This is a genomic window from Myxococcus sp. CA040A (assembly GCF_013336725.1).
In the GTDB taxonomy this organism is placed as follows: domain Bacteria; phylum Myxococcota; class Myxococcia; order Myxococcales; family Myxococcaceae; genus Myxococcus; species Myxococcus llanfairpwllgwyngyllgogerychwyrndrobwllllantysiliogogogochensis.
The window spans coordinates 198,299-313,641 of the sequence record NZ_JABUMR010000002.1 but is presented as its reverse complement, the minus strand read 5'-3'; the positions used below and the strand labels follow the sequence as shown (position 1 = coordinate 313,641).

General features: G+C 67.6%; 78 protein-coding genes and 1 pseudogene (1 of these 79 cut by a window edge). 34 read left to right on the top strand and 45 right to left on the bottom strand.

Annotated features, from left to right (window positions below; all coding sequences use genetic code 11):
* Window positions 1–2,019, bottom strand: partial view of a phosphoenolpyruvate carboxylase gene (locus HUA75_RS08305; RefSeq protein WP_174486046.1) — the 5' portion only. 654 nt of this gene lie to the left of the window's left edge; only the first 2,019 of its 2,673 coding nucleotides appear in the window; it begins with the start codon at window positions 2,017–2,019; the stop codon falls past the left edge of the window.
* 84 nt (window positions 2,020–2,103) lie between these two features.
* Complete coding sequence (locus HUA75_RS08300) at window positions 2,104–2,970, bottom strand: SDR family NAD(P)-dependent oxidoreductase (RefSeq protein ID WP_174486045.1); 867 nt, start codon at window positions 2,968–2,970, stop codon at window positions 2,104–2,106.
* 372 nt (window positions 2,971–3,342) lie between these two features.
* Between HUA75_RS08300 and HUA75_RS08295 the strand changes: the two genes are divergently transcribed.
* The gene (locus HUA75_RS08295; RefSeq protein ID WP_141641188.1) at window positions 3,343–3,837 is read left to right on the top strand and encodes a hypothetical protein; all 495 of its coding nucleotides are present in this window, start codon (window positions 3,343–3,345) and stop codon (window positions 3,835–3,837) included.
* A gap of 3 nt (window positions 3,838–3,840) precedes the next feature.
* On the opposite strand, the gene HUA75_RS08290 is transcribed toward HUA75_RS08295, so the two are convergent.
* On the bottom strand, window positions 3,841–6,387 hold the full coding sequence (locus HUA75_RS08290; RefSeq protein ID WP_141641234.1) for an RNA helicase: 2,547 nt from the start codon (window positions 6,385–6,387) through the stop codon (window positions 3,841–3,843).
* Window positions 6,388–6,663: 276 nt separating this feature from the next.
* Between HUA75_RS08290 and HUA75_RS08285 the strand changes: the two genes are divergently transcribed.
* Complete coding sequence (locus HUA75_RS08285) at window positions 6,664–9,291, top strand: galactose oxidase-like domain-containing protein (protein ID WP_371746078.1); 2,628 nt, start codon at window positions 6,664–6,666, stop codon at window positions 9,289–9,291.
* A gap of 24 nt (window positions 9,292–9,315) precedes the next feature.
* Here the strand turns inward: HUA75_RS08285 and HUA75_RS08280 are convergent, their stop codons facing one another.
* The 3 genes from HUA75_RS08280 to HUA75_RS08270 form a co-directional block, all read right to left on the bottom strand.
* A complete protein-coding gene (locus tag HUA75_RS08280; protein WP_174486044.1) occupies window positions 9,316–12,054 on the bottom strand; it encodes a bifunctional acetate--CoA ligase family protein/GNAT family N-acetyltransferase in 2,739 nt (912 codons plus the stop codon).
* Window positions 12,055–12,144: 90 nt separating this feature from the next.
* Complete coding sequence (locus HUA75_RS08275) at window positions 12,145–12,867, bottom strand: siderophore-interacting protein (protein ID WP_174486043.1); 723 nt, start codon at window positions 12,865–12,867, stop codon at window positions 12,145–12,147.
* A 141-nt stretch (window positions 12,868–13,008) separates the two neighbouring features.
* The gene (locus HUA75_RS08270; RefSeq protein WP_141641191.1) at window positions 13,009–13,908 is read right to left on the bottom strand and encodes an NmrA family NAD(P)-binding protein; all 900 of its coding nucleotides are present in this window, start codon (window positions 13,906–13,908) and stop codon (window positions 13,009–13,011) included.
* Window positions 13,909–13,988: 80 nt separating this feature from the next.
* On the opposite strand from HUA75_RS08270, the gene HUA75_RS08265 reads away from it, so the two are divergent.
* From HUA75_RS08265 to HUA75_RS08240, 6 genes are all read left to right on the top strand, one after another.
* Complete coding sequence (locus HUA75_RS08265) at window positions 13,989–15,002, top strand: LysR family transcriptional regulator (protein ID WP_141641192.1); 1,014 nt, start codon at window positions 13,989–13,991, stop codon at window positions 15,000–15,002.
* 125 nt (window positions 15,003–15,127) lie between these two features.
* Entirely contained in the window at window positions 15,128–15,748 is a 621-nt protein-coding gene (locus HUA75_RS08260) for a DUF2378 family protein (RefSeq protein WP_141641193.1), read from the top strand.
* Window positions 15,749–15,935: 187 nt separating this feature from the next.
* Window positions 15,936–16,736 carry a DUF3014 domain-containing protein gene (locus HUA75_RS08255; protein ID WP_174486042.1) on the top strand — a complete coding sequence of 267 codons (801 nt, stop codon included), beginning with the start codon at window positions 15,936–15,938 and terminating at the stop codon, window positions 16,734–16,736.
* Between the two features lie 113 nt (window positions 16,737–16,849).
* Window positions 16,850–18,964 carry a nitrogen regulation protein NR(II) gene (locus HUA75_RS08250; protein ID WP_141641195.1) on the top strand — a complete coding sequence of 705 codons (2,115 nt, stop codon included), beginning with the start codon at window positions 16,850–16,852 and terminating at the stop codon, window positions 18,962–18,964.
* Window positions 18,954–20,315: a sigma-54 dependent transcriptional regulator gene (locus HUA75_RS08245; protein WP_141641196.1), complete on the top strand. Its 1,362-nt coding sequence runs from the start codon at window positions 18,954–18,956 to the stop codon at window positions 20,313–20,315. Before HUA75_RS08250 ends, HUA75_RS08245 begins: the two co-directional genes overlap by 11 nt.
* Window positions 20,316–20,326: 11 nt before the next feature.
* A complete protein-coding gene (locus HUA75_RS08240; protein WP_174486041.1) occupies window positions 20,327–20,692 on the top strand; it encodes an OmpA family protein in 366 nt (121 codons plus the stop codon).
* A gap of 319 nt (window positions 20,693–21,011) precedes the next feature.
* Here HUA75_RS08240 and HUA75_RS08235 read toward each other — a convergent pair whose 3' ends face one another.
* Window positions 21,012–21,365: a DUF2019 domain-containing protein gene (locus HUA75_RS08235; RefSeq protein ID WP_174486481.1), complete on the bottom strand. Its 354-nt coding sequence runs from the start codon at window positions 21,363–21,365 to the stop codon at window positions 21,012–21,014.
* Complete coding sequence (locus tag HUA75_RS08230) at window positions 21,365–22,543, bottom strand: hypothetical protein (protein WP_371746077.1); 1,179 nt, start codon at window positions 22,541–22,543, stop codon at window positions 21,365–21,367. Before HUA75_RS08230 ends, HUA75_RS08235 begins: the two co-directional genes overlap by 1 nt.
* A 755-nt stretch (window positions 22,544–23,298) precedes the next feature.
* Here HUA75_RS08230 and HUA75_RS08225 point away from each other — a divergent pair.
* The 5 genes from HUA75_RS08225 to HUA75_RS08205 all read left to right on the top strand — a co-directional run bounded on the left by HUA75_RS08225 (window position 23,299) and on the right by HUA75_RS08205 (window position 31,412).
* Window positions 23,299–23,694, top strand: a complete 396-nt coding sequence (locus HUA75_RS08225) for a hypothetical protein (protein WP_141641198.1) — start codon at window positions 23,299–23,301, stop codon at window positions 23,692–23,694.
* A 548-nt stretch (window positions 23,695–24,242) separates the two neighbouring features.
* Window positions 24,243–24,644: a hypothetical protein gene (locus HUA75_RS08220; protein ID WP_174486040.1), complete on the top strand. Its 402-nt coding sequence runs from the start codon at window positions 24,243–24,245 to the stop codon at window positions 24,642–24,644.
* Window positions 24,645–25,112: 468 nt separating this feature from the next.
* Window positions 25,113–26,573, top strand: a complete 1,461-nt coding sequence (locus HUA75_RS08215; protein WP_174486039.1) for a hypothetical protein — start codon at window positions 25,113–25,115, stop codon at window positions 26,571–26,573.
* A gap of 197 nt (window positions 26,574–26,770) precedes the next feature.
* On the top strand, window positions 26,771–28,213 hold the full coding sequence (locus tag HUA75_RS08210) for a hypothetical protein (RefSeq protein ID WP_174486038.1): 1,443 nt from the start codon (window positions 26,771–26,773) through the stop codon (window positions 28,211–28,213).
* Window positions 28,214–28,700: 487 nt separating this feature from the next.
* Complete coding sequence (locus HUA75_RS08205; protein WP_217445993.1) at window positions 28,701–31,412, top strand: DUF4038 domain-containing protein; 2,712 nt, start codon at window positions 28,701–28,703, stop codon at window positions 31,410–31,412.
* Between the two features lie 181 nt (window positions 31,413–31,593).
* Here HUA75_RS08205 and HUA75_RS08200 read toward each other — a convergent pair whose 3' ends face one another.
* On the bottom strand, window positions 31,594–32,127 hold the full coding sequence (locus HUA75_RS08200; protein WP_141641203.1) for an autotransporter outer membrane beta-barrel domain-containing protein: 534 nt from the start codon (window positions 32,125–32,127) through the stop codon (window positions 31,594–31,596).
* 506 nt (window positions 32,128–32,633) lie between these two features.
* A pseudogene (locus tag HUA75_RS46520) lies at window positions 32,634–32,786 on the bottom strand (acetyl-CoA C-acyltransferase); the annotation flags it as partial.
* A gap of 159 nt (window positions 32,787–32,945) precedes the next feature.
* Here HUA75_RS46520 and HUA75_RS08190 point away from each other — a divergent pair.
* The gene (locus HUA75_RS08190; RefSeq protein WP_217445992.1) at window positions 32,946–34,037 is read left to right on the top strand and encodes a hypothetical protein; all 1,092 of its coding nucleotides are present in this window, start codon (window positions 32,946–32,948) and stop codon (window positions 34,035–34,037) included.
* A gap of 49 nt (window positions 34,038–34,086) precedes the next feature.
* Here HUA75_RS08190 and HUA75_RS08185 read toward each other — a convergent pair whose 3' ends face one another.
* On the bottom strand, window positions 34,087–34,284 hold the full coding sequence (locus HUA75_RS08185) for a hypothetical protein (protein ID WP_174485932.1): 198 nt from the start codon (window positions 34,282–34,284) through the stop codon (window positions 34,087–34,089).
* Window positions 34,285–34,474: 190 nt separating this feature from the next.
* On the opposite strand from HUA75_RS08185, the gene HUA75_RS08180 reads away from it, so the two are divergent.
* Complete coding sequence (locus HUA75_RS08180) at window positions 34,475–35,764, top strand: serpin family protein (protein ID WP_141641205.1); 1,290 nt, start codon at window positions 34,475–34,477, stop codon at window positions 35,762–35,764.
* A 158-nt stretch (window positions 35,765–35,922) separates the two neighbouring features.
* On the opposite strand, the gene HUA75_RS08175 is transcribed toward HUA75_RS08180, so the two are convergent.
* Complete coding sequence (locus HUA75_RS08175; RefSeq protein WP_174486034.1) at window positions 35,923–37,989, bottom strand: hypothetical protein; 2,067 nt, start codon at window positions 37,987–37,989, stop codon at window positions 35,923–35,925.
* A 549-nt stretch (window positions 37,990–38,538) separates the two neighbouring features.
* Here HUA75_RS08175 and HUA75_RS08170 point away from each other — a divergent pair.
* The 4 genes from HUA75_RS08170 to HUA75_RS08150 all read left to right on the top strand — a co-directional run bounded on the left by HUA75_RS08170 (window position 38,539) and on the right by HUA75_RS08150 (window position 43,345).
* Window positions 38,539–38,712: a hypothetical protein gene (locus tag HUA75_RS08170; protein WP_174486033.1), complete on the top strand. Its 174-nt coding sequence runs from the start codon at window positions 38,539–38,541 to the stop codon at window positions 38,710–38,712.
* Between the two features lie 153 nt (window positions 38,713–38,865).
* Window positions 38,866–41,337 carry a hypothetical protein gene (locus tag HUA75_RS08165; RefSeq protein ID WP_174486032.1) on the top strand — a complete coding sequence of 824 codons (2,472 nt, stop codon included), beginning with the start codon at window positions 38,866–38,868 and terminating at the stop codon, window positions 41,335–41,337.
* A gap of 514 nt (window positions 41,338–41,851) precedes the next feature.
* On the top strand, window positions 41,852–42,187 hold the full coding sequence (locus HUA75_RS08160; protein ID WP_174486031.1) for a hypothetical protein: 336 nt from the start codon (window positions 41,852–41,854) through the stop codon (window positions 42,185–42,187).
* Between the two features lie 915 nt (window positions 42,188–43,102).
* A complete protein-coding gene (locus tag HUA75_RS08150) occupies window positions 43,103–43,345 on the top strand; it encodes a hypothetical protein (protein WP_174486029.1) in 243 nt (80 codons plus the stop codon).
* Window positions 43,346–43,490: 145 nt separating this feature from the next.
* Here the strand turns inward: HUA75_RS08150 and HUA75_RS08145 are convergent, their stop codons facing one another.
* Both HUA75_RS08145 and HUA75_RS08140 read right to left on the bottom strand, forming a co-directional pair.
* Window positions 43,491–44,093 carry a hypothetical protein gene (locus HUA75_RS08145; RefSeq protein ID WP_141641210.1) on the bottom strand — a complete coding sequence of 201 codons (603 nt, stop codon included), beginning with the start codon at window positions 44,091–44,093 and terminating at the stop codon, window positions 43,491–43,493.
* Window positions 44,094–44,193: 100 nt separating this feature from the next.
* Window positions 44,194–44,484, bottom strand: a complete 291-nt coding sequence (locus tag HUA75_RS08140; RefSeq protein WP_174478574.1) for a hypothetical protein — start codon at window positions 44,482–44,484, stop codon at window positions 44,194–44,196.
* A gap of 290 nt (window positions 44,485–44,774) precedes the next feature.
* Between HUA75_RS08140 and HUA75_RS08135 the strand changes: the two genes are divergently transcribed.
* The gene (locus HUA75_RS08135) at window positions 44,775–45,086 is read left to right on the top strand and encodes a hypothetical protein (RefSeq protein ID WP_174486028.1); all 312 of its coding nucleotides are present in this window, start codon (window positions 44,775–44,777) and stop codon (window positions 45,084–45,086) included.
* Between the two features lie 222 nt (window positions 45,087–45,308).
* On the opposite strand, the gene HUA75_RS08130 is transcribed toward HUA75_RS08135, so the two are convergent.
* Window positions 45,309–45,974, bottom strand: coding sequence for an O-methyltransferase (locus HUA75_RS08130; RefSeq protein ID WP_174486027.1), 666 nt, complete (start codon window positions 45,972–45,974; stop codon window positions 45,309–45,311).
* Here HUA75_RS08130 and HUA75_RS08125 point away from each other — a divergent pair.
* Entirely contained in the window at window positions 45,892–46,770 is an 879-nt protein-coding gene (locus HUA75_RS08125) for a TetR family transcriptional regulator (RefSeq protein WP_371746076.1), read from the top strand. The genes HUA75_RS08130 and HUA75_RS08125 overlap by 83 nt on opposite strands.
* A gap of 63 nt (window positions 46,771–46,833) precedes the next feature.
* Here HUA75_RS08125 and HUA75_RS08120 read toward each other — a convergent pair whose 3' ends face one another.
* From HUA75_RS08120 to HUA75_RS08090, 7 genes are all read right to left on the bottom strand, one after another.
* On the bottom strand, window positions 46,834–47,829 hold the full coding sequence (locus tag HUA75_RS08120; protein ID WP_174486026.1) for a PQQ-binding-like beta-propeller repeat protein: 996 nt from the start codon (window positions 47,827–47,829) through the stop codon (window positions 46,834–46,836).
* Between the two features lie 320 nt (window positions 47,830–48,149).
* Window positions 48,150–50,285, bottom strand: a complete 2,136-nt coding sequence (locus HUA75_RS08115) for a carboxypeptidase-like regulatory domain-containing protein (RefSeq protein ID WP_174486025.1) — start codon at window positions 50,283–50,285, stop codon at window positions 48,150–48,152.
* 65 nt (window positions 50,286–50,350) lie between these two features.
* Complete coding sequence (locus HUA75_RS08110) at window positions 50,351–50,983, bottom strand: hypothetical protein (protein WP_254627460.1); 633 nt, start codon at window positions 50,981–50,983, stop codon at window positions 50,351–50,353.
* 185 nt (window positions 50,984–51,168) lie between these two features.
* Window positions 51,169–52,326 carry a hypothetical protein gene (locus HUA75_RS08105; protein WP_371746075.1) on the bottom strand — a complete coding sequence of 386 codons (1,158 nt, stop codon included), beginning with the start codon at window positions 52,324–52,326 and terminating at the stop codon, window positions 51,169–51,171.
* Window positions 52,327–52,653: 327 nt separating this feature from the next.
* Window positions 52,654–53,010: a twin-arginine translocation signal domain-containing protein gene (locus tag HUA75_RS08100; protein WP_174486023.1), complete on the bottom strand. Its 357-nt coding sequence runs from the start codon at window positions 53,008–53,010 to the stop codon at window positions 52,654–52,656.
* 32 nt (window positions 53,011–53,042) lie between these two features.
* Window positions 53,043–54,350 (bottom strand): glycerophosphodiester phosphodiesterase family protein, encoded by a 1,308-nt coding sequence (locus tag HUA75_RS08095; RefSeq protein ID WP_174486022.1) that lies wholly within the window; start codon window positions 54,348–54,350, stop codon window positions 53,043–53,045.
* Between the two features lie 270 nt (window positions 54,351–54,620).
* Window positions 54,621–54,845, bottom strand: a complete 225-nt coding sequence (locus HUA75_RS08090; protein ID WP_217446036.1) for a DUF1272 domain-containing protein — start codon at window positions 54,843–54,845, stop codon at window positions 54,621–54,623.
* A gap of 241 nt (window positions 54,846–55,086) precedes the next feature.
* Here HUA75_RS08090 and HUA75_RS08085 point away from each other — a divergent pair, with 241 nt between their 5' ends.
* A complete protein-coding gene (locus HUA75_RS08085; RefSeq protein WP_174463510.1) occupies window positions 55,087–55,512 on the top strand; it encodes a hypothetical protein in 426 nt (141 codons plus the stop codon).
* 53 nt (window positions 55,513–55,565) lie between these two features.
* Here HUA75_RS08085 and HUA75_RS08080 read toward each other — a convergent pair whose 3' ends face one another.
* Window positions 55,566–56,975, bottom strand: coding sequence for a DUF4157 domain-containing protein (locus HUA75_RS08080; RefSeq protein ID WP_174486020.1), 1,410 nt, complete (start codon window positions 56,973–56,975; stop codon window positions 55,566–55,568).
* Window positions 56,976–57,374: 399 nt separating this feature from the next.
* Here HUA75_RS08080 and HUA75_RS08075 point away from each other — a divergent pair, with 399 nt between their 5' ends.
* Window positions 57,375–62,312 (top strand): lamin tail domain-containing protein, encoded by a 4,938-nt coding sequence (locus HUA75_RS08075; RefSeq protein ID WP_174486019.1) that lies wholly within the window; start codon window positions 57,375–57,377, stop codon window positions 62,310–62,312.
* Window positions 62,313–62,461: 149 nt separating this feature from the next.
* The gene (locus HUA75_RS08070) at window positions 62,462–62,986 is read left to right on the top strand and encodes a DoxX family protein (protein WP_141641224.1); all 525 of its coding nucleotides are present in this window, start codon (window positions 62,462–62,464) and stop codon (window positions 62,984–62,986) included.
* Here the strand turns inward: HUA75_RS08070 and HUA75_RS08065 are convergent.
* Both HUA75_RS08065 and HUA75_RS08060 read right to left on the bottom strand, forming a co-directional pair.
* A complete protein-coding gene (locus HUA75_RS08065; protein WP_246136995.1) occupies window positions 62,966–63,460 on the bottom strand; it encodes a hypothetical protein in 495 nt (164 codons plus the stop codon). The genes HUA75_RS08070 and HUA75_RS08065 overlap by 21 nt on opposite strands.
* Before the next feature lie 136 nt (window positions 63,461–63,596).
* Window positions 63,597–64,004, bottom strand: coding sequence for a MarR family winged helix-turn-helix transcriptional regulator (locus HUA75_RS08060; protein WP_174455754.1), 408 nt, complete (start codon window positions 64,002–64,004; stop codon window positions 63,597–63,599).
* A 93-nt stretch (window positions 64,005–64,097) separates the two neighbouring features.
* Between HUA75_RS08060 and HUA75_RS08055 the strand changes: the two genes are divergently transcribed.
* Window positions 64,098–65,183: an aldo/keto reductase gene (locus HUA75_RS08055; RefSeq protein WP_141641225.1), complete on the top strand. Its 1,086-nt coding sequence runs from the start codon at window positions 64,098–64,100 to the stop codon at window positions 65,181–65,183.
* A gap of 28 nt (window positions 65,184–65,211) precedes the next feature.
* On the opposite strand, the gene HUA75_RS08050 is transcribed toward HUA75_RS08055, so the two are convergent.
* From HUA75_RS08050 to HUA75_RS08015, 8 genes are all read right to left on the bottom strand, one after another.
* Window positions 65,212–66,618 carry a hypothetical protein gene (locus tag HUA75_RS08050; RefSeq protein ID WP_174465101.1) on the bottom strand — a complete coding sequence of 469 codons (1,407 nt, stop codon included), beginning with the start codon at window positions 66,616–66,618 and terminating at the stop codon, window positions 65,212–65,214.
* Between the two features lie 203 nt (window positions 66,619–66,821).
* Entirely contained in the window at window positions 66,822–68,507 is a 1,686-nt protein-coding gene (locus tag HUA75_RS08045) for an LVIVD repeat-containing protein (RefSeq protein ID WP_174486018.1), read from the bottom strand.
* Window positions 68,508–68,704: 197 nt separating this feature from the next.
* Window positions 68,705–70,816: a hypothetical protein gene (locus HUA75_RS08040; RefSeq protein ID WP_174486017.1), complete on the bottom strand. Its 2,112-nt coding sequence runs from the start codon at window positions 70,814–70,816 to the stop codon at window positions 68,705–68,707.
* Window positions 70,817–71,042: 226 nt separating this feature from the next.
* Window positions 71,043–73,523 (bottom strand): TonB-dependent siderophore myxochelin receptor MxcH, encoded by a 2,481-nt coding sequence (gene mxcH, locus HUA75_RS08035; RefSeq protein ID WP_254627459.1) that lies wholly within the window; start codon window positions 73,521–73,523, stop codon window positions 71,043–71,045.
* Window positions 73,524–73,646: 123 nt separating this feature from the next.
* Complete coding sequence (locus tag HUA75_RS08030) at window positions 73,647–75,197, bottom strand: PepSY domain-containing protein (protein WP_174486016.1); 1,551 nt, start codon at window positions 75,195–75,197, stop codon at window positions 73,647–73,649.
* Complete coding sequence (locus tag HUA75_RS08025; RefSeq protein WP_246136997.1) at window positions 75,194–75,469, bottom strand: hypothetical protein; 276 nt, start codon at window positions 75,467–75,469, stop codon at window positions 75,194–75,196. The genes HUA75_RS08030 and HUA75_RS08025 overlap by 4 nt, the downstream gene beginning before the upstream one ends.
* The gene (locus HUA75_RS08020; RefSeq protein ID WP_141641230.1) at window positions 75,466–75,795 is read right to left on the bottom strand and encodes a hypothetical protein; all 330 of its coding nucleotides are present in this window, start codon (window positions 75,793–75,795) and stop codon (window positions 75,466–75,468) included. Before HUA75_RS08020 ends, HUA75_RS08025 begins: the two co-directional genes overlap by 4 nt.
* A 33-nt stretch (window positions 75,796–75,828) precedes the next feature.
* Window positions 75,829–77,067, bottom strand: coding sequence for an MxcI (locus HUA75_RS08015; RefSeq protein ID WP_174486015.1), 1,239 nt, complete (start codon window positions 77,065–77,067; stop codon window positions 75,829–75,831).
* A gap of 533 nt (window positions 77,068–77,600) precedes the next feature.
* Between HUA75_RS08015 and HUA75_RS08010 the strand changes: the two genes are divergently transcribed.
* Both HUA75_RS08010 and HUA75_RS08005 read left to right on the top strand, forming a co-directional pair.
* Window positions 77,601–81,407, top strand: coding sequence for an Ig-like domain-containing protein (locus HUA75_RS08010; RefSeq protein WP_174486014.1), 3,807 nt, complete (start codon window positions 77,601–77,603; stop codon window positions 81,405–81,407).
* 178 nt (window positions 81,408–81,585) lie between these two features.
* A complete protein-coding gene (locus HUA75_RS08005; RefSeq protein ID WP_141641246.1) occupies window positions 81,586–82,062 on the top strand; it encodes a GNAT family N-acetyltransferase in 477 nt (158 codons plus the stop codon).
* Window positions 82,063–82,166: 104 nt separating this feature from the next.
* Here HUA75_RS08005 and HUA75_RS08000 read toward each other — a convergent pair whose 3' ends face one another.
* On the bottom strand, window positions 82,167–84,047 hold the full coding sequence (locus HUA75_RS08000) for a hypothetical protein (RefSeq protein ID WP_174486013.1): 1,881 nt from the start codon (window positions 84,045–84,047) through the stop codon (window positions 82,167–82,169).
* Between the two features lie 352 nt (window positions 84,048–84,399).
* Here HUA75_RS08000 and HUA75_RS07995 point away from each other — a divergent pair, with 352 nt between their 5' ends.
* The gene (locus HUA75_RS07995; protein ID WP_246137791.1) at window positions 84,400–86,265 is read left to right on the top strand and encodes a Hint domain-containing protein; all 1,866 of its coding nucleotides are present in this window, start codon (window positions 84,400–84,402) and stop codon (window positions 86,263–86,265) included.
* Between the two features lie 751 nt (window positions 86,266–87,016).
* On the opposite strand, the gene HUA75_RS07990 is transcribed toward HUA75_RS07995, so the two are convergent.
* Both HUA75_RS07990 and HUA75_RS07985 read right to left on the bottom strand, forming a co-directional pair.
* Entirely contained in the window at window positions 87,017–88,492 is a 1,476-nt protein-coding gene (locus HUA75_RS07990; RefSeq protein WP_174486012.1) for a hypothetical protein, read from the bottom strand.
* Window positions 88,493–88,764: 272 nt separating this feature from the next.
* The gene (locus tag HUA75_RS07985) at window positions 88,765–90,393 is read right to left on the bottom strand and encodes a hypothetical protein (protein ID WP_254627458.1); all 1,629 of its coding nucleotides are present in this window, start codon (window positions 90,391–90,393) and stop codon (window positions 88,765–88,767) included.
* Between the two features lie 477 nt (window positions 90,394–90,870).
* Here HUA75_RS07985 and HUA75_RS07980 point away from each other — a divergent pair, with 477 nt between their 5' ends.
* Complete coding sequence (locus HUA75_RS07980) at window positions 90,871–92,886, top strand: PQQ-dependent sugar dehydrogenase (protein ID WP_371746074.1); 2,016 nt, start codon at window positions 90,871–90,873, stop codon at window positions 92,884–92,886.
* A gap of 175 nt (window positions 92,887–93,061) precedes the next feature.
* On the opposite strand, the gene HUA75_RS07975 is transcribed toward HUA75_RS07980, so the two are convergent.
* A complete protein-coding gene (locus tag HUA75_RS07975) occupies window positions 93,062–93,943 on the bottom strand; it encodes an SMI1/KNR4 family protein (protein WP_174486010.1) in 882 nt (293 codons plus the stop codon).
* A 108-nt stretch (window positions 93,944–94,051) separates the two neighbouring features.
* Entirely contained in the window at window positions 94,052–95,074 is a 1,023-nt protein-coding gene (locus HUA75_RS07970; RefSeq protein ID WP_174486009.1) for a hypothetical protein, read from the bottom strand.
* 289 nt (window positions 95,075–95,363) lie between these two features.
* Between HUA75_RS07970 and HUA75_RS07965 the strand changes: the two genes are divergently transcribed.
* The 3 genes from HUA75_RS07965 to HUA75_RS07955 all read left to right on the top strand — a co-directional run bounded on the left by HUA75_RS07965 (window position 95,364) and on the right by HUA75_RS07955 (window position 101,086).
* Window positions 95,364–98,417, top strand: a complete 3,054-nt coding sequence (locus tag HUA75_RS07965) for a S8 family peptidase (protein ID WP_174486008.1) — start codon at window positions 95,364–95,366, stop codon at window positions 98,415–98,417.
* A 98-nt stretch (window positions 98,418–98,515) separates the two neighbouring features.
* A complete protein-coding gene (locus HUA75_RS07960) occupies window positions 98,516–99,070 on the top strand; it encodes a type VI immunity family protein (protein WP_174486007.1) in 555 nt (184 codons plus the stop codon).
* Window positions 99,071–99,337: 267 nt separating this feature from the next.
* On the top strand, window positions 99,338–101,086 hold the full coding sequence (locus HUA75_RS07955; RefSeq protein ID WP_256433115.1) for a chondroitinase-B domain-containing protein: 1,749 nt from the start codon (window positions 99,338–99,340) through the stop codon (window positions 101,084–101,086).
* A gap of 87 nt (window positions 101,087–101,173) precedes the next feature.
* Here the strand turns inward: HUA75_RS07955 and HUA75_RS07950 are convergent, their stop codons facing one another.
* Window positions 101,174–103,126: an alginate lyase family protein gene (locus HUA75_RS07950; protein WP_174486006.1), complete on the bottom strand. Its 1,953-nt coding sequence runs from the start codon at window positions 103,124–103,126 to the stop codon at window positions 101,174–101,176.
* Window positions 103,127–103,223: 97 nt separating this feature from the next.
* A complete protein-coding gene (locus HUA75_RS07945) occupies window positions 103,224–104,150 on the bottom strand; it encodes an MbnP family copper-binding protein (protein ID WP_174486005.1) in 927 nt (308 codons plus the stop codon).
* Between the two features lie 376 nt (window positions 104,151–104,526).
* Here HUA75_RS07945 and HUA75_RS07940 point away from each other — a divergent pair, with 376 nt between their 5' ends.
* Window positions 104,527–104,913, top strand: a complete 387-nt coding sequence (locus HUA75_RS07940; protein WP_174486004.1) for a hypothetical protein — start codon at window positions 104,527–104,529, stop codon at window positions 104,911–104,913.
* 50 nt (window positions 104,914–104,963) lie between these two features.
* Here HUA75_RS07940 and HUA75_RS07935 read toward each other — a convergent pair whose 3' ends face one another.
* Together HUA75_RS07935 and HUA75_RS07930 are read right to left on the bottom strand one after the other, a co-directional pair.
* Window positions 104,964–105,773, bottom strand: coding sequence for a LytTR family DNA-binding domain-containing protein (locus tag HUA75_RS07935; RefSeq protein WP_174486003.1), 810 nt, complete (start codon window positions 105,771–105,773; stop codon window positions 104,964–104,966).
* Window positions 105,770–106,882: a sensor histidine kinase gene (locus HUA75_RS07930; protein ID WP_254627457.1), complete on the bottom strand. Its 1,113-nt coding sequence runs from the start codon at window positions 106,880–106,882 to the stop codon at window positions 105,770–105,772. Before HUA75_RS07930 ends, HUA75_RS07935 begins: the two co-directional genes overlap by 4 nt.
* Window positions 106,883–107,167: 285 nt before the next feature.
* Between HUA75_RS07930 and HUA75_RS07925 the strand changes: the two genes are divergently transcribed.
* A complete protein-coding gene (locus HUA75_RS07925; protein WP_141649116.1) occupies window positions 107,168–107,644 on the top strand; it encodes a hypothetical protein in 477 nt (158 codons plus the stop codon).
* 129 nt (window positions 107,645–107,773) lie between these two features.
* On the opposite strand, the gene HUA75_RS07920 is transcribed toward HUA75_RS07925, so the two are convergent.
* The 3 genes from HUA75_RS07920 to HUA75_RS07910 form a co-directional block, all read right to left on the bottom strand.
* Entirely contained in the window at window positions 107,774–108,361 is a 588-nt protein-coding gene (locus HUA75_RS07920; RefSeq protein ID WP_174486002.1) for a M48 family metallopeptidase, read from the bottom strand.
* The gene (locus HUA75_RS07915; RefSeq protein ID WP_254627456.1) at window positions 108,358–113,736 is read right to left on the bottom strand and encodes an RHS repeat-associated core domain-containing protein; all 5,379 of its coding nucleotides are present in this window, start codon (window positions 113,734–113,736) and stop codon (window positions 108,358–108,360) included. The genes HUA75_RS07920 and HUA75_RS07915 overlap by 4 nt, the downstream gene beginning before the upstream one ends.
* 74 nt (window positions 113,737–113,810) lie before the next feature.
* A partial coding sequence (locus tag HUA75_RS07910) for a pre-peptidase C-terminal domain-containing protein (RefSeq protein ID WP_174486001.1) occupies window positions 113,811–115,343 on the bottom strand: 1,533 nt, incomplete at its 5' end.

Here is a 115,343-nt window from a genome sequence, read left to right as displayed (position 1 = left end):
GTCGAACGCGGCGCGAAACTCCTTCTCGTCTTCCGGCGACGGGCGCGGCTGCGCATCCAGCAGGTGTGGCAACACGCCTCCGACGATGAGCTCCAGCGTGCGGCGCGCGAGCTCCGGGCGCGCGTACTTGTGGTCCAGCGCCTCGCCCTGCTCCGTGGCCTTGTAGCCCCCCGCCACCGCGCCAGGAGGCAGCGCGAGGATGGCCTCCTGCGCCGGGCCGCCACCGCGAGCCACCGACTCACCTCGCCCATGGAACAGCCGCAGCGGGACCCCCGCCTCGCGCGCCGCCTCGGTGAGCGCCACCTGCGCGCGGTAGAGCGCGGCGCTGGCGGCCAGCAACCCCACCTCCTTGCCCGAGTCGCTGTAGCCGACCATGACCTCTTGCGCGCCCCGCGCGTCGACGTGCTTGCGGTATTCGGGATGCGCGAAGAGCGTGCGCAGCACGTCGGGTCCGGAGTCCAGCGCGCCCAGCTGCTCGAACAGGGGCACCACGTCCACGGTGGCGCAGCCCCGCCGCGCGTCCCACAGGCCCGCGTGTTTGATGCAGCGGAAGGCCGCGAGCACGTCCTCGGCGGTGCTGGCCATGCTGAGGATGAGGGTGCGGCAGGCGGGCTCTCCGGCCTCGGCCTGGGCCTCGCGCAGCTTCTCCAGCACCGCGAGCAGGCGCTTTCCACCTTCTGACGGCGCGGGACCACCTGGCTCCAGCGAGGCCGCCGCGCTCACGGCGTCCTCGGCCGGAACACGGGCCTCCAGTTCGGCCAGGGACAGGCCCAGCGCGCACACCCGCTCGCGCATGCGTCGCACCTGTCGGAGCCCCGCGTTGCCGGCCTTCGCCTCCACCAGTGAGCGCGCCAGCAGGTCCAAATCGGCGAGCAGCGACTCCGGCGTCCGGTACGCGCTCTCGGGCATCGGCCCCGCGTCGCCGGTGCGCTGGGCCAGCACGTGGCGCAGCGCCTGATGCAGCCGCTCCTCCATGAAGCGCAGCTTGCGACGCCAGGGCTCGCCCACGGTGCGAGGCCCCAGGCGCTGCTCGGCCTCGGGAAGCTGCGCCGCATCGCGCTCCAGCGAGGCGATCAGTTCCTGTGATGGCTTCGCGTGTCGGTCCGACTGGGAGAGCATTCCGCCCAGGCGCTCCAGGCCCTGCATCAAGAGACGCAGCCCGCGGGCACGGTGGGCGCGCAGCGTGTCGCCGAAGACCTCGGGCGTGACGAGCGGGTTGCCATCCATGTCGCCGCCCACCCACGAGTGGACGCGCACCGGAGTGTCCACCTGCCCGAGCGGCTCGCCGTACGCGCGCTCGAAGGCCCACTCCAGCACCTCGGGCAGCTCCGAGAGCTGCTCGGCGAGCACCTCCTCCACGTACCAGAGGATGTTCTTCACCTCGTCGCCCACGGTGGGCCGCTCGCGGCGCAGCTCGTCCGTCTGCCACAGCGTGGTGATCTCCTCGCGGAGCGACTCCACGTTGTCGGCGCTCTCGCGAGGGGTCAGCTCGCAACGGTCCCGCTCCTCCAGCAGTCCCGCCATCCGGTAGAGCTTCTCCAGCAGCGTGCGGCGCACGGCCTGCGTGGGATGCGCGGTGAGCGTCAGCGTCACCTTCATCTGTCGGAGCGCTTCACGCACGCGTGAGGCGGAAATGCCCGCATCCTTGAGAGACAGCAGCGTCGCCTCCAGCGAGCCTCGCTGGGGACTGGGGGACTCGGCGCCAGCATGGGCGCGGGCGCGGCGGATGCGGTGGTGCTGCTCGGCCAGATTCACGAGCTGGAAGTAGACCGAGAACGCGCGAAGCACGGGCTCGGCCTGTTCCAGGGGCAGACGTTTCAGGATGTCCGCCAGCTCGGCCGCGGAGGCACGTCGCCCCGGCACCGGGCCACGCCGCCGCTGGATGGCCAGCCGGCGCACCTCTTCCTCCAGGTCGAATAGCTCCTGCCCTTCCTGCTCGACGAGCACTTCTCCCAACAGCCGCCCCAGCAGGCGGACATCACGACGGAGCGGCTGATCCACGGCGCGCATACGAGCCATATGCCGTGGACCGTAACCGCTTCCGCCTGGGTTCGCGCGGGCAATGTCCGGCGTTGCTCCACTTCTCGTCAGACGCCCTGACGTTCAGGACTTCACGTCGAACGCTGTCGCGCGGGCGATGTCCTCCGTGCGGTCGACGTCGGTCGCGATGAACGCGAGCTTGGCGCGAATCTGTTCGACCGCGTCTCCACCGAGAGGCAGCCGGAACGGCAGCTCATCGCTCGGCCGAGCGACGACGTCGGCGAGAGCAGCGGCGGCCTTCGCCGGGTCTCCGGCCTGCTTTCCATCCATCTGGGTCACCCAGGCGCGCATCTTCCCCACCGTCGCGCCATATGCCCCCATGGCGGGCAAGTGCCGGAACGCCGAGCCAAAGAGCGAGGTCCGGAAGCTCCCCGGCTCCACCACCAGCACCCGAATCCCATGCGGCCTCACCTCCTGCGCGAGGCTCTCCGACAGCCCCTCCAGCGCATGCTTCGCCGCGCAATAGGCACCGAAGCCGGGCGCGGTGGAGATGCCCGCGACACTGGAGACCTGGACGATGGTGCCACTCCCACGCGCCCGCATGTGAGGCAGGACCTCGCGGGAGGTGGTGATGGCTGCGAAGAACATCAACTCCATCGTCGCGCGCAGGGCCTCGTCGTCCGTCTCCTCGACCGCGCCCAGGATGCTGAAGCCGGCGTTGTTGACCAGGACGTCGATTCGCCCGAAGCGCAAGAGGGCTTCCGCGACGGCCTCACGCACCCGCGCGGGACGCGTCACATCCAGCTCGATGAGATGCAGGCGCCCCTCCACACTTCCCGCTAGCTCCGCGAGGACCTGGGGCCGTCGCGCGGTGGCGACCACGCGGTCTCCGCGACGCAGCACCTCCTCGACGAGCGCGCGCCCCAACCCAGACGACGCTCCTGTAACGAACCAGACCTTGGACGACGGGGATGCTTCCTGGCTGCTCATGGCGGACTCCTTCGGCTTCGAGTTCTCGACCCAAGGTAGGGGACCGGGACCCGCTCGGTTATCCGCGAAATTGCGACTGACTTTTAAGTAATGCTAAACAATCGAAACAGGAGGGACGCCAACGCCGCGTATCCGGCGGGCAGCACCTCCAAGGTCGACGCGTGCCGAACCGCTGAACAGCCGCCGGCCCCTGGCGTCGGCAGGCGCCGCGTTCAAGACCCGGCACGCCAGCAGGCGGCACGCTGAAGGCCGACGTGCTCCAGGCTCACCGCTGTGTCTCCGCGCCCGCACTCAAGCCCGGTCCACGCCTTGCACAACCCCTGTGCACGAGACGCGGCCGACAGCGCCGCTCAGGAGCACAAGGTCATGTGGATGACACGGTGTTGGAAGGTGGCGGCGATGTGCGGCTTTTTGGCCGCGCCCGGGGCCCTGGCGAAGCCGACGACGCTCGCTCAGCCCCCCGAGCAGACAGCCACGACTCCCCTCCTCTTCGACGCGGGGATGCCGGAGCGCGAGGACCTCTTCGAGGGCGCACCCGACGAGATGGCCCCTCCCCGCCTGCGCCACGCGGAGCCCGTGTCCTGCATCGCCGCGCCAGAGGGCCGCCTGTGGGTCGCCTCCACCGAGGAGTGCGGCGACACCGAGTGCATCGACAAGATGACGGTGTGGGTCGGCTCGTGGACCGTCGAGGACGTGGCGGTCGACGTCCAGTGCGACGCCGAGCACGTCATCCTCTCCACCCACGACTGGCGGATGGTCCTCATCTCCGACGGCAAGGGCGACTTCGACGTCAAGGAGTCCACCCTGGGCGAAGAAGAAGCCCCGCTGGCCGGAGGCGAGCTGACGACGCCCGCCTCCGAGAGCTGAACCTCACGGACCGATGCGGCGCAGGATGAGGATGGGGCCTTCGTCCAGCCGCCTGTCCCGCAGGTCAATCTCGCAGTCGATCATCCAGTCGCCATGGCCCTCGGGGTCCATGATGCGCTGCTGGACCTCCCAGAGCCGCTGTCCCGACTCCTTGAGGAACGTGTTGGCCGGCTTGCGAGCCTGAGGCGTGAGCACCACGATTTTGTGCTCCTCGTGGTACGGCACCATGGCCTGCTCCAGCTTCGGCGCGGTCCACTCGCCCAGGGCGTTGTCCAGGAGCGACAGCGCATCCGAGTAGCGCTTCTGCCCCAGCGCGCGCAGCAGCCGGTGCAGCTCCTCGCGCACGCGGGCCGCGAAGGCGCGAGGGTCCTCGGTGAGCTCCTTCGGCTTGAGCTCCACGGCCGGCTTCGCCTCGACGACGGCGCCCGGGTTCTTCATCCGCTCCCACTCGTCCACGAGGCTGGAGTCCACCTGACGAATGGTGGCCCGCAGGTGGTCGATGATGTCCTCCACCTCCTCCGTGCGGAAGCGCTCCGGCACCGTCTGCGACAGCGTCTTGTACACGTCGCTGACGTAGCGCAGCAGCACGCCTTCGCTGCGCTGCAGCCCGTACTCGCGCACGTAGTCGTGGAAGGACATGAAGCGCTCGAACATGTCGCGCACCACGGCCTTGGGCCGGATGTTCTCCTCGCCCACCCACGGATGCTTGCGCGCGAAGGCGTTGAAGGTGCCGTAGATGAACTCGCGGTTCGGCTTCGGCCACTCCAGCTTCTCCAGTTCCTCCATGCGGTCGTCGTATTCGACGCCGCGCGCCTTCATCTCTTGAATCTTCTCGCCCTTGAGCTGGTGCAACTGCGCGTAGAGCACCACCTCCGGGTTCTCCAGGATGGACTCCACCAGCGTCACCACGTCCAGCGCGTACGTCTCCGTGGTGGGGTCCAACAGCTCCAGCGTCTCCAGCAGGTACAACGACAGCGTGTGGTTGAGGCTGAAGTCGTACTGGAGCTCCTGCGCCACCTTCACCGTGGCCCCCGAGCCGCCCTCGCCACGCATCACCTCCACGATTCCCGCGCCGCGCAGCGTGCGGAAGTCCCGCGCCGCCTCCCTCAAGTGCCGCCGCTTCAGGAAGTCCGAGTCATGGCAGCGCTGGATGAGCTGCACCAACCGGTGGTAGCCCCCGGTGCCCCGGATGTGGTCGCTCTGGAGCAGGTTGAGAATCATGCCGTGGGACACGGCGAAGCGGGACTCCAGCGGCTCGGGCATGCCCGTCTGGAGCCGCTCGAAGGTGCTCTTGTCGTACTGAACGAAGTTCTTCTGCGGCGGCTTCGCCTTGGGCGTCTTCTTCTTGCCCGCGGCTTCCTTGGCGGCCTGCTTGACGTTCTCGACGACATACTCGGGCGCCTGGGCGACGACGCTGCCCTCGTTGTCGAACCCCTTGCGACCCGCGCGACCTGAAATCTGCAGGAAGTCGCGCACGCTCAGCGTGGTGAGCTTCTCGCCGTTGAACTTGAAGAGCTGCGTGAAGAGCACCGTGCGGATGGGGATGTTCACGCCCACGCCCAGGGTGTCCGTGCCGCTGATGACCTTGAGGTGGCCGCCCTGGGCCAGCTTCTCCACCAGCAGGCGGTACTTGGGCAACAGGCCCGCGTGGTGCATGCCGATGCCGTGGCGCAGATAGCGCTGGAAGTCCTTGCCGTACGGCGTGTCGAAGGGCGCGTCCATCAGCGCGAGGCGGATGGCCTCCTTCTCCTCCTTGGTGGAGAAGTCCACGCTCATGAGGTTCTGCGCCTGCTCGGCGGCGGCGCGCTGCGTGAAGTTCACCAGGTAGATGGGGTACTTCTTGCGCGCGATGAGGTCCTCAATCGTCTCGTGCAGCGCGGACTCGCGGTAGTCGAAGTCCAGCGGCACCGGGCGCTGGGTGCTGCGCACGGTGGCGACCTCCCGGCCGGTGAGCTTCTGGAGGCTCTCTTCGATGATGTGCGTGGGCCCCAGCGTGGCCGACATCAGGAGGAACGTCGCCTGGGGCAGCGCGATGAGCGGAATCTGCCACGCCACGCCACGGTCTCTGTCCGAGTAGTAGTGGAACTCGTCCATCACCACGTAGTCCACCCGGGCGCCCGCGTCGCGCAGCGCCAGGTTGGAGAGGATTTCGGCGGTGCAGCAGATGATGGGCGCGTCGCGGTTGATGCTCGCGTCGCCGGTGAGCATGCCCACGTTCTCCGCGCCGAAGGCATCACAGAGCGCGAAGAACTTCTCGTTCACCAGCGCCTTGATGGGGCAGGTGTAGAAGGAGACCTTGCCCTCGGCCATGGCCTTGAAGTGCAAGGCGGTGGCCACCAGGGACTTGCCGGAGCCGGTGGGTGTCTTGAGGAACAGGTGCTTGCCCGCCAGCAGCTCCAGGATGGCTTCCTCCTGGGCCGGGTAGAGGCTGAGGCCGTTCGTGGAGACGTAGCCGACGAAGCGGTCCAGGATGCTGTCGGCGTCGAGCGGGGGCTCGCCCTTCTTGGGAAGCAGGGCGGCGAGCGGCGCTTGGGACTCAGGGGTGTCCATCACCCGGCGGACTCTAGAGCAGCCACCGTTTCGAGTCCGCTGGGAAATCAGACACCCGTGTCCCACGAACGGTCCTGACCCGGACGCGGGCGCCGGGATTCGGTCCACCCCGCGTCATTGTCCACGCACGCCGGAACGATGTGGCTCGCAGGGCCCGTGCCTACCGTTGCGCGACCTTTCGACCAACAAAGGGGCAGCCTGATGTTCCATCCGTGGCGTCTTGCCTTTCTCGCTGCCTGGGCCTCGTTATCGGTCGCCCAGGCACAACCCGCCTCCGTGGGACAATGGACCGCCGTCCAGAAATGGCCGTACTCGGCGGTCCACACCCACCTGCTGCCCACGGGCAAGGTGATGTTCTTCTCCGAATTCGGAGACGGCGACACCCCCACGCTCTGGGACCCGCAGACCAACGTCCTCACCACGCTGCCCAAGGCGGGCTTCAACATCTTCTGCGCGGGCCACGCCTTCATGCCGGACGGTCGGCTGTTCGTGGCGGGGGGCCACATCGACAATGACTCCGGCCTGCCCTACGCCGCCACCTTCGACCCCTTCAAGCTCACCTGGACGCGGCTGCCGAACATGAACGCCGGCCGCTGGTACCCCACCGTCACCACGCTCGCCAACGGGGACATGCTGGTGATTGGCGGCGCGAAGGAGGACAGGACCAAGAACCTGATTCCTCAAGTCTGGCAGACGTCGAAGAACTCCTGGCGCAACCTGACGGGCGCGAGCCTGGACCTCATGTACTACCCGTGGATGTTCGTGACGAACACGGGAAAGACGCTCATGGCGGGGTACTGGAAGCCCGCGCGCTTCCTCGACACGGACGGCACCGGCTCCTGGACCTCCGGGCCTCGCACCAGCTACGCCCACAGCCGCAACGCGGGCAGCGCGGTGATGTATGAGGACGGCAAGGTGCTGGTCACCGGTGGCGACAATCCCCCCACCAACAACGTGGAGATTCTGGACCTCAACGCCACGAAGCCCGCCTGGCGCACGGTGCCGCCCATGCGCTACGTGCGCCGCCAGCACAACAGCACCGTGCTCCCGGACGGCACGGTGCTCATCACCGGCGGCCACAGCGGCCCCGGCACCGACAACCCCAAGTACCCCCGCCTGGAGACGGAGCTGTGGAACCCCGTCACCGAGCAGTGGTCGGTGCTCGCGCCCGCGTCGGCCTATCGCGGCTACCACTCCACCACCCTGCTGTTGCCGGACGGGCGCGTGCTCTCCGCGGGAAGCCGCAACGTCAAGACGATGCAGGTCTTCTCCCCTCCGTACCTCTTCAATGGCCCGCGCCCCACCATCGCCTCCGCGCCCGCGTCCATCGCCTACGGAGAGACCTTCCGCGTCAACACCCCCGAGGCGGCCAGCATCACCATGGCGTCGTGGGTTCGCCTGGGCTCCGTCACCCACGCCTTCGACGAGAACCAGCGCTTCATGAAGCTGCGCTTCACCGCCAGCGGAGGGGGACTCAACGTCGTCGCGCCGCCCAACCCGAACGTGGCGCCGCCCGGCCACTACATGCTGTTCCTGCTCAACTCGAAGAAGGTGCCGTCGGTCGCGAAGATCATCCGCATTGGCGGAGGAGGCACGACGCCGCCCCCCACCGACCCACCTCCCAACACCGGCTACACCGCGGTGGCCTTCGGCTCCGAGTGGAAGTACGACGACCGCAACGTCGACCCGGGCTCCGCCTGGACGTCTTCTGGCTTCAGCGATGCGTCCTGGAAGAAGGGCCCGGCCCAGCTCGGCTATGGCGAGACGGACGAGGAGACGGCGCTGACGAAGACGACGCCGGCGCAGCCCACCGTCTACTTCCGCCGCAAGTTCACCGTCCACGGCATGGTGGAGCAGGCCACGCTCCAGGTGATTCACGACGACGGCGTGGCGGTGTTCCTCAATGGCACCCAGGTGTTCTCCAAGTACATCGGCTCCACGGCGCACGGCGCCTACGCCTCCGGCACCAGCTCCGACAACAGCCTGAGCCAGACGACCGTCCCCGGCGCTCGCTTCGTGATGGGAGAGAACACGCTGGCCGTCATGGTGAAGCAGGCGAACGCCACCTCCAGTGATTTGTCCTTCGACCTGGAGCTGAAGGTGGCCACCGACGGCATGCAGCACGATGCCCTCATCATGGAGAGCCCCAACGGCGGCGAGACGCTGCGCCCGGGCAACGTCCAGATGCTCCAGTGGATGACCCACGGCGCGGGTGTCGACAAGGTGCGGGTGCAGTTCTCGCCCGACGACGGGGCCCACTGGACCACGGTCGACCAGGGTGTCCCCAACATCGGCTTCTATGAGTGGTCGGTGCCGGGCACCGAGACGGCCAAGGGCGTGCTGCGAATCTCGGACGACTCGCGGCCGGACATCGATGATCGCACGGACCTGCCCTTCACCATCTCCCGGACGCCCCAGTTCCAGGCCATCGCCTTCGGCGAGTACTGGAATTTCGATGACCGCAACGTGAACCCGGGCACGCAGTGGACGTCGCTCAACTTCGACGACGGCGCGTGGCGCTCGGGCCCCGCGAAGCTCGGCTACGGCGACGGGGATGAACACACCGTGATCACCAAGACGACGCCCCTCCAACCGAGCGTCTACTTCCGCAAGAAGCTCACGCTCGGCGAGGCCATTCGCACCGCCAACCTCCGCGTCCTGCATGACGACGGCGTGGCCATCTGGGTGAACGGGAAGCTCGTCTACTCGCGGTACGCCGACAACGGCCTCGGCCATGGCACCTTCGCCAGCGGCGTGTTGAAGGACGCCGTCATCAGCACGGCCAGCTTCGATGGCTCCGCCTTCGTCGTGGGGGAGAACATCATCGCGGTGATGGTGAAGCAGGCCAACGCGGAGTCGAGCGACGTGGCGTTCGACCTCGAGCTGAACCTCGAAGCGAAGTAGCCACCTGGCGGCCCCGGATGTGACTCAGAGCACCTTCACCGCTTTGACCATGTCCGGGGCCAGCTCCTCGTGGGGGAGGATGGAGAACCCCAGTCGCTTGCTGACGTTCTGCATGGCGCGATTGCCCGCGAGGATGTCCGCGACGATGCGCTGCATGCCCCACGCGCGGCCCACCTCCACCAGTCGCCGCAGCATCTCCGAGCCCAGGCCCTGGTGCTGCACCTCGTCGCTGATGAGGATGGCGAACTCCGCGTCCCGAGTCCCCCTCAGCCGCGTCAGCCGCCCCACCCCCAGAATCTCTCCGCTGCGCCGCTCGGCCACCAGCGCCATCTCCCGCGCGTAGTCGTTGAAGCAGATGCGCGCCAGCCGCTCGTGCGCCACGCGCGTGCTCAATTGCATCAGCCCCGCGTAGCGCAGGAACACCGTCTGCTCGGAGAGCGTCCGGTGGAAGCGCTCCATCTTCGGCTCGTCCTCCGGACGGATGGGCCGTAGCAGCAGCTCCTCTCCGCTCTTCATCTTGAACGGAGACACGTACTGCTGCGGATAGGGCTCGATGGCGAGGCTGGGCAGCTCCGCTTCCGTCACGTCGGGCGGGTGCAGCACCACGCGCGCGTCCAGCGCGAGCAGTCGCTCCGATGAGGCCAACAGGGGGTTGATGTCCACCTCCTTCACCAGGCGCTGCTCGACGACGAGCTGACCGAAGCGCACGAGCAGCCGCTCCAGCGCCGGCAGGTCCACCGGCTTCGCCCCGCGCACCCCGCGCAGCGCCTGGAGGATGCGCGTCTGCTCCATCATCCGCCGCGCCAGCGTCGTGTTCAGCGGAGGCAGCCCCAGCGCCCGGTCCTTGAACACCTCCACCAGCGTCCCGCCCGCGCCGAAGAGCAGCACCGGACCGAACTGCGGGTCCAGGCTGCTGCCCACGATGAGCTCGTAGCCACCCAGCTTCACCATGGGCTGGACGGTGACGCCGTCGAAGGCCTCCCCCTGCCCCAGTTCCACCAGTCGCTCGCGGATGCCTCGGAACGCGGCGCGCACCGCCTCCGCGTCCGGAAGGTCGAGCCGCACGCCGCCCACGTCCGTCTTGTGCGTCACCGTGAAGGAGTGGAGCTTGAGGACCACGGGATATCCGAGCGCCTGCGCCTGGGCCACCGCGCCCTCCTCCGTGGTGGCGAGCCGCGTCTCCACGGTGGGGATGCCATAGGCGGCCAACAACTGCTTGGACTCGTGCTCCGTCAGGAGCGTGCGCCCTTGCGCGCGCGCGGCGTCCACCAGTCGCCGCGCCGCGTCCCTCCCGCCCGTGGGCTCCTCGGCCAGCGTCGGCGTCTCGTACAGGCCCGCGAGGTTGTACGAGTAGCGCCACATGTAATTGAAGATGCGCGCGGCCGTGTCGGGATAGCCGAACGTGGGAATGCCCGCGTCGTTGAGGATGCGCTCGCCCGCGACGACCTCCGAGCCGCCCATCCAGCTCGCCAGCACCGGCTTGCCGGAGAGCTTCGCGTAGGGCTTGAGCCGGTCCGCCGTCTGCGTGGGCTCCGTCATGTCCTGCGGCGTGAGGATGACCAGCAGCCCGTCACTGTTCGGGTCCTTCCCCGCGACCTCCAGGGCCTTCGCGTAACGCTCCGGGTCCGCGTCGCCCAGCACGTCCACCGGATTGCCGTGGCTCCACTGGGGCGGCAGAAAGCCGTCCAGCGCCTTCCGCGTCTCGTCGCCTAGCACCGCCAGCTCGCCGCCCCCCGACACCAGCGCGTCCGTGGCGAGCACGCCGGGCCCGCCCGCGTTGGTGAGGACGGTGAGGCGACGACCCGCCGGGCGCGGCTGCTTCGCCAGCGTCTCCGCCATGTAGAAGAGGTCGGAGATGGACTCCACGCGCAGCACACCGGTGCGACGGAACGCGGCGGTGAGCACCTCGTCGCTGCCCGTCAGAGTACCCGTGTGGGACGCGGCGGCCTGTGCGGCCTGCGCGGTGCGCCCCGCCTTGATGACGATGATGGGCTTGGTGAGCGCCACCTCGCGCGCGGCGGAGAGGAAGGCTCGCGCATCCCCGATGGACTCCATGTAGATGAGGATGGAGCGCGTCATCGGGTCATCGGCCAGGTAGTCGATGAGGTCGCCCCAGCCCACATCCAGCATGGAGCCCACGGAGACGAAGGCGCTGAAGCCCACCGACTCGCGCAGGCTCCAGTCGAGGATGGCGGTGAGCAGCGCGCCACTCTGGCTGATGAAGGCCACGTTGCCCGGGCGCGCCATCGACCCGGCGAATGTCGCGTTGAAGCCCGTGGGCGGACGCATCACTCCCAGACAGTTGGGGCCGATGATGCGCATCCGCGCCGCCTGGGCAATCTGGAGGATTTCCCGCTCCAGCCGCGCGCCCGCCTCGCCCGTCTCCTTGAAGCCGGCGGAGATGATGATGGCGCCCTGGACGCCCAGCTCCGCGCACTCGCGGATGACATCGGGCACGGCGGGCGCGGGCGTGACGACGACGGCCAGGTCCACCGGCTCCGGCAACGCGCGCAGCGACGGCCACGCGCGAATGCCCAGCACGTTGGGGCGCTTCGGATTGATGGGATAGACGGTGCCGCCGAAGGGATTGCTGATGAGATTCCAGAGGACGGTGCGCCCCACGCTGCCCGGACGCTCACTGGCCCCCACCACCGCCACGCTGCGCGGCTTGAAGATGACATCCAACGGCTGCCGCGTGCCCTGCTGGTGCAGCACGTTGTAGGAAGGGTCCGACTTCCGGGGGCCAGTCGCGCGCTCGTCCATGAGGGCATCGTGTTTGAAGCGGTGCGGGCGCGCACGCAAGCGCTTCACTCGACAACCGTGCGGCAGCCGTCATCCGCCCGGCTCTATCGCTCAGTCGAGACCGCTCTTCCCCTCGGCCCAGTACGCCTTCACCTTCTGCCCCGCGTGCGCGATACCGCTCGAACGGAGCCGGGCCCTCACGGCCTGGATGGCGTGCGCCCGCCCCGTCAGGACCAGGTGCGCGCCACGCCGTCGCTCCAGCGCCGCCCGCAGCCGGGCTTCCACGTCCGCGAGATGCGCTTCGTCCGACCGCTTCTCCACCACCGAGGCGCCCGCGAGGCCCAGCTCCCCCAGCACCCCCTCCGACTCTCCTCGCGAGGAGACCTCGAACACGTGCTCGACGTCCGCCGAGCCCGCCTTCAGGTTCTTCAGCGTGTGCGCGACGGCGAACGACGTCTCGTCCCCGAAGAGGACCACGGGCCCGGGGAGCGACTGGAGCGCGAGGGAGCCTCTCGGCCCGAAGAACTGGCAGCGGTCTCCCACCTTGAGGTCGCGGCCCCATCGCGCGCCGGGGCTGTCGCCGTGCATGTAGACGAGGAAGCGCGTGGACCCCAGCGTCGAGTCCCAGCCCAGCGGCGTGTACGTCCGCATGCCCACGTCGGGAAGGAAGACCTGCACCTTGTCCCCCGGGCTCCACTCGACGTCACACAGCCCCTCGCCCACCCACTCCATCCAGCGGAAGTGCGGCGACACGTCCCGCACCTGTCCCACTCGCGCTTCCTTGAACAGGAACCGCCCCAGCAGCCCGCCGATGATTGCCTGCCCCGACGCCATGCTTCTCGCTCCACGTTCGGTGACACCCGTCACGCTTGATTGACGGGCGCCATTCTCGCGCCAGCCCAGCCCACCGGGATGAACAGAGATGACGCGCTCATGAAGAAGTGTGAAGCCACACAGGGACAGGCCCACCGCGCGCTACGCCGCGGAAGCGCGAGCCTGCGCCACCGCGGGCTTGAGGACCTCTCGCGCCCACTGCGCCAGCGTCGTGGACGTGGTGGTCTCCGCCGACCGGGGCTCGGCCGCGTCCATCCGCCCCTCGGGGATGGCCTCGTACATCTGCACGAAGAGGTCGACCATGAACCCGGGCAGGCCCATGCCCAGCATCGCCTTGCGCGCGTCGTCGAAGGAGACCTGCACGTAGCGCACGGGCTGGCCGAGCTCTCGCGAGAGGATGCCCACCACCTCCGTGTACGTGAGGTCCTGGGGCCCGTGAACGCCGATGTACCGGTGCCCCTTCCAGCCCGCGTCGAGCAGCACGTCCGCCGCCTTGTGCGCGATGTCCACCGTCGCGACGAAGGGGGCGCGGCGCTCGGGAGGGATGGTCAGGAAGAGGGTGCTCGCGTTCACGAGCGACGGCAGGTCGCGCAGCAGGTTCTCCATGAAGTAGCCCGGGCGGAGGATGGTGACGTCGGCGACGGCGGCCTTGAAGGCCTCCTCCACCTCGCGAAGCACGCCCACCGGCCCCGTCCCTGGACCCGACTGCGCGCCGACGCTGGACAGCACCACCACGCGCTTCACGCCATGCTGCTTCGCCTTCTGCGCCGCCAGTCGCCCCATGGCCTGGGTCCATTCGACGAAGTCCGGGCGCATTGCGGGCGGCGTCAGCCAGAAGACCGCCGAGGCTCCGGCGAAGGCCTTGTCCAACACGGCCGCGTCGTCCGAGGACCCCTCCACCACCTTCGCGCCACGCTTCACCAGGTCCGCCACCTTCTCCGCGCTCCGGCTGATGAGGGTGAGGGACTGCCCCGCCTCCAGCAGCCGCAGGGCGAGGTTCCGGCCAATGTTTCCATTCGGGGTGTTGATGACGATGCTCATGGACGCCTCCGGTGACTTCGAGATGGCTCCAGAGTGTTCCTCCCTCTATCATGAGGCCATCGCATGTTATTCATTGGCACATGAGCAAGTCGCATGTTGCCCGGGGAAAGAGCCGCGTCCCCACCCGACGCAAACCTCGCGTCGCCCCCGCGCCGAGCCAGCCGTCGAACACGGGACTGGACCTGTCCGGCGTCAACCTCAACCTCGTCGTGGCCCTCGATGCGCTGCTCACGGAAGGCAACGTCACCCGGGCAGCCACGCGCGTGGGCATCACCCAGTCCGCCATGAGCCACGCCCTGCGGCAGCTCCGGGAGCAGTTCGGAGACGCCCTCCTCATCCGGGGCCGGGGAGGGATGATTCGGACCCCGCGCGCCGAACAGCTCGCCGCCCCACTCCACCGGGGACTGCTGGAGGTCCAACGAGCGCTGCGCAACGAGTCCGTCTTCGAGGCCCGCACGTCTGCGCGGCGCTTCACCATCGCCTCGGGTGACTACTTCGCCGCCGCCCTGCTGCCCCCGCTGCTGGAGATGTTCGACGACGAGGCCCCCCGCGTGGACCTCACCATCCGCCCCCTCGTCGTCTCCCAGGTGGAGGCCCAGTTGGAGAGCGGCGAGGTGGACCTGGTCATCGGCGCCTACCCGGACCCCGCCCCCGCGCTGCGCCAGCAGAAGCTCTTTACCGAGGACTTCGTGTGCGTCGTCCGTCGCGACAACTCCCTGGTGAAGGAGGAGCTGGACCTGGAGACGTACCTGCGCCTGCCCCATGTCCTCGTCAGCCCCCGGGGCGAGGGGGCGGGCGCCGTGGACGTCGCGCTGGAGCGCCTGGGCCGCAGTCGACGCATCGGCCTGCGGATTCCCTACTTCCTCACCGCCGCCATCTCCATGGTCCGCTCCAACCACGTCCTCACCGCCCCCCGCCGACTGGCCGAGCTCTTCCTCGACCTCTGCCCCCTGCGCATCCTTCCTCCGCCCGTCTCCCTGCGACCGTTCGACGTCCTCCAGGTCTGGCACGAGCGTTTCGACGACGAACCCGCCCACCGGTGGCTGCGCGGCATGGTCTCCCGCGCCGCCGCCGCACCGCGTGATGAGCGCTAACCCCATGGGAATCCAGCGCTTTTCATGACGGAGCAGGCCGGCTGTCGCTCGCCGACAGGGACACTGAACGTCAATTCACCTGTGGGCGAGCATCCGACGGGCCGACCGGTGTAGGGTGCGACCCTATGACTTCTTCCGAGAAGCTGATTTTCACGCAAACCGTGGAAGCGCTCTTCGTGCGCGCCCTCGAGAACCGCCTCACGCCAGCGTGTCGGGAGCACCTGCGCCGTGCGGGCCTGGACCTCGACCAGAAGCTTGGGCGGACGTATTCGCTGGAGCAGTGGAAGGAGTTCCTCCGCATCGCCGCTGGGCACGTCTACGGCGGAGTTCCCGCTGAAGCCGCGTACTACTCGCTGGGCGAGCGGTTCATGGACGCCTACTTCGGGACCTTCTTTGGCCGCGCGCTCCTGGGCGTCGTCCGGCTGGCAGGCCCCCGGCGGATGCTGCTGCGCGCGGGGATGGGCTTTCGCGCCGGCAATAACTTCAGTGTGGTCGAAATCGTTGAGCGCAGCCCCACCTTCGTGGAGCTGCGGATGAACGATGTGCTGGCGGACGTCCCCACGTTCTCCGCGGGGCTGCTGGCTCGGGCGGTGGAGCTGTGTGGGGGCTTCCGGGTGGTGGTGCTACCCGAGGAGTTCGACGGGACGTCGGCGACGTTCCACATCCGTTGGGCGGAAGTCACGGCCGAGTCGGCCATGCCGCCCCCGGCGGCCGGTTCCGCGGGCGCGCCTCGGCCCCGAGCCTGAGTGAGTCCCGCGCGCCCCCGGTGCAATCCGCCAGGGTGGCGCGCGGAACGCCATGCTCGCGTGGCTTGCGAGCGGGCGCGCTGACGGCTCCGGGAGCACACGCTCCCGAGTGAAGCCTCGCCGCCCACCCTGTCCCCTTCCCGCTGGCATCACCGCTGCAATCCCTGGGTCCGGTCGCGGAGGACACATGGACAACGACGGCGGTGCGATGGTGAAGCTCGAACGGGGCGCGCTCTGGGGTTGGGGGCTGGTGATTCTGGTCGCGGCGGTGCTCGCGGGAGCCGGGGTCTGGCACGGCCTGCTCCATGGAGCGCCCGACACGCCGACCGTCGTCGTCGCCCAGGCGCCCGTGGTGCCCTCGGTGGTGGACCGGGCTCCGGATGCGCCCCTGCCGCCCACGGCGGAGGTCGACGCGCTCCTGCGCTCGCGACTCTCGGGAGCCTCGTCGATGTCGCAGTTCGGCGCCTGGCTGCGGGAGGCGGACCTCCTGCGCCGCTTCGTCGCCGTGGTGTCCAACATGGCCAGCGGAGAGAGTCCTCGGGCCGTGGTCGCCTTCCTGGCGCCGTCCGGGGACTTCCAGGTGAGCAGCACCCGCGAGGGCCGGACGCTCGTCGGAAAGAAGGGCTACACCCGGTACGACACGCTGGGCCGGGTGGTGGGCAGCCTCGACTCCACGGTGCTGGTGGACACCTGGCGCGAGGTGCACCGGCTGGCCGAGCGGCTCCACCAGGAGAGCGCGCCGCCGGGCAGCTCCCTCGAGGCGACGCTCCGACGGGCCTTTGAGCAGGTGCTTGCGGTGCCGGTGCTCGACGGGGACGTGGAGGTGGTGGCGAAAGGCGCGCTGTACGTCTACGCGGACCCGGCGCTGGAGGCGCTCACGCCCGCGCAGAAGCACCTGTTGCGGATGGGTCCGACGAACCTGCGCCACATCCAGGGCAAGGTCCGCGAGGTGTCGCAGAAGCTCAACCGGCAGGCCTCGAGGCCCTGAGGCCCCGCCAGCCCCCCGAGTGGGCCTCCGACGCGACGAGCCAGTTCCCGGGGAGGGAGCCACCTGACGGGCTTCCCCCACCCCCTCGCGCCGGGATGTTGGTATCTGCCCTCATGCGCTCCTCCCTCCTGCCAGTCTTGCTGCTGTGCACGGCGCTCACCGGCGTCATCGGCGGCGCCGTGTATTTCATCCAGCGGGACAGGCAGGCGCTGGTGGACCAGTTCGCCCGCGAGCGACAGGCCCAGCTCCAGGAGGCCGCGCGAGGGGTGTCCGAGGCGCTGGAGGACGTGGGCGAGGACCTGCGCTTCACCGGTGAGTTGCTGTCCCAGCCGGGCACGGCCGAAGAGCACCGTCGCGAGCTGCGCGCGCTGTTGGAGGCCGTGGGGCAATACAAGGCCATCGTCGTCTTCGGGCCGGATGGGAAGGAGCGACTGCGGCTTTTGGACAAGCGCACGGGCGCGTCGCTCGCGAAGCAATACCCGGCGGAGGAGCTGGCCCGCACCGCGAGGAGCGTGCTGGAGGGAGCTTCGGGTCACATCGCGTCCTCGCCTCCGCTGTCTGGGGATTCGACAGGGTGGCTGCGGGCCTTCGCCACCTCGCTGCCCGAGGATGCTCCCGGGGGCGGAGGCGCGGTGGTGGTGCTGGTGGACGCCGAGCCGCTGTTCGCGCCGCTGAAGCTGCTCACCGCGGAGAGCGACACGCATCTCTTGTTGCTCGGCGCGCATGGAGCGCCCACCGCGCTGAGCGCGCCGACGCTGGCGGCTCGCTATCAGGGGCTCGCCACGGATGTCCGTGGCACTCCGGGGCTCGCGGCGCTGTCACGGCGCATGCTCGCGGGTGAAGCGGGTTCGCTGGTGATTGAGCGGACGGAGGCGGTGGGGTTGGGATTGGGAGACGCGGAGGTGGTGGCGAGCTTCGTGCCGGTGCGCATCAAGAACGGCGCGCTGTGGCCGCTGGCGACACTGTCCTCCACGCGAGGGCTGCGCTCCCATGAGCGAAGCCTGGTGCTGCGGTTGTCCTTCGCGGCGTTCCTGTTCTCGTCCTTCCTCATCGCGTTCGGTGTGTATGTGGTGCTGGCGCGCAGCCGCGCCGTGGCCCTCCAGGAGAGCCTGCGCCACGCGAGTCGACTGGCCCACCTGCACGACAAGACACAGAAGATTCTCGACCACATCCCCACGGGCGTGCTGGCCCTGTCGACGACGGGACGCATCACCTCCGCGAATCGCGCGCTGAGCACGAAGATGCCGCCGGATGTGGTGGGCTCGACGCTGGCGGCGGCGTTTCCGCAGGCCCACGCGCCCGTCATCCAGCGGCTGGAGGAGCTGGTGAACGCTGCGGGCGGCGACAACCGCGTGCGCAGTCTGCACGGCGAGCCGCTGCGGCTGTTCGCGGAGGAAGGACAGTACAACGTCCACGCGGTGCCCCTGGAGCCGCACCAGCCCGACGTCCGCACGCTGTTGGTGCTGGAGGACCTGAGCAACCTGCGCGCGCTGGAGGGGCAGTTGCTGCGCGCGGAGAAGCTGGCGACGGTGGGCGTGCTGGCGGCGGGAATCGCGCATGAGATTGGCACCCCGCTGGGTGTCATCCGGGGCCGCGCCGAATACGTGCAGGACAAGCTGGGCCCCGAGCACCCGCAGTCCGCGGGGCTGGGGACCATCGTCGAGCAGATAGACAGGGTGAGCCGCACCATCCGGCAGTTGCTGGACTTCTCGCGGCTGCAGCCCGCCGAGTCGCGGGCGGTGACGCTGCCGTCCGTGGTGAAGAGCGTGCAGGAGCTGCTGCGCGTCGAGACGGAGCGGCGGCGCGTGGTGCTGAGCATGGACGTGTCGCAGCCGTTGCCCGCGTTGGCGGCGGACTCGGACCAGCTCCAGCAGGTGCTCGTCAACCTGCTGCTCAACGCGTGTGATGCGTGTGAGCCGGGGGGACGGGTGCGACTGACGGCGACGCCGGGCGAGGCGGATGCGTCGGGGGCCTGGGGTCGGGTGCGCATCACCGTGGAGGACGACGGGTGCGGCATCGCCGCGAGGCATCTGCATCAAGTGTTTGATCCATTCTTCACCACCAAGAAGCGCGGACTGGGCACGGGCCTGGGGCTGACCATGGTGGCGCACATTGTCCGGAACCATGGCGGGCGCATCGAGCTGGACAGTGCACCCGGTCAGGGGACGCGTGTGATGCTGCAATGGCCCGCCGCGGCCCCCGCGCGAGAGGAGCAACATGTCGGTTAGAGCCCGGGTTCTCGTCGTCGATGACCACGTCGAGATGGGACAGATGCTGCGCGAGCCCTTGTCCGATGCGGGTTACGCGGTGGATGTGGCCTCGGGAGGCGCGGATGCCATCGCGCAGCTTCGCGCCGGAGTGTACGACGCCGTCATCTGTGATTTGCGCATGCAGGACGTGGATGGCTTCGACGTGCTGGAGACGGCGCGCAAGCTGGACCCGGACCTGCCGGTGCTGATGATGACGGCCTTCGGCGGCGTGGAGAACGCCGTGGAGGCGATGAAGCGAGGGGCGTGGCACTACTTCGCCAAGCCCTTCCGGCTGGATGAGGTGCGGCTGTACGTGGGCCGCGCGCTGGAGGAACGGCGGGTGCGCTCCGAGCACCGCACACTGAAGCAGCAGGCGGAGGACCGGGGCCGGCTGGGAGCGATGGTGGGGCGCAGCGCGGCGATGCGGGCGCTGTATGCGCTGGTGGAGCGCGTGGCCTGGTCCAGCGCGCCGGTGCTGGTGCGGGGTGAGAGTGGCAGTGGCAAGGAGTTGATTGCCCGGGCCCTTCACTTCGAGGGCACGCGTCGCGCGGGGCCCTTCGTCGCCGTCAATTGCACCGCCCTGCCCCACTCGCTGCTGGAGAGCGAGCTGTTCGGCCATGTGAAGGGGGCGTTCTCCGGAGCGACGAGCGCGAGGCGCGGTCTCTTCGTGGAGGCGGATGGGGGCACGCTGTTCCTGGATGAAATCGGGGACATGGCGCCGGAGCTGCAAGCGCGGCTGTTGCGAGTGCTGGCGGAGGGCGAGGTGCGGGCGGTGGGGGCGGACGGCTCGCGGATGGTGGATGTGCGGGTGGTGGCCGCGACGCACCAGGACCTGGAGGCCCGGGTGAAGGAGGGCCGCTTCCGGGCGGACCTGTTCTATCGGCTGAATGTCGTGACGTTGCAGGCGCCGCCGCTGCGGGAGCGACCCGAGGACATTCCGGCGCTGGCCGAGCACTTCCTCGAGCAGGCTCGGGCGCGGAATCCAAGGTCTCCGGTACAGCGCTTCGCGCAGGAGGCGGTGTCGGCGCTGTGTGCGCAGCGCTGGCCCGGGAATGTGCGAGAGCTTGAGAATCTGGTGGAGCGGCTGGTGGTGCTGGGGACCCGGGACACGGTGGACCTGGAGCAGCTCCGTCCCCACGTCAGCGAGGGCGGCGCGGAGGAACACCCATTGTTGGAGGCGCAACGGGAAGTCATTCCCCTGCGCCGGCTGGAAAGCGAGTACATCGCCTGGGCCGTCGCGCGGTGCGGCGGGAACAAGACGCGAGCGGCGGAGCTGCTCGGGATTGATGTCTCCACCATCCACCGTCGGGAGCGGTCGGAAGGCAAATAGCCAGAGGTACCATGACCGAGCCCTCAGACACGGACCTGCTCCCCCTGGCCCTGGAGCCTGTCTATTTCGAGCTCGACTCGACGACGCTGCGTCCCGAGTTCCGTGACACGTTGACGCAGCTCGCGGACGCGCTGCGCAAGAGGCCCCAGGCACGGGTGAACATCACCGGGCACACCTGTGAGCTGGGGACGACGGAGTACAACCTGGCCCTCGGCCAGCGCCGTGCTTCCGTGGTGAGGGATTACCTGCGGCGACTGGGTGTGGAGCCTGCGCGGTTGTCGACGCTGTCATTTGGAGAGGACCGGCCGCTGTCGACGACGGAGCTGGAGGAGAACCGGCGCGCGGAGCTGATGGTTTCGACGGAGTGGATGAACTGAGCTGGGGGCTTGGGCGGGCTTGTCGCCCATATCCAGGCAGGGTCGCCTTGCCTCGCGATTTTCCTGGGACTTTGGACCTCCGCCATCCCGCCCCGTCCCGTCCCGCCAGATTCCCCCAGGAAGGGGCTCTATGGGGGCAATGGGCATGTCCCCTTCTAGCGCTCGAACCCGCCCGCGTTGTGGAGCCGGAGGGAGGGCGACTCGGGTCCCCCACTCTTCTACGGTCGGGGCTGAAACGGCTTCAATTGTCCAGCTCGGTCCAGCAAGCTCTCGTACCGCTCAGCGAGCGCCACATGCGCCGGGTGCCACGCTGCTGATGCTATTCTGGGTCCAGTGCCCAGGTTCCTTCCTCCCACCGCTTGAGGGCTTCCTGTGCCTCAAATGGAATGAGCCCCTCGCCCATTGCAGCCTCTTCGAGAATGGCCTTGGCTTCCGCCGTCTTGTGGCGGAGCAGGAGAGCAGCAGCAGCGGTTCTCACGTCCATCCGTGGATCAGCGAAGAGCGTTGCCAGTGCATCGCGGCCCGCGTCGCCGTGTGCCCTGAGACGATCAAACGCCGCGAGAGATTTGTCCGCATGCTTGTTCCCGGTTCTCGCGTCTCCACGCATGACCGCCTCGGTCTGCGCGACAGTGTGGTGCGCAAACTCCCCAACCAGTTTTCCAAGCTCGTCCATCACCAAGCGCCTTTCCGGACGTTGTCGAGAGCCCGCAACCCGAAATCCCTTTGAGCCTCGAACGACTGACTACGCAACCAGTCTCGTACAGTCATCGTCCTAGACCCAGTCACTCGATACCGAATCGACGAATAGAACGCGCTGACCTTGGTGTGAAGATCCTTGTCAAGCGCGACGATGTTCTCCGTGTTGTGGATCGACTTCGGGCCGAACCGCGCCACGTTGCCATCCGTCTGCTCGACGATGTGATGCCACTCCTTCCCTGGTCCCGCTGGTCCCATCGCCCGCTTGAAGGACTTGAACGACGAGTAAGCTTTCCCGCCAGTGGGCGATGTCGAACCTGAACTGCCCCCTTCGCCCGCTCGCTGGAGGATGATAGCCGCTCCCGGCCCGCCACTCAGCACCGCCGCCGCGTGTCCCACCGGCACCACAACACGTTCCATCGCGAGCGCGCCCTGGGCCGAGAGCGACAGAACCGGCACTTCCGCCATAGCGAGCGCCGCACCTTGAAACGCGCGCGTTGTGGCAGACACCGTGCCCCACGTGGCGATGATGTTCGTCACCAGCTTGGAGACGGCCTGAATCTGCTCGCCGCGCGTCATGGACTGGAAGCGTTCCAGGTACTCAGGCGACGAAGCCAGCAGCGCAGCCACGGCAACAGGCATCTGTCGGAGCGCCGCGAGGTTGTCAGCGGGCGACATCGAGAAGAACTGCCCCACCGCCAGAGCCAGCCCGACGAATGCCTCTTCGGCCCCATCCAGCGTGCGGCTGATGACGTCGGCATCGTCGTGGACATCCGCGATTGCGAAGCCGTTGACCTCCCTCAGCTCGTCGTCCAGCAAACGGAAGACGCCCGTGCGCCCATTGTAGAAGCGACCCAGCTCGAAGCCGTGCGCGCGGAAGGTTCCATCTTTCCACTCCACTGGAGCCACTCGCTGCTGCGTCAGGCCACTGCGCACCCAGGCCAGGCACCCGTCAGGCCGGAGCACTGCCAGATGATTGAAGCGCTCGGCTCGCCGCACCAACTCGGCGCGCGACACCTCGCCCGCGTCCAGCACCTCACGCAGCATGAAGCCCACCGCGACTCGGGCCGGAAACTGCCCCAGCGTCACGTCCTTGCCCGTCAGCGCCTCCAGCAGCCGCGCTGCATGTGTCGGCGTGAGCGAACTGCCTGCCACGGGACGCTCGTCTCGGTCCTCCAGCCCCGCGTCGCGAAGCAACGCATCGAACGCATCGCTCCTCTGTCCTCGGGAATGCCGAGCCTCCGTTTCCCCTTCCCCGAGGAGTGCGGAACGCTGCTGGAAAGTGCGCCTGCGCGTCGAGGGTTCAACGCCAGCGCATCCCGTGACGAAGAGAACGGCGCACAGTATCCAGCGGACAGCACGCATTCCGCACCCCCATGCCTCTCTTCAAGGAAGGCAAGTGGGCTCAATGCTGGCATTCCTGTCTGACAAGATGGCAGGTAACCGACAGCGCGGCGGAATCTTACAACGTCACCCAGACATGCCTCGAAGCGGAACCTGTCCACGCGGATGAGACAGAGCATTCGTGAGATGACTGCGCGGCCTGCTGTGAGGTGGAGAGCCGCGCGGTGTCGTTTATACAGACAGTGTTCGGCAGCGCCTGAGGTTTGGGAGGGCCGCGTGGAAAGCGCTCGGGGGGTCCACCGACGCGGGTGACGCTCACACGCCACCGTGGTTCGGGGTGACGCGCGGGACTCGAGGAGGACCCGGGGCCGCCAGGGCATCCGCGGCCCCATGTTCCCGGTGTTCTCCCATGTCCATTGGAGTTGCGCGGATCGCCCGGCTTTTCGGGCTTGAATCCGAGTACTCGAACGCGGGCGAGGAACCCGTTAGGGTGCGCCGCCATGCGATGCGACCACTGCTCCCGGTCCGAGACGACGGTCTTTGTTGAGCTGCACCACAACGTAGGCATGTTGTTCGCGCGTCGCTCCCATACGACGGCCGCCGACCTGTGCCGGGCGTGTCTGGGCAAGGCGTTCTGGCACCACACGCTGCGCAACGTCACCCTGGGCTGGTGGGGCACGATTTCCTTCTTCGTGACCTGGTACTACCTGCTGTCCAACATCGTCACCTACGTGCAGGCCCGCGCGGAGATGGGGCGCTCGCGCCGGCGCGCGGCGCCCGTCGTCAAGGAAGCCCGTGGCGCGGACGCGCTGCGAATCCTCCAGCCCTTCGAGCACAACATCCGCATGCAGCTGCGCATGGGAGATGACCCCTCCGCCATCGCGCGCGACATGGCGCGACTGCATGGCGTGGAGGCCTCCGCCGCCCAGGCCTACGTGGAGCAGCTCCGCGCCGCCGCTTGAGGCACGGAGCCGCCAAGGGCGACTCCGCACGCTCTTGAATCAAGACCAGCCCCCCTGTTGGCACAATCACTGCCTCGGAGGGGCACGGCTGTCGGGTTCCAAACAGACGCCATGGGAATGCCCAGGGCCCGGACGTGCCACTCATTAAGATGCAAACCGATTGCATGACGGCGGTCGGAACGGCATGCAAGGGCAGGCTGCTTTGCATGAAGTCGATTCAGGCTCGAGGCGGCCCCCGTTTCCGACAAGGCCTCTTCGAGCCCGAGAGGACTCGTATGCATCAATCAAACAGGCCTTCGATGAACAGGCGGAGCTTTCTTCGCGCGGGCGCGGTGTTGGGCATGGGCGCCAGCGGGATTCTCCCCGTGCGGCCGTCCAATGCATGGGGCGCCGAGGGGAGTGACCTCCCGGCCCCAACCGGGCCCTACGGCGTCCCCCCTTCGCCCGGACGCGGCTATCAGACGCGCCCACGGATTGATCTCAATCCGTTCAACACCGTGTACGAACCTCCAGGCATCATCCAGGGCGTTCCTCCGGCGAGCCCAGACTTGATGACCCAGCCGCGGGTTGTCTCGTTGGATGGCGAAACCAAGGCAAGCAACCGGCAGGTACGTTTTCGCAACACCTACGGTTCATTCCTCTGGATTTGCATCGCGTTCCCCGCCGCCGCCAACTGTGGGGGCTCGCTGGGGGGGCACCTGACACGCGGGTGGTGGGGAATCGGCCTGAATCAGGAGGTCCATGTCCTCACGACGCAGGAATCGTGGGTCTACTTCATGGCCGAGGCCGATGATGGAGCAGGCTGGGGCGGGGACGCGCTCACCGCGTGTATCCCTGGCGACGGGAGGGCTTTCGACCACTGCAAGGAAACTTGCCTGTTTGGCGACCGAAGGGTCGGGATGAGGGCGAGGACCTTCTCGGCCGACGTTGTCATCACCCTGGGCCGGTGATGGCGCACCACCGGGCATCCCGCGACAGTCCACCCTTGGGCGTCAGGCACCCTGGGGTGGACGCAGCAGCACCTTGAGGAAGCAGACCCTCGGGCGCCCGGACCGCATCCAGGAGCGCGGTCCGTGCCCGCGCGAAATCTCCCAGTTGGAAGAACATGTCACCGATGGCCGTGCAGACCCACGTGGTGGCCTCTTGGTCCAGCCACGGCTCGGGGAGCAGTTGGAACTTGGTCTTGAAGGACCGCAGCGCCGCCTCGGGTCCCCCTCCTCCGCGAGTGCGTCTCCCTCCGCGCAGAGCGCATGGATGCGCTCGTGAATCGAGCAGGGACATGCGGGCGACGGTGGCGCGGTTACATCCCAGTGACATCAACCTCTTCGAATCACGATAGGGAGACGAGGCCAGCCCGATCGCTGGCCGGGCGCTGCCGGCATACCGCGCCCCGTATCGACTCATACGAGGGGAACATCATGGGGCGCATCTATACCGGGCTGGTCCTGTCCGCACTCTGGGGAGCGGGCTGCGGCGATACGACGGAGCCCGTGGCGACGGAGCCCATCGAGCGCCACGTGGACGGCTCACGGCTCAAGGCCCAGGTCATCTCCACGAGCGATGGCCTGCGCTGGTTCCAACGGGTCTACGACAGCCAGCGACAGGCAACGTGTTTCTGGCAGAAGGCCGCGCCCGATGGTGCCTACTACTGTGTGGACGACGGCGTGGGCCTGGTGTCCCGGGGTGGCTCGCATTTCAGCCACGACGATGAATACACCGACGCCGAGTGCACCGACCCGCTCGCCGACCTCTTCCAGACGCCGGGGCCGAACACCTTCATCAGGAGGTCAGATGACCCCTGCGAAGGGCTGCAACGCTTCCACTCCGTGGGGGAGCCCTGGACGGGGGCCTTCTACCGCCGGAACCAGGACGGGGACTGCGTCCGGGAACCGCTGGGCCACTCCACCCACTACCGGATAGGCCCCGAGCTGGTGACCGGCGACCACTTCGTTCGAGGGACCCTGCGGGAGAAACAGAGTGGCGGGGGCATCAAGGCCTACGTCATCGCGGGCGAGGATGGGTCGGAGACCTTCGAGACGCTCCAGGACATCACCCACGACACAAACTGCGTCGTCAACCGGGCGCGTGACGGGAAGCTTCGATGCCTTCCGAGCAGCGAACCCAGGGGCTGGCTCGCCTCCGTCTCGGTGGACCCGACATGCACAGAGCCCGCGCTCACGACGTTCACCCCCCGCGCCTGCACCCCGCCTCGATTCTCGCTGATGAGCGACGGGGACGATGCGTGCTCTCCGAACTTGAAGGTCATCGCGGTTGGAGAGGAAGTCACCCAGGTCTACGCGCCCGCCAGTGCAGTCGACCCCACGTGCCGGCCGCTCACACCTGGGTCACGGGAGGGCCGCTACTACCTGGCGGGCGCGGAGCTTCCCGCCACGAGCTGGCCCGAGGCGAAGGAGGTCGACCTCAAGGTGCATGGCCGACTCATCGTGCGCGGCGCGGAGGTGGCAGGGGCGGTGAAGGTTCCCGCCAAGCTCTTCGACACACAGTTGGGGACGGAGTGCTTCTTCAATCCAGACCCCTCGGGCACGGAACGCTGCTTCCCCGCGGGCCACGGCATCGACCTCAAGCTCGGATACTTCGCGGATGCCGCATGCACGACGCGGGTGTCCCCTGTCTTCCCCGCGCCCTGCACTGTCGGCGGGTACGCCGTCTTCGTGGACTTCGCCCAGGGCCCTTGGCTGCGGTACCGCGCCTTCCATCTGGGCCCCCAGCACGAAGGCCCCGTCTATGTCGTCCAGGCGGACGGTGCCCAAGCGGGAAGGTGCGCGGAGCTGGAGGGGCCGACGCCCGCGTCCGTGTATGAGGTTGGGGCGGAAATCGAGGCGACCTCGCTCGTCGAGGGGACTGAATCGATGAATTGAGGGATGCCGACTTCAGGCTCGGGGAGGCCGTTGCCTTCCGCACGGAAGTCAAGAAGAGGCCCCTGTTGGTTGGCCATCACGCCCGGCGGGTTGCCATCACCTCTCCTCGGCACGATAAAGGACGGATGCCGGCTCGAGCGCTGGCTGGGCGCGGCCGTCATGCCACGCCCTGTATCGACTCATTCGAGGAGAACATCATGGGGCGCATCTATACCGGGCTGGTCCTGGCCGCACTCTGGGGAGCGGGCTGCGGTGATACGACGGCGCCCGTGGCGACGGAGCCCATCGAGCGCCACGTGGACGGCTCACGGCTCAAGGCCAGGGTCCTCTCCACGAGCGATGGCTTGCGCTGGTTCAAGCAGCTCTATGACAGCCAGTTCCAGACGCCCTGTACCTGGCAGAAAGCGGCGCCCGATGGGGCCTACTACTGCGTAGCCTCCGACACGGGCAACATCACGGACGCCGAGGACAGCCGCCTCCAGGGCTACACCGACGCCAACTGCTCCATCCCCCTCGCCTACTTCTCCAGCCCACCGGGCCTCAACACCCTCATCTCGAGGACGGATGGCACCTGTGATGGGCTTCAACGCTTCCACACCGTGGGGGAGGCCTGGAGTGAGAGCTACTTCCAGCGGGACTACAACGGAGATTGCGTTCGGGAAGTGAGATACGCCGCCTACCTCTACCGGGTGGGACCCGAGGTGGCCGCCAGCGACTACCTCGTTCGTGGCGTCCTTCAGGAGAAGCAGAGCGGCAGGGGCATCAAGGCCTACACCATCAAGGGCGAGGATGGCTCGGAGAGCTTCCAGTCGCTCCAAGACACCACCCGCGATACGGAATGCACCGTTCGGTTGGCGCGTGACGGGACACTTCGCTGCTTGCCGTCGGGTGAGTCGACAGGCGCGAGCGCCTCCGCCTCGGTAGACCCGGCGTGCACCGAACCTGCATTCGCGACGACCTCCTACCTCTTCTGCACCGCGCCGCGCTTCGCTGTGTATGCCAATCCGGAAGAGACGTGCCCTTCGGGTCTGCATGTCGTGGCTGTCGGCGAGGAAGTCAGCCAGGTCTATGGTTCCCTCGGTGAAAACAACCCCGGGTGCCAGCCTCGGCCGCCTCAGCCACGGTACGTCCGCTACTACCGGGCTGGCGCGGAGCTTCCCGCCAGGAATTGGGTCGAGGCGAAGGAGGTCGACCTCAAGACCCATGGCCGACTCACCGTGCGCGGCGTGGAGCTGGGAGGGGCCGTGAAGGTGCCCACCCAGATTGTCGATACGCAATTGGAGACGCGGTGTACGTTCAGGTCGGACCCCGCGGGCACGCTTCGCTGCTATCCAAGCCAACACTTGATCAACCTTGAGCCCGGATATTTCGCGGATGCCGCATGCACGACACCGGTGTCCCATGTCTACCCTGAGTCCTGCACCGTCGGCGCTTACGCCGTCTACATTGACGAATCGCAGGGCTTTCCTGGAAAGAATCGTGCCTTCCATCTAGGCCCCAAGCACGAAGGCCCCGTCTACGGCAGAAATCTGGCCGGCCAGTGCTTGACGTGGCGTTTCACTCCGTCGGAGCCCTTGTATGTGGTTGGGGCGGAGATCGATGTGACGTCGCTGGTCCAGGGCACTGATTCGATGGAGTAACAGGCACCTGTGAGAAGCGCGGGCCCTCGGTGCGCTGGAGCGGCTGTCACGAGCGGAGGACGGCCGCATCGCCTATCGGATGAAGCGCCCACTGCCGGACGGCACCACGCATGGGGCGGCCCTCGGTCGCGCGTCACCGCGCAGGACTTGTCCGGGGGGCCCCGCCGCTGAAAAACACCCCGTAAAGTTCCAGGAAAGTCTGGCGGGCCTCATGCGTAGAGCCCCCACACTCTCGACGAAGGTGTTGCGCGAATGCGGTTCGACAGGAAGGTCATCGACGCCTGCCAGGTGATTCCCTCCGTGCCGACCTCCAGAGGAGCGTGGGCCGCACTCACCGCACGATGAGCACCACGGCTTGGACGACCCCTCGTCCAGTCGTGATGCCCCTCCGCGATTTCGCGGGGGTTCCTTCCCGGTTCGCGCACGACAGGGTGCCTCATTCCAGCCGCGAAGCCGGTTCGCTGGCTGGGTTACTCGGAGTTGTTTCATGAGCTCATGGACATGCAGTCCCAATGACGTTGGCGTTTCTGAATCGGGCCGCCCTGCCCTCCTTCTACGGATGGCCCTGCTCGGCGCCATCTGCTCGGTGATGACAGCCTGTTCGGCGCAGGTCGAAGCTTCAGGCGACGCCGTTGCGCTCGACACCACGGGCCAGAAGAGCATCGGACCGACCTTCACCTTCCCGCTGAAGGTCAGCGCCAACCACCGCTACCTGGTCGACCAGAACAACGTCCCGTTCCTCGTGAACGGATTCAATCCCCAATCCATCGTCACCGGAGTCGACCCCGCAGACTTCAATACCATCTTCGCCACGAAGGCCAGCCAGGGTGTCAACGCCGCGGATGTCTGGTTGATTCAGGACTACTCCAAACCTGACTCCTCCACCTGGGACGGCATCAAGCCCTTCACCGGGACGCTCACCCAGACTTGCGACTATGGCCCTTGCTGGGACTTGAGCACGCCGAACGAGGCCTACTTCGCCCGGGTCGATGCCCTGGTGGCGGCCGCCAACCAGAACAACATCGTGCTCTTCACGACGCCCATCGACGGGCCCGTCGGCTTCCACGAGACCCTCGTCGCGAATGGAACGACACGGGCGAACCAGTACGGCCAGTATCTCGGCAACCGCTACAAGAACCACCACAACATCGTCTGGTGGATGGGCGGCGACTACTTCGATGTCGACGTCAATGACAAGGCGCGCATGGCCGCGGTGGCGAGCGGCATCAAGAGCACGGACAACGTCAAGCCGAAGCTCTTCGTGCTCCAGCTCGCCCCCACCACCGGGACCAGCTCCCTTGATGGCGACTGGTCGGTGTGGGGAGGACTTGTCACCCTCAGCGGCGTCTACAACTACAACGCGGCCTACTACAAACAGCACGTCGACTATGGGCGAACCCTGCCGGCGATCATGCCCAGCTTCCTGATGGAGCCCAAGTATGAAGACGAAGGCGTGACTGGGCGAGACACCCGGAAGGTGGCCTGGTGGTCCATCACCTCCGGCTCCGTTGGCACTCTCTACGGGGCGTCCCATGAGTGGCAGCTGGGGGCGCCGTTCCCCAACAAGTCCCTGCTCAACAACCCGACGCACCCAGGCGCCCTCTTCATGCAGCACTTGCGGACCTTCTTCGATGGTCCCAGTGGGTTCAACTGGTGGGACCTGGTCCCCGACCGAGGGCCTTGTGACCCGGTCAACGGGAGCACCATCGTGACCCAGGGCATGTGCACCAGCGGGAGCAACAGCACCAGCTGCTATGGCAACAACGCCGTCCGGACCAACTATTACGCGACGACCGCGCGGACCTCCAACGGGTCGGCGGTGGTCATCTACATCCCGTCGTCCCGCACCGTCCGCGTGGACATGACGAAGCTGTGCGGCACCTCCACGGTCAAATGGTTCAACCCCACCAACGGTGCGTACACGACCGTCGGCACCAGTTTCGCCAACACCGGGACCCAGGACTTCACCACGCCTCCGTGGACCACGAGCCACCAGTCGAACTGCGACGACGCGGCTCCGCAGTCCACCACCTGCAACGACTGGGTTCTCACGCTCAACACCAATGCCCCATGCAGCGGCGCCGTGGCGCCGACCACGACCACCTCGGCGGCCAGCAATGTCGGCGCATCAGGCGCCTCGCTCAACGGCTCGGCCAACCCCCATGGAGCGCAGAGCACGGGCTGGTTCCGGTACAGCTCCACCCACCCCGGCAGCTGCGACGACACCTTTGGAACTCGCGCTCCCGCCACCGGTGGCGTGAGCCTGGGCAGCGGCGGCTCGACGCTCACGTACACCCAGCCGGTGACGGGGCTCGCGGCGAGCACCACGTACTACTTCTGCGCCATCGCCAGCAATCCGGTGGGAGTGACGCCCGCGAGCGCGGTGCTGTCGTTCACCACTTCGGCCCCGGGAGCCGCTCCAACCGTCGTCACCTCGGATGCGACCAGCGTCACTTCGAGCAGCACCACGTTGAACGGGGCGGGCACCCCCAATGGTGCCGCGACCACCGGCTGGTTCCGCTACAGCGCGACCCATCCCGGAAGCTGCAACGACACCTTCGGGACCCGCGCCCCGACCAGCGGCGGCGTCAGCCTTGGCGGCGGAAGCACCCCGGTCACCTTCAATCAGCCCCTCACCGGCCTGACGTCTGGCACCACGTACTACTTCTGCGCGCTCGCCAGCAGCACCGACGGCACCGGCACAGGTCAGGTGAACTCGTTCGTGACCAGCTCGAGTTCGTCAATCACCATCGGTGAGACGAACATCCTGTCGGGCACGGACTCGGGCCTCGCGGATCTGCTGGTCGGCAACCAGGTTGCGCTGACACAAACGGCCACGCTCCAGACCTTGAGAATCAACGTCAAGGCCGTGGGGACCTCGACTGGCAACCTGACCCTGGCCGTCTATGACAGCCTCGCGGGTGGCGCGCCCGGCAGCCTCAAGGCGACGACAACGTCGTTCGTCCCCGTGGTCGGGTGGAACACCGTCAACGTCGTCACGCCGGTCTCCCTCCCGGCGGGTACCTATTGGCTCGTGGTGGGGTTGAACAGCGGCAGCACCGTCCTTGCCTATATCAACGGGTCGGGGACCGAGCGTTGGGTCAGCAGGACGTACGGCGCGATGCCTGTCACCTTCCCCACCACCGGCGTGACGCAGGGCTCAGGCCACTACTCGTTCAACGCGACGCTCACACCGTAGCGCCGCCGCGTTCTGGACGCGGGGGCGTAGCGGCACATCCGTCGAGGAGCGCCCGGCGAGGCTCCTCGACTTCGGAATCGACTACGAAGCGTCGCGACGAGCCTCGCGGCCTCAAGGTCGTCATCGAAGGTGCCCGCGTCCCACCCCCGAGCCCTCCGGGCCTGAAGCCGCCGCCCGAGCGCTACAGTCGCGCCTGGAGCCGTACGCCGGGCATCACCCAGAACTCCAGGTCGGAGTTGGCGGGCATCGATGACGATGGGTAGCCGTCCGTTTTCATGGAGCGCCAGAAGTATGAGGACATGCTGCCCGTGACGTAGGGGCCCACGAGGAAGCGGCCGGCGAACGAGAAGTCGAGGCCGGCCTCGAGCCGCATGAGCTCGAATCCCGACTCGACGGTTGAAGTGTCCCCATACGCGAGGTGCTCATTCTGCATGTGACGCTGATAGCCCACGCCCGCCCCCAGCCAGGGGCTCCAGGGACTCTCCGGCGCGAACTGGTACTGCAGGCCCACGCCCAGGCGCAGCACGCCGCCGCGACACGACTCCTCCGAGCAGAAGCGCGAGTACCGCCCCACCCCGTACTGGCCATACAGGCCGAGGGAGAGGTGGGACGAGAAGAACCACGAGACATCCACCTGGGGCGCGATGAGACCCTCGAGGCCCATGGCCAGCCCCGAGGCCTCGGAGACCTTCTTCTTCGGGATGCCATAGGCCATCCGAACGCCCAGCCCCAGGTGAGAACCATCGGACAGCTGTGACGGAGCGGAGGCGTCCTGCGCGGCGGCACGCGGGCCCACGAGCGCGAGACAGCACAAGGCGAGCCCGAGGAACGGGCGACAAGAGCGAAGTGACAGGGAAAGGTCGGGCATGGGCAAGCGGAGGCAACTCCAAACAGGCACCCCGGCCGGGCCGCCGGCATCTCACGCGAACGCGTGCATCAATGCAAGCCAATACAGGCTCACGAATTTCTGAGGGGCGCCTGAGCCCCCGCGTGAACAGCCATGCGGCGGCGATGCAGGCACTGGGCATCGGGCCGGAGGTGCGCACCCAGCGCGGGCAGCAGGTGACGGCGATACCGGCCCCACGCTCGCGCTCACCATCGCGACGGACAGACGCGCCCGGAGTCCATCGCCGGCTTCGTCCGCCAGGACCAGGTGGAGGCAGGGGTGGGCTGGCTGCGAACGCACCTCGATGTGGCCGAAGGAGCGTCGCTCCGCCTGACTCAGAGCGCCCCGACGAACACTGAGTTGCCCTGCCCTCCTCCGATGAGGGCCGCCGCGATGCCGTACCGGCCACCGCGCCACGCGAGCTCGTAGACCAGCGTCAGGGAGAGATGAGCCCTCGCGGCGCCCGGCGGATAACCAACCGCGAGCGCACCGCCGTTGACATATCAGACAGCCCACGGCCGCGCCCCGGTGAGAGCCAGGACGCGGCGCGGGCCTCTCGCGCCTGAGATTGGTGAGGAGAATCCGGGGGATTTCCCGTTCCAGGGAGTGACGGCGAATGGACGCCGTCGCCTACTGGAGCCTCCACCTTGAAATCATCCGTGTCCTTTCTCGCGCTGGCGCTCGCCAGCGCCGTCTGCCTCGTGGGCGTGACTCCCGCGCACGCCGAGCTGCCCCGGACTCCCCTCCCTGGTGAGCTGGCCCGCGTCGGAGACGCGGACAGCGCTGTCATCTGGCTGGCGGGCCAGAACGGTGACGTCGGCATGGCCGTCGTCGCGAAGTTCCCGCATCGCCCGCTCGTGGCGCCCCGCTTCTTCCTGAAGCACTCGGCGGAGGAGGTGTTCCTGGCCGTGGCGCCCGACTCCCAGCCCCTGCCGGCGGCCCTGCGGAGCCGCGAGAGCCTCACGCGCACCTCCTCGCAGAGAGAGCAGCTCCGGCGGGACAACGCGGCCGAGCTCGCCACGCTGCCAGAATCCTTCGCCGAGCAATCCTCCTCCCTGGCGGGGAGCTGCACGGCGCAGCAAAGAACCTGGGCCGCATCCATCTATGGTGACCCCACGTGCGGGCAGCCTCCGGCAGGCAATCCCGTCTTCACCGCCACCGTGAGCGACTACTACTGCGAGGGCTGCGAGAACCCGCTCGGCAGCGACGAGCCCAGCGCATGCACGCCGGCCCTTCTCCCTTGCGACAGGGTCCGCCGCAATTCAACTAGCGTTCGTCTGCGCACCACCAGTTGGAATGGCCCGGTGACGTTCCAGCATTCGGGGCACTCAATGCACTTCGCGGTGCATAACTGCAGTGGAAACGGGCCTGTGACTTTCAACTTCAGCCGCGCCGGCTGGTCAGGCAGCGGCAGCGTCCAGCTCGACCCCCTGGAGATGTGGAACATCAGGGCAGGGGATTTCTCTGCCGCCAACGCAGCGAAGAAGGTGACCATGGGCCAGTGGACCGTGGGCCGGCCCGAAAGCGGCTCCACCTATGACTTCAACGCCATGTCGGTGGATGCCAATTCGGGCGCGACGGATGCCATTACCGCGTGTGGGGACATCATCACCAAGTACAGCATGGAGGACCTCACCATTCCCGCCTGCCACGGCAATGCCGATGTCGCGCTCTGCAATGGAACAAACTGCAACAACGCCTGCTTCCATTGCTACGGGCCAAACGGCTGCCCCAACTAAGTGGCCTTTTGTACCGCACTGGATTGTTGAGACACCAGGCTGGTCGTAATCAGGCAGCTTGCTTCAGCATCAGCCCCCGCCGGGCCTGACCCGGCGAGAGGAAGCCGTAGTGATTCAGGAGCCAGTGCTCGGTGGACCGGCGGGCCCACTCCAACAGGGCCCGCCGGAGTTCCTCCACGGTGGAGAGGGTCCGAATCCAGAGCAACTCCTCCTTGAGGGTGCGGATGAATCGTTCGGCTCCCCGCATCAGCCATCACCCTCAACTTCGGTGAAACAGCAGCCACGGGATTTCCATCAAGAGGCGGGGACCTGTCCTCGAAAATCCGAGGAGCGCCGTCCCGCGCTGGGTGCAACCCATTGAAATCCCAGGCCGGAAGGATGCGCATGGCGCTTGCTTCTCAGGGCATTCCGCCGCACTCCGAAAGGACTGGACCCCGATGTCGTCGACCCCGCTGAAGGCTTGTGTATTCACCGCGCTGTTGGGATTGGCTGCCTGCCACTCCGACGTCCAGACGCCCATGGAGGACGAGACTCCGGCTCCCGGGGAGCTGGTGGCCTCCAACAAGGAACGGGTGGCGGCGCCTGTCGTCTCCGACGCCGACTTCGCCTCGCTCGTCGCGAGCAACACCGACTTCGGCGTGGCCATGTACCGGCAGGTGGACAAGCCCGGAGAGAATGTCGTCCTGTCTCCGCTCAGCCTCACCCGGGCCTTCAGTATGGTGTACGCCGGAGCGCGCGGTGACACCTCGGCGCAGATGGCGCGGGCACTCGGCTTCACGTTGCCTCAGGAGCGGCTGCATCCCGCGCTCAACCGATTGGACCTGGCACTCCAGGCCCAGGCGGGCCAGTCTCATGGCGACACCGGTGATGCGCCGACCTTCCGCACGGTGAATGCCCTGTGGAGCCAGCAGGGCTATCCCCTGGAGGCGTCCTACCTGGATGTGCTCGCCGAGCACCATGGCGCGGGTCTGCGCGCGGTGGACTTCGCCGCGGACGCGGACGGCGTGCGTCGCTCCATCAACGACTGGGTCTCCGGCAAGACGAACGGGCGCATCCAGGACCTGATTCCCGAGGGCGAGGTGCGTCCGGACACGCGCCTGGTCCTGGCCAATGCCCTGTACTTCAAGGGGAGCTGGCGTGCGCCGTTCATGCCCCAGGGGACCCGCTCGGAGCCCTTCCACGGGCTGGACGGAGCCACGACCCCTGTCCCCACGATGAGCACCTCCTGGCTCTTCCCCGTCGCGTCAGGTGATGGCTATGAAGCCATCGCGCTTCCGTACACGGGCCGCGCCTTCCGCATGCTCCTGGTCATTCCCGATGCGAATCGCTTCCAAGACGTGGCGCAGCGCCTGTCCGCCGCCTTCCTGGATACCGTGCGCGCGCAATTGAGGAACCAGCACGTGATGCTGAGCATGCCTCGCTTCGAAGTGAGCCAGTCGCTCTCCGTCGTCGACGCACTGAAGGCGCTGGGCATGGTGGATGCCTTCAGCACCCAGGCGGACCTGTCTGGCATCACCCGGCAGGAGCGGTTGATGCTCAGCGGCGCGCAACACCAGACCTTCGTGGCCGTGGACGAGCGCGGCACCGAGGCCGCCGCCGCCACCGCCATCGAGGGCGTCCCCGTGTCCCTCCCGCCGGAGTTCCGGGTGGACCGCCCGTTCTTCTTCTTCATTGAAGAGGTGGAGACGAAGAGCGTGCTCTTCCTGGGGCGAATCGTCAGTCCCTGAGGGACGCCGGACGACCCGCCCTGGCGGAGTCCAGCCGGTCGCGCCCTCCGGAGTGGCGAGCCTCTTCTCCAACTCGAGGCCACGCACGGGAGGTGTGCCCCCAGACAACAAGGACACGGAGGAGAAACCCTCCGTGCCCTCGCGGAACCCCGGCAACCTCAGTCCAGCGTCAGCCGGAATGCCCCGGATTGGTAGGCATACCAGGGGTCGACCTTGACCACGACATGGTGGCTCCCCGAGAGCTGCGGCGTGAACTCGCCCACGGAGTTCACGGCCACCGGCTGGCCCATCGGGTCCAACACCTGGAACATCGAGTAGGCGCCCAGGACCTGGACCCGGCGCGGCTGACCTGCCACCAGGTCGGCCGCGAAGACATCCACGTCGTAGAAGGAATCCAACGCGGCCATGAACGACGAGGGGAAGGTGATGACCGTGGCATGGGCCACGTCGTCCCCATGGTCATCCACGGCGGCCACCTCCAACCGAAGGTCATAGAAGGCCCCGACGAACGCCTGGTTGACGGTGACATAGATGGGCCCCGCCTCGACCGGATCGAAAAAGAACCGGGTCGGACCTCCATGGTGAATCCGACGCGCCGGCCCGTTGGGCGTCTCGAAGGTGAGATCGCACACGGTGCAGTACAAGATGTAGAGGGTCTGGTCCTGCGCGTGGAAGACGAAGACATCCCGGTCCTGCTCGCGATGCCGCCAGCCCGTCGCGGTCTGCCCCGGCACCAGTACGGTCGCGCCCACTTGCGTGTTCGCGTGGTCGTCAGGCCCCATGTCGGTGGCCTCGATGACGTACGTTCCTGGGTAGCGGATGCCACCGGGATCAAGCTTCACCTCCAGGGTGTACTGCGCGTCCTCCGTGGCCTCATGAATCAGATGCCCGGAGTTCGAGGTCTGGAGCGACTGCCCCTGGGCATTCCTGAGCTGGAGGGCCTGGGAACTCCCCGTGCCGCTCGTGCGAAGGAAGCGATAGATGCGCCCCGCCTGGACAGGGAACGTGAACACATCCACGTCCCCGCGCGTCTCCAGGTGGCCGTCGAGCGTCGTGGGGAACGCAATGGCCGTCGCCACGCCAGCCGAGTCCCCATGGTCATCCAGCCCCAGGTCCTCAAGGGCGCAGGTGTAGGGGCCGACGAAGTTGTCGTGAAAGAGTTCGACGGAATAGCCACCAGCAGCGGGCGCCTCCACGGAGACACTCGTGCTCCAACCCGACACATGGACCGAGCCCTCCACCGCCACCCCAGCACCGTCACGGAGCAGGAGGCCAGGGCTCGGTGGCGCACTACAGGTGAAGCGATAGAGATGGTCCTGTACCGCCGAGAAGGTGAAGACATCCCGGTCCCTGGCATTCGACACCCTGCCGGTGAAGGGCGTGGGCGAAGGGGTTAGCGGTGTGGCGAACTCCAGCACGTCCCCATGGTCGTCGGCCTCGAGGAAGTCGAGCTGGAGGGCATAGGTACCATTGAGGAGCAAGGGCGCGTACCAGTCCGGGGTGACCTCTACGCTGTAGGTCCCCGGGTGCGTGGCATTGAAGACGGCTGCCTGGACCGTCGCTCCCGTGGCAGTCCCCACCGGCGAGGTGACATTCACCTTGCAGGGGTTCAGCGTCGTCGACTCGCAACGCACGCGATAGACGGCTCCCCGTGGAAGGGACAGCGAGAACACATCCCGGTCGAAGACATACTCAAGGACGCCCGTAGCAGCGGTCGCTGGGTTCCAGGGCGTCGCGGTGGCGGCCAGGTCCCCATGGTCGTCCAAACCCAGCTCGACGATTTCACAGGAGTAGGGACTCACCGTCACCGCGGGCCGGGAGGAGATGCTCAGGTACGTGGGCTCCGTGACCGCCACCTTGAAGTGGATGCCCATTCCAGGCGGCGCCCAGACCCCCTCGGTCTCCGCCCCCTGCATCTGGGCGTCAAAGCGGCGAAGGGTCCACTCCGAGAGCGGGCCGGAGAAGAGGCACTGGAAACGGTAGTAGCGCCCAGCCTGGGCGGTGAAGGAGAAGACGTCGTGGTCCCCGTCGAAGTCCAGGGCGCCCACGATGGGGCCGGCATGGGGATCGACAGGGGTGGCCTCCCACGGCACGTCTCCGTAGTCATCCTGGACCAGCGACCCGCGCGAGGTGGAATGGGAGGACAGGTCGGAGGACTCACCTCCACATGCAGCCAGCAGCAAGATGCAAAGACACGAGAAGAGGCGTCGCGATTGTAGCGGCATGATGGAACTCCGCGAAGAATTTCCGGCCCCGCCACGGACTATACATCACCAAGGGAGTGATTAGCGTCACATTCCGGCGCAAATCCTGCCATCAAGGCCACGCGAAGGTTCCAGCCCCAATCAACTACCACTCCAGAGGAATCTTCCAGGCGACAAACACAGTCGCACTTCTGTCCGGCGAGTCGACCCGGAGCGAGCCAGCCCCCTGCACCTTATCATCGCCGTTGCCATTGAAGTCACTGGCGTCTGAAATGACCGTCGCGCTCTCGACAGGGCCTTGCTGACTTCAATCCAAGACACCACTGAATGATGCCTCCGAGGAGCCTTCCTCCCTGCCCTCTCCGGACCACCGACACACGATTCGGGACCTGGCGCAAAGACGCGCGGCAGCACCAACGTGCCAGACGACGGACGGAATTGAGGAGATTCACGCACTGCCTGCCGAGTGTTCTCCAGGCATGAGGTCACACGCGCGGAGCCGGGGAATGAAGCTGAAGCAGCCTGGGCCGGACTCGGACGACCCTCGGGGGCGTCGGCTCGAGCCGACTGGTGAAGAACAAGGACCTCAATGGCCCCGCCTACAGCCCCGCCGTCGAGACCCAGATTGGCCGGTTGCGGTCGATGTATCACCTGCTGGGACTGCTCAACAGCGAGGTCGTGGCCCTGGACCGGCCGCTTTACGGCGACCTGGGCGAAGAGGCCGCGTGGCACTTCCTCCGCTGAGCCCGGACGGCGTCTCGAGGTCCGCGGGGGGCCACCTTTCCGGCAGCCTGGATACAGATACAGTGGTACTACGACAGCCAAAGGAACACGAAATTCATGTAAATATTGCTAGGCCTGGATACCATGAAGGCGAACCAAGGAGGGTTCTCCATCATGCGTATCTTCCGCCGGGCACTGCCCGGACTTCCCATGTTCGCGGTGGTCTCACTGCTCCTCCAGGTCTGGGGCGCCTCCGAGGCCGTCGCCGCCGAGCGGCGCTTCCTCGTCGACTTCGGTGACGGGCCCACCGCCACGCCGGGGTGGAACAATCTCCACTTCGGCTCCACGGGCTCATCGCTGAGCAACCTGGTGGACGCCACGGGCGTGAGCTCGGGGTTGTCGCTCCAGATAACGGACGGGTTCTGGCAGGGCTGGACGGGCGCCTACAACGGCGGGGGCACCACCGCGAGCACCGTCTATCCCGCGTCGGCCACGCGGGACACGTTCTTCATTGGCACCAACGAGGGGACGACGGACTCGCAGGCGCAGGTCCGCCTCTCCGGGCTGGCCATCAATGGCACCTACTCGCTGCGCTTCTATGCGTCGCGGATGGCGGGTGACACGGCGGACAGGACGACGCGCTACACGGTGGGCACGCAGGCGGTGGATCTGCAGGCGACCAACAACATCGACGGCGTGGTGCAGTTGACGAACCTGGTGCCCTCCAACGGGGCTTTGGACATCACCGTGACGATGAAGCCCGGCGCCATCTTCGGCTACCTGGGCGTGCTCGAGGTCATCGAGCAGGACGGCGGCGTGGTGGTGAATCAGCCCCCCGTGGTGAACGCCGGGGCCGACCGCACCGTGCCGCTGCCCACCAACACGGTGGCGCTCCAGCAGTCCTTCTCCGACCCGGAGGGACAGAGCATGACCTTCGTGTGGTCCCAGGTCTCGGGCCCCACCACGGCGCGGCTCTACCAGAACCCCTGGACCCCGCTCGTCGCGAGCAACCTGACGCAGGGGACCTACGTCTTCCGCCTCACGGTGACGGATGCCCAGGGCGCGAACGCGTCCGATGACGTGAGCGTGTCCGTGGTGCCGAGTACGGGAAGCGGTACGCCCTTCCTGCGCACGCTCACCGAGAAGTCCGTCACGGCGGGCGGCAAGCTCATCCACTACTACGAGTCGCTGCCTCGCGGGTACAACACGGACCCTAACCGCAAGTGGCCGGTCATCGTCTTCCACCACGGCGTCGGCGAGAAGGGCAGCACCCCGGAGTCGCTGCCGAGCGTGCTTGGCAACATGACGCTCGTCCGGGACAACCTGCCGTTGGAGTTCGCCATCAACGGAGTGACCGAGTCGTTCATCGTCATGATTCCGCAGCTCCACGGAAACTACGGCGACTGGCAGGACTTCTTCACCCAGGCGATGATCGACTCGGCCAAGGCGAATCTCCGCGCCGACGCGGACCGCGTGTACCTGATGGGCTTCTCGCTGGGCGCGTTCCACACCTGGAGCTTCCCGCAGCGCTCGGACGCGCACGCCCGCCAGATTGCCGCCATCGTCCCCTTCTCGGGCGGGCGCGTCTACAGCGTGAACGGCGTGTCCCAGGTCTGCCGGCTGGCCACCGAGGACGTGCCCGTGTGGGCCTTCCACGCGGCGGATGACGGCACGGTGCACGTGAGTTCGACGGACGCCGCGGTGAACGGCCTCAACGCCTGCTCCCCCGCGCCGGACCCGGCGCCGCGCTACACGCGCCCCGCGACGGGGGACCATTGGATCATCGGCTCGGGCGCTTCCCCCACGCAGCCGGTGGCCAGCAACATCTACCACTGGATGCTCTCCCACCGGCGTGCCAGCACGCCGCCACTGCCCGTCACCCAGCGCACCCTCACGCCGAGGGTGACCACGGTGCCCAAGCTCTGGAACGGTCAGATGGGGTACTACGAGTCGTTGCCGCGTGGGTATGACGTCGACCCGCTCCGTCGGTGGCCGCTGCTCATCTTCCTCCACGGCATCGGGGAGCGTGGCAATGGCACGACGGAGCTGTCCAGGACGCTGGCCAATGGCGTGCCCGCGCAGATCAACGCGGGGCAACCGCTGGAGTTCACCGTCAACGGGGTGACGGAGTCCTTCGTGGTGCTCGTCCCGCAGTTGAGCGAGAGCGGCTCGAGCTGGCATCCCTATCAAATAGAGCGCCTGCTCGACGTCGCGCAGGCCGGCTTGCGCATCAATCCCAAGCGCGTGTACCTGACGGGCCTGTCGCTGGGAGGCTTCGGTACCACCGCCTTCGTGGAGTTCTCGCTCGCGAACTCCCAGCGCATCGCGGCCATTGCCCCCACGGATGGTGCCCACTACGGCGGCATCATCTGGACGCCGGACCTGGACAACGTGACGACCGACGCGTGCCATCTCGCGCAGGCGGACGTGAAGGTCTGGCAGTTCTACGGGGCGAACGACAGCAGTTGGGGGCGGACGGCCACGGACTTCGTCGCGCGACTGAACGCCTGCGCTCCTCCGTCACCGACGGTGGTGACTCGCTACGAGAACGTGGGACATGCGGCCTACACCCGGGCCTACTACACGGACCACACGTATCACTCCCCGAACCTCTACGAGTGGTTGCTCGCTCAGCAGCGCCCGTAGGCGATGACGGGAGGCCCCCACTGCTCGCGCGGAGTGGGGGCCTCGGGTCCGAGGGAAGGTGACGCCGTCGTGAGTTGATTCGAGGTGGCCGGTCCACCCATCGGACTGGTCTCCCTCCCCGAGGTCGAGCGTGCGCGAGAAGAGGAGCCGGTCGTCCTGGACCTCCGCGCTTGAGGAGGTGGGCCCCATCCCCGCGAGCCCCTCCCAAACCCGCTTCACGCCCTGCTCGTCCGCGACGAACACGGCGCTCGGGGGGCAGGGCGCGTAGCGCCGCGGCAGCGGAGCGGAGCAGGCGCTCCAACTTCACGGCGTCAACTTTGACTCGGACGGGCATCCCACTTCTTCTCATGGGGACGCTTTCCGCGAGTGGCTCAGAGCGGTACAGGCCGACAACCAAAGCCCACGCACCCACACCCCTAAACTAGGTTCGAGAACCAACACATCAATCCCTCTCAACACCAGCACAGACGGACGATAGGCCATGCGCTAATTCGTCCACCAAGGAGACGCAACATTGCACTACCTCGAAATTCTGGAGCCACAGATCGAAATCGGCCCCGATGGAGAAGCAGTCACCTCCAAAATCGCAAAATCCATCGGAATCATTTCAGCCTATGGATTCACCTTTGATTCGGGCAAAAAGGAAGGGCAGATCGCCGACTATGTCGCCGCAGATCTTCGCGAGCTGCTAGGTGCTGGCTATGGCGGGAAAGATTTCCACATTCAGACGAGTGACTTGCGTCTTTGGAACTGCCGGATCATTTCCGATAACGGGAACCTCACTTTTGAATTCGAAGAGATCAGTCGATTTTTGGATGGAAAACTTCAGCGTCCCCCCAACTGGGAATAGCGAACTCCCAGATTCAACACCCAGCGGTGCCTGTCTGCTCCATCCGTCCCAGGTAGACCAGGGCTCTCTCCTCGGCGCGCACGTTGACACTCGACACATCGGGCGTCTGGTTGAGCACCGCAAAGACCGCGTATGCGATTGACTGCTCTCCCTGGAAGTCCTCCCGCGCCGAGCGGATGCGCACCTGACACCCAGGAGACAGGTACGCCGAACGTCCCTGCCTCAGTACGGCAGTGGCCCAGCGCCCCGAGTCACCACCAGCGCCATCGCCCTGTCCGGCAACCTCAGGCATTGGAGAAGTGTAGAGGTTGGCGCCCTGTGCGGGAGGAGGTAAGCGCGTCCCCAAGGGCGGGCTGCGCGGCCTGCCCGCCGGACGGGTACATCTCTCGGGCGGCCACGTCCGCAACCCTCCTCTGCACCCTTCCCCCTCTACTGCGCCCCATCCCTCTTATGCGTTGACGCAAGGGGACGAGGCCCGCATGCGCGCCGTCGTCGAACAGGCCCTCCAGTCCGCCGCCGACAGTCGCCTGAGCCTGTTCGCATGGCCGAGTTCGGGCAGGTCGACGCACCTGTTCGGCTGCTCTATGTTGGGCAGTCGATGAAGCGAGATCCACCCGGCCGCAAGGCGCCCTCGGCGCACCTGGAGGGGCTCGGGTCCTCGCTGATGCATACCGTCCGCGTCTGGCAGGTCGCTCCGCTCCACACCCGATGGACCGCCATGCTCCCCGTCCGGGCTGGAAGCGAGGAGGAGGCGCGGCGCCTGGTGGCCGAGGCGCTGGCGCGGAACCCGGACATGGGAGGGGGCCGCCGCGCAACGCAATCGGGTTGTTCGAGCCGGGGTCCGGCCATCGTGGGCCGCGCTTCAACCTGAGTGACAGCGCCCCGCTGCCGCCCGCGTCGCTCTACCTTGAGTTCATGCCGGCCGGCGCTGACATGGTGTACGCGCAGTACGCGCTGGCGCAGCGCGTCCTCGAGAGTGCCGCGCCGCTGCTCGAGGACGCGCGCTGGTACGCCATCCTCACGCAGTGCGAGGATATCCTCGACTGCTGGGAGCTCACGGCGGGCCGGCTGCGCTACGAGCGGCACCTCACGGAGGAAGAGCAGGCCCGAGAGCTGCTGCAACAGCTCGAGCCGTCACTTCGGGGCCGACTGGACTGAGTCCCCATCGTCCCCTCGAAAGGCCATTCGAGGAGGACGTTCGACTTCAACGTGTTCGCCTGCGTGAGGTGTGGAGGCAGGCGGCGGGTCTTGCCGTACGTGCAGGGGGCTCCCATCCCTCCTATGCATTGACCGTCCCTCTTCCTCAGTCGCGCAGCAGCCGCTGCCCCGCGAGCACGTGCTCGACCCACGACTGTGACGAGCTGAGCGTGGGCGCAAGCCGAGCCGCGAGGGCATCACCCTCGATGGGGTCCGGAATCGACGCCGGCAGATAGATGGCTCCTCTCTGACTCGGCCGCAGCCACGCGCCGACCTGGGCCTCACCGTGGACGACCAGATGCGTCGCATCCGTCCCATTTGTGACGAGGTTGCCGGTCAGCTTGAGGTCCCCCTCGATGAACACCTGCGCCTCGTGTACCAACACGAGGTCGCTCGCAATCAGCGAGCCCTTGATCCACAGCGGCACGTAGACGCCCACGTCGCGAATCACCAGCGGGCCATCGACGATGACGTCCCCTTCGACGACGCACACCATCGGATCCTCATTGCCCACGTACGTCGGACCACTCAACGAGAGCGTGCCCTCGTGCACCACGAAGGTGACGTCACGTCCGCCGAAGAGGTCCTCGTAGTTGACCGAATCATCGCTGACCTCGATCAGGGAATAGCGCTCGAGACCCACCTCCGTTGCCAGGGGTTCGAACCGCGCACCGGTGAGCGTCGTGTAGGGCTGGGCCTTTGGAGACATGAGGGATGAGTCTACAGCGCTGGCTCGAGCCCGTCTTCGTCACGCAGCTCCCCCAGCACCTCCCGAACGAGGTGCTCGGCATGCCCAACAACTTCATCCGCTAGAAGCAGATGTCGCGCACGTCTTCGTAGACCGCGTAGCTGGTGGGCAGGCCGTAGTAGAGGGTCATCGCCTGCTCACAGGTGAGACACGCCCCCTCCCCGCTCAGGGTCGAGTAGGCGCTGTTGGTGTAGAACTTCACGCGGTACAGAGAGTGACAGATCGGGTGCAGGCCCTCCTCACGAGACGCGACGTCCTCCTCCACTTCAGAGGGAACGCCCGACCCACCACATCCCATCACCAGCAGCCCCGTCGCCAGCAACACGCCCCGGATGACCGTCGCTCCCCACATGGATTTTTCTCCTGGAACTGAGTTCCCGATGTTCATTCCATTACAAGAGTAGCACTCGTCGAACAAGCCCGGGGCCCCTCCTTCCTCCGCGAGGAGCATGGGCCATGGATACCCTCCAGGAGACAACCTTCTCTGTCGCTGACCGGTGCGGCCCTTGCTTCCCCGCGGGTCGCCACGGCGACTGACGACCTCACGAGAAGATAGGGATTTCCCGCATGGCCATGCGCAGACATCGGGTTCATGATGCGAATGAATCCGGATGTCCGGGTCCAACCCCCAGGAGTGCGCGTATGACTTCGAAACTCATGCAGGGACTGCTGTTGGTGGCTGCACTGGCGTTCCCCACTGGAAGTGCACTGGCCTTCTGTCAGGACGGAGACACCCAGACGTGCCTCTGTCCCGACGGCTCGATGAGCGTGCGCTACTGCGTCAACAGCCGTTTTGGCCCCTGCGAATGTGGAGAAGGGCTGGGTGGATCGGCCTCATTGACCGAGGAAGCGAGCGCGGCGGAGCGTGCGACGTCCGAAGCAAGCACGGCGCAGGTATGCATCGAATCACTGACGCTCGAACAGTCGTCGGCGCCCTCCGGCACTCCGGGCTGAGTCCGAATGACCGGCCCCGACAATCCCTTCCAGGCCGCGCGTACAGTGTCGGCGTGAGCCTGGGCTCGGACATCGTCGGCGAGTAGTGCGGGCCTTCCGTTTCACACTCGTGCCAGGCGTGGGCCACTTCAGGCCGGCCCACCACAGCTCCATGAAGTCGAAGCGGGGCTGTCGGTGGGCAACCTGGGGACTCGCGATTCATGTCGCGTCTGTCCTCACACTTCAGCCGAGCCGCATGGACAGCTCGACGTCCTCCGCGAATGGCGTCGAGAGATAGCCACTCCTCGGGTCTCGAACCCGCGCGAGGTAGTCGGGGCTGTCGTCGGCGTTGTCGGCGACGATGAGCGCCCCTGGACGGAGCCGGCCCTCGAGCATTCGCAGGATGTCCGGGTAGAGCGCCTTCGCCCCGTCGAGCAGGAGCATGTCGACCCGCGGGGGGATGTCGAGCGCGAGAGTCTTCAGTGCATCTCCTTCGCGAATCTCCACCAGGTCCGCGAGGCCTCCCGCTTCAAGGTTGCTTCGTGCACGAGCGACCTTCGACGGCTCGAATTCACTCGTGATGACGCGGCCCCCACCATTGTCTCGGAGTGCGGCGGCCAGATGCAGCGTGGAGATTCCGAACGACGTCCCGAACTCGACGATGGTCCGCGCGCCCGAACCGCGCGCCAGCATGTAGAGCAGGAGGCCCGTCTCGCGCGACACGGCCAGCGCGGCGTTCTTGAGCCGTCCGTAGAACTCCAGGTAGTCCGTCTTGCTTCGCATCATGCGCTCCCGCTCCTCGCGCGAGAGCGCCGCTATCTCCGGGATGGCGAGAGGCGACATCGCCTCGGCCTCCTCGAACAAGCGGTTGAGCAGAGGGGCAAGAGGGCTTTCGGTCAGCGTGGTCATCGGTTTCTCCGTTCCGTGCGGCATCAAGTGTGACGCTGGACAAAATGCGACGAATCATTCAGGTTCACAATTCGCATTGACGGGAGTGCGCATGAGCCCGCGACGAAGTCCTCGAATCTCCACGAGAAAAGAGCCCCAACAGGCGCGCTCGAACGAGCTCGTCGACGCGGTCCTCCGCGCGGCTATTCAGGTTCTGGCGAAGGAGGGAGCCCCGCGCTTCACGATGGCACGCGTGGCCGAGAAGGCCGGCGTCAGCGTCGGGTCGCTGTACCAGTACTTCCCGAACAAAGCGGCGGTCCTCTTCCGACTCCAGGCAGACGAGTGGCGACAGACAACAGCGCTCACTCAGAAGCTGCTCGAGGACACAACGCGTCCGCCGCTTGCACGGCTCCGCGCTCTCGTTCACACCTTCATCCAATCCGAGTGCGACGAGGCCGCGGTCCGCGTCGCGCTGAGTGACGCCGCGCCTCTCTATCGGGATGCGCCCGAAGCCCGCGAGGTGCGCGCCTCGAGCAAGGCCACGTTCGAGGGCTTCATGCGCGAGGTCCTGCCCACAACGCCCAGACCCGCGCGCATGCTCGCGGGAGATCTCGTCATGACGACGCTCAGCGCAGTGGGAAAATCCTTCTCGGAGAGGCCTCGAACACCCTCGGAGATTGCCAGCTACTCCGATGCGTTGGCCGACATGCTCTGTGCGTACCTGGAGACACTCTCGGGGAAGGACGTCGCTCCTTCGACCGCGGTCGACGCGGCACAGCCCCCTCCTTCACGACGCCCCTCGGCAAGGCGGCCGTGAGGCCTTTCGGCTGCCTCTCCGAACCCACCGCACACGATTCAGGGGCGGGTCCGGACCCGGACGCTACGCCAGCGCGATGACCGCGCGTTCACAGCCCACGTAGACCGTCCCGTCGGCGACGAGCGGCGCCGTCGTCACGCGGTAGGGCGCCTTCCACCGCCAGCGCTCTGTTCCCTCCCGAAGCGTCCAGGCGTGGATGGCGTTGCCAGCCCCCATGTAGACGACGTCCCCTGCGATTGCCGGCGAGACCGTGGCGGCAGGCGACTTGTCGAGCGTGACTGACCAAAGCTCCTTCCCGGTCTTTTCGTTCAGTGCGTGGAGAATCGCGTGATCGCCGGTGAAGCACACGACGCCATCCGCGACGGCGGGGGTTCCCCACAGCGCGCCACGCGTCTCGTAGGACCAACGCTCCTTGCCGCTGGCGAGGTCGAGCGCGCGAAGGCGCTTCCCCATACCGGACAGGGCATAGACCGTGCTGCCGTTGATGGCGGGCGCTCCGCCATGGCCCATCGCACCGGCCTTCGCCGACCATCGCTCCACTCCCGTGGCGCGGTCGAGCGCGACGACGTGGCCCTCGGCGAAGCCCTGGCTGGTCCCGACGACGACGTACTCGCGCGTCACGCTGACCGCGGACTGCACGCTCTCACCACGGCGCAGCAGTACGCGCCATCGCTCGGCTCCCGTGCGCGCGTCGATGGCGACCACCCCACCGAGCCGCGTTCCCACGTAGACGTCATCGTCGACAACGATGGGAGAGGAGGTCGCCTCGGCGTCGCACGAGACGCTCCAGCGGATGGCGTGCGTACCCAGGTCAACGGCGTGGCACTGCCCGCCACCGACGACGAAGAGCAATCCATGCGCAACCATCGGATTCGAGATGCTCTCGGGAACGCCCCCTCCGACCCGCACACTCCACAGCTCCTTTCCCTTCGAGAGGTCGAGCGCGTAGAGCTTGTCGTTATCGAAGTTCGCGAACAGCACGCCATCATGGATTGCAGGCGTGTTGCGAGTGGTCACGGGCGAACTCGGCGCGAACTTCCAGCGGGCCCTCTTGACCACGAGAGGTCCCTCTCCCTCGAAGTGACCGGTCCGCGCGGCATTGGCGCCAAAGAAGAGGGATCGAGAGGAATCTGACACGGGAGGGGCTCCGACTTGGGTGGGCAGCGGGGCCGCGGCGTCACGCCAAGCGCGCGGCTGGAGGTGATTCGTCGCGCCAGGCGTGGCGCTGGGTGCGGCCGGTGAGTCGGCCAAGGACGCGAGCGGTACGACTTGAATGGGAAGCTGCTCGAGTGACGATTCCAAGTCCAGGGCCCGGCGGGAGCTTGAGACGCCGGCCCGCGCCCCCAAGTAGCTCTCACCCGGCCCCTGTCGGCCTCACATCAATTTCCCGTCAACACCACCAGGTTCGCGCGCACCGTCTGGCCTTCAGCGCCCTCGAAGGGCACCGGCTCACTGGGTCGATTGAGCACCTCGATGGCACCGGCCCCGGGCGGGACCCGCAGGACATAGGTCCCGTCCGTCGAGAGCGTCCCGAAGTGGTCCTCTCCATCGATTCGCGCGAGCACACCGCCCGACTCCAGGGCCAGGCCCCGGGCATCCCTCACCACCCCTTCCAGCGTGAGCCCGGGCGACAGACGCAGGTGCGCGGTGTCGACACCCGCGGGGATGAGCCGCCGCGTCCTCGGCCACTCGTGATGTTGGATCTCCAGCAGGAAGGGCTCGTCGGGAACGCCTGAGAGATAGAGACTTCCATCCGGATAGGTGGCTCCGTAGCAGACATCCGGCCCGTCACGTCCGGGCAGCTCGGGCCATCTGCACCGCACCGTGGCCTCCCAGAGCCCCTGCCCGTTCGGTGCCTCCACGCGCCCCGTGAGCAGCCGCCCCATCCCCAGCTTCACGTCCCCGATACGGACTGTCGCCCCGGCGCGAGGCGCGAGCTTCCGGAGCTCGGGAGCGAACCCCTCCGCGGAGATGCTCACGTACAGGGGCTTGTTCCCTTCGACAGGGAAGGACAAGGAGAAGCGCCCCTGCGCGTTCTCGAATGACTGGTGCGCCACCTGGAAGGACGGGATGGGGCGGCCCCGAGCATCCACCACCCGGCCACTCACCCGGACCGCGTCGCGGACGCTCGCCTCGCGCTTCGATACGAGCCGGACCGGCTCGGGCTGCTCATCCAGGACCTTCACCCGCTGCGATTCGTCATGGCCCTGCGCGTCCGCGAACACACTCGCCTCGCCCGGCGGAACGTGCTCGAACGCGAAGCCCCCGTTGCGCGCCGTCGCCCGGCGAATCAGCAGCTTCGTCCCTCCTGTCAGCTCCAGGTTGAGCTCCGCGTGCCCGCCCTGGATGGCCACGCCGCGCTCGTCGACGAGCCGGCCACGAAAGCGGCGAGCGCCCTGGAGGTCCAACGTGAGCGTCCGCGCTTCGCCCTCGAAGCGAAACTCACGGGAGACCCTCCGATACTCCTCCAGCACGTCGAAGCTCAAGGACACGTGGTACCTGCCGGGAACCATCCCATCGAAGCTCGCGCTCCCGGCTTCATCCGGACGCCGAGCCCTGGAGGAGGTTCGGACATCGCGGTGCCCGAGCGGCCCGTCCACGTGCACCCATATCGGGTGAATCAATCCCTTGGGGAGCACGACGGCGACAGTCAATCGCCCACCCGCGGGCACCACCCAGCGCACCTTCTGTGAGGGAATCACCACCTCGCCCAGCGCGGAGAGCCGGTCCTTGGGCTCGACCAGGAAGGAATAGCGGCCCCGCGCCAGCTCCGGCAGCTCGAAGGAGCCGTCGGCCCGCGTCTGGGCCGAGAGCGGCGGCGGCCAGAAACACGTCGAGGGGAAGCCCACTCGGCCGTAGTGCTTGAGGTGAATCCAGGCGCCGACCACGGGCTTCCCATCGCTGTCGACGACCTCGCCCCGCAGCGGCTCCGAGCGCTCGAGGACCACGTCCAGCGGGGCCACCACCGAGGCGGGGGCGATGTACCGCGACACGTGCTCGGGAGCATTCACCAGGACCGCGATGGGCGAGAACCCGGGCACTTGCACCTCGAACCCGCCGTCCTCGCCGGTGAGCACCTCCTGGTACTTCAGCAGCCCGAGCCGCTGCTGGATTCCTGCTCGGACCCGAACGCCCTTCAGGGGAGTGCCGGCCGCCCCGCGCACACGGCCCTTCACGACCCGGGGCGGTGCCAGCTCGATTCCCACGAAGCGCTCGTTGCCCATCACCATCGTCACTGTCTGGGTCCCCAGTTCGGAGCCACGCGTCGCTGTCAGGACCCATGGCGCGCCGGCCACGCCTCGGAACACGAAGTGGCCTCGCGCGTCGGTGCGGGTGCTCAGGACGTGCTCACGGAAGGTGGCTCGCACCTCCACGTCGGGCACCGGCCCCGAGGAGGAGACGACGAGCCCCTCGATGAAATGGGGGCCCCTGGCCGAGGGCTCCTCGGCCACCGCGGACGTCAAGAGCAGGACCGACAGGACCCACAGCGCGTGATGGAAAAAACGAAGGCGCATGCCACCTCCGTGGCCACTCTACCCTCGCCTGCCCATTGAGGTGCTCGCGCGGTTCGTCGGGGCCATCAGTCGGTAGGGCCGCGCGCGCCCCGGACAGCGTCGGCCAGTTCACGCACGGGCGTCAGCAATCCATACAGCTCGATGGAGGTGCGCGGGACGGCGATCACCTCCACCGTCAGGACGCCGCTCTCGATGGAGAAGGTCTCGAAGACGTGGGCCAGGTTCAGCAGGGGCCGCCGCATTTCCGCGTTGAGGAGGAAGGCGCGGGCCTTGGGAGTGACGTTCCTCAGGTCCAACGCGTTATCGAGGCCGGCATCTCCAACATCCTCGTCTTTCACGCCGAACAGTCGGAGGAACGTGTCGCCCAGCGTCTCGGGCCGGATGGTCACCTCGCGCGGAAAGCCGTCACCCAGCCCGTGCCGGATGATGGTGACGATGTGGAAACTCCTGCCAAAGCCCCGGTGCTCGGTCTCCACGGTGATCGCCCGCCCGGCGTGGCGGCCCTTCATCTCCAGCGTCCCCGCGGAGTACATGAATCCGGACGTCGCAGTGAAGGACCAGCCGCGAGTGTTGGCGAAGTCCTGCCAGGTCTGGAGTTGCTGCGTCCAGTGCCGCCAACGGACGTAGCCAATGACACTCGCTACCCCGAGGCCGACTCCGAAGACGCTGGCGAAGATGCCAATTTGTGTCCAGGTCATTCCCGTAAGCATCCCCGTTCGGCCCGTATCTGCCAACCCCTCCGCGCGCGGGCCCCCGGACGGGACGCCGCGGGGATGCACCTCTCTGGCAAGGACGACCCCGTGCCTTCCAGCTGGGATGGAAGGCTCCGCGGGCAGGACCGAGCGGGCCCCACCCCTCGCATGCGTCGCGGCCCCCACCAGCCTCAGGGGCAGAGCAGTTCGACGGACTTGATGCGCATCACGCCATCGACGTTCGGGTCGTTGGTCTGGTCGCCGATGGCGATGTTCCCGTCCGCCATGAAGTTGTTCCGCGTGAGCTTCGCGACGCCGTCGATGCTCACCGTGGCCACCTTCGCCGCATCCACCGCCAGTTCGTAGACATGATACCCGCCGCTGATCACCGGGAACGCCGCGGACTGAGTGTCATCCGCCCAGCCAATCGCCGCACTGTCGAGGTAGATCATCTGCGAACGGTCCACGGAGTTGCCGAACGGCGACGTGAAGCTCCCCAGGATGGCGGCGCCGCTGTCGAGCTGGTTGTGGCGGCTCGCCGACTCGACTTGCGCCGTCACCACGAGCTTGAAGGGTTTCGTTGCGTCGACCACGTTCGCCCGCGTGAGGAGCAACTGCCCGCTCGTCCGCGCTCCGCTGTTCGTCGACGTCTCCAGGCGAACGTAGTCCTCGCCGTACGTGAGCGTGTTCGGCGCCTGGGTGATCGCCCTCCAACCTTGCGCAGTGATGTCTTCACCGCCGACCAGCAGGGGAATGCTCCCCCGCGCCGACCACTGCGTCGTCGACGTCGTGGGCAGACACGCCTCGCAAGCGTTCGCCGGGTTTGGTGTGCCTTCGTCGTAGAGGCTGCCGTCAATGAAGCACTTCGGACCGCACGCGCCCGCCGAGCAGACCTGTCCCGCGCCGCACTGCGTCCCGTCCGCCCGTGGCGTCCACGCGGTCGCGGAGGTCTCAGGTACGCACTGTTCGCACGCGTTCGCCGCGTTCACCGTCCCTGACGCAACCTGCTGGCCGTCAATCTGACAGCGCAGGACGCAGACGCCCTCCTCACAGCCCTGGCCAGCCGCGCAGGCATTGCCGCAGCCACCGCAGTGCGCCGGGTCGGCCCCGGTGTTCACACAGGAGCCGCCACACAGCACGATTCCGCCGCCGTCGCACTGCTCCGGCACGGACGCGTCGGGTGGCTCGACGGGAGGCGGAGTGGAGTCCTTCCCGCAAGCAGCGATGACGCCGAGCACGACGATGCAGGAGAGAACGCTGGAACGAATCGAGACCATGAAGCCCGCCACCTTGCGCAACGACACGCCCACGCGGCGTGTGCTCGTGAAGTGGTGAAGCTTGGAGCGCACGCGCGCGGGTGAATCAAGGCCTTTTCCAGAAGCGGTCGCTGGGACGACAGGCGCGCGGGTCGAAGCGACAGGAGGAGTGAAGGCTTCGATGAGTTGAGGTCGGTTGCTGAACAGAAACGCGCGCCGGGACTCAGGTCCGGGCCTGCCACGTCAACCACTCCTCCTGCCGCGCCAGCTCCACGTTCACCCTCCGCGTCCGCGCCGTAGCCAGCAGCAGCGCCTCCGCGCCTGCCGTCCATGGGGACGATGACAAACTGGCGCCGACCCTCTCACCCTGCCCCCGAGCAACGACACACTTCAATCCGCCAGTTCACTGGCCGCGCCAGGTCATTGCACATATTCGAAGCGCAGCGCGCTCGCGCCGCCCCCCGAGGACAGCTCGCTGTTGGACGTGTAGACCCAACCGCCATCAGAGAGCGCGAAGCAGGCGCCCCCGTCCGGCGCGGAATGCCACGTGTAGCCCGTGCTCGCCACGGCCCGCCCCGAGCGCGCGAGGATGCGCGACGAGAACCCCGCCGGCAGTCTCACCCCATTGGCATCTGGCGAGCCGGACATGGCCCCATACGGGCTCGGCCCCGGCTGCGCGGGCGCGGCATACGCCCCCTTCCAGAATCCAGCTCCCATGCCCAGCGCCCCGCCACCCAGCGCGGAGAGACAAAGGAAGTCACGACGGTCCAATCGCATACAGAATCCTCCTTGAACGTCCTGAACCCGGTCTACAAACCCATGCAGTTGGCGTAGTACGTCACCGTGCCCGGCCAGTCGCTGAAGATGCCGATGACACCCACGTGCCGGGCGAGCACGTCCACCGCGACGAGCATGTCGCCGTCGTTGTTGATCGCCTGCTTGACGGACTGGAAATAGAAGCCGCCGCCTTTCGCCAGCGGGCCGTCACGCTCCAGGGACCAGGCGATGATGTCCAGACCCGCGGCCCTCGCCGCCCTGGCGTACGCGGACGGGATGATTCTCCCCTGCGCATCCAGCGTGAGCAGCACGTAGATGGGCGGCGCGATGACCTCCACGCCCGACGCCGCCAGCTCGTCCATGCCGGGCACCCAGGTGCTCGGGTCGTTCGGATCAAACCGCGTGCCCGGAATCTCATAGCGCCCGTCCAGGTAGACAGCCTGCCTGCCGAACTGCGGCTCGCGCTGAATCCAGTACTTCACGTCGTCGAGGTTGAAGGACTGCGGCCACACCTGGCTCGGGTGGACGCGGGCCTGCTTGTACTCATCCAGCATCTGCTGGGCGTAGGCGGCCTGCGTATAGGTGCCCTGGTACGGCATGGGGACACTCGGGGCCTTCAGCTCCGGAGTGAACTTCGTGCCCAGGCGCTTGAAGAGCTCGATGCTCTCCCTGTGGGACAGGACCGTGCCACACGCGGAATAGAGGTCCGTGCGCCAGGGAGCTGTTCCACCCAGGTACTGCGCCACCGTGGCCGCCGAGGGGTTGGCGGCGTCCATCTTCCCGCACAGCTGCTTGAACTCGTCGAGCGTGATGTCGCTGGTGCAGCAGAGCGCGGAGGCGGGCTTGCCGGTGGTGGGGTCCGCCGGCTGGAAGGGCTGCGTGCACTTCGCCGCCAGCGCGGGAATGGCGAGGATGTTCGTCGTGGTGTGCAGGTCGCACTGCGAATGCCGGCACACCAACTGCCGGTCCTTCGTGAAGGTGACGTCGCACTCGAGGATGCCCGCGCCCATGCGCGCGGCGGCCTCGTAGGACTCCTTCGTGTGCTCCGGGAACTGGAGCGGCGCGCCGCGATGGCCGATGGAGAACTCCGTCCGGGAGAACGGCCACTCCGAGCACTGCTGGAGCCTGCGCTTCAGGGGGCTCTCATCCATGTCCTCGACCAGGTAGTAGGGACGAGCGCCCACCTGGACGTTGAGTCGGCGCGGCGGCGCGTGCTCCGACCGGGATTCCTCGGCCGCGCGCAACGCGAGCGCGTCGTCTCCGGCGGGGGCCGCACCGGGAATCGTGATGCACGCGGCGAGCGTCGCCGCGAGGAGCGTCACCAATCTTCGGGGATACATGAGAGTTCCGGCTCCTTCATGGGTTGCTGGACATCCAGACCCGCGCAAGATGCACCCTCCTTCCCCGACGGAAACGTCAAGGTTGAGCGACGATTCTCTCAAGAACATGCCACGACGCGAGCAGAGCGGCGTCGCGCGGTGCCTCGGCCGGGAAACCAGGCCCACTCCGTTTGTCACAATGACTTGTGACAACGAGGTGTCCCCCGGTTTTTCCGTACCCGGCGCGGGGTGAGACGTACTCGAAGCAACCGGCTTTCCCTCTCGCTGAGCTCACCCTTGCGGTTTGAACACGCGCTGGGTGGACGGAGGGTATGCCGCGAGCTTGCTGGCGGGCCGACGCGGGCGCGTCGTGAGTTCGCCGCCGCAGTTGGGGCAGATGCCCTTCAGTCGCTCCGTCGCGCAGCTCACGCAGAACGTGCACTCGAAGGTGCAGATGCGGGCCTCCGTCGAGTCGGGTGGCAGGTCGCGATCACAGTACTCACAGCCTGGACGCATTTGAAGCACGTAACCTCCTTGGACGCAGGACCCGAAAAGAGCACGGAAAAGGGGAGCGGGTCATCACCCACTGACCCCAGCCGCCCGGGGACCTTCCCCCCGAAGGGCGAAAAGCCACGGTAAGTGGTTGCCGTGGGTCCAATTCACGCCCCTGGAGCGCGCCTTTGTCCCACGCGCCCGGCGATTGTCATTCAAGGCCACAATCACTACCATGCCCGCGCCACTCACAGGAGAGGTGTCCATGCACCGTTCGCTTGCTGGAGTCGCTGTTGCCGCCGCGATGTCGCTGTCCTCCGCAGTGCTGGCCGAGGAGCCTCGCGCATCCGAACCCCAGGGATTGAATGTCTCCAGTGCCATGCCGGCCTGCTTCGTGGACACGCCAAACTGGGATTACCTTTCCGCATATGCCTGCTCCGCCAGTGGCAGCGCGTACTCGACGATTGTCTCCTGGGGCGTCCTCGGGATTGACCAGACGGGTGGCCGCTACACCATCCAGTTCCTCGACTCCTGCTACGGGCATGGCTACTACCAGGACACGGGCTATAGCTGCATGACCGTCATCAACAAGTACGACACGCTGACGCAGCGCATCCGCGTCTACGACAACTTGACGGGCCAGTGGTCCGCCACCCTCACCGCGACCGCCTCGTACTACGGCGACGACTAGCGAAGTCCCTGCGTGCCGCGCGGGCCCCACACATGGGCCCGCATGGTCCACCGCTACGACATGGCCCTCCGGATTCCGGCCTCATTGTCGCGCAGGGTGCTCTCCAGATGCGCGCGCGCCCATGCCTGGCCCCCTGCCAGTCCCTGCCTGAAAGCAGCCGCGCCCCCTGCCCAGTTCTCGGCCGCGAGGTCGATGACTCGCTCCTGGATGCCCCTGGACAACCCGCCGAAGTCGAGCGCTCCATTGCCCCCCGCTTGCGCCTCCCATGGGGCCGGGACCACCTCTTGCCGCATCACGAACGAGCCAGGCTCGCCTTCACGTGAGCCGCGAACCGCCAATCTCGTGAACTCAGGGTTCAACCGCCGCAGTTCGGCCCGCCGCTCCTCGGTCGTCATCCCCCTCCACGGATTGCCCTTGATCAATGGCTCCCGGCCCCGCTGCGTTGCACGGGTCGCGATGTAGCGTTCAAGGCTGACACCCGGAGGCAGGAGGACGAGCAATTCCGTCTCACTTTGAGACAGCTCGGTCGAGCCAGGATAGAGGTACTCGTCAGGCACATCGAACCAGACATCATGGCGAGCGCCCTGCAGGATATCACCCACGCCACTCTCCGAGTCGTCAGTCCCCCAGGAAAGGGAGTAGGGGTTGACAGCCACGGAGACAAAGGGCGTTTCGTCCCCCAGCACTCCCTGCCCATGCCTGTCGATCGCTTGCAGGATGCCCCCTCGCCCGCCACCAACCAGTTCGCGATGAAGCCTGGCATAGGCCTCGGGGTCCTGGGCCCCCAGCTTCGAGATGTAATCACTCTCTTTTCCAGCATCCATCCAACGGACCACGCGCATCAACTGGATTGGCGCGGCCCCCTGCGTCCCGGTCATCCGCTGCACGGGAGGTTCGTGGAGCGAGCCCGCCATCATGGGCTGAAGGGTGGCCCTGTCGCCCATGACCTGCGCCTCTGACTCCAGCGCGGGCGAGTCATTCACCGGCGCGCCGTTGAAGTCCCGGGTGGGAGTCACCCTGCCCTGCTTCTGCTGCACCACGTGCCAGGCCTCATGAGGCAGGTGCTGCTCCTGGCCCGGTCCCACATGGATGTCCGCCCCCTGGGTGTACGCAAGCGCCTGAAGCTGGGCCGGCCTGGTGGAGTTGTAGTGAACGCGTACGTCATCCAGGCTCACGCCGGAGAGCGACTCAATGCCAGTCTTGAGTTCATCCGACACGCCGGTCCTGTTTGCCTCAACCGGCTTCCGCTGCGCGGTGCCCCCATGCTGGAGCCGCGCCTTCATCTGCACCAACCGCTGAACACGAGGGCTCTGGGTGGCGGTGTCCTGAATGGCGCTGAGCCGGCTCACAGGATGCGAGGAGTTCGCCAGACATTGGACTGTCGTGCCACCCTGGCCTTGCCCCCGCGCGGCGTCGTGAATCGTCGCCAGATCCTTCGGAATCCTGGGGGTGTAGGCACTCATGCAAGAGGAGCCTTTTCAAGACAGCGTGGGAGCACGCCAGTGTGGAGGCTCACACGACACAAAGACAGTAGCGGTCAGGTCGCCCCCATCCGCCCAGACCCGCGGAGGCGGAACGCCAGCGCCACGAGCCGCCCGGCAGCCCTGACGGTACCTGCCCGAACACAAAGGAGCCCCACGGTGTCATCGATGTCCCGCGACCCAGGCGAGTCCGTCATCACCCCCTCGACACCCCAGGTCACGCCCCGCTCCTCCAGACAGACGGGGAATTTCAGGACTCCAGTTGAACCGCAATGTTCCATCCCCGCTGTCGTGGCAACGAGGGATGTCTGCTAGAAAGCAGTGCAACCCCGCGAACGCAGGCACTGCCGCGCGGGGGCCGCCCGCTGGACGGAGACATCCATGTCCCCACGTTTCGAAGGGCTCGCCCGCTGTCTGGGGTTGAGCGTGTTGTGTCTGGGTCTGTCGCTCGGCTGTAACGACTCCGGGAGCGCGCCGCGACCTCCTCCCGTAGCGGAGGACACCGTGGACGCGGCAGCCTCCTCGGTGGCGGTGGACAAGCCCACGGGTGTGCTCGCCAACGGCACGGACCAGGCCGCCGTCACGGTGACGGTGGTGGGCAAGGACGGCGCGCGGATGTCCGGGCGCGCCGTGACGGTGACGGTGGACGGCGAGGGAGCTTCCATCGCGGTGCCTCCGGGGCAGACGGGCAGCGACGGCTCGGCGCGTGCGCTGGTGGTATCGACGGCTCCAGGCGTGAAGACGGTGAGGGCGTCGGTCAAGGACGCGAAAGGCCTGACGGTTCCGCTCACCGCCACCGCCACGGTGGAATTTGTCGCGGTCACCCCCACGGCCTCGCGCCTCGCGTTCCGACAGGCCCTTCCGGATGGCGTGGCGGGTGTTCCTCTCGCTGGCCTGGAGGTCGTCCTCCAGGACGCCACCGGGGCCACCGTCTCCAACGCCACGGCAGAGGTCACGCTGTCGCTGGCCTCCGTGGGTGTCGTCTTCCCGGAGGGCCAATTGACGGTGACGGCGGTGGACGGCGTGGCGCTCTTTCCGGACGTGGTGCTGAAGCGGGCGGGCGACACCTACCAGTTCACCGCGAACGCTCCGGGGCTCGATCCGGCTACGAGTTCCTCCTTCAAGGTGAGCCCCAGCGCTCCGGCGGCCGTGGGGCTGAGTACGCAGATGGAGTCGGCGGTGGCGGGCGTGGCGCAGGCTCTCCAGGTGACGGTGCAGGACGCGTACTTCAACACCGTGACGAACTACACGGGCACGGTGACGCTGACGTCCACGGACGCGGCGGCGAGTCTTCCCGCCGCGCATGCGTACACGCCCTCGGACGCGGGGCAGTTCACCTTCACGGGCATCACCTTCAAGGCCGCCGGGAGCCAGCGGCTGACGCTGGACGACGGCACGAACGCCATCTCGTTCACCTTGCACGTGAACGTGACCGCCGGGCCTCCCGCGCTCCTCGCCTTCACGCAGCAGCCCACGCGCGTGTCGACGCGTGCATCCCTGGGCACCGTGGCAGTCACCTTGAAGGACGCCTTCGGCAACACGGCCCGCGTGAGCACCCCGACGGTGAGCCTGTCGCTCTCGCAGGCGGGCTTCACGCTGTCGGGCACGACGGAGGTGACTCCAGTCGACGGCGTCGCGACGTTCACGACACTCAGCATCGCGGGCCATGGAGTCGCCCGCCTGAACGCCACCTCGGACGGGCTGCAGGGCACGAGCAGCGCGGACCTCACCGTGGTGGATGACGTGGCGCCCGCGAAGCCGGTGCTGACACAGACGGCGGCGACGGAGACGGGCCTCACCGTGCAGTGGACGGGCGTGGGCGATGACGGCACCCAAGGGACGCTGACGGCGCAGGAGCTGCGCTACGCCACGTCTCCCATCGATTCTGACGCGGCCTTCCAGGCCGGCACGCTGGTGGCCAGCGGAAGTCCGGTGCCTCCCGGCACCGTGCAGACCGTGACGCTGTCGGGGCTCGCGACGGGCACCACGTACCATGTGGCGCTGAAGGTGACGGACAAGCAGGGCAACACCGTGCGCTCGGACAGCCTGACGGTGTCCACGGCCCATCCAGAGGTGACGCAGTTGGCGTTCGTGACGCAGCCCGCGGACGGCACGGCGGGCACGACGCTCGCGGACGTGCGCGTGGCGCTCCAGGATGCACGCGGTGACGTCGTCACCACGGCCACCTCCGCGGTGACGCTGACGTTGACGGGTCAGGCCTCCTTCCCGGCGGCGACGGTGTCGGCCATCAACGGCGTAGCCACCTTCCAGGGGCTGCGCGTGGACACGGCGGATGCCTTCACGTTCACCGCCACGGCGGGAGCCATCAGTCAGCAGAGCCATTCCTTCACCGTGCGCGCGGGGCCGGTGTCGAAGCTGGTGCTGTGGCAATTCTCGGCGCCGGTGGATGCGGGCCAGGCGCTCGAAGCGGGCGTGTCGCTGACGGACTCCTTCGGCAACCTCGCGCGGGACTACGCCGGCACGGTGCACTTCACGTCCTCGGACGCGCAGGCGGAGCTGCCTCCGGATGCGACCTTCACCTCGGCGGACCAGGGCCAGAAGTTCCTCACCGGACTGGTGTTCAAGACGGCGGGGACGCAGTCCCTCACCGCGACGGACACCGTCACCTCGGACCTCTCCGCCACGGTGGACGCCGAGGTGCGCTCCATCGCCGCCGCGTCCTTCGAGGTCATCGCGGGCGCGGGGCCGTTCGTCGCGGGCCAGACGCAGAGCTACGAATTGGTGGCGCGCGACACCTACGGCAACGTCGCGACGGGCTACGCCTCCACGGTGACGTTCTCGTCCTCGGATGCGCAGGCGGTGCTTCCCGGCGCCTACACGTTCACCCTGGCGGACGCGGGGCGGCACGTGTTCAGCGTGGAGCCGCGCACCGCCGGTGACCAGGAGGTCATCGCGGAGGACGTGGTGACCGCGACACTGAGAGGCACGCACACCTGGTCCATCGTTCCGGCCGCAATCGACGCCCTGGCGTTCGTCTCCGCGCCCACGACGGGCTCGGTGCGACAGGCGCTGGCGGACGTGCAGGTGGCGCTGCGGGATGCGTACGGAAACACCGTGACCGACGCCGCGACCGACGTGACGTTGTCGCTCACAGGCGGAAGCTTCACCCAGGGTTCGCCCACCCGCACCCCGGTGGACGGCGTGGCGACCTTCGCCGGCCTCATCGTGGTCGACGAGGGCACGTATCGGTTCGAGGCCAACGCGGGCAGCCTGCCGCCCTCCTCTTCCGCGGACCTGCTCATCTCCGACGCGGTTGCGCCTGCCGTGGCGACTGGCTTCGCGACCCATGTGCTTTCGGGTACCAGCATCCGCCTGGACTGGGCGGCCCCTGGCGATGACGGCGACCTGGGCACCGCGACGCGGTACGACCTCCGGTACGCCACGGCGGCCATCACCGAGGCCTCTTTCGAAGCCGCCACGGTGGTGACGGGGGTGAGCGCTCCCCAGGCCCCGGGCACGTCGGAGTCCTTCACTGTCTCCGGCCTGGAGGTGGGAACGACGTACTTCTTCGCCCTGAAGACGTTCGACGGCGCGGGCAACGGCAGTGCCCTGGCCACCGCGAGCGCCAGCACCACCAATCCCTGTGATGACTACGTCTGCACGCCGCCGGCCCCGACCTGCGCGGAGGACGGCACGTCCCTGGAGGTGTTCCCGTCGATGTGCGTCATCGTCTCAGGCCAGCCGACCTGCGAGCTCGGTGAGTTGGAGCTGCAGTCCTGCCCTGGCGCGGACGCCGTCTGCCATGCGGGCGCGTGCGCCAATGCACCGCATCCGGGCGAGGGGGAGCTGGCCATTTCGGAGGTGATGCACTCCCCGTCCACGGGCACCACGGAGTACGTGGAGCTGACCAACACCAGCACCAAGCTGTTGGACCTGAATGGCCTGTCGGTGAGCTTCATGAACGGCGTGGGCACGGCCACGACCTTCACGATGAACCACGGACACGCGCTGGTGGTCGACCCGGGTGCGAGGGTGGTGCTCGCGCAGAACGCGAACTTCGGGACGAACGGCGGCGTGTTCGCGAACCACGCGTACGGCACGAACGTGCACCTGGACAACACCGGGTCCATCACCTTCACGCAGGAAGGCACCCCGGTGGCCAGCCTCCAGTACACGAATGCGTTCCCGCAGACGGTCGGCCGCGCGATGAGCCTCGCGGCCAGCATCGTGGGCACGGCGGCGGCTTCCAAGCCCTGGTACTGGTGTGACTCGACCGGCGTCCTCGAGGGCGGCGACCGGGGCACCCCTCACGGGGCCAACGACGAGTGCGGGATGAACGTCGAGAAGCCGGTGAACTACTGCGCCATCCAGTACCCGAAGACGTTCCCGACCGGGGATGGCACCTACCCGGCGAACATCCTCGCCTTCGACCCGTACGACATCTACAGCCAGTTCTACAGCTTCGATGTCACGACGAGGAACCAGACGGGCAACGACATCTACCCGCGCATCGAGGCGCAGCTTGGCCATGGCACGGATGCGACCGACCCCGCGGGCTGGACGTGGACGTCGGCGGACTTCAACGCAAGCTACAACCCGCCCGGGTCCAACAACGATGAGGTGAAGGCCGCGCTGAGCATCTCCACCCCAGGCACGTACCGTTACGGCTTCCGCTACCGGTTCACGGACGCGGGCGCGCCGTGGACGTACTGCGACCAGAACGGCGTGGCCGTGCCCCCCGCCGGCACCTACGGCTCCGTGACGGTGCTCGCGGGGCCGCAGACGGACCACGTCGTCATCAGCGAGTTCAGCGGAGGAACGACCGCGAACGCGCGCGATGAATTCGTGGAGCTCTACAACCCGACGAGCGCGGCGGTGGACCTGTCCGGCTGGCAGCTCAGCTACAAGTCCGCCACCGGCACCAACTACGGCACGGCGTACACCATCCCCGCTGGCAAGAGCATACCGGCCCACGGCTACTTCCTGCTGGGCGGCACGGCCTACGCAGGGGCGGTCACCGCGGACACGACCCACAACATCGATTCGTCTTCGTCCACGACCGGGGGCGGTCACATCCGCCTCCAGCGCCTGTCGGGGACGGTCTACATCGACGTGGACCGGCTGGGCTACGGCACCGGGAACGCCCCCGAGGGCACCGCCGCGCCCTCGCACCCTGCCTCCGGTGGAAGCCTGGAGCGAAAGGCCGTCGTCTCCTCCACCACCGCCGTCATGGCCGTGGGCGGCGCGCACGCCACGCGCGGCAACGGGCAGGACACGGACAACAACAGCGCTGACATCGTGACTCGCGCCTCGCGGCAGCCGCAGAACTCCACCAGCCCGGTCGAGTTCTTCCACTGACAGCAAGGACCGGAGGTGCCCTGGACGCCAGGGCACCTCCGCGTGTGTCCGTCGGAAGTTTGGCCCAGTGACTTCCGTCGGAACTGGCCCTTCCAGGTGGCCAGCGACGCGAGAATCTCCCCGGCAGCTCACCAGGACCGGGAGACCTCATGACTCGCGAACCCTCCATCTCAGCCCCCGCCGTCGCCACCGACCGCATCCGCGAGGAAGGGAGCGCGGCCCCGGTGGCGGCCCATGGAACACCCATCCCGAGTCTTGAGCGGGTGGGAGTCCTCTACGCGCGGCTCGCGCTCGGGGCCGCGTTCCTGTCGGCGGTCGCCAGCCGCTTCGGCGTATGGACGGGGAACCTCGGTCTGGCGAGGTTCGACAACTTCATTCGCTACACGGCCGAGGTCAACGCGTTCATGCCCGCGTCGACCATTCCATTCCTCGCCTGGTCCGCGACCGCCGCCGAGCTGTTCCTGGGCACCGCGTTGGTCCTCGGGCTCTGGCCACGCCGGGTGGCCCTCGGCAGCGCCCTGCTCCTGGCGATGTTCGGCACGGCCATGGCCGTCTCCCAGGGACTCAAGTCGCCGCTGGACTACTCGGTGTTCTCGGCCTCCGCGGGAGCACTCCTCCTCGCGAGCGCGGCTCGCGGGACCGGGCACCCTCGTTCAAGCCCGCCTCGCGGCTGAAAGCCGGGCCTCCCCCAGCCGTCCGCCCACCCAGGCGCACGGCATCACCGTGGCGATGAGCAGCAGCGGATACCAGGTGGGGCCGAACTCGGGACCTTTGCCCCACGTCGCCACGGCGCCCAGGGTGCTCAAGGCCAGCCCCACGACACCGAGCCACAACACGTGGCGCATTGGCCTGTCCGGCGCGAGCCTCGCCGTCACGTAGAACCCGAGGATACCGAAGACGACGCGGTACGCCGTCGCCAACCCGAAGAGCGCATCCGACATGGGCTGCCCCACCGGGGGATAGATGCCCGTGGCATGCAGCACCGCATCCGTCCCCGTGGAGAGCAGGGCATTCACGAGCAGCCCCGCGAGCACCGCACCCACGCTCCGGGCGACGCGACGGGCGGGCCGCCCCGTCCCCGTGACACCCGAGTCATTTCTCACCGCCACCTGGGACACATCCGCCTCGACCGACGCCTTCGCTCGCATGCGCAGAACCTCCGACCTCGAATCCGCTTTCAATTCGAGGTCGGAATGGGCCGCGCGAATTCGACATCCCCGCGCACGAATTCCGCCCCTTCGAGGGGCGCTTGCCTGACGGACCTCGGCCCGCACCCCTGGCCGGTCAGCTCATCTTCTCCAGGAGGGCTCGCAACTCCGCCTGCTGTGCGGCGCTCAGCCGCCCGAGCTTCTCGCCGAACGCCTCGGAAAGCAGCGCGGTGCCCTGCTGCATCACCTTGCGGCCAGCCGGGGTGAGCTGCAGCCGGTGCCGCCGCAGGTCCTCGGTGTCAATTTCACGGCGCAGGAAGCCCGCGGCCTCGAGCCGCTTCACGTACAGCGTCACCGACGGCTTGGGGATGCAGAGGGATGCCGCCAGTTCGGCCGGATAGGGGTGGGCGTCCACCTCCGCGAGCACGAACAGCTCCTTCGTCTCGAGCCCCAGTGCGGTGATGTCGGAGGCGACACTGGAAATCACCGCCATCAACAGCCGGTGGTTGAGCGACCAGATTCTCGCCGCGTCGATTTTCGCCATGGCACCTTGCGAGGAAATTGGTTCAGCATTAATCCAATTCCATCTTGAACTAATTCGTCGTCCCTACAATGTAGCACGCCCCTGGAGCCGTCCATGCCTCTCAACCACTACGTGACGCTCGGCCGCTCAGGCCTGCGCGTGAGCCCGCTGTGCCTCGGTGCCATGACTTTCGGTGAAGACCTCGGCTGGGGGACGAGCGTCGAGGAATCCCAGCACATCATTGACCGGTACATCGAGCTCGGCGGCAACTTCATCGACACCGCGAACTTCTACACGAAGAGCCACTCCGAGAAGATCATCGGCGACCACGTCGGGCGCCACCCGGCGCGACGGGACAGGCTCGTCATCGCGACGAAGTTCAGCGGCAACCTCTACCCGGGGGACCCGAACGGCGGTGGCTCGGGCCGCAAGTCCATCATCTCGGCGTGCGAGAACTCGCTGCGCCGGCTGCAGACCGACTACATCGACCTCTACTGGCTGCACAACTGGGACATCCACACGCCCATCGAGGAGACGATGGCCGCGCTCGAGGACCTGGTCCGGGCTGGCAAGGTCCGATACCTCGGCGTCTCGGACACGCCCGCGTGGAAGATTGCCCAGGCCAACGTGATGGCGCACTTCCGGGGCTGGTCTTCCTTCATCGGGTTGCAGATTGAATACTCCCTGCTGGAGCGCAGCGTCGAGCAGGAGCTGGTGCCCATGGCGCTCGAACTCGGGCTCGGCATCACCCCGTGGTCCCCGCTCAAGAGCGGCGCGCTCAGCGGCAAGTACACCCGAGCGAACGCCGGACAGCAGAAGGGCGACCGAGGCGCCTTCCTGGACCCGTACCTGAACGAGAAGACCTACGCCCTCATCGACGCGCTCGCGGCCATCGCCCGCGAGCATGGGAGCACCGTGGCGCGCGTGGCGCTGGCCTGGGTGCAGGCACAGCCGGGCGTGAGTTCCACCATCATCGGAGCGCGGCGGCTGTCGCAGCTGGAGGACAACGTCGGCGCCCTCGAGGTGAAGCTGACGGCGGAGCAGCTCGGCCGCCTCGACGCGCTCACGAAGCCGACCTTCGGGTTCCCCCAGAGCATGCAGCCCATGTTCCCCAGCATCCACAATGGAGGCACGACGGTGAACGGCGTCTTCGCGGAGGCGTCCGGCTTCGGCGTGGTGAAGGGCGACAAGCCCTACTGAGGGGCCAGCGTGTGAGCCGACATGGCGCTCAGCCCACCATGTCCGTGGACATGAACGCCAGGAGCAGCTGGATGAAGTCATCCCAGCTCCCTGGCGACTGCTCCCACTGCTGGAACTTCAGGTAGAGCGTCACGGCGTTCTTGTTCTGATTGCCGAGCCCCTGGGCCGTGGTGTCGAGGTCCAGGTTCGCGGTGTCCGCCAGGTCCTCCACGATGCTCACGGCCTCCTGGAGCGAGGACGCCTCCTCGAGGACCTCGGTGTAGGTCTGAATGATTTCGTGGACCAACTGCCCGACGGCCTTGCCCCATTGGGGCGGAGACTTGATGGACTTGAACTCCTCGATGAGCCCACTCAAGGGGTTTGACGAGGAGACAGTCAGGTTCGAGTACTTCGCGGCGAGCTCATGGAGGGAATGAGCCAGCGCGCCAATGGCGGAGTTGGGGGTGCCTTCCGCGAGGAAGAGGTTCTTGGCGTTCTCGTTGAGGGTGTAGAGGATGGCCGAGGCGAGGTGTTGTTCGTTCTTGAATTTGCCATTCAGCCCCAACGCCGAGGCCAGTACCTCCAAGTGCTTCCCGCCCGCGTTGTTCTGCTTGACCGCGGCGTTCCAGACGGCCCGCAGCAGGTGCTGGGGGATGACGTGACGCCGATGCATCCAGACGCCGCTGATGTCCTTGATGCTGGGCATCGAGTTCTTGAAGTCCTGCCGGAAGTTGATGCGGCACGTGGACTGGAGGCTTTCGTCAACGAGGTACTTCGCCTTCCGCGCACGCACCGAGGCCAGCAGGGCCTTGCGAATCTCATTGGACTGCCGCGACAGGTTGTTCTCCCCACAGTAAGGGCAGTGCTGGGGGGCTGACTGCTCGATGCTGTAACAGATCATACAACCACAGATCAGACAGGCCAGCCCGATCGCCCCCACGTTCTTCTCGTCGGCTTTGACAAGCTCGAAGAGACCCTTTCCACAGAAGGGACAGCGCGAACTCTTGTGCCGGGTATCCGAGGCCCAGAGATTGAGGCAATCAAAGCCCTTGCACTGATAGATGTGGAAGAGCGTCTGTTTTTCGATGCGCTCTTCCCGGGAGAGGGTGACCTTCGGGGACTGGATGACGACGGTCTTCTTGGGCGTGATACTCTTGCTAGGGGCCTTGAATGGCTTGAAAGGGCTGGAGGTCGTGACGGTGGTGACGACCTCCATGTCGAGATCCGGATCCTCGTATACCTGGCTGCAACTGCCGCAGCACTGCACGGACATGCCCGCGACGTAATCCATCTTGGAGTTACAGCCCGTACAATTGTAGCGCGAGAGCTTCGGGAGGTTATCCGGAATGTCTTCCAGGAGAATGAGCCAGTTGGACTGCTCGCAGTAGGGACAGACACTGCTCTTCTTCGATGAGAACCAGATCAGCTCGCACTTCCGACACCCGTAGCAGTTCATGCGGAAGCCCCTTGAGAGACGCCGCCGCTACAGCAACCGCCATGCCAGGGGTCCTGCCACGGGAATGCCCGTCGTCGGGGCGGAGCGTTGCGTTCCAACGCGCCCAGCCTGCGTTCCGCCAGGACGCGGAAAGCCCACGGTGTCAGGGAAGTCGTCGCCTCGGGCGACCTGCCGAACCGACGACCTCCGGGGTGCGTCCGCCGCTACAACTCGTTGACGATGACGAGCCCGCGCACCGAGTCCACGAGGTACACGTAGCCGTCGCCGGGGATACGGACTCCGTAGTTGCCCTCGAAGACGCCATGGCTTCGTCCCGGGTCGGTCTCCCGGAAGGTGTTGAAGTGGGCGACCTGTCTCGGCTGGGTGGGGTTCGAGACATCCAGGACGCGCAGGCCCTCGTGGTACCAGGCGACGTAGAGCAGTTGGCCCCGCAGCAGCAGGTTGTGCATGGACACGACGGGCCGCATGCGGTGGGTGCCGATGAGGACGATGTTCGCCGGGTTCGTCACGTCGAGCACGCGTACGTGGGAGCCATTGAACTCGCCGCCCTCGAAGGCGATGGTGCGACCCGCGAAGGTCCCCACCGCGCTGTGGTGCGCGTAGCTGATGGCGTCGGGCCGGAAGTAGTCCCCCAGGTGGCGCACGTCGTTCAGGTCGGTGATGTCCATGATGGAGAAGCCCGACTCGGCGTTGCTGATGTAGAGGCGGCCCTGGTAGGCGAAGACGTCATGGGGACCGCTGCTGAAGCCTCCCGGCGTCGGCGTGACAATCTGGAGCAGCGTGGGCTCCAGGGGTTTGGAGACGTCGTAGACATAGGTCCCCGTGCCCGGAGCGTTGGCGTAGAGCCGGTCCGCGTCGACGAGCACGGTGTGGACGGTGTGAGGGCCCTCGGCTCGGCGCACGAACACGGGATTGGCCGGGTCGCTGATGTCGAAGATGACGAGCCCGGAGGAATTGCTGGCGATGTAGAGCGCATCTCCCCTGGCCCAGACGCCGTTCCACGACGTGTCGCCAGCAAGGCTCACCGTCTTCTTCAGGATGGGGTTGCGCCGGTCCCTCACGTCGAAGACGCTGAGCCCGCCCACCCGAGGCGGACCATCCAGCGAGACGACGTAGGCGTGCTCCTTGGCGACGAAGAGGTCCGCGGGCCTGCCGACGGAGGTGGCGGCCTCCGACATGAGCGAGAGGCCACCGGAGGACTCTCCCTCTTCGGCCGCCCAGGTCATGCGATGGGCCACGAAGGTCCCGAGCGTCTTGCCGAACCGCGCGTCGCTGGAACACGACACGTAGCAGCCCGTGATGACGCCGGGCGACGGAACATGGCAGCCGGCGAACGAGGCGGTGGTGATGATGTCGCCCTCGGGAGTCGCAAGGCCGCGTCTTCCCGTGAGGAAGAACGTGCCGCCTTCCGTCACGCGGGCGATGACCGGCCCGCTGCCCAGCGCGTCCGGGGTGCCGTCGTCGTGGAGCCCGATGCTGATGGCGGAACGGGAGACCGTCGTGGTGGTGGGGCGGTTGGCGCGAACGCGCATCTCCCCTCGGAGGTTGACCTGGTAGATGCCCCGGCCCTCCACGCCGGAGAGTTCCTGGGCGGAGCAACTGGATGAATCAAAGGCCGTGAGGCTCTCGCAGAGGAGCGGGTCGAGGCTCTCCGGATTGACGAACTGGCACGCGTCATAGCGGCCGGTATCCACCCAGTCGCCCAGGTCCTCGAGCGCGGTGGCGGTGCCGTCCCACGGTGGAGGCCCGGCGTCGGGGGTGCCCGCGTCATCGGGCTGAGGGCCGGCGTCGACGCCTGGGGCGGAAGACCCACCGCAGGCGGAGAGCAGGGCCGGGAGCAGGACGCAAAGAGAGCGCCATGCTCCCAGGGAGAGCGAAAGAGTCTTCATGGGGAGCCTCGGTGACAAAGCCATCCACGAAGGCGTGGAGGGTCATCCCCGATACGGCGAGGGAGGCGCCATGTTCCCCGGCGAGCCGCCGATGCTTGTCATCTGGCAACGGAATCCCCGCCAGCGCGCCGGGCCGCCCCACCTCGAGCCTCTTTGGTCCTCCCCTTGCAATTCAGGTGGGGACGCGGGGCTTCGCGTCACTTCACCTCGACGCCCGGCATCTGGCCGAGGCCCAGGTCAATCCACCCCGGCATGTTGTAGCTGGCCGTCGTGCCGTCCGTCCTCGTGGCCAGGGGGTTCTGGTCCACGTGGCCCGCGGTGCCCAGGCTCATGAAGAGCGTCGTGGGCATCGACTCCGGCGTGGCCTCCATCAACGTCATCGTGGTGGAGGGCACATCGGGCAGGTAGTCGTGCGTCGCGTCGAAGTCGCGATACGCGGTGAGCCAGGCCTCGTGGCTGTAGCCCGGGTCATTCGGCGTCATCGCCAGGGTGGCGAAGGGCTCACCCTCCGCCTTGAGCTTCTGACGCTGGGCCGCGAGCGCCGCGGGGTCGCTGGAGTCCGCGAAGAAGCCCACCACCATGTCCTGCGCCTGCCGGGCCGCGACGTTCTGCACGTTCGCCAGCCCCTCCGCGCCCGTCACGGTGATGGTGGTGTACTCGGTGCCGCCGTACTGGAGGATGTCCATGCTCATCCCCTCGAACTTCCGCGAGCCGTCCGGGTTGAGCGAGAACTGGATTTCAAACGAGTTGTCCGTGCCGGCCACCTTGCCCTCGGCCGTCACCGTCGTCTGGCCATTCACCGTCGTCACCGTCTGCGTCAGGCTCTCATCCCAGAACTGGTGCTCGAAGCCGACGAACTTCGTCAGGTGCAGCTCCGCGCTGAGCGAGCCCTCCTCGGACCAGGTCTGCTGGGTGCGCACGTCCAGGACCCCCGGGCCCGTCTGCGTGGGGAGCGTGCCCTCCCGGACGAAAGTCTCGTAGGCCGTGCGGCCCTCTGGCGTGGCCAGGTCGAACTCCACGCTCGCGGAGTTGCCCTGCGTGTAGCTGTGCTCCGAGCCGATGCCGCCGCCGACTTTTTGTCCCTTGAAGGTCAACTCCAGGCCCAGCTCCAGCTTCGACGTGAGCGTCTCCTCCGGGCCCACCGTCACGCGCACCGTGGTGTCTCCGGTGCGCTCCACCGCCACCGACTGGGTCTGCTCCTTGCCGTTCTCCCCACTGAGCTTCAGGGGCCCGATGGACAGACCGCTCGACGTCGTCACGAAGTCGGAGGCGTCCATGACGAGCTTGCTGCCGGGCGGCAGCGCCAGCGGGTCGCTCAACGTGGGGACCTGGAAGCCGCCGGGGTTCATGATGAGCTGGCCAATCTCCCCCTCGGTGAGCGCGAGCTGGAAGCTGACCGACTTCTTGCTCCCGGACTCCGCGCCAATCTCCACGCCGAACGGGCCCACCTCGCCCGCCTCGATGCCCGCGCCGCCCTTGAGGCCACCGGTGGCATCGAACGTAACGGTGATGAGGTGCCGGCCGTCCGCGGTGGGCTCCGTGGGGTTCCAGCTCAGCTTGACCTCCGTCTCCGCGTAGGCGCCGCCCGAGATGGTGCCCTTCACCTCGCCCTTCTTCTTCTCCCCTTCCGCGGGCTTGAACTCGGCCTTGATGCCCACTTCGAGGGTGCCATCGGTGGAGATGTTGACGGACGGCGTCAGGTCCACCAGCTCCTTCTTCTTCGTCGGGTCCGCCGCATCCCCCGTCGTCGTCGCCGCCGCGTCGTCCGCCACCGAGCGCGCCGCGGCGCCCGTCAGGCCGAAGCCGTGGATGAGCGCCTCACGCGCGGGGCCCGGAGGCACGGACAGGATGCGCGCGAGCTGCGCGTCCGGCACCGCCACCGGCTGGCCGTAGGCTGAATGCGTCGCCTTCCACTCGGCGAGGTTCGCATACGTCTTGCCGGGCTCGTTCGGGTCGACGATGGCACCGCCCGGCTTGCGCACCAGCGCGTGGCCCACGCTGTCGCGCGAGTCGCTGAGCAGCAGCACCTGGTCCCCTGGCTTCGACAGCGTGTTGGCCTTCTCCAGGCAGTTGGCCTTGCCGTCGCCCAACACCTCCGTGCGCAGCGTGCTCGCCGGCCCCGCGCCGCCGAACAGGTCCATCGAGGGACGCCGACCCGACTGGAAGCTGCTGCGCCCCGAGTGGCCCGCCGCGGGCTCCTGCTTCGGCGCTGGAGGCGGAGGCGGTGGCGGCGGAGGGGGCGCGGCGGCGACGGTCGGCTGAGGCACGGCGGAAGGTGTCGGGGTGGCGGCGCGGCGAATCGGGGCCATGGACTCTCACTCCTCGGAGGCGGGCTGCGAACGCGGATAAAAAACCAATCGACCAATTTGTTTTAGCCGATTCTCCGCGCGTCCGGGTGAAAGTTGCTGTCAGTGGCCAATTTTCTGGCGTCAGCGGACGGATTCCCGGGTTTCGGGGGCCCGCGCCATGGCCGATGTGCGGCGAGGTAGGCGGACTCCGACCCACTGAAAGGCAGCGGGGCATTCGCCGTGGCGGTCAGAAGTCCGCGGTCAGCTTGACGGACAAGGAGCGGCCGGGGCGCTGGACGCCGAAGAAGTCATACGTCTTCGCGTTCGTGAGGTTGAGCACCTCCAGCGTGCCCCCCAGGGTGGGCGAGCCTTCCCGCACGTAGGTGAGGCTGAGCGAGTGGGTCAACTGCGCATCGACGTCCTGCTTGTACTCGCGCAGGCCCTGGCTCTCCCATCCCCGGAAGAAGCCGTTCATGAATCGCGAGGTGACGCCGAGCGACGCGGAGTCGCTGGGGAGGATGAGCGCGCGGCGCCGCAGCCGGGCGCTGAAGTTCGCGAAGAGCCAGGGCACATTCGGAATGCGGTCGCCCTTGAAGGCCGCGTACGTCCCCTGCCCGCCCGTGTTGCGGAAGTCCTGCCACGTCACGTTGGCATCCAGCCACAACCAATCCCCTGGAACCGTCCATCCCGCGGCAGCCTCGACTCCGAGCGAGCGCGCCGCATACACGTTCTGGAAGGACACCGTGGAGTCGTCTCCCAGCTTGACGATGAAGTCGTCGGCGAGCCGGGCGAAGCCTCCCACGCTTCCGCGGAAGCTCCCCATCCCCGTGCGCCAGTCATCCACCGAGAAGTCCAGGTTGGCGTTGTGGCTGACCTCGGGCCGCAACCCCAGATTCGCCATCACGAGCACGCCATCACCAAACAGCTCATCCGGACCGGGAAGGCGCGTGGCGTACTCGTACGAGAGCTTGGCCAGCACGCCATACGGGAGGAACATCCGCAGGCTGTCTCCAAAGCCCAGATGCTCGCTGGCCTGGTCGGCCCGCCGGAAGACCCCCCCGGGCAGCACCTCCTCCGAGTCCGAGCGCATGACGTACCCCTTCACGAAGGCCACGTTCTTGAGCCGCCCGTCGCCCAGCGCCAGTTCGTGCTCGAGCCCGCCCACCAGCGTGAGCAGGTCGCGCTGCGCGCTCAAGGGGTCTCGCTGGCCCGTCCCCAGCTTGAGCTGGTCCTCACCCTGGCGCGTCACGAAGGTGGGCGCCAGCGAGAGCCGCAGGGACTGCGTCGCGGTGAGTTCGTAGGCGGCATGAAGGCGCGCCAGGGCGCTGTGTTGCCATTGCACCTGGTCCGCCGGCGTGGTGCCCAGCTCTCCGGGCTGGCGACGCTCCACGCCCGCGTTGCCGTACCAGTCGTAGACGAACCCCGCCATGTCGCGGAAGTCCGTGTCACGCCGGCTGTAGCCCCCCACGCCCTCCAGCCGAAGCTTGCCGGACAGCAGCCCGCCCTGGGACCATGTCGCCAGCGCGCCGTAGCTTGACTCGGCGGAGCGGGCCTCGCCGTAAGGCACCGTCATCACCACGTTGTGCTGCAGCTCCTTGCGCGAGCGCGTGCCAAAGACACGCAGGGAGAGGCGCTCCGCGAAGGGCCGCTCGAGCACCCCCACCTCCAGCCCGACGCCGCCCGCGGTGAAGCCATCGTGGAAGCGCGGCACACGCGCGGGCACCAGGCGCCCCCGGTCATCGGCGGCCTCCACGTCCACCATGTAGTCGTTGCGCGCGACGTCGCCGAAGGCGTGGCCCTTCACGAAGAGCCCGCCGGTCCCCAGCTTGTACTGTCCCGCGAGTGACCCCCGGTATGTGCCGAACGAGCCCGCCTGCAGCGAGACGGAGGCCCCGCTCGGCTCGTCTCCGTCCGAGGAGACGAGGTTGACCGCGCCTCCCAGCGCATCCGCGCCGAAGCGCACGGGAACCACGCCTCGATAGACCTCCACGCGCTCGAGCAGGTTGACCGGCACGTTGGCGAGCCCCAGCCCGAAGCCGGCCAGCTCCAGCGGCACGCCGTCGAGGAAGAAGCGCACCTGCTCGCCGGAGAAGCCACTGAGCGAGAAGCGGCTGGCGGAGCCGAGCCCTCCGGTCCGCTGCACGCTGACACCCGTGTTGCGACTGAGCACCTCGCCCAGGTCCGCGGTCTGCTGCCGCGCCTCATCCAGCTCCACCACCTTGACCGCTTCGGCAGAGAGGGCGCGCTCCTCGCCCTTGCTCAACTGTCGCCCCGTCACCTCGATGGTGGTCTCCAGGCTGACGCTCTCCGCGAGCACCGCGTCCACCTCCGTGCGCTCCCCCGCCGCCACCTGGACGCGGTACGCCTGGGGCTCACAGCCCGGGACATAGGCGTGCAGCTCATAGGTGCCCGGAGCGAGCCCCTTCACCTCGAAGCGGCGCTGCGCATCGAGGCGCGGCGTCTGGGTGCGCCCCTCGGGCTCGAGCAGCAGGACCTCGGCCTTTCCCAGCTCTCCCCCTTCACAGGCGGACAGCCGTCCCGCGAGGTCTCCCACCGTCGCGCGCGCCTCCACGGCGGGCGCCTGCGCCGCGTCCTGTGCGGCGGAGGGAAGCGCGACGACCATGGCCAGCAGACCCACGGTTCGCCACGTCCGCCCGAGGGACACCGGGGGACAGGTCCAGGAGACCGAGCACTTCGCGCGGGCCAACGCGTCAACGAGGAGGGTCATGGTCCGTTGCATGAAACACGAGAGGAGTCCGCGCCCCGCGAACGACGGTGGGGCGCTGGAAGAAGGCGAGCCCGAGCACATCGAGCGGGACGCGAGTGAAGGGTGCGTCGGGAGTCCGGACATTCACGGCGACTCATGCGCGAGAACCGGCGCGGGCGCCCGCGCGTCCCTGGGATCTCTCGGCACGATGCGCCCGATGGCCCAGGCGGAGACCAGGAACAGGACGCCCAGCAGGGCCAGTCCCAGCTCCACGCAGAACACATAGGGCGAGCCGGCGGGGTCGAACACGCGCCGGGCGTTGCGCCAGGAATCCAACCAGGGCAACAGGAACAGGATGCCGCCGGAGATGGCCAGCGACCACCGGGACCACACCTTGGGGCGGGGAAACAGGAGCGCACCCAGCACGCAGGCGCACCAGCTCCCGAAGAAAATCGTGTGTTCCCAATCCGCCCGACGCGTCAGCGTGTCGGGCAGCAGCTGGTTGGCCAGGAAGACGGCGGCGAGCGCGAACGCCGCCGCTCCGCACCCTCCCGCCGTGAAGCGCGCGAGGAGGACGTCCACCCGGCGCATGTCGCGCGCCCGCCGCTCCAACCAGATGAGGTTGCCGGTCAGCACACACAGGGCGCTGAAGATGCCCAGCAGCGCATAGGTGAGCCGCAGCCCCATCCCCGCATAGAGCCCGGAGTGGAGCACGTACGCGGACTCGATCAGCCGCGCCGTGGCGCCAGGCCCTCCAGCCTGCCGCACGTGCAACACCTCACCCTTCCCCGACACGCGGACGGTGGTGAACTCGTGGAGACCCTGACGCGCGTAGCCTCGGACATCGACATACGCCTGGGCATCCCCCAGGTTGCGCATGGAGAAGCGGTAGTGCCGCGCATCCGGCAGCGCCTCGCGCGCCCGCGCCAGCACCGTGGCCACTCGCGGCGCCTCGGCGGGCTGTTTGGAGGGTTTGGCTCCGCGCGGGTAGCCGATGCTCTTGAGCCCCGCGTCCACGTCACCGTCGAAGGCCGTGCGCACCACCACCGGCTGGAGGACCGCGGAGTTCAGGCAGATGATGGCCGCCGTCCAGGCGATGACCGCCTGATAGGGCAACCCCACGCTGCCAAGCACCTTGTGCAGGTCCCCCCACGCGGTGCGCAGGGCCTCGCGCGGACGGAAGCGCACCCAGTCCTTGCGGAAGCGGCCCAGTTGGATGACCAGCCCCGTGCCCACCACCAGCAACAGGACGATGGCCACCAGGCCGGCAATCAACATGCCCCCCGGCAGCGGGTAGAGGAAGTGCACCAGGAACAGGAAGTAGCCCAGGTCGCTGCGCTCCGGGGCCTGCTCGCCGGAGAGCGGGTTCACCCAGACGGCGGTCTTCTCGCCACCCCGCTCCTTCCACTCGAGCCGGAGCCAGGGGGAATACGGAGCGGGCAGGTCCACGTCCAACTGGGACGGCCCGTCCTTTCCCACCCGTGCGTCCAGCCATTGCTGGAGCGTCTCCAGCGCCCGCGCCTCGTCCGCGGCCACGGGCGTCCTCAAGCGCGGCTCCTGCCAGGGCATCAGCTCGTGGCGGAACAGCGACACGACGCCGAGCAGGAACATGCCCACCAGGAGGACGGAAGCCACCGCGCCCGCCCATGCATGCGCCTCCCAGAGGATGCGGTACGTCCCAGACCCAAGCTTCATGGGAGACATCTCCAGAGGACGAGCAGCGCCGCCCCGCTCGCCACCAGGACGCCGGCCCATGCACGCGCCGCGGAGCGAGCCAGGAGCGCCATGCACGGCGCGGCGGCCATCAGGGGAATCACGACGATACAGGCCACCAGGTAGCGCACGTCCGACGAGGCGGGCACCACCGCGGGCAAGGCGACCGAGACCAGCAGCGCGGCGAGCGGAGCCCCCAGCACGGCCGCCAGCAGCCAGCTCACGCCCCGCTGGCGCCGCGTCCTGGCGCTCACGACGCGCGCTCCAGCACGCCCAGCAACAGGCCCACCGGGGCCAGCAGCACCATGGCCCGGATGGGACGGCGCACCAGCGGCGAAAGGACGGCCAGCGAAGTGCCCCCCGCCATGACGTACGCCATCGCCGAGCCCAGGGCGGCCCCCGGAGTGGGAGCCGTCGACAGGGACGTCGCGAAGCCCGCGAGGACGAGCACCAGCCCCCCGCCCTTCAAGCCGGAGGGCACGCGCGAGGAGTCCGGCCACCGGCCCGCGTGGCGACACCACCACGCGCCGTAGAGACCCACCACTCCGAGCCAGAGCAGCGTGGGAACCAGGACATCCATCCAGGAGACCTCGCGGGAATCGAGGGCGAGCGCTCAGCGGATGCGAGCGACGTCCAGGACGAAGCCGGGGAACGAGATGCTGGGCTTGGGGGCGCCCGAGGACAGCTCCATCAGCGTGGAGGTGGAGTAGGTAGCCGCGCTCTGGCTGACGAAGAAGCTGGAGCCTGACGTGAGCGTGAAGCCGCTGTAGGCCCCGGGCGCGGCGTCCACGCGCGAAGGGGCACTCAGCGTCGCCAACGGCACCTGCCACCAGCTCCACCCCTTGCTGTACCACTCGCTGTAGGTGGTGCCCGGCGCCGACGGGGTGATGGTGGTGTCCGCCACCTGGAGCCACGCGGTGCCGTTCTCCGTGAGGGCGATGATGGTGCCCACATTGTTCTCGCCGAGCGCGGAGGCCACGCTGCCGACGAAGCCCGTGTCGAAGGTCTGCTGCCCCGCCGGGATGCGCAGGAAGCAGTCCTGCTGGCCCGCGTCCTGGGCCCCCTTGACCGCGTAGCCCAGGCCGTTGATGACGCCGCTGAAGAAGTAGAGCGTGTCGCCCTGCCGGCCCGTCTTGGTGAGGTCGCGGCAGCGCTCGTCCGAGGACCAGCTCAGCGCGTCCGTCGCCGTGTCGATGCGAACGAGCACCGAGCCCGGAAGCACGGTGTCGTACGTCGACGTCGACCAGCCCACCGCGAAGAACGCCTCGCCCTCGCGGGTGGCCCACTGGCTCAGCCCCGTGACGTAGCCCGCCTTGGTGAACTCCGCCGGCAGCGCCAGCGTCTTCTCGACCGCCATCTCCGCGGGGTTCCAGACGATGATCTGCCCCTGGGCGTCGTCCTTGTAATACGCCTTCGTGGCGCTCACGAAGTGCACGGCCTGGGCGCCCATCCGCTTCACGCCGAGGTTCTGGAACGAGATGCTGGCACCCGGCGTCAGCGCGCCGTCCTTCACCTCGTAGCGGGTGATGGTGGGAGACTCTCCGGCGCCAATGGCGAAGAAGCCCACGCCCTTGGCCGCGTAGAGCCGGGGACGGCCCGGCAGCTCCAGCGACTTCGAGTAGTCCAGCGTCTTGGGCTCGTCCAGGGAGTCGACCAGCGTGAAGTAGTTCATCCGGCTGCCGTTCGTCTCCACGGCGGAGTGCACCAGGTACAGCGCGCCCTCCTCGCCTCCACCCGGCCCCCCAGGGAGGGTGGGCTCATCGTCGCCGCACGCGGACAGGAACAGGGCGGCACACGCCACGAGCCCCTTCGAGAAACCGCCCTTGCCAATCCTCAGTGCTCCGCGGTGCATCGCGCTCTCCTCGAACCTGGACCGGCCTCCCAGCGCTGTCCGTCAGCACCGTGAGATCCGGTCAATTCCCGATATGAATTTGAGACTCAGTATCAAAATCAATACAGGCGCGCTGGAGTAGCCCTCTCGCAAGCCAGGTGTCAAGCAACGTCAGGGAGGAGGACAGAACAGACACGAGGACCCACTCGGCTTGTCGCGGGTATTCCTCGATATCGGTGGCCGCGGAGGACTGGGAGTGGAGGGGGCCGCACGCATGGCATCACCCGGCGGGAGCGGAGCCGTGGGTGGAGGGGGCACTTCAACCCTGGTCCGGTGTGCCCGAAGGTGGCTTCAGCAAACAGGGTTTGGACTCCGCGGGTTGCCCGCGACATGGGGCCCCCGAGGCGTCGAGCGGTCGCAATTGAACGGGAGTTCGTGCGACCTCACGCATTCCTTACGTTCTTACTGATGCAGCTTGATTGCGAATGAGGGGGCGACCTGTTCGCCTCTCGCCGCGCCATGCCCGCACCCCAATGACCTTCGATACCACTTGGATGAGATGCGCCCTCGCCGTCCTTGGCCTCTGGGCATTCACCCCCGGCTGCAAGAACGCCGAGCCCGGCGACGAGGACCCTCCCATCTCCATGGACGGAGAGCCCGACGCGGGTGGCTCCGATGGAGGCGTGAACCCCGATGGAGGGCCCGTCGATGGCGGCCCCCAGACCTCGGACGGCGTGGGCTTCATCGACTACACGCTCCCCTCGGCGGACATGGAAGCCGTGCCCCTGAACGCGCGCGTCATCGTGGCCTTCACGGAAGTGCTCGAGGCCACTTCGGTGAGCGCCACCAGTCTCACGCTGTCGGAGAACGGCGTGGCGCTGGAGGGCGCCGTGAGTCATGACGCCGCCACCCACACCCTGAGCTTCGTCCCGGCGCGGCCGTTCACCGCCGACTCGCTGGTGACAGTCGCGGTTTCCACCGGGCTGCGCACCGTGACGGGTAGGTCCCTGCCCGCGCCCCACGTCTTCGTCTTCTCCGTGGGGAAAGAGAGGGACACGACGCCACCGACCGTACTGACGACGCTGCCTTTGGACAACGCCGCGGGCGTGGCACCGACGCGTCCCGTGTACGTCATCACCTTCCGCGAGCCGATGGACCCCCGGTCGCTCACGGCCGAGTCGCTCCGGTTCGAACAGGTGCTGGGAGCCAATCCCGCCGCCCCGCTCTCCGGTGTCATCTCCTACGAGCCTCGGACGCAATCGGTGTACTTCCGCACGAGCCCCGCTCCAGCTCCCGGAGCCCGTGTCACGGGCGCGCTGTCCACCCAGGCGAAGGACCTCGCGGGCAACGCGCTCGTCGCGGCGTACTCGTTCTCATTCGCGGTGACAGCGTCGAGGGACACCTCGCCCCCGCGCGTGCTGGGCACCTTGCCCGTCTCGCAGACCGTGGGCGTCGCGGTGCGGTACGCCCCTTTCACCGTGAGCTTCGATGAGCCGCTTCGGCCCGAGTCCGTGACGACGGATTCCGTCTACCTGGAGGAGCTGAACGAAGCGGGGACCCAGGCGGTGCGGCGTGTCGCGGGCACCGTGCGGTATGACGACGCGAAACTCCAGGCCGCCTTCTCTCCGAGCGCGCCCTTGAAGTACCAGACCCGCTACCGGGGTCGGGCTCGCGCCGTGGAGGACCTCGCCGGAAACTCACTGGGGGTGTTCAACGGCTTCGACTTCATCACGGAGCTGCCGCCCGCGCCTCCGACGGTCCGTGGCGCATTGCCTGCTCCGGACATGCGCTTCGTCTCACTCGGAGGCCCGCTCCGCGTGAGCTTCGACCGCCCCCTGGACCCGGCCACCGTCAACGCGGCGAACTTTGGCGTCGCGGGTGTCACCGGGCTCGTCAACTACGAGGCCTCCACGAATACGGTGGTGTTCCGACCCGTGCCGCCCTTCGCGCCGGCCACGGACTACACGGTGACAGTGAAGGACGTGCGCACGCCGCAGGGCGCCAGCCTCGCTTCGCCCTTCACGTACGCCCTCCGCACGGTGGCTTCGAGGACGAAGGTGAGCGCGGACCTCCCTGGACAGCCCGCCCTGCCAGCGTTCGCCACCGGCCCGCTGGGAACACTGGCCGTGTGGAGCGTGGACACCGGCACGAGCATCCAGGTCCGTGCGGCTTTTGATACCGGCGCGGGCTTCGCGGACTCCACCGTCCTTGGCGAGGCAGGCGCGAACACGCTGCCGCCGGAGGTGTCCTCGTGGGGCAATCGCTTCATCATCAGTTGGTCGGACGCGTGGGCCCTGGGCAAACGCGTCATGCTCTTCGACGGGACGTCGTTCACCTCCGTGACACCCAATGTCAGCGGTGACCTGTTCGGCTTGGGCAACAACCTCTACGTCCTCAACGGGAAGACCTTCAGGGTCCTCAATGGCACCCAGTGGACCGAGGTCCACACGAGCCCGAACCTCGGCTCCCCCATCCTCTCCCTCCTCCAGAATGGAGACGCCATCCTGGTGAGCTCCGGGTGGGGCACGAGCCCCGAGGTCTCGGTCGTCTTCGACGGCGCGCGGTGGTCGGAGTCCTCCGTCATCTCCAACGTGGATGCACACTACATCCGCGTGGGGACGCGCTTCGGCCGGGCGTGGGTGTCCAGCCGAGGCACGGAGTTCGCGCTCTTCAACGCCGACACCCACCAGTGGAGCGCGCCCGAACTCATCTCCTCCACGCAGGCGAGCAGTGTGCGCATCGCCTCGGATGGCAATACCATCACCGCCGTCTTCGGTGCCTCGTCGGGGCTCTTCGGGGCCGACCGCGTGAACGGGACCTGGCAGCCCGCGGTGTTGTTGGAGAGCACTCCAGTCCGGGAGCTCTGGGCGCTCGTCCGGCACCATGGCAACTCCGTCGCGTTGTGGAGCAGCACCGCCACGCAGCTTCACGCCGCGGCGCAGACAGGTGGTTCCTGGGCGTCCGCCTCGAAGGGAGTGGTGACGACCGGTGCGAACCGCGTGCGCGACGTCCGCGCCGCCGGTGACGACCTGCTGGTCCTCACCGAGAGGAACAACGTCGACAATTCCGCGTATGAAATCTGGGGCACCGCGCTCACGTCCCAGGGTTGGCGGCCGAGCGTCCGACTGCGCGACATGGAGAAGGCCGGCGCGAGGCTCGCCATGCAAGGCGCCCGCGTGGGTGCCGTCTTCGCGGCTCCGGGTCTGGTGGCCCTGCGCGCCTATCTGGGCAGCGGACAGTGGGAGGAGAGTCACGCACTGGTGACTCCGGAGCTCGTGGGCAGCGTGCGCAACCCGTCGGTCCACTTCGCCGCCGACGGCCATGGCGCCGCCGCGTGGGAGCAGTTCGAGGCGGGGGCGTGGAGCATCCTCCTCGCAGAGTTCGACGGGACGGCCTGGCAAGAGCCCGTGCGCGTGGCACGAGGTGGCTCCAGGCCTCGCGTGGCCGTGGACGACAACCTGGCCGTCGTCGCGTACCTCCAGGCTGGAACCACCGGCAATGTGGAGGCCTGGAGGGTGACGCACGAGGCCGGCGTACCAGGGACGCCCCTCAAGTTGGACAGCGTGGCGGCCACCTACGCCAACGCGGACCTCGCCCTGGCCCATGGCCCCAGCGGCTTCATGGCCGTGTGGGGTGACCTCGAGATTCGCTCCGCCCAGAGCGTGGATGGACAAACCTGGTCCGCGCCGGTGACCGCCATCCCTCGCGCGGTGTCCGGTGGGAGCGCGACCCGCCTGCGACTCGTGGTGGCGGGCACCTCCTACGCCATATCGGTCCAGCGTGGCGGGAGTTCGTTGAGCGCGAGCGTCCACGCAGGGGGCGCCTGGCAGACACGGGCCGATGCGACCGCGTCGAACACTGCGCCTGACTTCGCCGCCGACGCGAGCACCGTCATGCTGCTGACCGGCTTCGAGAACGAGTTCCGGTACCTCGTCCACAACGGCACCGCCTGGTCCGCGCAGCGCACCCTCTCCTCTCCCGCGGACGGCAAGGGACTCTTGGCCGCATCGCCCCAGGGACTGCGGCTCCACACAGGCATGAGCTGGTGGAAGTGGAGCGGGTCGGAATGGGTGAAGGAGGCAACCCAGGTCAGCCGCCCCCACGCCACGGGCTCCTTGCGGTGCGACACGAAGGGCTGTGGACTGGCGACAGGACCTGTCTTCGGGACGCCGGTGAACCTGGCGCTGTCCTACGCGCCGGGCACGAGCGCATTCCAGCAGGGCGCCTCGCCCCACGAGCCGTCCCAGCCCGTCATCGACGGCAGCGTGAGCTGGGACTTCGCGGCGGGCTCCTACCGAGCCACCTGGCTCCAGCCCGCGCAGCAGGGTGTGCACGCGCTCCACGCCAGCACGGGCCTCTAGATTCCTCCAACCTCCACGAGGATGCGCCGAAGCTGCGCGCGTCCTCGCCCAATGGTCCCAGTGCGCGCCGCGTGCCCTGGTACCGGAGCTGGCGCCACTTCCCTGACTCGCGCGACAAACCCGAGCGAGGAGATGGGGCGGCGGCCATCCCCGGCCGGACATTAGGATGTGCCGGGTGATGGTCATCGAACCGGCCCGATTTCCCGCGGATGTGTCGCTCGTCCAGACGCTGTGGCGTGAATACGCCGAGGGCCTGGGCTTCGACCTGGGCTTCCAGGACTTCGAGTCCGAGCTGGCGGGACTGCCGGGTAAGTACGCACCACCGCGCGGGCAGGTGCTGCTCGCGCGGCGAGAGGACCGGGCTTTGGGGTGCGTGGCATTGCGGCCGCTCGACGCCGAGACGTGCGAGATGAAGCGGCTGTATATCCGGCCCGACGCGCGGGGCGAGCAGTTGGGGCGGCGGCTGGCCGACGCCATCTGCGACGAGGCGCGCGCCACGGGCTACCGACGCATCTGCCTGGACACCCTGCCCCACATGGCCGCGGCCGTGGGGCTGTACACGTCCATGGGGTTCCGCCCCATCGCGCCCTATGTGTACAACCCGCTCCCGGGCGCGCTGTTCCTCGGGAGGGAGCTGGTGGATACGCCCTCCTGAGGTGTGTGAATCATTGGCGTCGCTCCGGAACAAACGACACAGTCCAGCGCTCCGGGCGCGGTCCAACGGGGTTGGACCGCGCCCGGCCGCTCGAACGCGAAGCCTCAGCGCCGGCGCAGCACCGCGCCTTGCGCTCCGACGGTCCACGCCTCCGTACGGGTGCTCCATGCGCCCACCAGCCGCTGGGTGGTACCGCTCGCCTGCCGCTGCCAGCGCGTCCCGTCGAAGTGCAGGAGCACTCCGTTGTCACCCACGGCCCACACGTCGTTGTTGGCCGCGCCCCAGACATCCTTGAGCGCCGCGCCCTGCGCGCTGGTGGTATCCGCGAGGAGCACGGTGCCATCGTAGTGCACGATGAGTCCCTGGTCGCCCACGGCCCACACGCTGTCCGGGTCCGCGCCCCACACGCCTCGCAGCGTATGTGCGGGCACCACCGCGACGGAGACCCAGTCCGCGCCGTTGTAGTTCTCGAACGTGCCCTCCGCGCCCACGGCCCACGCATACTCCGGCGTCAACATCCAGACGTCGTGCAGCTCCACCTCACTCTTGCCAGCATCCAGCCAGAGCCGTCCCCGCCACACCGCGCGCCGTCCCGCCGCGCCGACAATCCATATCTCCGTGTTGCTCGCGCCGTGGATGGCGCGGGCGACCAGACCGTCGGGCAGCGGGAAATTCTCCCACGTCTTCCCGTTCCAGCGATGCGCCTGGGTGCCCACCGCCCAGACCTCCTCGGTGCTCGCGGCCCACGCGGCGACAATCGGCTCGGGCGGCGCCTCCATCGAGCGCCACGTCTGCCCATTCCACAAGAGCGCCGCGCCCGTGGTGCCCGTCCTTCCGAAAACCCAGACATGGTCGGACGCCGACCCCGTGATGACGCTCCACTTCGCCGAGGGCGCAAGGTCCCTGGTCAGCAGATGCCAGCCCCCGGCGTTCTTCACCATCAGGCTCCCGCGCGCCCCCGAAACCCAGACGTGGTTCGAGTCCGTGCCGGAGATGGCGAGCAGGTCCTCTCGAGTTCCCGTGTCGACCACCGACACCGCCTCACCGTTCCAGTGCAGCAGCGTGCCCTGCGCACCTACGAACCACACGTCATCCGGTCCACTCCCCCACACGCCGTGCAGACGGACGGCGCGGGGCGACTGGAGTGACACCCACCCGGAGCCCACCCAGCGAGCAATCGCGCCCGAGGTCGCCACCGCGAAGCCCGTGTCCTCGCCCGGAGCCACCCACAGCGACGTGTAGTCCTCACCCGCCGCTCCGGGGCCGGGCAGCAACCCCGCACCGCTCCAACCCTGTCCCCGCCAACGCGCCAGCCCCTGACCTCCCGCCAGCGCCCACACATCCCCCGACGAACGGCTCCACGGCGCCGACAGCGTCTGGCTGGCGAGCCCTTCGGCCGGCTGCCAACCCGTGGCCGTCAATCGCCACACACGGCCGTTCGGAGCCTGTGTGGTCGGTGCCTGCGTAAGCCACCCCTCGGTCCTAGAGGACACGCTCAACCCGCTCACCTGTCCCGCCTCCCCCAGCGAAACCCGCCCCCAACCCTGTCCATCCCACCGGGCCAGATCCGCCGAGTCGCCGCCAATCCAGACATCTTCCCGACTGGAGCCAGACAGCAGCAAGGGGCTACCAGAGACCCCCGTCTCCCGGAGGTCCCATGACTGGCCATTCCAGCGCAGGGCGTGATTCCCGCTCGCAACCCAGACGTCAGAAGGGCCCGCGACCCAGACAGCCTGGAGGGACTCTCCGGAAGGTATGGGATTGTCCCAGCACCACTGGGCCGGCGTGCACGCGCCCATGACGGTGGGGAGCGGTCCGCCATCCAGGGGATTTCCACCATCCGCGCCAGCGTCCGAGGTGTCTCCTCCGTCAGGGCCCGAATCAGGTGTCGCACCATCGGGGTTTCCACCATCCGGCCCCGCGTCCTCCCCGTCCGAGCAGTTCACCAGTGGCGCGGTGGCGAGCGCCACGACCAGCCAATTCATGACCAGACGCCCTAAAACCGAGGACTGACGTGAGCGTTGGCCAATGGACGCTGCAAGCATGGGGTCTCCGGATGAAAGGCAAACTTCATGGACTACGCATCCAGGTGCTATTGCCATTGAAAGGACTGACAAATCATTATGCCATAAATTCTAGCAAGTCTATTCTTTCAGCTCTGTCGAAGAGTTGTATGGATTATGGATGCGGGGGGACTCGAGCGGCACGGGAATTTGCCTGTGCCGCGAGTCAGCAGCACCGCCTCCACCCTGAATCCAGGAAGACGCGCCGGTCACGTGCCCGTGGCCTGCCCGGCCGGGCTGTGTCTGTCGTCGTGCCGTCAAACCGGAGGAATCAATGCACAAGGCAGGAATGAAGGTCGCACGGATGCTGCCGTTGGCAGGAGTGATGCTGCTGACCACGGGGTGGAGCAACACCCTGACTCCCCCGAAGGAGGACCGCGCCAACGCCCAGCAACTGGTGGAGCGCTATGATGAGGCCGTCAAGGATTCCGGCGTGTATCGCGTCGACCTGGACCTGGCGAATGATGGGGACTGGAACTTCCTCGTAGGCCGGCTGACGTCGGCCGGGAAGAGTGAGCGCAACGCGCCGGAGCTGTTCCGTCGGCTTGGCTTCATGCGCGAGCGTGCGCTGACGCGGCAGGCGGCCGGGCCGCAGCCGGCGAACCTGGAGGAGGGCGCGTGGTGCAACCACTTCCTCAAGTACAGCCAGGACCCCATCTCGGCCAATGGCTACACCACCTTCTTCCCCGTGGTGGAGGTGGCGTGCAAGGACGGCGCGGACTACGTGTACGCCGACCTCTTCAACTACGACACGAACGTGGCGGAGACCAACTCCGTGCTGCTCTCCTCCGCCTCCGGCGAGGAGTACGGTGACGGCAGGGCCTTCGACGACGTCCGGGCTCCGGCCACCGTGGCCACCGGCAAGGGTCGCGTGCTGCGCATGGAGTCGCTGCTGATGGCGCTGGGTGCGACCATCGACCAGACGTCCTACCTCGTCGAGCGCGGAGCCGCGGTGAATCTGCCGCCGAGCATGTCCTTCACACACCCGCGCAAGGTGATCCCCAACACCGCGAACGCGGAAATCTATGCCTGCCAGCTTCGCGGTGGGAATGACTGCGACTACGCGGTGGCAGGCTATCAGAACGGCTCCTTGCTGCCTTATCCCCCCGCGCCCGCGGGCGTCGCGGCCAGCTATTCCGGTTCGCCGGGCATCCTGAACCCCGCGGACTACTGGCTGTTCAACGCGCCCTACAACTACCAGAACCTGTATGTGCCCATCCGTGGCGTGCTGAACGCCGGTGCGGAGAACAACTTCCAGTGCGTGCTGTCCAAGGTCGACCGGGCACGTATCCAGCTCATCACCCAGGATACCGCTCGTAGCTGCGTCTACGCGAACCAGGCGGAGTTCATCGCGTCGCTGCCGCTCGGCGCGAACCAGACGCCACTCAACGTGCTGACGAACATGAACTGGCTGTTCAACACCACGGGCAATGGGCCCAGTGCCGCCAGCTGTGGAACGGACCAGATCGTCAACGAGTTTACCCGCTTCTCCATCACCATCACCGGCAAGGTGCGCTGCAACGGCGTGGAGCTGCCGATATTCGTCGTCTACCCGAGGGGTGGCTCGGGCGTGCCGGGCAACATCTTCTTCCGCAACAGCTGCATGGCCTCTGGCACGCAGGTGAAGCTGGCCGATGGCCGCGTGGTGCCGGTGGAAGAGGTGAAGATGGGTGACAAGGTCCTCGCCAACGAGCAGGGCACGGCACTGACGGTCACGGACATCTCCCGCGGCAACGAGGTCAAGCCGATGCTGCGCCTGCGCGACAGCGCGGGCCACGACGCGACGCTCACGGAGATGCACCCGGTCATCATGTCCACGGGCGAGGTCGTCGCCGCCAGGGACCTGCGGGTGAAGGACCAGGTCCGCACCGAGAAGGGCACGGCCACGCTGACCTCCATCACCCAGGTGTCCCCGGAAGGCCAGCGCGTCTACAACCTGGCGCTGGGCACGGACACGGAACTGCTGGCGGTGAAGAAGAACGGCCGCACTCTCTACGCGGGCGGCTTCCTCGTTGGCGACCTGCGCATGCAGGACGCGCTCACGCTGCCCAAGCGCGAGCAGGTCTCCATCCTCCAGCGGCTGCCCAAGGCGTGGCACCAGGACTTCCGCAACGGCATCAAGCCGACGGTGGCCCGCTGATGGCCGCGAGCCCCGGAACACCCTGAGGTGACCCCCGCCACGGTGTCCGCCGTGGCGCACGGGGCTCGAGGTGAACGAGGGGTCGCCGGGGAATCGGCGGCCCCTCGATTCAGCGACGCTCCTTCAGTCCGCGTCTCTCCGCGTAGACGCGACTCCAGGAGATGGGGGGCAAAAATCCTGGCGAGTCTTCAGTGAGTCGAGTCGCGCGCCGCCAGAGACCATCCATGCGAGCGTGAAGCCGCCGAGGGCCTGGGCTTCGAGACCTAGGCTTGGAGATCGCTCAGCGGCTCCAGCAGACATTGATGGCGGGACTCCCACAATAGCTGTTCGCGACATTCCGGCACTGTTCGTAGGGGACCCCTTCGCCCATACACATCCAAGGGAACCCCGGAGTGCAGATGAAGCAACAGCGGCGTCCACCCGCCTCCCATCCCTCACACAGTGCGGCCTCCACCGTCCCCACGTCCGGATCCAGGGGAGTCATCACCTCCTGCTCGCCCACACCACCACAGGCCGCCAACAGCCCAACCGCGCCGGAACGTACAATCCAAGCCATTCGCTTCACGGGGGTGTCCTTTCGGAGTGCGCCGGAACAGGACCGGCACCGGCCCATGAAAGCCGAGGCCTCCGGGTTTGACCATCCCTGGCAGTAACGCTCGGGCAAGGCCATCTCGAGCGGAGGGGATGCAGACCGCGAGTGGGTCCGAGCGCTGATGGATGAACGCGGTGATGGGTGCGGCTCGAGCTCCCCTCAGTCGACACGCGTGTAGAGGGAGGCGGCGCGCCTCAACCGTTCCATGGCTTCGGCATCGAGCTTTCGCTGGCAGCTCAGGTGAAGGCCCCGGTCACTGAACCGCACCGCCGCGCGAAGGATTGTCACGAGCGATTCGACGTGCCGCTCACTCACCAGCGTCGCCTGGACAGGCACTTCCGCGCCGAGGTCCACCGAGAGTTTCCAGGCTCCAGCCAGGGCGGCATCGAAGCGTTGCAGCCTGGGAGCCAGGGAAGAATCGGCACAGAGGACCACCGTGCCCGGCTCAGCCCTGGAGAACTCCAGCCAGGACAGGTGCGGCAGGGCGGCCAGTGCCTCGAACAGCCCAGGCCCGCGTGCGCCCGTCACCTCCAGGCGCCGCACCGGCAACGCGTGGGCGCCCAGCTCACGCGCCAGAGCCTCCGAAACGTTCCTCAACCGCGTCACGCCGCGCAGGTGCGGATGGGCAAGCCACCGGCTCCAATGCACGGCGGGGCCAGTCCAGTCGGCAATGCCGTTCCAGTCGATTTCCTCCACCGTGCCCCAGGCCGGTCCTGGCGCGGGCGCTCCCTCCATGACGTTGGATTCCATCATCCGGACCGCCACCGGAAAGCCTCGTGCGAAGCGTGCATACCCTCGCTCGATGACGGCCCCCAGCGGGGCCTCCCACTTCTCCCTGTTCGCCACCAGCAACTGAGTGATGCGGTCCTCGTCGGGCACCTCGGCGTATTGGAGCACGATGAATTCACCCAACGGGTCGCCCAGTTCGAGCAGTTGGTCGGCCAGCACTCTCCGCGAGGAGTCATCCTCCGGCACGGCATGGATGCGAGCGAGCAGCACATCCCGGGTGGAGGAGATCCGTTGCTCCACGGCCGTGCGCGCGTCGATGGCCTCCCTCAACGCCTCACACCGCGCCTGGGTCTCCTCGTCGAGAATGGGAGGGACCCAGCCAGTCCCCAGTCGGATGACGATGTCGAGCTTCTCCGCCACGAAGAACAGCTCGGCGGGGAGTCTCACTCTCAGCGCATGAAGGACGTTCACGTCGTAGGGCGGCCCCACGTGCATGAACAGGCCGCACAGCTCGTCCAGGACCTGGGAGTGCCTGGCCACCGGCATGAGCGCGATGGCGAGCAGCGGTTGAATGAGCCGGGGGTCCGCGGCCCGCTCTCGAAACTTCGGGATCTGCCGCGCGGTCTCTTGCCCATGACCCTGCCGCGCATGCGCCAGGAGCGGCATCAGCTCCCTCGGCAGGTCCATCAGATGCCTCGGATCCCGCTTCTGCCACCAAGAGGCGTTGACGTCGAGCGGAGTGAGGCCGACCACGAGGCGGTCCGAGAGCTGCTGCGCGAGCGCGATGATGGGCTCCGCGCGGGCCTCAGCCCAGGCCTCCAACAGCCTCTGGAGCGCCTCCTCCTCCTCGTGCCGCTCGAAGGACTCCGTCGCGCGAGCCAGGAGCTCGTTCAGGATGTGGCTCACTTCGCCAGCATAGCCCTTTGCGCAGCGCCCAGTCGTCGAGGCCCAGGACTCGAGCGGGGCTGGCAGGAAGCAACGGGGCGCGGCGAATCAGCCGCAGGAGGGGATCGAGACTGGTGGGCGTGGCCAGGGGCTTGAGCAGCCTGGCCCCGGCTTCTGCTCCCGCTGTGATTGCAACGGAGCACCGCTCGGTGGCCAGCCGGCGTGGCCGGTGCGCCTGCGCGGACAGCAGGCGCACCGGCCGCTCCGTGAACGTGCGGCGGGGAGCGCGAGCGTTACGGAAGTGGCGGAAGCGCGATGCGCAGCTTGACCCACTCGTACTCCTTGACGGTCTTTCCAGCCACCTGGACGTTCTTGCTCTTGGAGCCGACCACGGAGAGCTTGAGGGGACTTTCAAACACCGCGTGCACATTGGTGTTCGTGGCGATGAAACGCGCCAGCGTCAACGTCCCCATGACCATGACAGTCGGGCAGTCCGCCCTCAGCTTGCACGTGGGAGCGCGATACACAATCACCGTGCCGCCCTCGATATCGTTCGCGCTGTTGAGGCGCGCCTTCGGTACGACGATGAACAGCCGATTCTTGCCGTCGGGAGTCTCCCAGACCGCGCCCAGCTTGTGGTCGATGGGGCTGTCGGGCTTGTTGGCGTTCACGTCCACGGGCCGGAGGATGACCTCGGTGAAGCGATCGCGCTCGAGGACCGCATTGACCTGGGTGAGCTCCGCCTTCTTCGTCCATCCCAGCCAGTGGAGCTGCGGGAGGTTGTAGTTATCCGACGGGAATCTGCCCATGAACGTGCTCGCGTCGCGGTACTCGATGGGCTTGTTGGTAGAAGGATCTCGCGCGTTGCCGTGCGCGAGGCCGAGGATGTGCCCGGTCTCGTGGACGTAGGTCCGGAACAGGTTGTCATTGAGGTAGATGTTGCCCCCGGTGGCGTGCGAGATGGAGCAAAGCCCGGTGGGCAGCACATACACGGTCATGAACGCGGTCGCGCTGACCTGGGCGACGGCCTGTTCCTTCGCCTTCCCGCAGTTGCTGCTCGTCACCTGCACGGTCTGCGTGCCGATGATATTCCGGTGCACCTGATTGCGAGACGCGACCACGAAGAAGTCGTACATATTGTGGACGTTGGCCATGATGGAGCTCATCGATGGCGTGGTCTTGCCCGCGAGCGCGACGCGAACGACATTGACCCTGTGCGTACTGTTCACGACGCCCAATCTGGGATTGTAGTTCCTGACACACTCCGACTCCCCGACGGCGCAGGTGTAGTTGTAATCGGATGGTGGCACCTCGGCGTCCGCGATCCGGAACGACTGCACGTTGCCGTCCGCGCTCGCGCCCGACTCGAACGAGGTATCACAGAGGCTCGCGTCGGATTGGACGGTGACCGAGTCCCCGGTGCAGCCCGTGCCGGCATGGAGCGTCACGGCCTTGCCGGACGCCACGTTGACGTAGGAGGCGCCAGCGGCTGGCTCAAGCGAGTAGCAGCCATTGGCTTCGGCCCCCTGAATCACCTGGGAACTGCTGTTGCAGCTTTCGCGCAGGCGGACTTCCATCGAGCGAGGGGTGCTCAGGTACTCGCGCATCGTGGGCCAGTTGGCCGCCGTGCAGTTCCCGGACTGCACCTCATCGAGGAAGTAGCCATCCTCGAGCGCCGGGTGATTGTAGGTCGCGCACGTCTCCCACAGCTCACTCCAGTGGTCCCAGTCGCAGGTCCCCGCGTTGACATACGTCTCGACACACTCGAGCGACGCCATGAGTTCAGGCGAGGTGATGGCCTGGCGGGTGGACCCGATAGACGCCTCGGTGCCGGTGCCACCGGGCTGTTCGTGGGCGGGCTCCTCCCACTCTCCTGCATTGCATCCTGCGACCAGAACTCCGCACAGCAGGACGCCTGTCATGGACAGCTTCTGCATACTTCTCCCTCTCGCGGCCCATGGCCGCATGGCGCTGCGCATCATTTGCAGTGAAATGGCTGTTACAATTCGACAGATGAACCAGCCTGTCGGCTGTCCCATCGGCGCTGTCTTGCCTGCGGGTTTCGCGGCGGGCGTCACTCGCGCCTTAAATGGTCTTACTTGAAATTCATGTAAAAATCGACGGACAGTGGAAAATTAATTTCGCGCCCTGACGAAAAGGTGCGAGCGGATTGCGGGAAGCGGATGCGAGGTGCGACAGGGCGCGAGGTATTGCGAGCCGCTGCTGCCGAGAGTTCAACATCCGAGGATGCAGTCACAAGAAGATTGCTTGAGCTCAACCCGGAATACCGGGAAGGAGGCGGCACACCCAGGAGCGTGTCAATGCATGTTCGTCGCCTTCCCCTCGCAGCTCACCGCGCCGCACTCGCTCTCCTCTTCGCCACGACTATTGCCTGTGGAGTGAAGACGGAGAACGACCCCGAACTCTCAACGCAAACCGCCGCGGTCACCTCGGGCACCCGGCTCATCGGCGTGCAGTCCGGCCGCTGCCTCGATGTGTCCCAGAACAGCCAGACGTCGGGGCAAGGGCTCAACATCTACGACTGCCACGCACAGGCGAACCAGCGGTTCCTGTTCACGCCCGAGGGCGAGCTGCGCGTGTTCGACGGCGCCTGGTGCGTCCAGCCCGCGACCGCCAGCGCGGGGGGCCGAGCCGTCATCAGCGCCTGCACCGGGGCCGCCAACCAGCGATGGGTCCGCAACACCAGCGGCGCGGTGGTCCATACGGCGACCTCGCTGTGCCTCGATGTCTCCGGTCAGGCCACCGCCAACAGCTCCCCGGTGGTGGTCTGGAATTGCAACGGCCAGACGAACCAGCAGTGGTCGCTGCCTGTCGACACCCAGCCTCCCACCGTGCCCACGGGGCTCACCCTGTCCAACGTGACGTGCAACTCGGCCACGCTGACGTGGTCGCCGTCCACGGACAACGAGGGCGTCGCCTTCTATGATGTCTACCACGACGGTCAGCACATGAAGGCAGTCTCCGGCGCCGTGGTGTCCACCGGCCTGACGGTGGTCCCCGGGGCGACGTGGGGCCTGTATGTGAATGCGCGGGATGCGGCCGGCAACGTCTCTCAGGGCAGCGCCACGCTCACCATCACCCCGCCGCAATGCCAGGTGGATACCCAGGCCCCCAGCATTCCGACAGGCGTCACCGCCACCGCCCTGGGTACCAGCGTGACGGTGAGCTGGACTGCGTCCACCGACAACGTGGGCGTGAGCGCGTACGACGTGTTCCGAGGGGGCGTGAAGATTGGAACGGTGTCCGGCTCGCCGCCCGGGACGACCTTCGTCGACAGCGGACTCTCCCCGAACACGACCTACGCCTACGCCGTGCTCGCCCGTGACGCCCAGGCCAATGCGTCCGCCCAGAGTTCGGCCGTGACGGTCACCACCGGCCAGGCCTGCACGAACGACGTCTGCTCCGTCTCCCAGGTCGCCACCGACACGGACATCCCGTGGGGACTGGTGAACCTGCCGGATGGCTCGGTGCTCTACGGCCGCAGGGACGCGCAGAACATCGTCCGCCTGGACCCGGCGACGGGCCAGAAGACGTCGGTGGGAGTCGTCCCCAACGTGCAGAGCACCGACGGCGAGGGCGGGCTGATGGGGTTGGCCCTCTCCCCCACCTTCGCCACCGACAGCTGGCTGTACGTGATGCACACCTCCCCCACCGACAACCGCATCGTGCGCCTCAAGTATGAGAACGGCGCCCTCAACACCTCCTCGCTCCAGGTGCTGCTCTCGGGTATCGGCCGCAACAAGTTCCACAACGGTGGGCGCCTGCGCTTTGGCCCGGACGGGAAGCTCTACGCGTCGACGGGAGATGCCCAGAACGGCACCTACGCACAGGACCTCAACAACCTGGCCGGCAAGGTGCTGCGGCTCAATGCCGACGGCACGCGCCCGTCCGACAACCCCTTTGGGAACTACGTGTGGAGCTACGGCCACCGCAACCCGCAGGGGCTGGCCTTCGACTCCCAGGGGCGACTGTGGGAGCAGGAGTTCGGCAACTCGGTGATGGATGAGACGAACCTCATCCAACGGGGTGGGAACTACGGCTGGCCGAACTGCGAAGGGACGGTGTCCCAGGGAGGCTCGGGCTGCGCGACGGCCGGGTACATCTCCCCGAAGCGGACCTACTCCACCGCGGAAGGCTCGTGCTCTGGCATCGCGGTGGTCCGCGACGTCCTCTACGTGGCCTGCGCCCGCGGCTCACGCCTCTACCGAGAGGTCATCAGCGGCACCGAGCTGACCAACGTGCAGCAGTTCTTCGTCGGCACCTACGGCCGGCTGCGCACCGTCGAGCCGACGCCCGACGGCAACCTCTGGATGACCACGACCAACCAGGGCGACAAGGACAGCATCCCCGACAACAGCAACGAGAAGATCTTCCGCGTCGTCCTCGGACAGTAGGGAGCGTTCATTGCCTCCGGGGCCCTTGCGGCGCCGGGGGCATGCCTCGCCTCGCTCCGAGAGGCGGGCTCTCGCACGCAGGTCCAAGCTGCGCGGGCGGCTTGTATCAACACCCCGAGCGACTCGACGACGAGGCGCCCTTGAATGGGCGCCTGCGTGCCGACTTCGCTTTCGCCTACTTCTTCTTCTTGATGAAGAACCTGTGCTCCGACCACCAGTCGAAGTGGCCGCGGCTCCTCGAGAAGTAGATGCCGCGTCCGGCATCGAGCACCTTCTCCCAGACGCTGCCGCCGTCCTTCTTCTTGAGCACGCCCGTCGGCTTGCCGAGGAACTTCTTCGCGGTGAAGTCGTTCACCCCCTGAGGCAGCTTGAAGGCGAGCGGGCCGTCATACTTCTCGCCGAGGTGCACTTCGGAAATCACGCCATTGCGGCCGATGTGGACCGTGATGCCACGCTTCTTGTCCTTGAGCGCGCCTCCGGCCTTCAGGGGCTTGGTCGGCAGCTTCAGCTTCTTGAGCTCCGCCGAGAGCTTCGCGTCAGTCACGGGCCTCCCGAGCAGGGCCACCAGCCCTCGTGGAAGGGGGGCCAGCTTCTTCACGCCCTCGCTCTCCACCGGAGCGGGCGCGGCGTCACGCTGGTACGCCTTCACGTTGAACTTCGCGGGCTTCGGCGCCTTGACCTTCTCCTTCGCGAGCCACTCACGCAGCGCCTCGCGCTCATCGCCGTCATCCAGGTCATCCAAGCGCGTCTTGCCCGCGCCAAGCGCCAGCAGGAACGCCTCGAGGCTGGGAGCAACGACCTTGAGCACGTCCGACTCCGAGTCGAACAGCACGACCGGCTGCGGCGTTACGGTCGAGACCAGCGCGAGCAACGAGCCCTCTGGCAGCGACAGGAAGCACCACGTGTCGCTCAACTCGCCAGGAACCTCCGAGGTCATGAGCTCGAACGAGCCGAAGTTTCCATACTTCTGAGTCGCGACCCACTTGGCGAAACGCGCGAGCAACGGAGGAACAGTCAGCCCCTTGGGCGGCTTCAGCCTGGCGAAGTATTTGCTCATGGGGCGCGCACCCTACCCCATCATTCAAGGGATGCCACGGCGCCCGGAAACGGCTTCCAGGCGCGCATCGACTCCGCCCTAACAGCGCTGACGCAGGGGCGCACGCGGCTACTTCTGGTGGACGCGGATGAAGTTGAGCTTGTTGTTGGCGGCTCCCGGCGCGCTGCGCACGGTGAGCCGGCCGTCGGACACCGCGACCACGCCGGAGCCATTGGTGAAGCCGTAACCCGTCGGCACACCGCTCAGCAGCACCGAGTCCTCCACCTGGATGCGGTATGAGCCGTTCTTGGTGCTCGGGTCTCCCGCCAGGAGGTCAATCGCGTAGACGCCGTTCGGCACGGCGATCTCCCAGACCCGGTCGCCCCCCTGCTGCATGCGCGCGTGACGCTGCGCCAGGATGTCGATGTCGTAGCCCGCGTCCACCATGTTGGCCGTGTTGTCCACGTTCCACCCATAGCTGAAGCCGTACGCCCGGCCCCCGTACACCTGGCCGTAGTCGGTGAGCATCGCGTAGATCTCCACGGGCGAGGCCGAGGCCGGCTGGAAGTTGATGTCCACTCCGAACTTCCGCGTCACCTCCACGAAGGCCAGCTTGTTGTTCACCGCGGCGCTGTCATTGCGAATAGTCAGCCGGCCGTCATTCACGTCGACCGTGGTCACCGCCTCCACGAAGCGCTTGTCCGTGGTGGGCGTGCCCTTCAGCACGTGGCCGTAGTATTCGACGCTGAAGATGTAGTCGCTGTCGAAGAAGCTCGGGTCCCCCGCCACCAGTCGGACCTGGTAGTAGCCGTTGGGGACCGCCAGCTCCCACGTGAAGTTGCCGCCGTTCTGCGTGCGGATGACGGTGTCGTAGGCCTGGGACGGCGTGTTCGCGTCATCGCGATCTCGCGTGTTGGCCGTGTTGTCCGCGCTCCACCCGTACGTGTGGCCATTGCCCCGGCTCCCGAACACCTGCCCCGAGTCCGCGACGAAGCCCGCGGGCACCGCCACATTGGCGGGCTGGAAATTCACCCTCAGCTCGAAGGGAACGAAGGGAGAGAACGGCACGGTCTGCGCCACGGCCGGAGCGCCGACCAACGCCAGTCCGCCCAGCGCCGCCAGCCGCACCGTCTTCGAGAGCAGTGTCTTCATGATGTAGACCTCGGGGTGTGGGACCGCGCGACGGCGGACCCCGTGAAGGGCCCACCGCTAACATGCCCCTCCCGCATCACCGCAAGCCACACATCCACCACCCACTCCCCACGCACGGCGGCGCGCAATTTTGCCGCGAGAATGGATGCGCGTTGAACACCGCTCGCCAGACTCATCCATGAGTGCCACGCGACACGCGACAACAACCCATGTTGCGCAATCGGGGCGGGTGCGGGGTCTACGGGAGAACCCGGGTCAGTCAGGCCTCGGCCCGTCCTTGGAGAACCCCATGCGCAGCTCTGCTCCGCACACGCCTTCGCGTGCCACGCTGCCCGTTCGACATCCCTCGGCGGCATACCTGCTCGCGGCGGTCTTGATGGTCGGTTGCGAGTCCCCTCCCTCCGAGCCGCCGCCCCCGTCGCCGGAGTCCCGCCCCACGACGGAGGAGAGCCCCTACTTCGACGGAGAGCTCCTCGTCAGGTTCCGTGGCGGCGTGCAGGCACTTGCCACGAGCGGCGCTGCCGTGGTGAAGGGCGCGAGCGTCCTCCACGCGTACCGCGGGGCTCCCGGGCTTCAGCACGTCCGGCTTCCGGTGGGATTGAGCGTCGAGCGCGCCCTGGAACAGTATCGCGCGGACCCTCGCGTCGAGTTCGCCGAGCCCAACTACCGCCTCGAGAAAAACGCGCAGCCGGACGACACACGGTTCCGCGAACAGTGGGGGTTGCACAACGTCGGGCAGACGCTCGGCGTCGTGGACGCGGATATCAATGCGCCGGAGGCGTGGGAACTCATCGAAGGGCGTGAGTCGGGTGTCGTCGCCGTCATCGACACGGGCGTGGACCTCACGCACCCGGACCTGGTCGACAACCTGTGGGTCAACCCCGGGGAGACCGCCGGCAACGGCATCGACGACGACAACAACGGCTACATCGACGACATCCACGGCATCGACGCGACGGACGCGGCGGGGGCCAGGCCGCCCAGGGACGACGATGGCCATGGCACACACGTGGCTGGAATCATCGCCGCGCGCGGTGGCAACGGACGCGGCGTCACGGGTGTGAGCCCCCGCACGAAGCTCATCGCCTGCAGGATTACGGACGCGAATGGAAACCTGTCGGGCGCGGCCGCCATCCGCTGCCTCGACTACGTCGCGGAGCTGAAGACGCGAGCACGGCACCCGGTGAACGTGGTCGCCACGAACAGCTCCTGGGGAGGGCGCCTCCCCTCGCAAGAGCTCGAACGAGCCATCGCGCGCAACCTGCCCGCGGGAATCCTCTTCGTGACCGCCGTGGGCAATACAGCCATGAGCCTCGACGAGAACTGGGGCTCCCAATATCCAGCGGAGTACTCGCTGCCGCACCTCATCCGGGTTGGTGCCTCGGACTCGTCGGACCGGCGTGCCTGGTTCTCCAACTTCGGTCCCCAGCGCGTGGACGTCTTCGCCCCCGGAGAAGCCATCCTGAGCACGGTGCCGGGAGGCGGGTATGCCGTCTACAGCGGGACCTCCATGGCGGCTCCCCACGTCGCCGGCCTCGTGGCGCTCCTGTCCGCGCAGGTGCCCGCGCGCGACTGGCGGACCTTGCGCAACCTGGTGCTCAGCGGAGGGCAGCAGGTGCCCGCCCTGCGGGACGTCAGCGTGACGGGCCGCCGCATCCGCGCCATCGGTACGGATGGAGTGGGCTCGATGAGCTGTGAGAACCAGACGGTGGCAAGGCGACTGGCGCCCCAGGGCGAGGTGTTCATCAGCGGCACGAGTTGGGGAGAGCCTGGTGATCGCGTCACCCTCTCCGCGCTGAACATCCGCTGTGGCGAGGCCGCGGGTCCCGTGACGGTGCTCATGAGCAGCCCCCCTGGCAGCATCGACCTCCTCGACGACGGCCTGGGCGCCGACCTGGTGGCCGGTGATGGCATCGCCACCGCGCACTGGTCCCCCCCGGAGACGGGCGCCGTCACCTTCACCTTCCCGGGAGAGGATGCGGTGACGGTTCATCCCAGGTTCCCTGCCCTCCCCTCCATCCACAAGGGGCGCGCATCCTGGAATCCCGCCCTGGGAGAGGTGGCCTTGTTCTCCATCGACTTCAGCGGACGTGGCTCTCCAGGGCCCTGGGAGGTCCAGTGGGATGTCGACTACAAAGGCCGCTTCGACGTCGATATCTCGACGGCGGCGCCAGGGACCTCCCACCCCGGCGAGGAGACGAACTCGGCCGTCCGGCTCGTTCCACAGGCCCCCGAGGCGGCGGTTGCGGCCGTGAAGCTCATCGACTCCCTTGGGGTCGTCTCGCCCACCCTGCAGTTCTTGACGGACTACCAGAAGCCCTATCCCTCCGACGTGCGGGTCGACGCGAACATCCTGGTGCCCGAGACTTCTCATCCGTTCGAGCTGACCGTCTGGTTCCGGGCGAACGGCACCATCGGTCCCTGGGTCGTGCAATGGGACTTGTTCCATGACGGAGAGCGCTTCACTCCATACGCGGCGGACCTCGTCCTGAGCACCGCGGGAGGGGAGTGGCCCAAGGCCATCGGGCGACTCACGCGGGTGTTCTCCGCATCCCATGGGGGGCCCCACCGCTTCGCCGTGCGAGTCATGGACGCGAAAGGGAAGACCTCTCCCATCCAGACGTGGGGCGCTGTCGCGGTCTGCGGCCCTCCCTTCATCCAGGAGGTGGAGTGGGAGAGCGCGGGGCGCGTGGAGCCCGTCGACGCGAGGCTGACCGCCCGCGCCGTTCAGGCCTGCGAGCCCATCCTTCGCTACCGCTGGGACTTCGACGCGGACGGGAGCTTCGATGCGGAGAGCGAGAGCCCCTTCATCCGTCATGTGTATGCGGACAACGTCACCGGCCAGTCCTCGCAGCGGGGCATCGTGCGCGCGGAGACGGCGACAACCCACTTCGACCGGACCTTCGAGGTTCCCGTCGAGAACGCAGCCCCTCTTGTCCTTCCCATCCCCGAGCAGGTCGTGACGACCCGGCAGCGAATGGAGTACCAGGTCCCCGCCCATGACGTGGCGGGTGACACGCTCCGGTTCACCCTGAGCGCGAACGCCCCCAGGTGGGTCCAGCTGAGCGACACCGGACGGCTCTCCTGGACGGCCTCGGAGTCGTGGGCTCGGGGGGAGAAGCAGCTCGGCTTCAGCGTCACCGTGACCGATGACGAAGGGCTGTCCGCGACCATCCCCGTCGTCCTGGTCCCGGCGTATCGGCCGGAACCGCCCCCCGCGCCCCCAGATGAGGGCGGGTGCTCCACCACGGGGGGCGCCTTCCCGGGGGGTCTCACGCTGCTCGCGCTCCTGCTGAGGCGCCGTCAAGTGCGTGGCGCCAGACGTTGCACGACTTGCGCGTAGAAGCGGCGCACCGGCCACTCCTCGAGCCTTGTTTTCGAGTATGTGCGAGTCCCGTCGCCGCGGACTTCGAGGCGCAGCAGGTCAAGGGCCCCGACTCCATGCATGCACCCCCACCCTCCGAACTCGAGCTCATCCAGGACGGCATCCGGCTGACCTCGTGGGTCTTCGGCATCAACCTGTATACAAGCCGCTCGTTCTACGACGGCTCCGTCGGGCTGCTGTCAGCCTGGGACCTGTTCCAGACCCGGTGCCCACCCGAGCGGCTGACCTTCCACGCCACGGAGACGATGAAGGCCCACAAGCCGGTCACGAAGCGGGTCCTCGGACTGCTCGGCACCTGGCTGGCCCCCGATGCGCCTCGCAAGAACTACCTCACAGGGACGATGGAGCAGCTCGGTGGGCTCAAGGCCCTGCGGAGTCAGCTTCCCGCCGAAGTCGAGCTGTTCGAAGCCCGGCACGGCGCCCTGGTCAAGGCAGGGCCAGCCCCCATGACAGGCGACGTCGACCACGCGGAGATGTTGCCGCTGTACCGTGAGGTCTATCGGCTGCTCGCGCCGTGGATCGCCATCGCGGCGGACCAGTCCATGGCGATGCGGCTTGGGGGCGGCGCCATCCCCCGGACCGAGGCGTGGTACCGGCGACTGGGCACCTGAGCCCCCGCCAGGAAGCCGCCCCCTGAGCAGGCTCTGGAAGGCTTGCCCACTCGCCCCGTTGGTCAACGGTGCGGGGTTGGAATTCAGAACGTTTGAGCGCGTTGGGGACTGTCGCAAGGCTCGTCCTCGCCCGCCGGCGCGAGGGTTGGGGCCTTCCACTCAAACAGACGCAGGGTCCGCCGAACAGGGTGGCTCCTGCCACGCCTGGGAGCCTGCTCCCGAGCGTGGCGGTGTGCCTCTCGCTGGGCCTGCTGGAGGCAACACCGTTTGCGGAAACTTCGACTGGCATTCGCTGTCACGACTTTCTCACTGCTGCTGTCGGCAGGCTGCGGCAGTAAAGGAACGGAAAAGGAAACCCCTCCGGATGACCCCTCTCCGGACACCAGCCCCTCCGTACCCGGCGACGGCACCCCTGACCCCACGCCTGGCACCGGAGACCCCGACCCCACGCCTGGCACTGGCGAGCCAGACCCCACACCCGGCACCGGCGATCCTGACCCTACCCCTGGCACCGGCGAGCCTGACGCCGGCACCCCTCCCACGACCGACCCCGGGCCTGTCATCCCCGACCCGACGGACCCCGAGCCTCCCGTAACCACTCCGCCCGAGCAGGTCGATGTCCTGCCCACCCCCAAGCGGACGCTCAGCGCACGCAACCTCAACGAGCTGCGGAGCATGATTGCGTCCGCCCTCCCGGGGGACCGCATCGAGCTCGCCGACGGCGCCTACACCAACGCGGACCCCATCGAGGTGTCGGTCCAGGGCACGGAGAAAGATCCCATCGTCATCACCGCGAAGACCGTGGGTGGGGCGAGCATCGGCGGCGCGTCGAGCTTCCTCGTGGAAGGTGCCTCCCACGTCATCCTTCGGGGCTTCAAGCTGACGCATGCGGTGGAAGAGGGAGACGTCGCGCTGAGAATCGTCGGCTCGACCCATGTCCGCTTCACCCGGAACGAGTTCGCCATCAAGGACACGACGTCCATCAGCACCTGGATGCGGCTGGAGGGCGCGGGCAGCGCCAACAACCGCATCGACCACAACCACTTCCACGACAAGAAGAGCTCCAACGTCTTCCTCGCCGTCTATGGCGATGCGCCGAATGGAAGCACGGGCATGTCGCAGAACGACCGCATCGATCACAACTTCTTCCAGAAGCTGACCCTCGACACCGAGGGAGGCGAGTGCCTGCGAATCGGCGACAGCAAGCGCGGCCCCATCAGCGCGCATACCGTCGTGGAGGCCAACCTCTTCGAGGAGTGCAACGGTGACCCCGAGGTCATCTCCAACAAGAGCTCGGAGAACGTCTTCCGCGGCAACACCCTGCGCAACAACAAAGGCTCGCTGGTGCTGCGCCACGGCAACAAGAACGTGGTGGATGGCAACTTCATCCTGAACAACGCGGGGGGTCTGCGCATCTACGGCCACGACCACCTCATCACCAACAACTACATTGAAGGCAGCACCGGCACGGGCGCCCAGGGCACCATCGTCCTCAGCAGCGGCTGCACCGAGGAGGACACGGGCCTGGGCACCGACTGCAGCGTCGCCAACCGGGTGACCGTGGCCTTCAACACCCTGGTGGGCAACGGGCCGACCCACCTGGTCATCGGCGCCTCTGATTCGCGCCGGCCCATTCCGGCCCGGGATCTGCGCGTCGAGAACAACCTCCTCGTCGGTGAGCAGGGCGCGTTGGTGGACTTCGAGCGGGCTCCGGATGGCTTCACGGCCACCGGCAACGTGCTCTGGGGCGCGGCCTCGCCCGGCGACATCCCGTCCGCGGGCTACGTCCGGGCGGACCCCAAGCTGGTGCGCGCGACGGATGGCCTGCTGCGTCCCACCGCCGCGAGCCCGGTGATTGGCGCGGCGCGGCCCTCCACTGGCACCCAGCCCCCCACCACGGACATGGATGGACAGGCGCGCACCGGCGCGCTGGACGTGGGCGCGGACCAGACCGTGAGCGGAGCGGGCCCGCGACGTCCGCTCACCTCCGCGGACGTCGGACCTCTGGCGCCCTGAGCAGAGCGCCAGAAGGTCCTGAACGAAGCAGGGGCTCGCCAGACAGAGGGAGCCCCTGCATTTGTCGTGGACCCCTGGACGAACGGCTCAGGGCGAGCCGGGAGAGCCTGCATTCTCCCGCGCACAGGACTCGGGTGCGGCGGTGACCGTGACGGCCTCGTCCGCTTCGGCGGGCCGCTGCACCCGGATACGATAGCCACGACCCGCGGCACAGGCGTGTACGTCGACCCCCTCCTGCAGCGGCACGGCTGAGACATAGGCCGGCGACAGGGCGTTCAGTCCACTCGTGAAGAGGGTCGCGTAGTGCGCCTGCGTGCCTTCGCGCGGGTAGATGAGCACCGTCGACGCCTTGCGCACCTCGTAGTCCTCCGAGTACCAGCCGTCATACGGCCTGGTGGCCCCGCGCACGGTGGAGACGGACAGGCCGTCTGGCAGGGCCTGGGTGACCTGGAGGACGCGCTTGCCCTTCGGGTCGGTGACGAAGGCGGAGACGCCCTGCGTGGCGACGGTGAGGTCCGGCTGGAACTGCCAGCGCTGCTCGAAGCGGTGCGAGTCCTCCGACAGGAGCCGGTCCACCACCAGGACGACGTCCTTCTCCAGCAGCATGACCGCGCGCCAGTGACGCACCCCTTCGTACAACGCGTGGAAGCCTGACTGGTAGAGCCACTGCCCCCCCTGTGCGGTGAGGCTGGGGCTGGCGTGCCCGTCGCGCTGGTCCAATCCGTCCACCGTCACGGTGTTGTGGGCGCGGGTGCTGCGGAAGTAGGCCTCCTCCTCTCCCGGCTCCTCGGTGAACATCCCGGAGTCCGTCAGCAGCGTGCGTCCGGCCGAGTAGAGGACCACGTTGAGGGCGTCCAGGTGGCTGTGGTCCGTGCGGTAGGGCCCCGTGTCGAACACCAGGTGCGTCTGTGCCTGGTAGTCCAGGGCGGTGTCGAACGAGGAGCGGAGCACTGCCACGCCGGAGCTCGCGAAGAAGGCGAGGCGCTCGGTGGGCGCGGTGCCACACATGCCCGCCGTCAGCATGTGGCCCAGTTCGGGGAAGGCCGCGCCCATCCGCGCGAGCAACACCGGTTGGTGCTTGCGCACCAGCAGCCGCTGGCTCGCCCCGAGCATGGGGATGCGCCCGTCGGGCTGCACCACGTAGGAGGCGAAGCGGGCCATCCGCTCCAGCACTTCCCTGACGAGAGGAGACATCTCCAGGCCGTACGTCTGGGCCCACTGCGAGAGCTGATACACCTGGGTGAAGACGTAGAACTGGTAGTAGGCGGAGTTCTCGATGATGAAGCCGTCCGAGCCGATGATATCCGTGAGCAGATCGTCGTAGCGCTCCAGCGCCAGCTCGCGCCAGCGCGGCGCATCCTTGAAGTGCGGGAAGTTCTCCGCGATGAGCAGCAACGCCGCCGCTTCGGCGAACCCGTGGTTGAAGCCCGCCTCGAAATGCTTCGGGTCCTCCAGGAAGCGCGCATCCTCGATGATGAGCCATTCGAGCAGCGTCGTGTCCTGCCAGGAGAGGGCGTCCGCGTGCTTGAGCTTCCAGTACGAGTTGACGAGCACCATGGCCCGGTAGGCCGTGCCGTGCTTGTCCTCGCTGAAGACGGAGTTCTTCTTGTTCGCGGCGAAGCTCCTGAAGATGTCCATGAGCTTGTCGCGGTAGCGCCCGTCTCCCGTCTCCCGGAAGGCCCACAAGAGATGGGCGGTGGGCCGCAACCCGTAGAAGACGTAGCGCCAGAACTTCTCGCCGTAGGGGTCCTCCGTCCAGGTCAGCGGCTGGGGCAGGCGGACCGGCTCGAACCGGGGAACGGACCAGGTGTCCTTGAGGAGGAGGTCCGCGAGCTCCAGCTCCCCCTCGTCCAACCACAAGTAGGCCACCTCTTTACCGAAGACATGGCCCTGCACCACGCACGCGCTGCCCTCGCAGCCCTTCTGCTGCACCGGGTTCGCATCCTCGCGCCCGCAGGCGATGTTCAGCACCTGCGCCGAGTCGAGTTCGTGCGACGGCTCCTTCTCAGTCCCGCAGTGCGTGAGCAGTACGAGGAGCAAGGCACCTTCCACGGCTCTCCATCCCAATCGTCGCGCCATGTCTCATCACTCCCTTGCAAGTCGGCGAACAGTCCGGTCCAGGCGAGCCTCGCCGGACCTATTCCACACGGATGAAGGCGTCCGTGCCGCCGAGCACCCTGGGTCCGCGGCCGAGCCCGACCTGCGGGAGCAGCGCGGCACACTCCGGGTCCCCGGCGCTGGAGAAGCACCCTGGGACAGGGTCCGTCAGCCCGTCCCCGGAGCTCTCGAAGTCCGTGTGCGCGAAGAGCGCGGCCACGTCGAAGACGACCCGGCTGCGCCCTGGCACGAAGCCCGTGAGGAGGATGGTGCTCTGATTCTCCGCGCTGCAGTCGACGCCGATGTCCGGCGTCCCGGTGCAGCCGTCGGCGCGGACGTGGAAGACATAGGCCCTGTTGCCACCCGAGCGCACGTCGAGCCGGAGGTACCTGTAGCCGTACGTCCAGCTCCACCACATGCTGGGGTCGTTCAGCGGTGGGTCGGCCCACTCCACATTCCTGTGGTTGAGCTCGCGAGGAACCCCCAGCGTGAACTCCACGCCGGTGTAGTCGTCGAAGTCAGGCACGACGCCGACCACCTCGGTGCGGAGCTCCGGGCTACCCGTGTTGCAGTTGCCGGTGCCGTCCTCGAAGTCGAGCAGGGCGATCGTCTTGCGCTGCCAGCGCCCATCCTGAGCCAACACCAGGGGGAAACGGTCCCCGTTCTTGCGCACCAACGCGACGTCATGGACGTACGCCTTGAAGTCCAGCAACTGGAGGCTGGTCCCCGAGGCACCGACCTTCTCGTAGCTCGCATCGCAGCGCAGGGGCTCGCCGCGCACCTGGGCGGTGAACTGGACCGAGACCTGACGCTCCCCCATGCAGGCGAGCAGGAGCACGGGCGCCGCGAGCACGAGCAGCCGGAGGCTCCATCCGCCCCTCAACGCGGCCCGCGCGATGGTGCCGATGCGCGGCGCCAGTCGTCCCGCCTCCCCGCTCCCTCGCTCCTGTCTCCCCCCCGGATGCATCTTCCCCCCTTGCGTGGATGAACCACGGCGGGAGCGGGCGATTGCACGGCGTGAGCCCACCGGCGTGCGACCGGAAAGAGGCGACTGGCGCGACAGCGCAATTGCCCTCCTGGCGGGGACGGGGCCGTGTCAAGGCGCTCCCCTGGCGACGCGCCTTCCCAGGTGGGGCGGGCGTGCTGCCCCCGCTGGGTATTCGCGCGCATCACCCTCGGGGGGCTTGTGCGGACGCGAGCGCCAGGCCCCAGCGGCACGGCGGGCCGCCCCGCGACCCCTGGCAGCCGGTTTTCGACCGCTGGGCCCGACGGGCCGGTGGGCCTCGCGGGGGCGTGCCACCTTGGGGCTGACCTTTTCGGTCATCGACAACGGAGACACGTCCATGCGAACCGCGCCCCCCAGCACCGCCTATCGGGCCGCTATTGGCCTCGCGCTCTTCGCCTCGCTCATCCTGATCTGGCTGAGCCTCGGCGTCGGCATCATCGGAGCGGACGGCGACCGCACCAACCTGGTCTACGGAGGGGTGCTGCTCGTCGGCCTTGCTGGCGCCTTCGTCGTGCGCCTGCGCGCGGCCGGCATGGCCCGCACGCTGGTCGCGATGGCCTTCACACAGGCGGTCATCGCCGGGGTCGCGGTGCTCGCCGGCTGGGGGATGCCATGGAGCCCTCCTGTCGAACTCCTGACGCTCAACGCCGGCTTCATCGCGATGTTCCTCGGGTCCGCCTGGCTGTTCCAGCGCGGTGCGCACGGGCGACTTGAGGCGCGGTGAGTACGTGACGACGTGTGGCGCGGCGCCAGCGGGTGGACGAACCGCTCGCGTCACCGTCCCGAGAGCACCTGGTCGAGCCGGTCTCGAAAGCTGCGGCTCAGCTTGAGGCGGCGACCATCGTGCAGTTGCACCCAGTACTCGCCATGGAAGAGCGGCTGAAGCTCCCGGACACGCTCCAGATTGACGAGCGTCGAGCGATGGATGCGCAGGAAGCGGCGCGGGTCGAGTTGCGCTTCCAGCTCACGCAGCGACTGGCGTAGCAGGTGCGACCGACTGCCCACGTGCACCTGGACATAACAGTCTTCCGCTTCGACCCAGTCGATCTGCTCGACGGGAACCAGCAGCACCCTCCCCGCCTCCTTCACCGCCAGCCGCTCGAGATAGGTCGGTGAGGCGACAGGACGCGCGGCGGGAACAGGCTCCTCGGCCGCGTACAGCTCACCGAGCTGGCGCGCCATGCCCTGCACCCGGAGCCCCCGAACGCGCTCCTTCGCACGAGCAAGGACACTGGCGAACCGCGCGTCATCAAAGGGCTTGAGCAGGTAGTGGACCGCCCCGACGTCGAAGGCCTGGAGCGCATAGGTGTCGAAGGCCGTGACGAACACCACGGCCCCCGCGGCTCCCGGCCCCACGGCCCGCAACACCTCGAACCCGTCCGCGCCTGGCATCTGGATGTCCAGGAAGAGCACATCCACGGGCCCCTGCCGGAGCACCTTGATTGCCTCGCGCCCCGTCGCGCACTCCCCCACCACCTCCATGCCCGCGTCTCCCGCGAGCAGCGAGCGGAGGCTCTGGCGGGCAAGGGGCTCATCATCCACCACGAGCGTGCGGAGGCGCTCCCGCTGCATGAGCGCGCTCATTGAACCGCCTCCTGCACCAGGAAGGGGATGGCCACCTCCGCCAACGTTCCTCCATCCGGGGTTCGACTGAGCAACAACCTGTGCCGCGCTCCATACAGATGGCGCAGGCGCGCGCGGGTATTGGCAAGGCCCACGCCTCCGGACTCGGCGGACGGGCGGTCCTGCCGCGCACCCTCGGGAGCATCTCCCGCCCCAGAGTCCCGCACCGAGAGGCACAACATCTCCGCCTCACGGCGGATGTGGACCGACACCCTCCCCTCACCCTCTCGTGCGCACGTGCCATGGCGCACGGCGTTCTCCACGAGCGGCTGGAGCAACAACTGAGGAACGAGCGCCCCGAGCACGTCCGGGTCCACATGGAAGTCGGTGCGAAGCCGGTCCTGGAAGCGCACCTGTTCGATTCCGAGGTAGCGCTCGACCAGGTCGACCTCCTGTTGAAGGGGAACCTGCTGATTCGCATCGCTCCGCAACACCGCCCGCAGCAGGTCCGCCAGACTCGCGACCACCCGGAGCGCCCCTGCCTTGTCGTCGTTCCGCACAAGCCCGGACACGGTGTGCAGCGCATTGAAGAGGAAGTGGGGGCGCAATTGCATCTGCAAGGCCAACAACTGGGAGCGCAGGAGCTGCGACTCCAGCTCGGAGGCCCGCACCGTGCGCTCCAGATAGAGCCGGTGGAAGCGCAGCGCGTGGCCCACGGCGAGCACGCCCAGGTAACAGAAGAAGCAGTAGGCCAGCGCGCCGAAGAAGTACTGCAACAGCGGGCGCTGCGGGTGCTCGACGAACCTCTCCAGCACCCAGCCGACGACGAACTCGAGCCCCCACAGGACCAGGAACAGCGCCACATGCACGCCCACGCCTCGGCGCCATCGCGGACCGTCGAGCGGGTAGCGCTCGCACAAACGAAAGATGAGCGGCGTGTAGAGCGCCCACAGCCACATTCCCAGGATGTTGCTGAGGAAGAAGAAGGTGCTCGGCAAGGGCCGGCCCGTGGAGAGGGCGCCACCAACGCCCCCCGCCACTGCCACACACCCCACGAGCGTCCACACACCGCCCGTCAGCGCCATCGCACGCCAGCGGGAAACCGCGACAGCAGGGAATGGCATCGTCATGGGAGCCCCGACACGCGAACTGAAACAGGCGACGCAACCCTAGTGCATCCGCATTCCCACCCTGAAAGATGCCTCACACGGCGGTGAGCATCGGTCCTCGCACACGCGCGGCAGGAGTGGCCCCTCCGGCTCGGACCCACGTCAGGCCGCTTCGCCTCACCTTTCCGCCAGCTCACAGCAAAGCCGAGGTGCCTGTCGCGCACGGAAGGCATCTTCCGGGGCGCACCCTCATCCGGGGCGTGCCGAGGCAGCAGTGAGCATTCAACGACTGGAGAGAGAGTCCCCATGAGCTACGCAGAAGTCGTGAAGGTGGTTTCGTCGATGGTCGCGGTGAGCGTCGTCGCATTCGCGCCCGCCGTCTGGGCGGAGCACTGCCACAAGGTGCATGCGGATTTGATCGAACACCCGGCCACGGAAGGGTGCCTCAACGGGGCGACCCGATGCTTCCTCGGAGAGGTGGACGGGAACCACGGCCTGCGCGGTGTCACCCACTTCAAGGCACAGGAGGCACGTCTCGCGCTGACCACCGCTCCGGGGTGGCTCAGCTACGCCGGCTTCTTCCACTACACGCTCGAAAAGGGGACCCTCGTCGCCCGTGAGACGGGCGTCACGAACGCCGGCTACGTGACGGCGCATCACGAAATCCTCGAGGGAACGGGGAAGTTCGCCGGCGCGACGGGCTACCTCTTCGTGAGCGGCCTCCTGCTCGACAACGGCAACAGGATTGTCACCCGCGTGACGGGGGAGATCTGCACGCCCTGAGGTCGGCGCGCGTCGGGCCCGTCTTTCGCGCCTGACGACCCATGGTGGGGAAAAGAGTGGGGCCCCACGCGACTTCCGCGTGGGGCCCCAGGGACCGTGACATCCAGCCAGTCCACCCGCGGAAGCGGGCTACCTGCCTTGGCCCCTGACACCCAAGGCGCTCAGTCTTTCCTGTGCGCCCTTTCGACTCTCGATGGAGAGCGCGGGGCGCTCCATCGTTCGCAGATACGTCCGATATCGGCGCCGGGCCACGACCTTCGAACCCTCCCGCTCGGCCAGCTGCCCGAGCCGGAAGTTCGCATCGGCGACCACGCCCCGAGCCCACCGGACGCCTTCTCCGCACACCCGGGTACCCATCACCTCCGGCTTCTCCCTCGCCAGCGATTGGAAGAGCTTTCGGGCTTCCGGGTGGGCCCCGAGCGCCAACTCCGCGCTCGCCAGCCCCCAACGTCCCAGCGGGCAGCCAGGCATCAGCTCCAGCACCTTCCGATAGAGCGTCGCGGCCTTTCGATATCGACGCTGCTCGTACCAGGCATCCGCCCTCCTGACGTGCAACCAATGGTCATCAGGCGCCGCGACGAGCGCCTTGGAGATGACCCCCTCCAGCTCCACCCACTTCTCGGCGGAGATGAGCTGGTCGATCCGCTTGCTGATGCGTCGCTTCGCGGCCTTCGCGAGGCCACGCGGTCCAGGTGTCGCAAGGCGCTTGCCGTTCATTTCTTCTTCTTCTTCCCGTTCTTGCCCTTGTGGGGCCACTTGTCGTCCTTCTTCTCCTTGCCGCCAGGACGCTTCTTCGTGTGCTTATCCCAGGTCGAGGGCCGCTTGCCCTTCGTATGCTCGGCGGACATCGGGCAGACATTGGGCGGAGTCGCGGTGGTCACCGGCTCGTCCACCGTACTCCCCGGCCAGGGAATGCTGGGGCAGGCCCCCGGATGCGTCGCGCAGTAGGCGAGGATGCCCACGGCGGCCGTTCCCACCGCGGCGCCCACGAGCGCACCCACGGGCCCTCCCACGGCGGCGCCCGCGATGGCCCCCGCCACCGGGTTTTCTCCGGTCGGGTCGCGGTAGGTCAGCGGGTTGTTGGACGCATACGCGTAGGGCGGCAGTCCCTGCCCCAGCCGTGCATACGCCAGCAGCATCTCCGGGTCCTGAGCGAACGGCTCCTCCTGGAGGAACCGGGTGGTCGCCGGGTCATAGTAGCGGGCCCGGAAATAGAGCAGCCCGGTGCCGTCGTCCTCGCGCCCCGTGAACGTCTGTCGGTTGCCGCTCGTGAGCCCCGTGGAGGTCGTGGCACCGTAGGGCTCATACGTATACGTCGCGCTCAGCGCCCCGGTCCCATCGACCAGCGCCACCGTCGACCCCAGGATTTCCGACAGGAAGTCCTTCGAGCCGGAGGAGGTGGTCTGGCTGTACACCTCATCCAACCCGAGCCCCACCAGGATATCGGTCGTCTCCGACGGGCCCTGGACCTGGATGAAGTTCTCCTCGCTGTAGAGGTAGTCCTCCACGATGCCCGACACGCTCTTGCTCGAGCGGCGCCCCATCGGGTCATACGAGAACTGCGCGAGCACACCCGTGACATCGCTGATGCTCGCCAGCTGGTCGCGCGCGTCCCACGCATAGGTCCGCGTACCGTCCGACACCAGGTTGCCATTGGCGTCGTAGGTCCGCGTGTGGCTGTTCCAGGTCGTCAACTGGCTCGCGGCGTCATAGACGGCGCCGGAGACCGCGGCCGGCAGACCCGTGCGCGCGAACGTCCCGCCCACGGAGACGCGGTTGCCATCACCGTCGTAGCCATAGTCCAGGTCGCCCACCAGGACGGAGCCCAGCTTGTAGTCAATCCCACTCAGCCGTCCCTCGGCGTCATAGGCGTAGTGCTGGGACACGCCGTTGGGAAGGACGGTGGAGAGGCGACGACCGGCCGCATCGTAGGTGAACGACACGGTGCGACCCGACTGGACGATGGAGGTCAGCCGACCGCTGTCGTCATAGGCATAGACCACGGGCGACTGACCCGAGGCCGTCAGGCCCGTCATCCGTCCCGTCGCGTCGAAGGTGTAGTCGACAGTGCCAGTCGAGGACACCTCCTGGGTGACTCGGTCCAACCCGTCGTACGTCAGGGTGATGTCCTGCCCCAGGCTGTCGTCCAGGTGGACCAGTCGTCCCGCCAGGTCGTAGTCGGAGGTGATGCTGTTGGCGTAGGCCGTCGGCGAGGACGTCGTGGCTCCAAACCCCGACAGCTCGACCTCACCGGTGGAGTCATAGGTCCAACCACTCACCTGCCCCTTGCGGTCCTTGAAGCTCTTCAAGCGACCGGCGAGGTCGTACGTGTACGTCTCCGTCCGCCCCAGGGGGTCCATGCGCTCCGAGAGCAGCCCCAGGGAGTTGTAGACGTAGCTCGTCAGCTCGCCGCGGGCGTCCGTGCTGGAGACGACATTGCCCGTGTCGTCATAGGCGAACTCGACGACATGACCGCTGGCGTCGATGTGACGGGTGAGCCTGTCCCGCGCGTCGTACTCGTAGTGGTCCACGTGCCCACCCGGGCTGCGCCGGGCGAGGACGCGTCCCAGCGCATCGTGGGAGAACTCCGTGGTCAACCCGGCGCCGTTCGTCACCGAGATGATGTCCGCCCCCTCATAGATGAAGGAGGTGGGCTGCTCTGTCCCGACACGCACCGTCTGCAACCGCCCGAGGGCGTCGTGCGTGTATTCCATGGTCCGGCCGGTGGCGTCCTCGATGAGGGAGAGGTTGTCCCTCGCGTCGTATTGATAGACGGACAGGTGCCCGTTCTCATCCCGGACCGACGCGAGCTGCTGGGTGGCGGTATACGTGTACTGCATCGACACGGCCTGCGGCGTCCCCTCCAGGCTCGTCACCTTCGTGATGTTCCCCACCGCGTCGTACTCGTACTCGGTGCGTCGGTTGAGGGCGTCGGTGACAGCCATCAGCCGACCATTGGCCGCGTCCAGTTCAAAGGCCGTCTCCTGCTCCTCCGGCGTGCCCAGCGGATAGACATCATTGACGATGTATCCCGACTGGAACGACACGCGTCGCGTCTGCCCCGAGCGGTCCTTCACGTCCGTCCGGACGATCTGGTCGCCATCCCGGACGTTGCACCCTCCGTTGGGCAGACACTGCACGACGAGCCCCAACTGATAGGTGAACTCGTAGGTGCTGCCATCCGCCAGCGTCTGCTTCGACACCCGACCCTTCAGTCCGTACTCGTTCTGGACGATGAGACGGTCCTCTTCGTCCACCAGGGTCTCGACGTAGTTGGAGGTGTTGTACGTGTACTTGCGCACGCCGCCCGCGGCGTCCGTCACCTGGGTCAGCCGCCCCTGGGCGTCGTACGCATACGTGACAGTCCTTCCGGCATGGTCCCGGGCCTGCGTGGCCAGACCGCTGGTGGCGGTCGTCGTGCCGATGGTGAACTCCACCCAGCGCCCCGAAGGGCCGCTGATGCGGGTGATGGGACCCGAGTTGCCACTCTGCCGGGTGATGGAGAGGACATTGCCGTGGCGGTCCGCCACCTCCGACAGCCGGTGGGCGTGGTTGAACGTCCAGCGTCGCCCGTCGCGGAACACCAGATCCCACCCCTGGTTCCCGTTGTTGAACGTGATGCGAGAGCCCGACCAGACACCCGGGTACGTCGTCTCGAAGACGGCGCTCAGGTAGTCCGTCCCAGGCGACGTGCGCTCATACCGGACGCGCGTGCCGTCGGGGTTGACCAGGTCGTACTCGGTGAAGGCGCTCGTCGACCGCCAGAGGAACTGCTCGAAGTTGCTGGTCATGCCGACGCCGAACTGCCGCTTGGTGAGGTCCAGGGAGCGATAGGTGCGCTCCACTCGGATGGGCAGGATGTCCTGGACGACCAGGTCCACGTCCGTCGTCAGGAATTGACCGGAGGAGAGCATCACGGGGTCTCCTCCCGTCATGCTCCCGGGCGCCCCCGCGCTCCCTCCTCCACAGCCACCACCGCCTCCGCCGCCACCACCACCACCACCACCACCACCACCGCCACCACCACCGCCGCCTCCTCCGCCAGCACCGCCACCACCGCCACCACCTCCACAGCACGCGGCATTGCAGGGGCCGCCCACGGGAGCGGGCGGAGCATCCGGATTGCTGAAGCCCGCGCCGACGAAGCCATACAGGGCCACGCCTTCATCGGGAATCACCTGTCGGCCATCCGCGCTGACGCTGCCCAATCCATAGGCATACCAGCCACTGCCGTTGGCGTCGTAGTTCCAGAAGTTGGCCTGGGCGCCAGGCAGCTCGCCCCGGTAGTTGGCGTAGTACAGCTTCGCGCCACTGAACCCCGGGGTGAGCCCTTCGAAGCGCGCGTCGCCGGGCTGGAGGGTGAAGTACAGCGGCATCTCCAGGTTCGGCAGCGGGAAGGGAGCCTGGTTGATGGGCAGCGGGGTGATGTTGATTTCCGTGAGCAGGTTGCCCGCGCGGTCCCGCACCACCGTGCCCGGAGGCAGTCGCAGCTCCAGGCCGGGAATCGCGGGCGTCGTCACCACGACTTCTTCCGTGGTGGGGCTGGGGATGGCGACCGTTCCCTGGGGGTCCAGCCGAGGCATCCACACCGTGTGGCCCAGGGGATTGGTGATGCCCTCCTGGATTTCGATGTGCATGAAGAACAACCCGTAGCGGGTGGCTCCATGGTTCGCGGTCTGGCCATTGACCTCCAAGGTCTGGCCACCGGGCTTGAGGCCCTGCACGAGGAAGCGGCCCTGAGCGTCCGTCCGCGTCGCGATGCCACGCACCACCACGTTCACGTTCGCCAGCGGCTTGCCATTGAGGCGGAGCACGCGACCGGAGAGCGCGGTGACGCCCGGGGGCGCCTGGAGCGGCTCGGCCGGCGTCACGCGAGGCTCACGTGAGCGCCAGTCGCCCGTGAGGTTCTCCGGACCGGGCAGCCAGGTCTCACCGTCGTCGAAGAGGGGCCTCTCCGGCGCCTGCCAGTCATAGCGACCATCCGCGCCCCGCTTCTCCGTGTGCCGCAGCAGGGCCACGGCCTGGGCCTGGGCCTGGGGGCGTCCGAGTCGCGGGCGGGGAAGCCGGACATCGGGGCTGCCCTGTCCAGCGGCCAGCGACTGGGTGGTGAAGCTCACCGTGGCAAGCGGCAGCACCCGACCGTCGGCGTCCTTCGCGCCCTGGACATAGAGCGTGTAGTTCGTGGCCGGCAGCAGCGCCTGGGTGGGGCGGAAGAAGAGCAGTCGCCCGTCCTCCGCGAAGCCGAGGCGACCTTCCACCTCGCCCACGGGGCCCGCCAGCGTGAGGGCGGTCTCATCGACCTGCGTGACGGGATGGCTCAAGCGCACCCCGAGCAGGGCCTGCACGGACACCGACGAGGCCTTGTTCGCGGGGCTGGAGCCCGCCACTTCCAGCGGAGCCTCCACGGCGGGCAGTCGCTCCTTCTCGGTGGCGTCCAGCCGGAGGAACTCCCCCCGCTCCGGGTCGAAGAGCTCCGCGGTGGGCGCCTCGCCGGGCTCATCGCCACCCGACAGCAGCACCCGGCCATCCGCCAGCAGCACGGCGGTGTGCCCCACGCGCGCCACCTGCAGGCGCGCCGACAGCCGCTTCACCTGGAGCGTTCGGGGGTCGAACACCTCCGCCGTGTCACTGGCGCGCGCGTCCCCCGTCTCGCCGCCGGCGAAGAGGACCCTGCCATCGGTCAGCACGGTGGCCGAGTGCCGGGCTCGCGCCGTCAGGTGCACCTCGGACGCCTTGGAGAACGCGGCGCTGTCGCCCGAGAACCACTCGGACTCACGGACGAGCCGTCCGGAAGCGCCTCGACCACCGAGGACGAGCACCCGGCCATCCGGCAGCATCGTCGCCGAGTGACCGGACCGCGCATGAGCCATGCCCTGGGCCAGCGGCTTTGCGCCATCGGGCTCCGTCAGGAACACGGCGGCCGAGGAGGGAGTCGAGTCGCCCAGCAACAGCCAGCGGCCGTCCGCCAGTCGCGTCGTGCTCCGGCCTCCTGGCGCTGTGGGCCTGTCCGAGGTCAGGCGTTGCACCACGTCGACGGGGACCGTGGCGAAGGGCGCCTCCTCGGTGCATGCCGGCAGGACACCGAGCAGCATGAGGCAGGCGAGAGCAAGGACACGTCTTGTGTCTGACATTGTTTTTCCGTTGGGACGCAGGAGAGGCACGGGTGTCATCGCTTCACCTCCACCGAGGCCGGCGCGAGAGGCGCACCCTGGGTCTTCACTCGCACGGTGACCTGCCCGGTATTGGCGGCCAACGGGTCCACGGTGATGCTGTAGGTGCCCGCCGTCGTGGTGGTGAAGTTGGTCGTGTAGCTTTGATTGGGATAGGCGGTCCGGGAGGCGACCGCCACTCCATCGGGACGGAGGACCTGCAAAGAGGCGTAGGTGGCGAACGTGCCGCCACTGACGACGAGCGACAGGCTGGCACTCGCCGCGGCCGTGAAGGTGTAGCGACCGTCCTGGCCCACGCGCGCCGTGCTGAACGTCGCGGCCGTCCCGTCAACGACGAGGGTGTCCTCCACCGTGCGAGACAGCAGCAGCCCCACCGAGGCCGTCGCCATTCCCGACGGATTCACGGTGATGGCATAGGTCCCTGTCACCGGCAGCACCGGCAGGTTGCAGCTCCCCGGGGCGGTGTAGCTGCTGCAATTGACGAGCTGGGTCCCGTCCGGCTTGCGCACTTCGAAGGTGACGGACTGCGAAGCGGGCACCGTGGTGATGCTCACCACGCCCAGGCCCAGCCTGTCTCCCGCGTCGCCGCTGAAGGTGTAGCGCCCGTTCTGGCCCACCCCCAGGCTCACCGTCGTCGGCGTCCCGTCGATGCTCCCGGCACTGCCACTGGTTTCCTGCACCAGCCGCAACGTGAGCTGACCCGTGTTGGCGGCCAGCGGGTCCACGGTGATGACGTGGGTGCCTGACGTGGTGGTGGTGAAGTCCCACGTGACGTTGTCATTGGGGTACGCGGTCCGGCTGATAATCGCATTGCCATCCGGGCGGAGGACCTGCACGGAGGCGTAGTTGGAGAAGGTGCCACCGGTAGCGACGAGCGTCACGTTGGTGTTCGCCGCAGCCGTGAAGCTGAAGCGACCGTCCTGGCCCACGCGCGCCGTGCTGAACGTCGCGGCCGTCCCGTCAACGACGAGGGTGTCCTCCACCGTGCGAGACAGCAGCAGCCCCACCGAGGCCGTCGCCATTCCCGACGGATTCACGGTGATGGCATAGGTCCCTGTCACCGGCAGCACCGGCAGGTTGCAGCTCCCCGGGGCGGTGTAGCTGCTGCAATTGACGAGCTGGGTCCCGTCCGGCTTGCGCACTTCGAAGGTGACGGACTGCGAAGCGGGCACCGTGGTGATGCTCACCACGCCCAGGCCCAGCCTGTCTCCCGCGTCGCCGCTGAAGGTGTAGCGCCCGTTCTGGCCCACCCCCAGGCTCACCGTCGTCGGCGTCCCGTCGATGCTCCCGGCACTGCCACTGGTTTCCTGCACCAGCCGCAACGTGAGCTGACCCGTGTTGGCGGCCAGCGGGTCCACGGTGATGACGTGGGTGCCTGACGTGGTGGTGGTGAAGTCCCACGTGACGTTGTCATTGGGGTACGCGGTCCGGCTGATAATCGCATTGCCATCCGGGCGGAGGACCTGCACGGAGGCGTAGTTGGAGAAGGTGCCACCGGTAGCGACGAGCGTCACGTTGGTGTTCGCCGC

Bases quoted from the DNA above. Each gene is read 5' to 3' on its own strand.
- HUA75_RS08300 (WP_174486045.1), bottom strand. From the start codon at position 2,970: ATGAGCAGCCAGGAAGCATCCCCGTCGTCCAAGGTCTGGTTCGTTACA.
- HUA75_RS08295 (WP_141641188.1), top strand. From the start codon at position 3,343: ATGACACGGTGTTGGAAGGTGGCGGCGATGTGCGGCTTTTTGGCCGCG.
- HUA75_RS08290 (WP_141641234.1), bottom strand. From the start codon at position 6,387: ATGGACACCCCTGAGTCCCAAGCGCCGCTCGCCGCCCTGCTTCCCAAG.
- HUA75_RS08280 (WP_174486044.1), bottom strand. From the start codon at position 12,054: ATGGACGAGCGCGCGACTGGCCCCCGGAAGTCGGACCCTTCCTACAAC.
- HUA75_RS08275 (WP_174486043.1), bottom strand. From the start codon at position 12,867: ATGGCGTCGGGGCAGGCAATCATCGGCGGGCTGCTGGGGCGGTTCCTG.
- HUA75_RS08270 (WP_141641191.1), bottom strand. From the start codon at position 13,908: ATGAGCATCGTCATCAACACCCCGAATGGAAACATTGGCCGGAACCTC.
- HUA75_RS08265 (WP_141641192.1), top strand. From the start codon at position 13,989: ATGAGCAAGTCGCATGTTGCCCGGGGAAAGAGCCGCGTCCCCACCCGA.
- HUA75_RS08260 (WP_141641193.1), top strand. From the start codon at position 15,128: ATGACTTCTTCCGAGAAGCTGATTTTCACGCAAACCGTGGAAGCGCTC.
- HUA75_RS08255 (WP_174486042.1), top strand. From the start codon at position 15,936: ATGGACAACGACGGCGGTGCGATGGTGAAGCTCGAACGGGGCGCGCTC.
- HUA75_RS08250 (WP_141641195.1), top strand. From the start codon at position 16,850: ATGCGCTCCTCCCTCCTGCCAGTCTTGCTGCTGTGCACGGCGCTCACC.
- HUA75_RS08245 (WP_141641196.1), top strand. From the start codon at position 18,954: ATGTCGGTTAGAGCCCGGGTTCTCGTCGTCGATGACCACGTCGAGATG.
- HUA75_RS08240 (WP_174486041.1), top strand. From the start codon at position 20,327: ATGACCGAGCCCTCAGACACGGACCTGCTCCCCCTGGCCCTGGAGCCT.
- HUA75_RS08235 (WP_174486481.1), bottom strand. From the start codon at position 21,365: ATGGACGAGCTTGGAAAACTGGTTGGGGAGTTTGCGCACCACACTGTC.
- HUA75_RS08225 (WP_141641198.1), top strand. From the start codon at position 23,299: ATGTTGTTCGCGCGTCGCTCCCATACGACGGCCGCCGACCTGTGCCGG.
- HUA75_RS08215 (WP_174486039.1), top strand. From the start codon at position 25,113: ATGGGGCGCATCTATACCGGGCTGGTCCTGTCCGCACTCTGGGGAGCG.
- HUA75_RS08210 (WP_174486038.1), top strand. From the start codon at position 26,771: ATGGGGCGCATCTATACCGGGCTGGTCCTGGCCGCACTCTGGGGAGCG.
- HUA75_RS08205 (WP_217445993.1), top strand. From the start codon at position 28,701: ATGAGCTCATGGACATGCAGTCCCAATGACGTTGGCGTTTCTGAATCG.
- HUA75_RS08200 (WP_141641203.1), bottom strand. From the start codon at position 32,127: ATGGCCTATGGCATCCCGAAGAAGAAGGTCTCCGAGGCCTCGGGGCTG.
- HUA75_RS08185 (WP_174485932.1), bottom strand. From the start codon at position 34,284: ATGCGGGGAGCCGAACGATTCATCCGCACCCTCAAGGAGGAGTTGCTC.
- HUA75_RS08180 (WP_141641205.1), top strand. From the start codon at position 34,475: ATGTCGTCGACCCCGCTGAAGGCTTGTGTATTCACCGCGCTGTTGGGA.
- HUA75_RS08175 (WP_174486034.1), bottom strand. From the start codon at position 37,989: ATGCCGCTACAATCGCGACGCCTCTTCTCGTGTCTTTGCATCTTGCTG.
- HUA75_RS08165 (WP_174486032.1), top strand. From the start codon at position 38,866: ATGCGTATCTTCCGCCGGGCACTGCCCGGACTTCCCATGTTCGCGGTG.
- HUA75_RS08150 (WP_174486029.1), top strand. From the start codon at position 43,103: ATGCCGGCCGGCGCTGACATGGTGTACGCGCAGTACGCGCTGGCGCAG.
- HUA75_RS08145 (WP_141641210.1), bottom strand. From the start codon at position 44,093: ATGTCTCCAAAGGCCCAGCCCTACACGACGCTCACCGGTGCGCGGTTC.
- HUA75_RS08140 (WP_174478574.1), bottom strand. From the start codon at position 44,484: ATGTGGGGAGCGACGGTCATCCGGGGCGTGTTGCTGGCGACGGGGCTG.
- HUA75_RS08135 (WP_174486028.1), top strand. From the start codon at position 44,775: ATGACTTCGAAACTCATGCAGGGACTGCTGTTGGTGGCTGCACTGGCG.
- HUA75_RS08125 (WP_371746076.1), top strand. From the start codon at position 45,892: ATGGCGAGAGGCGACATCGCCTCGGCCTCCTCGAACAAGCGGTTGAGC.
- HUA75_RS08130 (WP_174486027.1), bottom strand. From the start codon at position 45,974: ATGACCACGCTGACCGAAAGCCCTCTTGCCCCTCTGCTCAACCGCTTG.
- HUA75_RS08115 (WP_174486025.1), bottom strand. From the start codon at position 50,285: ATGCGCCTTCGTTTTTTCCATCACGCGCTGTGGGTCCTGTCGGTCCTG.
- HUA75_RS08110 (WP_254627460.1), bottom strand. From the start codon at position 50,983: ATGACCTGGACACAAATTGGCATCTTCGCCAGCGTCTTCGGAGTCGGC.
- HUA75_RS08100 (WP_174486023.1), bottom strand. From the start codon at position 53,010: ATGCGATTGGACCGTCGTGACTTCCTTTGTCTCTCCGCGCTGGGTGGC.
- HUA75_RS08095 (WP_174486022.1), bottom strand. From the start codon at position 54,350: ATGTATCCCCGAAGATTGGTGACGCTCCTCGCGGCGACGCTCGCCGCG.
- HUA75_RS08090 (WP_217446036.1), bottom strand. From the start codon at position 54,845: ATGCGTCCAGGCTGTGAGTACTGTGATCGCGACCTGCCACCCGACTCG.
- HUA75_RS08085 (WP_174463510.1), top strand. From the start codon at position 55,087: ATGCACCGTTCGCTTGCTGGAGTCGCTGTTGCCGCCGCGATGTCGCTG.
- HUA75_RS08080 (WP_174486020.1), bottom strand. From the start codon at position 56,975: ATGAGTGCCTACACCCCCAGGATTCCGAAGGATCTGGCGACGATTCAC.
- HUA75_RS08075 (WP_174486019.1), top strand. From the start codon at position 57,375: ATGTCCCCACGTTTCGAAGGGCTCGCCCGCTGTCTGGGGTTGAGCGTG.
- HUA75_RS08070 (WP_141641224.1), top strand. From the start codon at position 62,462: ATGACTCGCGAACCCTCCATCTCAGCCCCCGCCGTCGCCACCGACCGC.
- HUA75_RS08065 (WP_246136995.1), bottom strand. From the start codon at position 63,460: ATGCGAGCGAAGGCGTCGGTCGAGGCGGATGTGTCCCAGGTGGCGGTG.
- HUA75_RS08060 (WP_174455754.1), bottom strand. From the start codon at position 64,004: ATGGCGAAAATCGACGCGGCGAGAATCTGGTCGCTCAACCACCGGCTG.
- HUA75_RS08055 (WP_141641225.1), top strand. From the start codon at position 64,098: ATGCCTCTCAACCACTACGTGACGCTCGGCCGCTCAGGCCTGCGCGTG.
- HUA75_RS08050 (WP_174465101.1), bottom strand. From the start codon at position 66,618: ATGAACTGCTACGGGTGTCGGAAGTGCGAGCTGATCTGGTTCTCATCG.
- HUA75_RS08045 (WP_174486018.1), bottom strand. From the start codon at position 68,507: ATGAAGACTCTTTCGCTCTCCCTGGGAGCATGGCGCTCTCTTTGCGTC.
- HUA75_RS08040 (WP_174486017.1), bottom strand. From the start codon at position 70,816: ATGGCCCCGATTCGCCGCGCCGCCACCCCGACACCTTCCGCCGTGCCT.
- mxcH (WP_254627459.1), bottom strand. From the start codon at position 73,523: ATGACCCTCCTCGTTGACGCGTTGGCCCGCGCGAAGTGCTCGGTCTCC.
- HUA75_RS08030 (WP_174486016.1), bottom strand. From the start codon at position 75,197: ATGAAGCTTGGGTCTGGGACGTACCGCATCCTCTGGGAGGCGCATGCA.
- HUA75_RS08020 (WP_141641230.1), bottom strand. From the start codon at position 75,795: ATGGATGTCCTGGTTCCCACGCTGCTCTGGCTCGGAGTGGTGGGTCTC.
- HUA75_RS08015 (WP_174486015.1), bottom strand. From the start codon at position 77,067: ATGCACCGCGGAGCACTGAGGATTGGCAAGGGCGGTTTCTCGAAGGGG.
- HUA75_RS08010 (WP_174486014.1), top strand. From the start codon at position 77,601: ATGAGATGCGCCCTCGCCGTCCTTGGCCTCTGGGCATTCACCCCCGGC.
- HUA75_RS08005 (WP_141641246.1), top strand. From the start codon at position 81,586: ATGGTCATCGAACCGGCCCGATTTCCCGCGGATGTGTCGCTCGTCCAG.
- HUA75_RS08000 (WP_174486013.1), bottom strand. From the start codon at position 84,047: ATGAATTGGCTGGTCGTGGCGCTCGCCACCGCGCCACTGGTGAACTGC.
- HUA75_RS07995 (WP_246137791.1), top strand. From the start codon at position 84,400: ATGCACAAGGCAGGAATGAAGGTCGCACGGATGCTGCCGTTGGCAGGA.
- HUA75_RS07985 (WP_254627458.1), bottom strand. From the start codon at position 90,393: ATGACAGGCGTCCTGCTGTGCGGAGTTCTGGTCGCAGGATGCAATGCA.
- HUA75_RS07975 (WP_174486010.1), bottom strand. From the start codon at position 93,943: ATGAGCAAATACTTCGCCAGGCTGAAGCCGCCCAAGGGGCTGACTGTT.
- HUA75_RS07970 (WP_174486009.1), bottom strand. From the start codon at position 95,074: ATGAAGACACTGCTCTCGAAGACGGTGCGGCTGGCGGCGCTGGGCGGA.
- HUA75_RS07965 (WP_174486008.1), top strand. From the start codon at position 95,364: ATGCGCAGCTCTGCTCCGCACACGCCTTCGCGTGCCACGCTGCCCGTT.
- HUA75_RS07960 (WP_174486007.1), top strand. From the start codon at position 98,516: ATGCATGCACCCCCACCCTCCGAACTCGAGCTCATCCAGGACGGCATC.
- HUA75_RS07945 (WP_174486005.1), bottom strand. From the start codon at position 104,150: ATGCATCCGGGGGGGAGACAGGAGCGAGGGAGCGGGGAGGCGGGACGA.
- HUA75_RS07940 (WP_174486004.1), top strand. From the start codon at position 104,527: ATGCGAACCGCGCCCCCCAGCACCGCCTATCGGGCCGCTATTGGCCTC.
- HUA75_RS07935 (WP_174486003.1), bottom strand. From the start codon at position 105,773: ATGAGCGCGCTCATGCAGCGGGAGCGCCTCCGCACGCTCGTGGTGGAT.
- HUA75_RS07930 (WP_254627457.1), bottom strand. From the start codon at position 106,882: ATGACGATGCCATTCCCTGCTGTCGCGGTTTCCCGCTGGCGTGCGATG.
- HUA75_RS07925 (WP_141649116.1), top strand. From the start codon at position 107,168: ATGAGCTACGCAGAAGTCGTGAAGGTGGTTTCGTCGATGGTCGCGGTG.
- HUA75_RS07920 (WP_174486002.1), bottom strand. From the start codon at position 108,361: ATGAACGGCAAGCGCCTTGCGACACCTGGACCGCGTGGCCTCGCGAAG.
- HUA75_RS07915 (WP_254627456.1), bottom strand. From the start codon at position 113,736: ATGCTGCTCGGTGTCCTGCCGGCATGCACCGAGGAGGCGCCCTTCGCC.